Origin of the sequence: Microcoleus sp. AT3-A2, assembly GCF_036705685.1 — a bacterium.
GTDB lineage: Bacteria > Cyanobacteriota > Cyanobacteriia > Cyanobacteriales > Microcoleaceae > Microcoleus.
This window is the reverse complement of record NZ_JAUBVF010000015.1, coordinates 1-110,556: the sequence shown is the minus strand read 5'-3', so window position 1 is coordinate 110,556 and position 110,556 is coordinate 1. Positions and strand designations below refer to the sequence as shown.

Sequence of the window (110,556 nt, the reverse complement as noted above, 5' to 3'; positions counted from 1 at the left end):
TAGCATTTTATCCTGTTTATAGCAAGACCAGAGTGAAAATAAGTTAGGAGTTGGGATTCAATCAACTCTCAGCAAAACTTTTCATTATATCATAAAATTATTTTGCAAGAGGTCTATTCTCAATAGCAACTACAAGATGCAGAGCCTCTGTAAAAAACTAGGATTTGAACTCCAACTAGACCGAGGCGAAGGAATGTTAAAAGCTGTTTTTGTTTGCTAATAGCAAGTTTGGTTAAATAATATCAATTCCGGCTGCGCCGCAATGATATCAAATCCGCGTTTCATCGTCTTGATAAAGTCGAATCAAGCTGCCAACAAATAAGCGCGCCCTTTTCAGTTTTTTGACTCACAGTCAACAGTCAACAGTCAACAGTCAACAATCATTCCGGCGCAACCGGAATCGATATAATTCTCATTCATCACAACTAAAGTCCTGACTACAAACTTTATAGGTTTGCAGTCAGGACTTTAGTCCTCAAACTAAGATGCTACTAAGCCGCAGCCAAATTTGCTGCTGCGAAATCCCAGTTAGCCAAATTATCCAAGAAATTAGTAATGTAGTCGGGACGGCGGTTTTGGAAATCCAAATAATAAGCGTGTTCCCACACATCCAAAGTCAGCAACGGAGTTTGGCCGTGTGCTACCGGGGTGTCAGCGTTAGCAGTTTTGGTGACTTTCAAAGTGCCGTTGTCCAAAACCAGCCAAGCCCAGCCGCTACCGAACTGAGTTGTCGCAGCAGTCTTGAATTCTTCTTTGAATTTGTCGAAGCTGCCGAAGTCAGCGTTGATTTTGTCAGCTAAAGCTCCTGTCGGAGTGCCGCCGCCGCCCGGTTTGAGGGAATTCCAGAAAAAATTGTGGTTCCAAACTTGACCTGCATTGTTGAAAATGCCGGCTTTGGAGGGGTCTTTAGCAGATGCCTTGACAATTTCTTCAAGGGATTTGCTCGCCATTTCCGTTCCTTCAATCAGTTTGTTGAGATTGGTCACGTAAGCAGCGTGGTGCTTGTCGTGGTGGAACGAAAAAGTGTTGGCTGACATATGAGCTGGTTCTAGGGCGTCAGCGGCGAAGGGTAATGGTGCAAGTTCAAATGCCATGGTGTTCAATCCTCTCTGGATTACTTTGGGTTTTTCGGTTGACTTGGTGGCTTTTGTATGATTAAAGCCGAGAGTCACTAGCTTGAGTTTATCAAGCTGTGGTAAATAATTCTTTACAATTTTCCTATTTTATAGCAGTTGCAGCATTTCAGCATTCAGAGTTCTATTTTTTAGATATCAAAGCTACTTATTGCCGGCTTCATGTAGCATAAACTATCACTAAATGTCAAGCCACCTGGGAGGCAAATCAAAGGGTGTGTGAAATTGTCAACCGATCGAAATTTTATGAGATTGATAAAGAGATTAAACCTGTAAATTGTCAAAGATTAACCTAAGTTCAATTAAGCTGTAAGAAAGTCAAACAAGTTGCAGGATATGTCAATAGAAAAGCGTTTAAACAACTCGTCTAGTCACCATCCTCAATGGTTGAATTTGCAATTAATTGTCACCGCTCTGGAAACAGTCCAAGACTTAATTGTAATTTCTCTATGTATTGGTTTGTTTTGTTTCATGGTGCTAGAACTGCGAGAAATGTTCTTCTCGCTGCTACCTCCTTTGAATTTCCAGGAAGTCACGGCAGATATTTTATTTCTATTAGTTTTAGTGGAATTATTTCGCTTGCTAATTATTTACTTACAAGAAAAAAGAGTTTCGATCGGCGTAGCTGTGGAAGTTTGTATTGTATCAGTTTTGCGAGAAGTGATAGTGCGGGGAGTGCTGGAAACTCCCTCGGTTCAAATATTATCAACAGGCGTATTTTTGCTAGTTTTAGGAGTGTTGTTGGTAGTCCGAGTTTGGTTGCCGCCAACCTTCGAGGGAATTGACCCGGAACGCCGCCTTGCTAGCAGAAAGAGAAAATTTTCAGAGCCTGAATCTTCTTCCGATTCTGTTGCAATCAATAGCCAGTTTAATTCTCACTGAGTATGGTGGCACAGCCGATTTTAGATTTTAGATTTACAACGTTTGTAGTGAGGACTAAAATTCTCTGAAAATACAGAGGACTTTAGTCCTCACTACAAATACAAGCTTCATCAGCCATGCCCAATTATTAAAATCTAAAATCTAAAATGGTATTACCCGTTAGCCTGCAATTCCCCCAAACGAGCCAACACTTCTTTAGAATGAATCGCCGGATTAATCTTCACAAAAGTTTCCCGCAAAACGCCTTCAGGGTCAATAATAAAACTGTGCCGCGCCGAGATAAAACTCATCCAAGAACCGTAAGCTTTACTCACTTCACCATCCGTATCAGCTAACAGCGGAAACTTCAAACCTTCCGAATCGCAAAATTCCGCGTGGGAGTTGACATCATCAGCGCTAATGCCAATAATTTGAGTATTCTTTGCCAAGTATTTCGGCAAGTCTTCCTGAAATCTCCGTGCTTCGATCGTACATCCCGATGTAAAGTCTTTCGGATAGAAATAGACTACCAACCACTTACCGCGAAAATCGGACAGGGACACTTGTCCGTCACCGCTGTTTGTCGGCAAACTAAAATCCGGTGCGGCTTCATTCAGCGTCGGAAGCTTGCCACCGAGGGCCAATGCAGGTGCGGCAAAATTGAAACTTAGAACAACTAGACAAATTGCCAATAAAGTGCTAAAAAACTTGCGACGGGACATCATAAATTTAGAAGTAGAACTGTACTTAAGACAAGTTTACAGTTTTCTGATTAAATGGGTAAGGGCAATTCGCGGATTGCTTCTAAAACCCAAAGATCACTCACTCAAATAGCAATTTACCCATGAGCGCTGCACTCCCGTTAACAGGCAAAGCTATAGTAGTCCAGGTAATTAACGGTCAACCCGTTATAATCGAAGTAGACGGCACTAATGCCCCGATTACTGGGGGAAATTTTGTTGACTTAGTTGAACGAGGCATTTACGATGGGGTAATGTTTCACCGAGTTGTGCGCCAGCCAGATCCTTTTGTGGTGCAAGGAGGCGATCCGCGCAGCAGAGATACTACAATTCCCGCCAGTCAATTGGGAACGGGTAGTTTTATTGACCCGGATACCAATCAGCCGCGTTTTATCCCTTTAGAAATTACGCCGCAAGGGGCCGCGCAACCTGTTTACAACCAAATTGTAACCCAGACGCCGCAGTTGCAGCACACTCGCGGGGCTGTGGCAATGGCTCGTTCTAATGCTTTGGATTCGGCTTCTTCGCAGTTTTATTTTGCTTTGGATGAGTTGCCATTTTTGGACGGTAGTTATGCTGTTTTTGGCAACGTTATTGCAGGTTTTGAAACGGTGAATGCGGTGCAGCAGGGCGATCGCATTTCGAGTGCAAAAGTCGTTGACGGCATCGTCCCCAGTCGTGTTTCTAGCATCATTACCGATGTTGATTTCCTCAACGATTCCATTAACCTTACCAATTTGGCAAATCTGCCTTTGCGAGCCCTCAGATTGGCCAACACCCCGAACAACTATCAAGTCACTCCCCAAGACTATGACCAAAATCCCGGCGGTGTAGTGGGAGGTAGCGCAAACGATCGCATCCTCGGTGAAGCCACGTATGGTGATGGAATTAACGGCAGCCAAGGCAACGATACCATCACTGGCGAAGAAGGCGACGACTTTTTGCGAGGTGGCAAAGGTAACGACTTAATTAGCGGCGGTGTTGACGACGATATTATCAACGGAAATCTCGGCGACGATAATCTCAATGGTGATGCTGGTAACGACTTTTTGCGAGGCGGCAGAGGAAACGATGTTTTAATCGGGGGCGATGGTAACGATATTTTACTTGGCGATATTGGCAGTGATACTCTCACCGGCGGTGGTGGTACTGATACGTTTGTTCTGGTTACGGGTGAAAATCTGGAGTTGAATGGGTCGAGCGATATAATTCTTGATTTTAGGCTGGAAGATGGCGATCGTATTGGCTTGACCAGCGGTTTATCCAACACCTCATTCACGCAATCAGGCAGCAACACACTCATTCAATTTGGAGGAGCTACTTTGGCTGTCGTTCAAAATGCCACCCCCGCAGCAGTTCAAAATGCTGCTTTTACAATTAACTTTTCTACTGCTGTCGTTGCCGATAACTTGCCTTCCAGAGACGCCGCCTTGAGTATTGGCTAACTCTAACAAGACTGAGGCAATAATTATAGGTGTAGGGTGCTCTTCGGTACACATTACCTGATTATCAATTGGCAATTGCCAATTGATAATTACCAAATTCAACTAACACCATAGCTTTGTAATTTGAGAAACTGCCTCTTGATAAGAATCCATTCTCTCCTGCTTCTTAAAAAGCTCGGCTGCCTTCTGAAAATCCTCAAATGCTCCCTGAACCTCTCTCAGTTTATATCTAGTTACTCCTCGGTTGAAGTAAGCCTTAGCAAAATCGCGATCGAGGCGAATTGCTGACTCAAAATCAGCTAGCGCTGCTAGGGAATTCTCCATTTGCAGGCGGATAGCACCTCGGTTAAAATAAGATTGAGCTACATTAGGGTTGAGCAGGAGTGCCGAGTTGTAATCTGCGATCGCCGCAGTATAATCTTTTAAACGAGTCAGCATAAACCCCCGATTGCTGTAATACTTGGCTCGGTAAGGATTGAGTTCGATGGCTGTAGTTAAATCTTCGATCGCCGATTGCTTGTAGCCTAATTTGTAGCGTGCCACACCGCGATCGTTGTAAGCTGACGCGAATTGCGGATTAATGTTAATTGTGGCATTAAAATTTTTAATAGCGCCGTGCAAGTCTTGTTGTTCGAGATTTTTTAAACCCTTAGTGTAAAACTTTTTGGTAATAACTTTTAAATTTGCTTCTTGTCGGGATTCAGCTTGCTCCCCCGAAAATACGCCAGCAATATTAGTGAATCCCAAAGATTCGATCGAATTGAAAATAGTTGTGACAACTAATTGGCTTGGGAGAAGGGGGATAGTAGGCATGGGAGGAGTGGTGTTCAACTGTATGCTCTTATTTTCCTCCATACTTCAGCTACTAACAGTGATATCCGTAGTCTCAGGAACGTGATAAGTTTGATGCGATTAGGTGATGCTGGGGCTTGAGTTGTGTGATGAAAGTTGGGCTTAGTTAGTGATGCCGATCGCAATTCAGAAAAAATGCGTCTACAACCCTTTAAAGATAAGGTTTTCAGGCGAGCTGGGCGGTTTCTTTCTTCCCATATTGAGCAGTTGCTACCCGGATTGTTTGCAGGTATGCCCCTGGGAGAGCGATCGCAACTGCCCACCACAAGTATCACTTTGTAGCGATATTGCACTGGCAAATCCCGATCGAACTTGCGGTTATCTTATACCAGGTTTTTAGGAAAAAAATTAGTTTGGCGGCGAGGTATTTGTGAATCAATCGGTTTGATAGCTCAAAGCGCGTCTAACATAACCAGAGTTAAGTTTGTGCCTGCACCCACCCTGATTAACATTTCACTACACTAATATTTTTGAGTAGTCTTGCTGAGGAAAGTTGGCGATTATTTGCTATGCTTTGATTAGACATCAATAATTTATGGCGCAAATAAGTGTCAATGAAAAGAGTTATGAGGTTGAAAACTTTATTCGCTGCTGTGTTGGCGATCGTCCTGTTCACTCTCTACTTAACTCCTCCTGTGATGGCCGCTAATGCGGAGGATTTGAGTCACCTATTAAAAGATAATTGGTGCGTCAGCTTTCTGTGGAAGCAATGCGATTTGAGCGCTGTCGATTTGCGGGGCGCTAATCTCCAAGAAGCCAATTTGTCCGGCGCTAATTTGTCCAATGCTAATTTGTCCGGTGCTAACTTAAAAAATGCGGATCTTTCTGATGCAGATCTCAGCGGCGCTAATTTAGCAAATGCTGATATTTTAGGTACGGATCTCAGTCGAGCCAATTTGACCGAAGCTAATTTCAACGGCACGAAGTTGTGGGATGCTAATCTGACTTTGGCAAATCTGAGCCGCGCCAATTTACAAGATGCTAATGTCTTAGATTCTCGACTTTGGGGAAGCAATCTCACCGAAGCTAATTTAGCTGATGCGACGCTGCACGGTGCTGACTTGCAATATGCTAATTTGGCAGACAGTAATTTGACAGGTGCTGACTTGCACAGCTTCTTTTTCCGAGGTTCCAAACAAATAACCAATTTGAGCAATGCTAATTTAGAAGGCGCTATTTTAACTGGCGCAAATCTCAGAGGTGCGGTGCTGGCAGGGGCAATAATGCCAGACGGCTCTATTAATGAAGAAATTGGCTTTAATTTAAAGTAAAGTTAAATTAGAGTCTGTCTGAATAATGTCAATAACAGGCTTTTGCCCCGATTTCGCAGTCAATGAATTATCTGGTGCAAGAGGCGACGCCCGTTGTCAACAGCTTGTTGAGGATGCTGTCAAGATATCAATTTAAACCAGGGTGCGATCGACCTTTTAACTCCCAAGCTGCGCCCATTGCCAACAGATTGTTGAGGATGCTGTCAAGATATCAATTTAAACCAGGGTGCGATCGACCTTTTAACTCCAAACCAGTAAATATCGCTAAAATCTTAAATCTCAAACCGAACCTGCGCGCATCTGTTACAATTTTCAACAAAGCCAGAACAGCCCCGAACCTGAAGTCACCTGCCTAGGGATACCAGCCCCCGACAGGAGTCGTGGAGAGCAAAAATATTAGATATTTAGTTTAAACTCCCAGATTCATCTGTAGAGTCTCTCTAAAATCTAAAATCGATTGTGGAGTCCATCTAAAATCTAAAATCTAAAATCTAAAATCGATGGGCTGTGGAGTCAATCTAAAATTTAAAATCTAAAATCTAAAATCTAAAATCTAAAATCGACAGATGGAAACCCTGCAAAACCAACTTTACGAACTCGCACAATTTGCTAATAATTTAGTAAATACTCAACTGACAAACCTCAGTTTAGTCAGCGTCGGAGTCATCTTTCTGGCAGGGTTGCTAACGAGCTTAACGCCCTGTATGCTTTCAATGTTGCCGATCACGATCGGCTACATCGGTGGATACGAAGCAAAAAGCCGCCTGCAAGCTGCCGCCCAGTCTGCGTGGTTTTCCCTGGGATTAGCCACCACCCTTGCAGGTTTGGGTATTGTAGCATCATTTGCCGGACAAGTTTACGGCAAAATTGGCCTGGGTTTACCGATTCTTGTCAGCATTATTGCTATTTTAATGGGGCTGAATTTACTCGAAGCTTTACCCTTACAAATGCCGTCTTTCGACGCTGTGGGGTGGGTGCCGAAAGATTTGCCGGCGGGCGTGCGATCGTACTTATTGGGCTTAACTTTTGGTTTAGTAGCGTCTCCCTGCAGCACTCCGGTTTTAGCTACACTCTTAGCTTGGGTTTCCAAAACAGGAGATACAGTTTTAGGTGGTGTGTTGCTGCTGTTTTACGCTGCTGGCTACGTCGCTCCGCTGATTATAGCAGGTACTTTCACTGCAAGCATTAAAAAGTTGTTAGAATTACGTCGGTGGTCGAGTTGGATTACGCCTGTTAGCGGCGTTTTGCTAGTAGGATTTGGTGTTTTCTCTCTGCTTTCCCGCATCCTTCCCGCGTAAGTTTCGTAGTCAGGGCTTCAGCCCTTATTTAGAGATATAGCAATCACTACGGAATGCGTGAATTAATTTTTTTTAAACAAACCGCGAAGACGAAGGAAGAAAGAAAAGACAAAGACTTAAAAAAATAATTGAGACTTACTCGATAATAAGAATAATAATATTTATTCATTTTTTGTTTTTCCCTGCTCTTTCTTCCTTCTTCCTTCTTCCTTCTTCCCTCTTCCTTCTTCCTTCTTCCTTCTTCCTTCTTCCCTCTCCCTTCATAATTACCAATGACATCAAAAGAAGTATTTCTATCAAAAATCTCAAACTGGGCGACTGCCCCTCAAAGGTTTTTCAAACGAGAAATCTTGCCGATACTCGCAGATTTACGGCTGGCAATTATCTTGCTGCTGACGATCGCATTTTTCAGCATTTCCGGCACTGTCATCGAACAAGGTCAATCAGTACCCTTTTACCAATCTAACTATCCAGAACATCCCGCTTTGTTCGGCTTCCTAACTTGGAAAGTTGTGCTAATTGCAGGACTAGACCACGTGTACCGCACTTGGTGGTTTTTGTCAATCCTAATTTTGTTCGGCAGCAGCTTAACAGCTTGTACATTTACCCGACAATTTCCAGCATTAAAAGCCGCCCGCCGCTGGAAATTTTATGAAGAACCAAAGCAGTTTGAAAAATTAGCTCTCAGTGCGGAATTAGAAACAGTTGCTTTAAGTTCCTTAGAACCACTTTTGCTGCAAAAAAACTACCGCATATTTCGAGAAGGCGAAAAAGTTTATGCCCGCAAGGGAATAATTGGCAAAATCGGCCCGATTATTGTTCACGCCAGTATGCTAATTATTTTAGCTGGGTCGATATGGGGCGCAATGACGGGATTTCTCGGTCAAGAAATTGTTCCCAGCGGCGAAACATTTCAAGTGCAGAATATCCTGGATGCGGGGCCTTGGGCCGGGCCGCAAATACCGAAGGATTGGTCGATGCGAGTTAATCGGTTCTGGATTGATTATACTCCCGAAGGCGGAATCGACCAATTTTACTCTGACCTGTCAGTTTTGGACAAAACAGGCCAAGAGGTCGATCGCAAAACCATCCACGTTAACGAGCCCCTCAGATACCGGGGAGTCACATTTTATCAAGCAGATTGGGCAATAGCAGCCTTGCGAGTTCGCCTCAACAAAAGCCCGGTTTTACAATTGCCAATGGCTCAGTTAGACACCCAAGGTAAAGGCCGAATTTGGGGTGCTTGGATTCCGACAAAACCAGATTTGAGTGCGGGGGTTTCTCTGCTAGCAAAAGACTTGCAAGGAACGATGTTAGTGTACGGTACGGATGGCAAATTGTTAACTACTGTTCGCGCCGGCACAGCGGTAGAAGTTAATGGAGTCATGCTGACAATTGACGAAGTGGTAGGCAGTACGGGATTGCAAATTAAAGCAGATCCGGGTATTCCGATCGTTTATACTGGCTTCGGGTTGCTGATGCTTAGTGTGCTGATGAGCTATCTGTCTCACTCACAGATTTGGGCTTTGGAAAAAAACGGCAAACTATATGTCGGCGGGCGCACTAATCGCGCTCAGGTGACTTTTGAAAGAGAAGTTGTGGAGATTTTGGACAAGTTGGCAGAATCGAAACAAGAGGAAGAAAAGAGCGAAATAGCGCCGACTTCTCTAGCGAATCAAAACTAACCGTAGGGTGCGCTAGGCGCACCTTACACCAGGTGAAAAACGGATAATTAAACAGGAAATAAATGTGATAAAAAGGATTTAGTTCAGTCAACACGCCTTACTAAAAATAGAGATTCTAGAAAGTCGCGGGGTTACAATATCAACAGATTTGATTTCTGAAACTATCATAACCCCTAGTAAGTTAGAAGCAAGTGGTGAAGAAAAGTTTATTTGTCAACAAAGATTGAATGGGCTTGTCCTAAGAGTAGTTTACCAAGAATATGATGATAAAATTTTAGTAATTACTGCTTATCCTGGTAAGAGGTCAAGATATGAAAAAGATTTAGATATAGCCCTGATGTAGATGCGATGCTGATCGAAATTTCCGATTGCCCGATCGCCTATGCCGAAGATGAAGGAAACATGATTCTGCACTATTCTAGCAGCGGAGAACTGGTGTTGATTAAAATATTAAATGTCAAACAATTTATGTGATTAGAATCTCTCTCCGATGATATCCCTACCCGCTAAAGCAGTTCAAGCGGGCGGACACTCACAGGGACTGCACCTACTTCTGATGCGACACCTCAATCACGGTGTGGACGTTCCCCCGTGGCGAAAAATCGCCCTTAATCGTCGCTTCCAGCGGCGCGCAAGCTGCCACAAAATCGTCTAAAATTTGATTGATCGATTCTTCGTGAGAAATGTAGCGATCGCGATAACTGTTGACGTACAGTTTCAGCGCCTTTAACTCTACCACCCGCTCGTCTGGCACGTAAGTAACGTGAATTGTCGCAAAATCGGGATAGCCAGAAAACGGACACTTGCAAGTAAACTCTGGCAACGTAATGTTAATCGAGTAGCGCCGCCCGACTCGCGGATTCGGGAAAGTAATTAACTCCCCTTCCAAAATCTGGCGTTCGCCGTATTTCATTTCCTCGGTGCTTGACTTTTGCGACATAGTTTGTTCCGGTGCGTGGTTGTTCATAGCGATCGACTAAAAACTTGTAACATTAAATTAATTTAACGTTCAATATCTGTAACAAATATCTTGACGAATTGTGTTGCGATCGATCTAATTGCAAATACTCTCAGGCTAAACTAAAACAAGCTCACCCTCGCCATCTACAATTATGCAAAATACTACCTTATCTGACAATACTTCCCCTGAAAACTCAAATAGTTACTCTCCATCGGTACCAATTTCCCTCTATCGAGAAGTCACGGCAGAGCTCCAAGCTGCCCAAGCGATGGTGGACTCCCTCAAAACCCACAATCAGCAATTAGTCCAACAAAATGAACAACTGCGGCGAGAAGTAGAAACAGTAGTTCAAGTATCCCAACAGTTACAGCAAGTAGTCAACTCAGCTCAGAGCGTCACCCAGACAGGGATGCCTCAAATGCCGTCAGTCAAATTCAATTTCAGCGTTCAACCTCCCCCCCCACCACCTGCAATCTCGCAGACCAACTCTGCCATACCTCAACCACCTCAGACAGTGGCTTTCCCCTTCCCACTACCGGAACCGGAGCCAACAGCCGCCTCGATGCCGCAGCCACTTCCCGAAAAATTATTTACAGAGGTGCCGGAAACTCCTTACCGTGTGCGATCTCAAATCAAAAAAACCTCAGATTTAAGTGGATTGTGGTTGGCTATCGCGATTTTTCTGATTGTGATTGCAGCTTTTGGTGCAGGTTATTTAGTAGTCCGCCCTTTATTAATGAAAAAGTAAATTCCAACAAGAATCCCACGGTTCGATCCGTGGGATTTTAAACAAAACCTAGCATAAATTGTTCAAAGTTACGCTAATTGGCCATCATCCTCTCGCGGCACTGGTTTCTACTGAACGAGGGGCATACTGCTCTTCACAAGCAGAACCTACGATTCCCACCCCTGGCTCGAAACCGCGCGTGAACTCAGTGAGTTTTACCTGTTTAGCTTCCAAAGCTGTCTGTAGCACCTTCATGGCTCGGTGAGGGTCGCCGGCTCCGCAGAAAAATAAGTCTGCAGCAAAATAACCGTGTTCAGGCCAAGTATGGATTGCTATATGAGACTCAGCCAAAGTAGCAGTAGCTGTCACTCCGTGAGGACTAAACTGGTGTACGCACAAATCGATGAGAGTAGCTCCTCCGGCTTCGATCGCATCGAGAATAGCGCGGCGGATACGTTCAGGATCGTTGAGCAGGTCTCCAGGAGACTGCCAAGCATCAGCGACCAGATGGGTTCCCAATTGTTTCATTCTGCGGGGTTTTACCTCTATTGATTTTAAGTCTCAAACCTTTTAACGTTAGCACGATGTCAAAAATTTGGCAAGTATGTTTCACAAAGAAAAATGAAGATTAGGAGAAATACCTACCACCAAGCGCTGCCTGTATGGTGGGATCAAACTGTCTCACAGGTAGATGCCACTAATGGAATTCGTGTTGTTTCAGCGCTGCCAAGTTCTTCTCAAACAACCTTGTTTGATTAAAGCAATCTCTTGTTTCCAGTGGCTAAAAACCAAAGCTCGATCGTTCCGGCTGTGGCGGAATTGATATCAGATCGAAAGGCCAAAGATGGACGGCTATGCTCTCATGCGTAAAATTTGGCAGATCCTAGACGATCGCCCGGCGGGCAGATTCCAGCGCTCGCTCTGGCAGCCTATGCTGTAAAAGTTGACCAGCAACAGGCGATCTCCGCTGGGTGTCTGGCGTCACCTAGCTAAACCCGCCCGGTCAGCCGAGATAGTATCGTTGCCCGTTTGTGTGGGATCAATGGAAAGACAAGCGCATGATCCAGCAGTATCAACTCGTTGAACAGATTTTTGCAGGAAATAGCGAGATGGCGATGCTGATGCGATCGCACGATTGGTCGCAAACGCCGCTGGGGGCTGTCGAAACCTGGTCGCAAAGCTTAAAAACCGCGATTCGGATCATCTTAGGCTCTCGTTACCCCATGTTCGTCTGGTGGGGACAGCAGATGACCAAGTTTTATAACGATGCTTACATTCCTATGCTCGGCAAGCGACATCCGCAAGCACTAGGTCAGCCTGCCTCACGGGTATGGGCTGAAATCTGGGACACGCTAGGCCCGCAAGCAGAAGCGGTTTTGAACCAGGGACAATCGACGTGGAATCAAGAATTGCTTCTGCTAATGGAGCGCAACGGGTATACAGAGGAAACCTACTTTACCTTTTCCTACAGTCCGGTGGCGAATGATGATGGCCCAGTGGGGGGCATTTTCTGCGCCTGTAGCGAGGACACTCAGCGCGTTTTGAGCGATCGCCACTTGGCAACGCTGCGCGAATTAGCAGCAGAAACAGTCACTGCCAAGACGCAAGAAGCAGCTTGCGAGATTGCCGCCACCGTATTGACCAATAACGCCTATGACATCCCGTTTGCACTGTTTTATCTACTCGATGGCGAAAGCGAGATCGCACGACTCGCGGGTACAACCAGGTTAGCAGCCGGAACCGGAACCTCTTGTGAGGCGATCGAGCTTACATCCGCCCAAAAGTGCCCGTGGCAATTGAACCAAGTCATGGAGACCGGCGAAAGCAGAATCATTGAAAATTTGGAGGCGCAATTTGGACTTTTACCGGGCGGCGCGTGGTCCCAATCTCCTCATCAAGCGGTAGTTCTACCACTAGCTCGATCGGGAGAAACCTTCGGGTTCCTGATTGCTGGAGTGAGTCCGCTGAGAACGTTTGATGATGATTACAAAGGTTTTTTTGACTTGATGGCAGGGCAGGTGACAACAGCGATCGCCAACGCCCAAGCTTACCAACAAGAGCGTAAACGTGCCGAAGCATTAGCTGAGTTAGACCGTGCTAAAACCACGTTTTTTAACAATGTGTCTCACGAATTCCGCACGCCGCTGACCTTAATGCTGTCGCCGTTAGAAGAAACGATCGCCAACCTGGATGGAACAATTCCACCTCAAGAACGGGAACAATTACAGTTGGTGCAGCGTAACGGAATGCGGCTGCTCAAACTCGTCAATAGCTTGCTCGATTTCTCACGCATCGAAGCAGGTCGAGTCCAAGCATCTTATGAACCTGTAGATTTGGCAACCTATACGGCGGAACTTGCTAGCACGTTTCGATCGCTGATTGAACGGGTGGGAATGTCACTTATTGTTGACTGTCCACCCTTGCCCGAAGCGATTTATGTCGATCGCGAAATGTGGGAAAAAATTGTTCTCAATTTATTATCAAATGCCTTTAAGTTTACGCTAGCGGGAACAATTACGGTTCGATTACGGTGTGTAGAAAAATGTGTTGAATTAACGGTTTCAGATACAGGGGTCGGGATTCCGTCCGAAGAACTACCGCATTTATTTGAGCGATTTCATCGAATCAAAAACTCGGAAGGACGGAGTTTTGAAGGCTCCGGCATTGGGCTGTCGCTGGTGCAAGAACTCGTCAAACTACATGGGGGAGCGATCGATGTCAGCAGCACTTTTGGGCAGGGCAGTTGCTTTACAGTGACGATTCCTACCGGAACAGCTCATCTGCCGCCGGAGCGCATTGGCGCCAGCCGCACGTTAGCATCAACGGCGTTAGGCGCGATGCCCTATGTCGAAGAAGCTCAACGCTGGTTGCCAGAAGGCGATTTTAGATTAGAAAAATGGAGCATGGCTCCATCCACTCATGAACTCGTCAATCAACCCGCTCAATCTAAAATCCAAAATCTAAAATCTAAAATTCTCCTGGCAGATGACAACGCTGATATGCGCGATTATATTCGACGACTCCTGAGCGGTTCTTATATTGTTCAAACCGTCGCCGATGGCCTTGCCGCATTGACTGCCATTGAGAAGAATCCACCCGATTTGGTATTGACAGATGTGATGATGCCGGGGATGGATGGGTTTGAGTTGTTGCGATCGCTGCGTTCTAATCCCGCAACCCAAGACATTCCCATCATTCTATTATCAGCCCGCGCGGGCGAAGAAGCGCGTATTGAAGGACTCGCAGCCGGAGCCGATGACTATCTGATTAAACCATTCTCGGCGCGTGAACTGCTGGCAAGGGTAGAAGCAAGTTTGAAGCTGGCACGGCTGCGGCAGGAAGCCACGGTGCGAGAGCGAACCATTCTGGGGCGCATAACCGATGCGTTTATGGCAATGGATCTCGACTTTCGCTTGACCTATGCTAATGAAGCCGCACAACGAGTGTCGCGAACTCCTTTAGAAGCAATGCTGGGCAAAACGATGTGGGAAGCCTTCCCAGGCACGATCGGCAATCAGTTTGAAATCCAGTATCGCCGATCGCTCAGCGAGCAAATCGCGGTGGACTTTGAGGAATATTATGCTCCGTTTGATCTGTGGGTTGAGGTTCACGTTTATCCTTCACCGACGGGGCTGTCTCTTTTCTTTCGGGATATCAACGATCGCAAAAAAATAGAGCAGGAACGGGAACGGTTTCTTGCCGTCGGTTCAGATTTGCAAGTGATTACGGGCATAAACGGGCATTTCCACTGGGTGAGCCCAACCTTTGAACGAACCCTCGGCTGGACACCAGACGAAATGACATCCCGCCCCTGGACTGAGTTTGTCCACCCAGACTACCTCAGCGCCTCCATTGCAGAAACCGATAGTCTGTTCTCCGGTAACGAAACCTTTACGTTTGAAAACCGTTACCGCCACAAAGACGGTTCCTATCGCTGGTTTCTCTGGAATGCCCAGCCGTACCCAGAAGAACAAGTGATTTACGGCGCTGCCGTTGATATCACCGAGCGCGTGCGCGTTGAAAACGAGCGCCAACGGGCCCAAAAAGCCTTGCGTGAAAGCGAGGAGCAGAGTCGGAATATTCTGGAGAGCATTGGTGAAGCATTTTTTGCCCTGGATGAGAACTGGCGGTTCACCTACGTCAATCAATTTGCCGAAAAACTGCTCGCTCGCATTCCGGGTGATTTGATTGGCAAGAATTTATGGGAAGAATACCCAGGACTGATTGGCAACGAGTTTGAGCCGATCTATTGGATACCCATGCGCGATCGCGTGCCTGCGTCACTGACGGCGTTTTATCCCGACCACGATCGTTGGTACGAAGTCCGCAGCTACCCTGCCGCAAATGGAATCACCGTTTATTTCAAGAATGTCACCGATCAAATTCAAGCGGAAGCAGCCCTGCGCCAATCGGAGGAACGCTATCGAACGCTGTTTGAGTCGATCGATGAAGGCTTTTGCATCATTGAAGTGCTGTTTGATGCCAATGACACGCCGATCGACTACCGCTTCTTAGAAATCAATCCTGTCTTCGAGCAACAAACAGGACTTCAACAAGCAGTTGGTAAAACGGCGCGTCAGTTAGTTCCAGATATTGAAGACCACTGGATTAAGATTTACGGTCAAGTCGCCTTGACGGGTTCACCCGTTCGCTTTGAAAATGGCTCTGAAGCGATGAACCGTTGGTTTGACGTTTATGCTTGCCGCACCGGGCAGCCAGAAGCCCGAAAAGTTGCGCTCGTGTTCAAAGATATTAGCGATCGCAAGCGCATCGAAGCTGAACGCGAACAACTCCTGCAACGAGAACAGATTGCACGAGAAGCCGCCGAACGTGCCAACCGCATTAAAGACGAGTTTCTGGCAGTGCTGTCTCATGAGTTGCGATCGCCGCTCAATCCGATTCTCGGCTGGTCGAACTTGTTACAGCGAGGAAATCTGGACGCTACAAAAACTGCTACCGCCCTTGCCACGATCGAACGCAACGCCCGACTCCAGTCACAACTGATTGATGACCTACTCGACATCTCCCGCATTCTGAGCGGCAAACTGAGTTTGAATGCGATGTCTGTTGACTTGAATATGGTGATCTCGGCCGCGTTAGAAACCGTTCGACTAGCCGCCGAAGCCAAGTCACTGCAAATTCAAACCACCTTTTCACCCTCCCAGGGAATGGTAATTGGCGATTCCGGGCGTTTGCAGCAAGTAATCTGGAATCTTTTATCCAATGCGGTGAAATTCACCCCTCAAGGCGGGCAAATTACCGTTAGGTTAACCCAAACTGGAACTCATGCCCAGATTCAAGTTACCGATACTGGAAAAGGCATCAATCCTGACTTTCTGCCTTATGTGTTTGAGCATTTTCGGCAAGAGGATGGAGCCACAACTCGTAAATTTGGGGGTTTGGGATTGGGGTTGGCGATTGCACGGCAAGTTGTCGAGATGCACGGCGGCAAAATTTGGGTTGAGAGTAGGGGTGAAGGACATGGGGCCACCTTCACCGTTGAACTTCCCCTCTTGCGTACCGCGAATCCGGTTGAAGAAGCTGGCGGCCTGGCTGAAGCTCGATCAAACGATCTTCACCTTGCCTCTGTGCGCGTGTTGGTTGTGGATGATGAACAGGATTCAGGCGATTTTGTGGCGTTTGTAGCGGAAGAAGCCGGAGCCAAAGTGACTGCTGTTGGGTCTGCGATCGAGGCGTTGCAACTGCTCTCAACCACACCCTTCGATATCCTCCTGTGCGACATCGGAATGCCAGATATGGATGGCTATATGCTAGTAGGGCAAGTGAGAGCTCTACCATCAGAACAGGGCGGGCAAATTCCGGCGATCGCCCTGACTGCTTATGCTGGAGACTTTAATCAGAACCAAGCTCTTGCTGCTGGGTTTCAACGTCATCTTGCAAAACCTGTCGAACCCAATGAGTTAGTCGAAGCAATCGTGACATTGCTAAGGAAAGTGAATCGCTGACTCCGAATTTTAATAGATTGTCGATCGTCCACAATCTCTATAAACCCTCCCTCCACAACCAATAACTGACTTCTAACTCCTGAATCCTGAGTTCTTTATTGTCAAAAGTTTTGAGTTTTAAATTAAAGATTATTTAACTTAAAACTCAAAACTATTTTCCTTAATCAACTCATCATATCAATTCCGGCTGAGCCGGAATGATATCAAATCCGCGCTCCGAAGTCTGGCGTAAAGTCGAATCCCGAAGCCAACAAATAACTCGCTTTTCATTTTTTTGACCCCTCCTTCTACAGTCAACCGTCAACCGTCAACAATGATAAGGAGTGCAGCCGGAATCGATATTAATCCCGGCTGTGAGTAGCTCCATTCGGCAAAATCGCCCCGCCCAAAGCTGCTTCATTCAAATTATCAACATTCAAGCTCGCCCCAATCAAATTAGCCTCCGACAAATTAGTTCCTGTCAAATTCGCCCCTGTGAGAGAACTTAGCAGCAAACCCGCTCCCGACAAATTGGCGTGACTCAAATTCGCCCCCCGCAAATCCGCTTCCAGCAAGCTAGCACCTGCCAAATTTGCACCGCTCAAGTTAGCTCCCCGCAAAGAAGCTTTGTTCAAATTCGCAGCCCTCAAATCAGCATTGTGCAGAATCAAACCATTTAAATTAGCTTTACTCAAATTAGCTCCCTGCAAGTCAGCACCGCTCAAATTAGAGCCATTGAGATTGGCCGATTGCAAGTCAGCGCCGCTCAAGTCAGCACCGCTCAAATTAGCAGCGCTAATAGAAGCCTCCCGCAGACTTGCTTCGCTCAAACAAGCCCCAACTAAATTGACGCCGCTGAGATTTCCGCGATTGAGATAAGCCCGAGTTAAAGTTGCTCCGCTCAGGTTCGCCCCGGTCAAATCTACCTCGCTGAGAATCGCTCTAGTCAGATTGGCTCTGCTTAAATCTACCCCGCTCATAATTGCTCGGCTCAGCGTCGCCCCGCTCAAATTAGCCTCCGTTAGTTTTGAGCCGCTTAGCAAACAAGCTCCTACTAAACTCGCTCCCGTCATCACAGCTTTGCTCAAATCAGCCTGAGACAATATTGCTCCGCTGAGATTTGCCCCGCTAAAATCTGCGGATATCGCCACAGTTCCAGTTAAACTAGAACTCCCGAGGTTAGCTTCAATTAATTTCGCCTTAGACAAATTAGCCCCGCTCAAGTCTGCGGCGTTTAAATTAGCTCCAATCAGTTTGCTCCTAATTAAGTTGGCACCTTTCAAATTAGCGTTGCTCAAATTTGTTCGACTGAGATTAGCTTCACTCAAATGAGCTGCAATGAGGTTAGCTCCTCGAAAATCTCGTTCTCCGTTTCTATGTCTAATTAAAAGTTCATCGGCACTTAAAAGTTCAGTGAAATTCATAAAAAAATTGAGTGAGTTTCCTTAATTTCTCGATGTTCTATGTTGTGTGAAAGTTTGTACTATCGTGTTTGCCAGTCAGTTTTTTAAACTAAAACTGCCACATTAACCATTGTCAAAACTGCTTGATTTCTACCATCACCCTGCTCACCTAGTTATAATTTACAAAAATAAACCTGGTTCTGGTATAATCTGAGGTAGGCTAGCGCGAAAGTTATGAAAAAATCGCGTTTCTCGCCGACTGTAAGTCCTGTAAGTATTATTGTTTTAGTAATTAGTTTGCGGTTAATTTTAGTTGTTAATTGTTAGTTGTATTTATACTAACTGCTAACCACTAATTATTACCTGCTAACTATTTACCAAAATACCGATAATTTGTCGATCGATCTTGTCAAGGTCGATCAAATATTGAGGGTATTGCTGGCGGCATCCGCGCCGCATTCTGACCGGAAAATTTGCCAGTACAGGCGATCGAATTTATGAGTGCAATCAAGAAAGAAGATATCGGAGCTTCAACCCCTAATGCCTTCTAAATAAGTGCTTTCTACCTTCGAGGAACCCGGACGGCAGCGCGAGGCCAGCTCAGCTAGTGTCACCTCCCCCCACTGTGCTCCGTGCCAGTGAAAACCAACAGGAAGGCTGTTTCCCTCGGAGTGCTGAGCGAGTCGTCGGCGAAGCAAGCAATACGCTGTGCTGAGCCTGAGATTGCGCGAAAAAATGGATCGCGAGTCGTTCCCGTATTCCCGCGCTGCTGTGCTTGCTGTTAATGTTTTCTCGATCCATGAGCGCTTGCGGTTCTAATTTACAGAACACTCGACACCAGACGCGCTCCCGGACATAAAAGCTGTTCCTGGGCTTCTCAAATGCTTCCCTGAGACATTTCCAGAAAAACTGTATTCATGCCGCAGGTCTTGCCAACAGCAATTGGGCTGCTACAGCCAAGCAATGACCAGCCTAAGTCTTGCGGGAAGGCGACGACAATATTATTCTAATAGTTGCCGACCACTGCAGGCCATACTCGGCGCGCGGGACTGGCTACTTCACCTGTATAAGTTGCTCAAATTAGCTACCCATAATTAAAGATACTCGCTCTTTGACTAACTGGGCAATATCTGTGGTAATTTAGGTCATTAAATTTGATAATACTGCGGGGTTTAAAATCGAGCAGTAGTGAGTGTTACAGACTAAAAAAACGCTGCGGATTTCTGCTGTAAAATTTCAGGGAGCCGATCGATCCTCCGGCGCAAAGTCCAGCTCACGGATTGAACCCCTAATCAAAATTAAACTTTTGAGAGGTGGCGTTTTTAGGTTTCCAGAACAAAACAAAAGCCGGCTTTCAGGGAAAAAGCCGACTTTTGAGATAATTTTACCGACGAAGCATAAAACCGCTAGGTCGCCGCTGTTGGTTGCATTACTTTCCACAATCCGAGTGCGCCAGTGTGACTAGCCTGGTGAAAGTAGAAACAATGCCCAAACAAAGTCTGAATTATTAAACCCGACGGTTGCCGGTAACGCCCTGATTGGGATCGTAAATACCAGGCGTAGTATCAACCCCTGGAGTGCCAGGAGCGCCGTAATCAGCCCGAGCACTATCGACGCTGGGATAGTCGTAGGTGTTCCAATGTTGAATACCTCCGCGACTCAGGATGCTTTCGGCTTGAGCGACTTCTGTTTCGCTGCCGTCAACCAGTACCAAGTAATCTCCTCTCGCCACGCGATCGTTGTATACTCTAGCTTCCTCTTCGGGAATTCCCATACCGACTAAAGCTCCGATCAAGCCACCTGCTGCGGCACCCAAAGCTGTACCGGCTAGTGTAGTGGCGATCGCCGTAGCTGAGGCTCCTGCCAGCATAATCGGCCCGATGCCTGGAATTGCCACTAGACCCAGACCTACCAACAAGCCTGTCAAACCGCCCAAAGTGCCACCCGTGAGGGCGCCTTTTGTGGCCCCTTCATCGGCCTTGTTGTCCGTGCTGTCGTGCACGTCAATGCCTGCGATGTCCCCTTTCGAGTCAGCATCCTTAGCGATGACCGAAACCCGATTCATGTCGAAACCGGCAGTTCTCAGTTCTCCCAGCGCGTGTTCCGTCTCGCGGCGGGTTGAAAATACTCCCACGGCGCGCTTCTGGCGACCCGAAGCTCTGCGGCCGGTGTCTGCCGGCACATCGTAAATGCCCCAATCCTGAATGCCCCGCACAGTCATAATTCCTTCGGCTGTGGCAAGTTCGGCATCTGTTCCTTCTACGAATACCAAATATTCTCCGCGCGAGACGCGATCGTTATAAACCTTAGCTTTTTCTTCGGGAACTCCCAAGCCGACCAAACCGCCTACCAAACCGCCTGCTGCTGCCCCAATCGCGCCTCCGATTACAGTATCTGCCAGCAGAGTTGCGATCGCGCCCCCCGCCATCACCGGGCCAACTCCCGGAATCGCCAGGGCCCCAATGCTTCCGAGTAACCCAATCAAACCGCCCGTCACGACTCCCGCTGTCGCGCCTGCTTTGGCGCCGCCGGCCACTTGGTCGTCGGTATCCTTACCAGTACCAGTACCAGTACCAGTGCTAGCGCCCGCAATTTTGCTGCGATCGAGATTTTCGCCAACTACCGAAACTTTATTCATCGGAAACCCGGTACTTTGCAGTTCCATCAGGGCTAGTTCCGTATCTCGATAACTAGAAAATGCTCCTACAGCTCGCTTGTGTTGACCTAAAGCCATTTTTTTTCTCCTGGAAAATATACTACTTTTACACAACCACAGAATTTATGCTCTGCCATCAATCACATTTAGTCATTTTTTCCCAACAATTTTCATCGGTCGCTGGGAATAAATTCCCGCTCTATCTTCAGGTTGGTTTTCCACTAATTCTCCGGGATGGAAATCGGAAATTGGGAAGGGGAAGTTGCAGGTATTGCGCGAGTTTTGAATGGCTGAATTTAAAATTCAATTTAAACTCTTTCACTTAAAATCCCGCTCTTCCTTGATAGTCACCTAAGCCTTGCAATCTGCTCCGCAAGCAATTTTACAATGCCAAACTTTACCCTCTTCCCTCAGACTTCTCTCTTAGATAACTACATCTTTCTCCCTTCTTTCCCTCGGAATTCTTCCGGCTAATTTATTGATTACTGCTAGGCGATGCGGGTGCAGCGGGGGCGACAACAGCCGTAACATTGACATTTTTAACACCCTTAATCTCTTTAGCTAGTGGCTCAATTTTAGCTAAATCAGTTTGATTGGGAACTGTGCCACCTACGGTGACAAGCCCGTCTTTTGCCTCAACAGTTAGCTGACCTTTAGTGATGTTTACTTCTAACTTGGACCGCACTTCACTTTGCAGGTCGCTATCAGCTCTAATTGCATCGCCTCCCGTCACATTGTTGCGCTGTTCTCTGGCCCTGATATCAGCATTTGCTTGGTTTTGGCGAATCTGGCTAGTGGCGTCACCCTGAGTTTTTTGAACAGTATCGGCTGGGGGCGGGGTAGTGGTATTTCCTGTGGGAGAACTAGGAGAATCAGCGCTAGTTTTAGCCACGTCGCTGCAAGCAGCAGCTCCAAATAATAGGATGCTGCTGAGGAGAATTGGTGTTAATTTGTTCATAATAGGTTAATACCCTCCGGGTAAGCTTTCAATGAGGCTGACTTGGTTGAGCCAGATGGGAGCCAGATGGAGCAAGACAGCATCTTTACTTGTGCTTTCTGCGATTTAAAAATCCTTATCTCAAATATATAAACTTGAGGAAGTATCTACATCGCTCCACGGGTGTAAAATTTATCTATGCCGTTAGATAGAGTACAAGAAATACAATAAGGTACTAAGTCAAATTTAGCGTAATTTAGTTCTGACTAGATTCTTCCTCAAAAACGCGGTTGATGGGCATCTTTTTTGTTGCCCAAGCCAATATTTTCCTAAACACCCAGTTGCCAAGCATTAAGTTTTATTAATAAATTCGAGCGCCATTCCCAACTTATTTTTCTCTCTTCCCGGGAATCTGTGATTTATTCGCTCAACATCTCTCCGTTAAATCTGTTAAATCTCGTACACTACTCATTGCCAAACTTCCTGCTTCAAAACAAACGAAAAGAGTCGAGAAATTTTTTAGCATTTTCTGGTTCTGGGGTAGTGGCAACCAGCCCATAAACGCGGGTTTCCACCAAAAAAACTTGACCTACACCTATCGGTTCAGTGGGGGAAAGCGGCTGAAACTCAAACTCTTTTCCCGGATAGCCTCCGAGGGAAATATCCCGCACTTGCAACAATTTAGCATTCGCTCCCACGACGAATAAATCAACTGCACTATTTAAAGTTATTCTGATATTATTGATATTATTGTTACTCAGCCGAAAATCTAGGTCAAAATATTGAAGCAAATAAGTTTCTTTAGTTTTTAAGTTCGATCGATATGTATGAGCAATAATTTGATTTGAAAAAATTTCGGAATTAATTTTGGGATTTCCCGGCATATCGATCGCAAACTGGCCCATCGCTGAGCAAAATGGCTGCCACTCTGGCGTCTGAATGGCTGTCCGCAGCGGGGCTGGTTGAGATGCAGCGGGACGGGCAAACTTGACAGGCGAGACAAGTAATGTAGCAGTAACTAGAAGTAAATACAAAAATTTCATTTGGGTAAGAAATATATTTGCCTGATCGATCTGCGCTAGCCTAGAAATATATCCGCAAAGGGGGGATTTATGCTGAATATTATATTTACTCAACGGCGAGGCAACTCTCAGGGGCGATCGCCAGCTAAAACCAGTAAAACCAGTAAAACCAATATACTCGCTGCTGTAAATACTTGGCTAGCGGTGTGTCTGCTGGCTGCTGTCACAGCTTGTGCAAACAGCCCCAACAGCAAGGCACTCGAAGAATCTTTAGCCGCTGATCCGCAATTAAAACAAAATCCAGTGGTTTTCTCTTCCCCGCCACCAGCGACAGCAATTGAGACAAACTCTACCGCCAAACTTCCTCCCGATTTCCCAACAGAGATTCCACTCTATCCTAATGCTGAGTTAATCGAAGTTGGTGGGCAAACCGATCCGTCGCAAAAAAATGTGCGGCTGCGCTGGGAAAGCACAGATCCTGTTAATTCGGTTCAGAACTTTTACTCCACAGAGTTTGGGCGTCGCAACTGGGAAATAGTCAGCCGTCCCACCGCCGAGGGACAAGGTTCTTTAGTAGCAACGCGAGATAATTTACGGGTAACAGTGTCGCTTTCTCCTACTCAAAAGGTAGGGGGTTCTACAGAATTTGCGATCGACTACAGCAAAGAAAGCCCCGAAATTGCCGCCAGTCCCCAACCTAATAATTCCGAGTCTAGCGCATCTCCAACCGCTTCACCAACTCCATCTAATTCAGAGGAAACTACTTCCACACCATCCGCCTCTCCAAAATCAGCAAAAGTTAGCCAACTAGACACCCAAATTCCTCAACAGTTGCGGCAGTATGTGGCTGATTTAAGTCAGTTGGAAGTGCTAAAAGTGCGATCCTCTCCGAGGGCTTCGCTAACGACAGAAAGTGCTAATTTAGAAACTGGCAACACTTTGCCCAAACCCAACAAAATTATCACTCGCCGCGAATACGCCCGCTGGTTAGTCGCAGCTAACAACCAGATTTATGCTAGCCGTCAAGCCAAACAAATTAGATTAGCAGTAGACTCTAGCGAACCAGCCTTTTCTGACGTACCCAAAACAGACCCGGATTTTTCAGCAATTCAAGGTTTAGCAGAAGCCGGTATAATTCCGAGTTCGCTTTCAGGAGAAACTAAAGATGTGAAATTCCGCCCGGATGCACCTTTAACTCGCGAAACAATGATTCTCTGGAAAGTGCCTTTAGATAGTCGTCAAGTTTTGCCGACAGCTAACATTGAGGGAGTGAAAGAAAAGTGGGGCTTTCAAGATGCTTCTAAGATTGATTCCCAGGCATCGCGGGCAGTTTTAGCTGATTTTAACAATGGAGATTTGGCGAATATTCGTCGCGTTTTTGGTTTTACTACTCTGTTTCAGCCGAAGAAACCAGTGACTCGCGCCGAAGCTGCTGCTAGTTTGTGGTATTTTGGCGTTCAAGATCAGGGATTGTCTGCTAAAGATGCCCTGGAAGCAAAGTCTCCACCTGCTGAGTAGAGTTGTTTGGGGTGGTTAAAAGTTTTGAACACAGCATCTACTTACCAATACCTCAAAAACCGGGTCTTTTCTCTGTAAGCAAACCCGGTTTTTGCGTCCAACACTGACGAAATTGTACCAATTTTTGATTCATCGGCGTGCGATCGCCCGACACAAAAATTGCAGCTTGAGTTTCTAGGATTTCGGTGAATATGGCTTACCCCGAAACCGACTTTTATCTACGAAAACGCCACCTAAAACGCGAGGCAGATCCGGTGAAAAACCTTATTTCTTTAATTCCTATGGGGGAGTTCTCGTAAAAACCCTGTGTATCATAAATCGGCTTTTCTGTCGTTGTGGCCTACCCTAGGAGATAGATTTTTTTTGCTTTAATCTTAATTTCTGTATCCTGCCATACAACCGCTGCATTTGGCGGGCAAATTTTATACATATTTTAACTAACACTTTGTTCAAAACTCTCAGTAGGATTCCGGATGGCTTAGCGGCCTTAACGATAAATGAAAAACAGTGTTTGAGCTCTTGGAGAGCATTTTTAATGTACGATATTACCTTATTTACCTCGCAAAACATGGCGAAATGCAGCTTAGTCCTGCGCCACTTAGGTAGAAATACTGCTAGTATGGAAGCCAGCAGCCAGAAGATTGTTAACTATATTTACCGACATTTTTGCGATTCGCAAACTGGAGAAAATACCTGTGCCTTAGTGCGTTTGTTCAAAACTCATCCCTACGGGGAATTAGAAGACTCATTGCAACAATCCGCGCGCCGCTTGATGAAGGGCAATTCCCCCGCCGCCGACATGAAATGTTGGACTCTGCTAGCAGCCGCAGGCAGAGAACCGCAGTGGAATTCTCGGCACACAGCAGCAGAAAATACAGCTATTCCATTAATTAGTACAAAATTAGTGGCTCAAATGCCGGCGATTTCAGAAATAATCCGGCAGTTCGGTTTAGACATTCCTACATTCCTCGGAATTGAGCGAGAGAGGTTCTTGCAATTAGAACCCGCAGTATTAAATATTTTTCACGTATCAGAAGCAAAAGGCAGCCCCTTTATTCCTGAGCAAAATTCCTTAATTATCCCCTACCAAGTCAAGTCTGTCTTGGGATTTGGGGGACTTCTGCCGTCAGGAAGTGTGTTTGCGGTAGTGATGTTCCTGAAAGTTAAAATTCCCCAAAGCAGGGCTGAAATGTTTAAAGATTTGGCCCTTAGTGTAAAAACCGCATTATCCATGCCCGACGAACAAAGTGTTTTTGACTATTCAGAAAATCCTACAAATTTTGTTACAAATAACTATTTTGCCGAAACCCAATTACTGGAAAATCAAGTTGCCAATTTAATTCAATTGCTGGATTTTTCCGAACAAGAAATGCTCAGACAAGCCGCTCGGTTTCAACAGACAATTGACAATTTACAGCGCGAACTGGCAGAAGTTAAAAATAAGTAACAAGCTTTGAGAGTAAGCCAAAATTCGTTTACAGGCATCCTCACTATTTCCAAAGATGCTATTTAGCGCTTAGATAAAAATCAAGGAAGTCAGCGTTTTAATCAAGGGGAAGAACAGATTTAAACTAAGGTCTGTGTTTAGCAACCCGGTTTATCCATGAAACCGAGTTGTTGCGGTGTTTGCGGATACGAATTTACGATCGCACATTTTCCCGATCGAGTTTTTCGCTATCAGCCAACTTACAAATGGCTAGCGGCGCGCCTTTCTGCGGGAAATTGGTCGCACTGGCGAGAAGGGCTAAACGCTTTGAGCGTAACTTTTGTAGCATTTGCTATTTCCTTAAGTGTTAGTTCGTTTTTGCTTCCGGCTCCCTATGGAAGCGCCAACTTAGATTATTATTTGTTAAGGAGGAGTCTATTTTGGTTGAGGCTAAGTATCATGCCAACAATATTTTTTATAGGGCCGGCTTACCCCTACAAATATGACTGTAAAATTCAACATCCGAAAAGCCTGAGTCGTAAGTTTTTGGCAGGGGAGAATTGATGGGGCTCTACACAAAAGCGCAGTTACAATAGGAAAAGAAAATAACTGCTGGGACTAACGTGCGGCGCGATGGGGATACTGAGTGAACGAAGGCTACAAATCTCCCCGATTTGAAGCCTTATATTTGTCAATAGGAATTTTTGACAGCAACAACGCGAATTCGGCGATAATCTGCACTCCAATTACCATCGCGGTACAGCGTCGGCAGTAAACGTTCTTCAACTACGTTAATTACGTGCGATCGCACATCATCAGACAACCCGGACAAAAACCCGCCAGCAAACATCTCAATCCAATTTACCATACCCGCGCTGCCACCTTCTAGGGGAGTCGGTCGATCGAACAAAACCGCATAACCCACATCAAATCCCTGCTTTTCCAAAAGCCCAGCATACTCGCCAATACTCGGAAAATACCAAGGATTAAGCGCTTGAGGCTCCTCGCACCCAATTTCTGACAAAACACTCAAAAGTGCCCGGACGATCGCCCCCACGTTCCCCTTACCGCCAAACTCAGCCACAAAACGCCCTCCCGGCTTCAGCGCTTTTTCCACACAATTAATCACAGCATCCGGCTGTTTAATCCAGTGCAAAACAGCATTAGAAAACACAGCATCTAACGGCTCTTCTACTTGAAAACTCCTCGCATCTGCGACAGCGAAGTTAATGTGAGGGTAGTTAACTTTTGCCGTAGAAATCATCGACAAAGAGGAATCAATACCTTGCACCAAAGCACCACTTTGAGCAATCTTTTCAGTTAACTGTCCCGTACCGCAGCCCAAATCCAGAATTTGTTCACCAGCCTTCGGAGCGAGTAACTCCAAAAGCGATTCGCCGTACTGCCAAACAAAAGCATAATTTTGCTCATAAAGAGCTGTATTCCAAGAATTTTCTGACATCTCTTCTCTTCTTTCCTCTTCTCTTTTCTCTATTATTCTCTTCGCGTTCTAGCGCTAACGCGCCGCTTCGCTAACGCGCCTTCGCGGTTCGTTATTAAATTATTTGCTAGCAAGCAGATTAATTCCATCCCCATCAATACGGCAAACTCTAATCTTTTCCAAAATCCGCGCTCCCTGCTTTTGGTAAAAAGCAATTCCCGGCGCATTGCCAGTATTAACAGTCCATTCAATCCGCCCGCAATTTGTGGACTCAGCAATTTGTGCCAAATACTTTAACAGCGCTGTACCGACTCCCATACCGCGCATAGGAGCTTGCACAAATAAATCATCAAGCCAAAGGCACGGCTGCGTCAACAAACTTGAATAGGAGGAATAAAAAAGAGCAAATCCTACGGCTTTTTCGGCAACTTCCGCCAACAAAACCCGCACTAGCGGAGGCTGGCAAAACAACGTTTGCTGCAATTTCTCTGCTGTTGCTGCTAACAAATTATTAGAGCCATCAAACTCGCTTTTTTGGGAAATAAAATCCACGATTAATTCCAAATCTGCCAGCTCTGCTTCTCTAATTTTGATATCCAAATTAGCCATTGTTTAATTCTCAACTTCGCCTATTAATCACTGTATGAAATATCATCACCAATGTCCAATATATGTTTGACTAACCACTTATACTTTTAAAATATCAATCATTGGGACTTATGGAACTTCGGCATTTGCGTTATTTCATTGCAGTTGCAGAGGAACTGAATTTCACTCGCGCAGCCGAAAAACTGCATATTGCCCAACCTCCGCTGAGTCAACAAATCCAGCATTTAGAGGCAGAGTTGGGGTTTCAACTGTTTCGCCGCACCAAGCGGACGGTGCATTTAACGGCTGCGGGACAGGTTTTTTTCGAGGAGGCCGGGAAAATTCTGCAGCAAGTCGATCGAGCAATTCAACTCGGCCGACAAACCAGTCGGGGCGAACTCGGCCAACTGACGATCGGCTTTGTGAGTTCGGCAGCACACAACGTGGTTCCAGCCATTTTGCAGGCTTTTCGCACTCGGTGTCCCGCCGTCAAACTCGAACTGCACGAACTGACGACAAATGAACAGTTGCAGCGCCTGCGGTTCGGGCAAATTGATATCGGCTTCGTGCGTCCTCCGGTTGAGGAAGAGGGGATAAATTCTGAAATCGTTTTTCGAGAACCGCTGATCGTGGCACTTCCAGAAACGCATCCGGCGGCCGATCGCACGCATCTTGAATTACGCGAACTTTCCACGGAACCGTTCATTTTATTTCCCCGTTCCCAGGCTCCGGGATTGTACGATGCGATCGTCAGTCTTTGTCAGCAAGCAGGTTTTAGCCCGATCGCGGCTCAAGAAGCAATTCAAATGCAAACCATTGTGAGTCTGGTAGCCGCCGAGATGGGAGTGGCGATCGTCCCTGAATCGATGCAAAATTTCCAGCGCAGCGGGGTTGTTTACAAATCTTTGCCAGAATCAACCTGCATTGTGGCGATCGCCCTAATTTGGCGCAGCGATCCAACGGCGGCGGTGCAGCGGTTTTTGGAAGTCGCCAGACAGCAGCAGCGGATTTGAGATTTGAGAAAAGAGATTGTAAATTTTAGATTGACTGGTAATTTGACAAAGTTATCAAAACTCAAAGATTTTCTGTGCAACAACACCCGTAGAATGATTAATTGATGCTCGGAGTTCGAGCAACTACCGCCGTAAAAGTCGGCACGATGCGACCCCAACGGCTCAGAATATCCCACATAACTATTCAGTACAAGAGAGCAAGGGATGGTATTGGCAACAGAAATGGGTTCGTCCCAACCGGAATCCTCTTTCGATTTATCTACTTATCTAGTCAAGCGAAAAGAGGCGATCGAGGTAGCTCTCGACAGTGCACTGCCGGTCATCTACCCAGAAAAAATCTACGAAGCAATGCGCTACTCGCTGCTAGCGGGGGGCAAGCGCCTGCGTCCGATCCTGTGTCTCGCTAGCTGCGAACTGGCCGGCGGCACTACATCTATGGCAATTCCGACAGCTTGCGCTTTGGAAATGATCCACACGATGTCGCTGATTCACGACGATTTGCCGGCAATGGACAATGACGACTACCGGCGTGGCAAACTGACGAACCACAAAGTCTACGGCGAGGATATCGCCATTTTGGCTGGCGATGGTTTGCTGACCTATGCTTTTGAATTTATCGCCACTAAAACTGAGAACGTACCCCCCCAACAGGTGTTGCAGACGATCGCCCATTTGGCGCGGGCATCGGGCGCTGCTGGACTCGTAGGCGGTCAAGTGGTTGATTTGGAATCGGAAGGAAAGACAGATGTTTCTTTGGAAACTTTGAATTACATTCACGCTCACAAAACAGGCGCGCTGTTAGAGGCTTGCGTAGTTTGTGGGGCAATTCTGGCTGGGGCCTCGGCTGCCGATTTGCAGCGGCTGTCTCGTTTCGCTCAAAATATTGGGTTGGCTTTCCAGATCATTGACGACATTTTGGATATTACTGCTACCCAAGAAGAACTGGGCAAAACTGCTGGCAAAGATGTTCAAGCAGGAAAAGTCACTTATCCCAGTTTGTGGGGAATTGAGGAGTCTCGGCGCCAAGCTTCGCAGCTTGTTGCTGATGCTAAGGATCAATTGGCAGTGTTTGGGAGCAAAGCTCTACCGCTGCTGGCAATCGCCGATTTTATTACCAGCCGCAGTAACTAGAAATATCAAACACTATGCAGGAAATTTGCAGCAGCGTCTTAAACAATCATGTACTGGTGGTTGCTTTGCTCGCTTGTCTGGCGGCTCAGATCATGAAGCTGCCGGTCGAGTTGGTTAAAAATCGCAAGTTTAATCTTCAGTATTTGGTAACAACGGGGGGAATGCCCAGCGCTCACTCGTCTTTTGTGGGCGCTTTGGCTGCTGAAGTCGGACAAACGATGGGATGGGAAAGTCCGGACTTTGCGATCGCTGCGATCTTTGCAATTATTGTGATGTACGACGCAGCAGGCGTCCGCCAAGCTGCAGGCAAGCAAGCTCGCATCCTCAACCAAATTATTGATGAGTTTTTTGAGGAAGATCACAACCTTAATGAGGCTCGCCTGAAAGAGTTGCTGGGACACACTCCTTTTCAAGTGCTTGTCGGTTTGGGGCTGGGAATTACTATTGCTTGGATCGCAGGGCCTGCATATTAGTTAACTGTTAACTGTTGACTGTTGACTGTTGACTGTTAACTGTTAACTAATCACTACTGACCGAATTCTGCTTGCAGCAGGTCATCATTATCATCGGCGATCGTGGCGACAATAGTAATAACCCGAGAAATTTCCCCGGCCGAGATTTCGGCGATCGTCCGAGTCGATATTACCGCAACTTTATTGTCAACAATCGCAAAATGAGATTCCAAAGTAGACAGCCAATTCATTTCTAGAAGTTTCCGCATTAATTGAGCTTCATTCTTTGCCGGCAACTGCAGTACAAAAGCCCAAACAGTCAAAGTATCATCTTCGGTGTCGCCAGTGAGTTGCACGAACACTTCAACACTGCCGTACTTAAACTTCCAAAGATGTCCGCCAGCTTCATTTTGACCGACCATCACTTTTTGGTCTACAGCCATGCTGGCGATGACAGTTTCAATTTCTTCTGCATAGGTGACGGCTGTGGCTTTTTCGACCTGCTCGGAGGCGATCGCGCTTTCCCTCGATTCGCTTTCTGCGGAAGCTGTTTGTATGTTCGGCTCGCTGGTAGTCATGATTATATTTAGATGGAAAACTATTCCAATAATCAGTTTACTTGCTAAAGCTTAAAATTATGACTTTAAATAACTGGTTCCGAGGCTATGCCTGGGAACCAGTATATGTCTTAGTTTGCGGAGGCAGACGCAAGTTTGACTTGCAGAGCCGTTTTAACCAGGTTCGCGATCGTATTTAAGCCTTGGGCTTAGTCGCCGACTTCTTCTCAATGTTATTCAAGCCGTTGAGGAACATGGGTACCAATTTCTCCATAAATGCCTGCGGATCGCGGTTCCAGGCCCGCTGAGCTACATCGACTCTGGTCATTTGCAGGTCGGGGGCCAGCAGGCTTGCGGGCAAGCGTTCCATCAGGTATTGCGGGCGTTCCCACATCGGCATGGTGTTGGCAATATCCACTAGGCGGGTGACGCGGCGGAGTTCTGCCCCCAACATGATATCCATTCCCGATTCAAAAGCTGCTTGTTCGATCGCCACATACTTGCGCTTTGCCTGTTCCACCTTCTGGCGGTGTTCCGGGCTTTTGGCAGCTATGGAGCCGAGCCAGCGGTTGCCCCAGCGGACGTGACCAGCTTCTTCGGGAAAAATCTTTTCGATGGTTTCGCGAATTTTAACATTTTCTGCGGTTTGGGGGGCCTGTTTGAGGGCGTGGATGTGCGCTGAGAAGTATTCGCAGCCCCGCTTCTCGGTGACGTTAATCGCCGCGAGGGAAGAAATTACGAAGTCTTCGCGGTTTGTGGTGGGGTCTTGTTGTTCCCTGTCATACAACCTTTCAAATTCGTCAATGTAGGAGACTCCTGGCGGCGTTCCCACATTTTGGCCGAGGTCTACCAGCAAGTCGGTGAGCCACATGGCGTGCCGCGCTTCGTCGGAAATGTGCCGAGACAGGTCGCGCACGAGTTCGGCTGGTTCCCCGTTTAGCTGTTCGATCACCTCGGTGAGGTCTTTGCAACTGCGCTGTTCGCTAAACCGGTAGCGGTTGAGGGTGATCAGGTGAATTTCGCGATCGCGCACTACATTAGCTAAAATTTCGCGCGCTCCCATTGCGTTGCGAAGCTTGCGGGGATAGGCAACAGTCATGCTTTTATGTTGTTTTGTAAAGATACCTATATAAGTGTAACGCAGTTTTTTCGACAACCAATTACCTCGCAAGGCAGAAAGTTATTGTTTAGCACGGAGATTCAATTTTATACAGACAGTTTTTTTACTAGCTCAACAAATGACAATAGTTTTGAGTTGCGAGTCATACCATTTTAGATTTGAGATTTGAGATTTTAGATTAAAAATGAGTGATGACTATCAGGGTTTGGAGCTTTTATACAGTTACGTTAGTTTTTTAAACTGCTATCACGCAAGGGTTGCGCGGATCACAGAAAGCAACCTCATACACTCAAAACTTTTCAGGTTCCGTCGAGTCTTTTGCCTCAACAATAGCAGACTCTTGTTGAAATTTTCGCGCCTCTTCTACTTCCAACCTAGCCAGAGTTGTCGCCACATCGGCTAACTGTAAAGCCAGATTCATCCGACAAATCGGGTTTTTTTCCCTCCAGAGGTCTTTTGCCAAGAAATGTACTCGATAGCGAAACATTTTAATTGAATTTGGCGGAGTAACTTTCACGGTCATAGTCTTTCTTCGGTAGAAGTTTGAATGCGGAGCAGCACCCGTTCTAGCTCCAAGTAAACAAATGTCAGCATGATTACTTTATCTTCATCGGTGATTGTAACACTACAGGTTGCCGATCGAGGTTCAACACCTTCGTGCCTGACAACTACAGTATATTTTCCCTGGTTCAGGTTATCAAAATTCACATCTGCCTCAAACAGGTCAACTGTCTCCTCGGCCAGCACTCGTCCTTCTTGAGTCAGTAAAGTGACAAAGGCAATGCCGTCAACAGAAGTCATGGCGACGTTACTCTGATTGCGGATCATCACAAAAATATCGGACATCGTTTGGTCATTGTTAATTGCTAATTGCTAATTTAGAATGAGTGCAGCACCTCACAAACAAAGGAGCATAAATACGGTGAATTCTTTCAAGTTTTTGCTAATTTTGACTGTTAGTGCAGCGGTTCTCTGTTTAGGAAAAAGTGGGGTTCTAGCTGCTGTCTGGAATATCTCTGAGAATGAGCCTGGTTTGCAACTTCACGGCGTGCGGGTTGCTCAAAGGGACGATCGCAATTTAAGCAACTCGAAAGGTACATTAAAAGAAGGCAGTGCCCTCTCTATCGATCCTGATGAAGTTACGGGCATACCAAAAGCTGAGGCGCGACAGCGTTTCATTTTGAATAAGATATATCGGGTTCAGGAAGGCACTACCGCGGACGATTTGTTTATTGTTGATGAGAAAGCAACTAAATGGGCTGTAGAGGATGTTTCTGAGGCTACAATGGGCCCTACTACTAACAGCGTTGCCCAGATAGTGTCGGGTAACGGGAGAGTCTGGGCGCTGATCCAGAAGTTCTAAACTTCAAAAAAACGCCGCTTTTAAGGGCGGCGTTCTTATTAATTAAAAATTCTCGGTTAAAAATGGTATAATTACCATCTTTAATTTTTAATTTTTAATTTTTAATTTTCTAACAGTCGTAGTAGAGAGCAAACTCGTAGGGGTGAGGACGCAGCCGCATCGGGTTGACTTCATTGTCGAGTTTGTAGGAAATCCATGTTTGGATGAAGTCTTCGGTAAATACCCCGGTTTCAGTTAAGAAACTGTGGTCTTTTTCTAAAGCTTCTAAAGCGCCTTCTAAGGAACCGGGAGTTGAAGGAATCTTGCTCAATTCTTCCGGGGAAAGGTCGTAGATATCCACGTCCAAAGGTTCGCCCGGATCGATTTGATTCTTGATGCCGTCTATGCCGGCGCACAGCATGGCTGCAAATGCTAAATAGGGGTTGGATGTGGCATCGGGACAGCGGAATTCTAACCGCTTGGCTTTGGGGTTGGTTCCCGACAACGGAATCCGCACTGATGCCGATCGATTCCCTTGAGAATAAGCTAAGTTTACAGGCGCTTCAAAGCCTGGAACTAAACGCTTGTAGGAATTGGTTGTGGGGTTTGTGATTGCCAAAAGTGCCGGTGCGTGCTTGAGAATGCCGCCGATGTAATGCAGTCCCATTTGACTGAAACCAGCATATTGATCGCCTGCAAATAGAGGTTGACCGTCTTTCCAAATCGACTGGTGAACGTGCATCCCGGAACCGTTGTCGTTAAACAGCGGTTTGGGCATGAAGGTGATGGTTTTGCCGTATTTTTTGCCGACGTTTTTGATTACGTATTTGTAAGTCAGCAAGTAGTCGGCTGCTTGTACTAAAGTGGCAAAGCGGAAACCGAGTTCGCATTGACCGCCGGTGGCGACTTCGTGGTGGTGCTTTTCAATGGGTACGCCACATTTTGCCATTGTCAGCAGCATTTCCGTTCTCATGTCTTGTGAGGTATCGGTTGGTGCTACTGGGAAATAACCTTCTTTGTAACGCGGTTTGTAGCCGAGGTTGCCGCCTGCTTCTTCTTTGCCGGAATTCCAACGACCTTCGATCGAATCTACGTAATAGTAGCCGGAATTTTGGGTTTGGTCGAAGCGAACGTCGTCAAAAATAAAGAATTCTGCTTCCGGGCCAAAGAATGCTGTATCGCCGAGACCGGTCGAAAGCAAGTAGTCTATGGCTTTTTGGGCAATGGTGCGGGGACAGCGACTGTATGGTTCGCCGGTGCGGGGTTCTTTGATGCTGCAAATGAAGCTGATGGTCGGTTCTGCCATGAACGGGTCCATCCAAGCGGTGGTCGGATCGATGACCATCGTCATGTCTGATTCGTTGATGGCTTTCCAGCCCCTAATGCTGGAACCGTCGAAGGGTACGCCGTCTGTGAATGCGGTTTCGTCGATTTGGTCGTGGTACAGGGAAAGGTGCTGCCAGATCCCCGGCATATCGATGAATTTTAGGTCAACAATCTGGATCTTATTTTCTTGTATGTAGTTTAAGGCTTCTTGGGGTGTCTGGAACATGACTTACTCCTGATATTGGTTGTGTCTTGGCGATCGGCCGATTTCAGACTGTGTGGGCGATCGTAGGCCTTCAGTATCCACTATTTTGTATCTATGGCTACAAAATTCTGAAATAGGGGCCCAGTGCGGCCGGGCAGTTTGAAATTTTTGCCCTGTGGATTTTTCGGCTGAAGATACAAGGCAAACGGCTGAATTTTACGACAGTTTGCCACGGATAGACTACCCTTCGTGAAAATCCTATCTCAAATCTTAATCAAACGCCGATTTGTAGTAGTCTACAATAGGCGGTCTGTCTCAGATAGCAAAGTATTGATAAAGATTTTTGGGAGAGAAACTTATGCGCGATGCAGTGACGAGCCTGATTGAAAATTATGATGTTGCTGGTAGGTATTTAGACCGGGATGGTATCGATCGGTTGAAATCTTATTTTGCAACGGGCACGGCACGGGTACAGGCGGCGGCTGCAATTAACAGCAATGCTGCGGCAATTGTCAAGCAAGCTGGTATCCAGCTATTTGCTGAACAGCCAGAACTGATCCGTCCCGGTGGAAATGCCTACACGACTCGTCGCTACGCGGCTTGTCTGCGGGATATGGATTACTACTTGCGCTATGCTACTTACGCCTTGGTGGCTGGAAGTACCGATGTGCTCGATGAGCGCGTGCTGCAAGGTTTGCGAGAAACTTACAATTCTCTAAGCGTTCCCATTGGCCCGACGGTGATGGGGATTAGCATTATGAAGGAGATGGTTAAGGCTCAGGTGGAAGCTGCTGGCTTGTCTGTGGGGCCTTTTTTGGATCAGCCTTTTGATTACATGATTCGCGAATTGAGCGAACAAGATATTTAAGTCAATTTGCTAGTTCTTTTAGCAGCAAATTGCACTTGTGGCTGGCAGTTAGCAGCCGTTAGATCGATCGCTTTTTTTGGCCTCACAGCCTCCAAGCGATCTTTTTTTATGAGTTATACAATTTTAGATTAAAGATTTCAGATTAAAAATTATAGATTAAAAATTATAGATTAAAAATTTGAAGAATGGGGAATGACTTATGAATTAATGGTGTGGAGCTTCCCTATAATTGCATTCTTGTTTGAAACTGGTGCTAGAAATCGTCAACACATCCCCAGACGAGGCATTTGTCTAGGGGATTTTTGGTTGGGCGCAGATCGATTTGTGCGACGGTTGTTACTTCTACTTCGCCGTTGGGGTAGAGAATGTGGATGATGTCACCGCTGACGAAGGCTAGGGGATTTTCTTGACAATTGCCCGGATTTCTGATAGGAAAGTTAATTGTTTTCATAGTCGATCGCCCTAATGGTATTTGTAGCGCTTTTAGCTGCATATAAATCATCCGCTAGTCGCCCAAATTTTTGTGTGATTCTATGAATGTAGCTCTGTGATAAAACTAGACACTCAGAGCGATCTCAGTCACATAATGTGAGCTGGGGGCGATCGCCCGGCGATGATCGAAAAACCAAAATGCTAGCAAAAAATCAGCAGTCCGGCTTGTGCGTAAGTGCTAATCTGGTACTGTCCTTAACCCTATCCGTACAGATTAAAAACCTTGGCTAAACAGCGACTAGACACTTTATTGGTCAGCCTCGATTTGTGCAGTTCCAGACAACAAGCTCAGGCATTGATTAGGACTGGGAAAGTCTCAATCAACCAACAGGTAGTTGACAAACCGGGTACTGAGGTTGACATTGCAGCAAAAATTCAGATCAAAGAGCGATCGCGCTACGTTTCTAGAGGTGGCGACAAATTAGCCAAAGCTTTAGAGGTTTTTGCGATTCCCGTTGCAGGCAGAATTTGTCTCGACGGCGGCATCTCCACAGGAGGTTTTACCGACTGTCTGCTGCAAGCCGGCGCCGCGCTAGTGTATGGCGTAGATGTTGGCTACGGTCAAGCAGATTGGGGCTTGCGTAACGATCCGAGGGTAATTTTGAAAGAACGCACCAATTTGCGGTACATGACTGCTACTGAGCTTTACGGCGACTCTGCGCCAGCAGATTTGGCGGTAGTAGATGTGTCGTTTATTTCCCTGGATAAGATTTTACCCGCGCTGTGGGAATTGTTGACACCACCGCGAGAAGCAGTGTTGCTGGTAAAGCCGCAGTTTGAGGTAGGGCGCGAGAGAGTCGGGAAAAAAGGCGTAGTGCGAGACTCAGCAACTCAAGCTGATGCGATTTTTCAAGTGTGGAAGGCAGCCACAGCTTTAGGATGGCAGGAAAGGGGCTTAACGTGGTCGCCTTTACTTGGCCCGGCGGGTAATATCGAGTATCTTTTATGGTTGGGGATCGATCGCGAACAAGAACCAGACCAGAGGGCGATCGAAGAGAGTGTTGTCAAGGAACGGATCGCACAAGTTACCAAAGCGGCCGCGCGGGAACTTGTCGATCGATTGTAGATTTTACATTTTAGATTGATTTCAAGATGTCAAGCTAATCTATTTTAAAAGTCAAATTTTGAACTCCTGATTAATCTAAAATTTCAAGTTTTTTCGTCAATCGGACTCCTCAACTTTCACAAGAGTGAATAATTCCATGCAATCATTCAAACAAGCCGGTTCGATTTTACTCTACGTTCTAGGTGCCATTGGGTATGTGGCGATTGTAGCTATTATTGTAGGCGTTTCAATTCTCATCAAGTGGGCAGCTTTGCTACTAGCAGACAAATTATTATATACAATTCTCATTATCGGCGATTTGTTGAGAGGTATCGAAATTATTGAACTGTTAAATATATTAATATTTGCTTTTATCGGTATGGGAGTGGGTGTGGCGACAAGGCTTTTACACCCTCAATACGGTCGCAAAATTAGTGCAGCTTTGTTGATAGTTATAGTTCCCTTAGTTTTCATGATTACGCCAGCCATTAGATATAATTCTTGGCTGGACAAAGTAGAGGAATCGGATAACTTATTACCCGCGCAAACTGCAACCTTAACTAACTCATTTTTGAATAGAAAAGTAGGATTGCCTGGTTTTATGGGTTATTACGTATATACTGGTCAGTTTCCCGTTATTCCGGCGAAACAATCGGAGATGAAAGATCTTGACAGCTTTGAAAAAAAAGTTAATTCCAGATTTGTACAGTTCACAGGTATTGCTCCGACTATTGTTACTTGGTCAATGCGGGTTTGTTTTTGGCTGATTAGAATATTTTATTTTTCTATAGCGGTAATTGCCACGATAGCCCATTTTAGGGAAGGTGTTAGAATCGCGAGACGGTAATACGATTTTAGATTTTAGATTTTAGATTAAAGAATGGGGTATCACTGATGAGTATGGTGATTTGGAGTTCACCTACATTTGTATTCTTTTTGGACAATTGTATAAGAATAAAGGTTATTCCTTACTTGGTATGCTAAACTAACAATTAAAATGCCAATAAGCAAACATCTATTTTTGTAATTTTCAAAATTTCTAAAGCCATACGCCGAACTTTTTACAGCGGATTCCAGGTTTATGAAGTACAGTAGCAGCAGCTTCTAAACCAGTTTTTAAAGTGCTGTGGATTAACCAAATAAGCGTGCCGTAGCTAGTAAAACGTCAACCATCTTGGTAGTAATTGGCGAAAACTGACGTAAAAAAGCTTTCAGTGGTGACCACCATAATTAGATCGGATTAAAGTCAGGAGAGTAAGGTGATAAATTCAAGACACTGGCACCAGCGGCTTGAATCAATGGTTCAATCATCGCCAACTTACAGCATATTCCGGCGTTGCTGAGTTAGAGTATGAATAGGAGGAATAATTTATACAATGCCCAGAATGTAAATCAACCCATATCCGTAAAAATGGCAAGAAGAAAGGAAAACAGAATCACATTTGTGTCCAATGTGGTCGTCAATTTATTAATCGCTATGAACCCCATCGAGGTTATAGCGAGAGTATCAAACGTGATTGCCTAAAAATGTATGTCAATGGTATGGGCTTACGGGCGATAGAACGAGTTAAGGGAGTTCATCATACCGGGCGTAATAAATTGGATAAAACAAGTCGGAAAACTGTTGCCAGATGTTTATGATCCTGAAGTCATTCCAGAAGTTGGTGAACTCGATGAATTACAAACTTATGTAAAAAAAAACAGACAAAATCTGGCTGTGGACAGCGGTTGACCACTTTCAACCAGGAATTTTAGGCTGGGTATTAGGGGATCATAGCGCTAAGACATTTGAACCATTATGGGACAAGGTAAGTGCATGGAAATGCTACTTTTATGTAACTGATGGATAGTCTGTATATCCCATGTTTATTCCTGATGAGAAGCAGATTATTAGCAAGACTTATATGACACTCCTTAGAAGGGGAAAATACCAGACTAAGACATTATTTGGCTAGGCTAAATCGTCAGACTCTTTGTTATTCTAAATGTGAGGAAATGCTCAAGCATTCTATTAAGGTATTAATACATTACTTGAAATTTCATGATATTCCCATTCCTGGGGCATTCATACCTTGATTCAGCAACACCAATAATTGTTGTTTGAGAATGCACGCACGATTTGGCATAATGGAGGGAGATATTTTGGTTTGTAAGGCAATTATCTATGTATATCTTGCCTTACAGATTTTTTTGGCTCACTTTTTCAGTGCCATTGGACTGAAGTCCTCACTACCAACTTTATAACGGTTATTGTACTGGAGATAATATTACAGATTTCCTTTAATCCCGATCGCCGTAACAATAGTCCACGCATCCACCAACAGCAGCAGCAGCGTACATAAAAGTAAAATAATATACATCCAAGGCTGCGACAAAGGGCGGACATCTCTAGTATCAATAGCTGTTTTTGCTTCCACCAAACCGACTAATTTACCAAACCCAGCCACTCGCATTGGCAACAAATAACCTTCACCCGAATGACTCAAAAAATAGTAAACTAAACCTCCTTGACCTGTCGATCGAGGTTTGAGAGCTTTTACCTCAGTCCAAGGTAGCGACCAACCCTTGCGAAACAAACGCGGAAACCACTTGGGATAGGTGACTTCAATCCCTTCCTCGCTCAAAATTACCCTTTCACTGAGCACGCCGTACAAGCCCACAGCGCCGACAACAATTGCCGCCCAGAGTGCGGCCGGGGGAATCGGTGCTTTCGTTACTTCCGACAAAAACGGCAATGGAATTGTCAGGGCTGTGTACAAGCTCAACAGCGTGATTCTAATCAGGGGAGAAAGCCGGAATACCGCCGGCTCAAATACTGGGGCAGAAGATGGGGAAGAGGCAAGAGGTTGTGCTGACATGGCTGAAATTCGAGAAGCTGTTTAAGGATATTTTTGCACAGTTGTCGGGCCCGCCAACCAAACTCAGGGAAATAGGAAAAACCGGACAATATTTCCAGTTGTGAGTTTTGATCTAAAATTCATTTCAGAAACTTTGATTCTTAACTGTTGAGTTTTTACCGCTTTGCAGAAGTTGGAATTTTGAGCGCGGAGTTATCAATTCACTGACAATTTATAACTCAAAACTCACAACTGCGATTAATCGACGGCGGTTAGGGCCGGTACAGTCAGAGGTTCTGAGATTTCTCGGGACTTGGGGCGGCCGGCCATGACTGTTCGATCGCCCTGAACTGCCTCTGGGGATCTGCTAGGATTGACGTTTGAATAGGGGCCTTCGTTAATCTGCAAGCGATCGCAAGGAATTTTATCCGACAAAATTGCACTAGCCATCATCCCGGTGTGAATTTCCAATGCTGCGGCCGGCATCGCTTCAAACACTAAGCGCTGTCCGGGAAACACCACTCGTTCAAAGTACCAGTTAGGAATGTTGGTGATACGAGCAATCTGAATTTGACTGGTGGCGTTGACGTAGCAGCACAGAATCTTGCTGTCGGTGTCTGAGGGTACGGGGTCAAGAATTTGAGCCATAACTGCTGAGGGAGCCTTGCCTAAAAGTTTTAGTTATCTTCTCAGGCTAACACTAGGTGATCCCGCCTACTGTAAAGCCGACTACCAACTCCCTAATACATGAGAGACCGATCGTACCTAACTTAAAATCTAACCGGATAAATATCTGCTTTTTGACTCCCCGCTGGGATTTTAAGTCAAAATACGCTGTATAAACTTAAAAATTAGCTTTTTTCTGCTGCTGTCGCCGATCGACACCAACAAGCTCGGCCTTGAGCTCAATAGAAAAATTTAAGAATATTTAATGTCAAATTGCGAAAATTAGACATATTGTAAAGTTATATTAAAAGAATATTAACATAGCTGAAAAAGTTCCACTTTAGGATATGGCAATCATGGAAAACCGAGAAAACCGAGTCCTGTACGTTCGCCTCCCTTGCAATCCTATTTTCCCGATCGGAGTTGTGTATCTTTCGGATCACGTACACAAGCTGTTTCCCGATGTCGAACAGCGCATTTTCGATTTAGGCGCCGTACCCCCCCTGGATTTTGCTAAAGCTTTAGATGCCAGCATAGACGAGTTTAAGCCGACTCTGCTGGTTTTCTCTTGGCGCGACATTCAAATTTACGCGCCCGTGGGCGGCCGGGGCGGAAATCCGCTGCAAAATGCCTTCGAGTTTTACTACGCCAAAAATCCGCTGATCAAGTTCCGGGGAGCCCTCGGAGGACTGCGTTTAGCCGCATCTTACTACACCGAACTCTGGCGCAATTTGGGACTGATTAAGCGCGGATTGAAGCGGGCCCGGAAATACCGCCCGGAAGCTCGTGCAGTGGTCGGAGGCGGTGCTGTGAGCGTGTTTTACGAGCAGTTGGGTCGCAGTTTGCCGACGGGAACTGTGGTTTCGGTGGGGGAAGGCGAAGCTTTGCTGGAGAAGTTGATTAAGGGCGAAGATTTGGCCGAGGAAAGATGTTATGTGGTGGGAGAAACCGTGCCACGCGCGAAGCTAATTCACGAAAAACCAGCCAACATCGAGAAAACAGCCTGCAACTATAACTACATCGAAACCATTTGGCCGGAATTTTCCTATTATCTGCAGGATATGGACTTCTACGTCGGAGTCCAAACCAAGCGCGGCTGTCCTCATAATTGCTGTTACTGCATTTATACGGTGATTGAAGGGAAACAAGTGCGGATCAATCCAGCGGATGAGGTGGTAGCAGAGATGCGGCAATTGTACGATCGAGGTATCCGCAATTTCTGGTTTACCGACGCTCAATTTATCCCAGCACGCAAATTCATCGACGATGCAGTTGAATTATTGCAAAAAATCATCGCCGCCGGCATGGACGACATACACTGGGCAGCTTACATCCGTGCGGACAATCTCACACCAGAGTTGTGCGATTTGATGGTAAAAACGGGGATGAATTACTTTGAAATCGGCATCACCAGTGGTTCCCAGGAACTGGTTCGCAAAATGCGGATGGGCTACAACTTGCGAGTAGTTTTAGAGAATTGTCGCGATTTAAAAGCAGCCGGTTACAACGATGTGGTTTCCGTGAATTACTCGTTTAACGTCATTGACGAAACCTTTGAAACCATCCGGCAAACTATTGCTTATCACCGAGAACTAGAGCGGATTTTCGGAGCAGATAAAGTAGAACCTGCTATTTTCTTTATCGGGTTGCAGCCGCACACTATTTTAGAAGAATACGCCTTTAAAAAGGATATTCTGCAACCGGGTTACGATCCGATGAGTTTGATGCCTTGGACAGCGCGCAAATTGCTGTGGAATCCCGAACCTTTGGGTTCGTTTTTCGGGCAAATTTGTTTAGAAGCTTGGCAGCGGAATTCCAATGATTTCGGTCGCGAAGTGATGGCTATTTTGGAGGAAAAACTCGGCTGTGCGGATTTGGAAGAGGCATTATCTGCGCCAGTGGAAATCAAAGACAAACAGTTGGCAGCAGTTAATTAATTATCAGGTTCGCAGTCAGGACGAAGGTTATTTGAAAAATGGGAAATGGGAGGAAAAATCTATCTTCTGTTTCCCTTTTTATTATTGACTAAATAGCTAAGCACAAATAAACATTACCCTGTAACTGAGTCAGTTCGCGATCGCCTGGGCGTCTAGAAACCCAGTTTCTACGAAAATCAAAGGTTTACTAACGAGAAATATATGAAGAAACCCGGTTTCTCAGATCAGCGTGAACAAGCCATAAAACCTTAAATATATCCTAAATACAAGAGATTGCTTTCCTTCGATCGCATTGACATACTTATGTATTTTCACTGGTGTAGGGTGAACAGTTCGCACCTTACTTAAACCGAAGGTGTACCGTGTTCCTGCACCTTTCACCTCTGAGATTAAATATTATTAATATCCAGCAAATATCGCTTAAGATGTAATTATATAGTTAAAACCAGGAGTGACCAGATGTTTTATAAAGAGAGAGTTAAGGGCATTAAAGGAGTAGTTCTAGTTATGGCAGGCATTAGTGCGATCTGCTTTTTGACTGCCTCAGCACAAGCAACTCCACTAAATCAACCGATTGGCAAAGTTCGGGCGATCGCACCCAACACTTTGGGCAATAACCAACCGCTGCAAATTGCTCAAGTTGAGGGATGTCCGAGGGCCGAAATGGTGCAATCTTTCGCAACGCCCAACTTTTCTATATACATTTGCAAAACCCAGGAAGGCGATATTTTTTACCGCGGCCTCAGCAAGATAAATGGCACCCAAATCAATGTCATGCAAGTAACGACAGGTGAGGACGGAAGTTATGAAGCGACTAACGGCAATATTATCTATTCGATTAACCCCGAACGCCTGCAAGTCCGGCAGAATGGTAAGGTAATCTTGACCGAAGGTGTTATCAAGTAGCCCTAATTGTGATTCAACGATCGCTCCTCTAAATTTAGGGTGTATTTTATTTAAGTGAAAAATTCAAGCCCAGCAAAAATATATTGATTCCTCAATAATCAAAGAGAATCAGTGGTAACGGTTATAAAATTAACTAACTTTTGTTTAAATACCTCTCAATTAGGACGATCGCCACAATATCGTCCACTGGCTTCGGTGGCGTCCGCATTCCCTCGGGAATCAAGCGAGAAAGTCCCGTCGGAGGGTACATTTGCCAGTAGCGTTCCCTCGCTTCTAAACTGCTGTATCTCTCGTCAACCTGAACAATTTTGAGCGCAGGCGACAAACTCTGCGTCAGTTTTTGTTTCCAACTCTTAGAAGTCGTTTGATCTCCGATTACCAATAACTCAATGGGAAACTGTTCGCACAAAGATTGAATAGTAGATATCGCTGCTTCGGACTGCACAACTTGATGGTAGCAGACCTTCTTATCTCTACCCATTACAGCTATGCCACATTTGTCTTTACCTGGATCGAAACCTAAAATCATAGCCAGTTACCTATTATTAATTACCAAATTTAATTTTTAATTTTCAAGTCTCCTGAGTCTTGTTTTTGTTGTCCGGTGCGAAAAACAATGACTCCGTTTTCAAGAGCAACTAAATCTATTTTAAGCGGGCCGGCGATGTAAGTGACATCTGCGGCGATCGCCTGAACGTCCAGCGGTTTCTCGTACTGCTGCAACCGCTCGATAAAACCAGCCAAAGTTTCAATCTGACTGTCGGCCACTTGAACTCTACCGCCGACAACACCGATCAGGCGAGCGCGAAATTGACAAGCTTCTATCAATTGCAGCAACTGCTGCCGCACTTGGTCGTCGGTCAAAGTCACCGGATCGACAGCAATCCCTGCAATCACATCTCCAGCACGGAACACAACTCGATTGATTTCTGCTTCTGCAAATACCTTAATTACCTTTTCTTCCCGCAGGTAATTAGCGCCGGCGACAATCCGCACCACGTAGTCTTGACCGTCTTTAATCTGACTAATTAGTTGATCGATTTCTGCTTTAGTAATTTGAATAATCTGGTCTCTAACCTTCCTATTTTCCGGCTGCATGAGTCCGACGGTGGTTTTATTTGCTTCTTGCAAAAGTCGATCGATCGCGCCACTTGCCATACCGGGTTCGATAATGCGAACGACGCCAGCAGCTAAAATTTGACCGCGCCTGATGGCAACTGTACCCTCGCGGATTGCCTGAAAGTCCCGTTCCAAAACTTGCACTTGCTGCTGCAATAAAGTTTGCTGCTGTTCTAGTTGAGCTTGTTGCTGTGCCAAGGTTTCTAGGAGTGCTTCCCTCTCGGCAATTACTTTGTCGCGCTCGACAATTATTCGATCGCGCTCTGCCAGATTTTGCACCCGCTGAGCAATTTCCTTGTCTCGCTGGGCAATTAGTTCGTTGCGAGCGACAATTTCCTTGTCCCGCTGGGCAATTTCTGCCTCTCGCTTGGCAATTTCTCGATCGCGCTGGGCAATTTGAGTTTTTACCTGCTCTCGCTGCTCAATTAACTGTTGGCGTTCCTCTTGCAGTTGAGCGATTTCCGATCCTAAAGTCGTTTTTTGAGCAGAAACTGTTTTCAATTGGTTCTGGGTGCGATCGAGCTGAGCTTGTGTATTCGATCGGGCCGTTTCGACCAGTTTCAATTGTTCTTCGGTGCGGGATTTAGCTGCTTCCACACTGCTGAGCTGTTCTTCTGTCTGAGATTTAGCCGCTTCTACCTGACTTAACTGCTGTTCAGTTTTAGACTTGGCTGCTTGCACGCTGTTGAGCTGGGCCCGCAGCGAGTTTAATTTTGTTTGCGTCCGAGCTTGCTCAGCATTAGCCGTTTGGAGGGATTGATTAATTTGCTCTAAATTGGCTCTAGCTTGCGCTTGAGCGGCTCTGGCTTGAGTTAATTCAGTTTCAACTCGATTTTTTTCTTGAGTGGTTTGGTTGAGTTCTCTGCGGGCGTTGTTAAGTCTTTTTTGAATTTCGTCTATTCTAAAAACTCCTGTTCGCAGCGGTTTGCTAGTCGCAAACAAAATGCCCAGAGTCAGTGCGGACAGGATGCTGCCGGCCATTACTGTCACAACAACAGCAGTATCGCGGGGGCGAAGTTTGAACAAGCTCAACCTTGCCTTGCCGACTTTCGTCCCAAGGCGATCGCTGACAGTGGCGATCACACCCCCCAACACTAAAATTACAAATACCAGGATGTATCCAGCAGTCATTCCGATTTTAGATTTTGGATTTTGGATTTTGGATTGAATCTAAAATCCAAAATCCAAAATCCTATACTTTCTCGGCATCAAGTGAATTGCTGGCTTAGGGCCACCGGGTTGTGGACTGTGATCTTTTTCTTGTGGATCGAGATCATTGTTTCTTGCCTGAGATCGCCCAGTAAACGAGTCACAGTTACCCGTGTCGAGCCGATCGCTTCGGCGATCGCTTGGTGGGACAGCTTCAAATCTATCGTAATCCCCTCTGTACCGGGTACGCCAAAATCCCGGCACAGAATCAGCAAAAAGCTGACGAGTCTCGAACCCATATCTCGGTGGGCCAGCGTTTCGATCATCATCTCGGTTTGCAAAATCCGAGATGACAGTCCCCGCAGCATCACCATGGACAATTCTGGGTCTTCCTTGAGCGCTTTCTCAACTTGTTCGATCGGCAGCGAGATCAATTCCACCGGTGTAAAGGCTACCGCATGGTAAAACCTGTCCGATCGGTGTCCCGTAATCAGAGACAGCACCCCAAATACGCTATTTTCGCGCAGGAGGGCGACTGTAATTTCTTCCCCTGCTTCGTACACCCTGGAGAGCTTCACAGCACCTCTAATGAGAACGTAGACGCGCTCAGCCGGGTCTCCAGGGAAAAAAATTGTCTTGCCCCGTTCAAAGGTTTCCACAATGGGTGGAAACGCCCCGCCGCTGATTTGGCGGAACACGGCTGCTAGCGGTCTATCATGCGTCACGACTAGATCCTTTGTACTAATCAATACTTTATAACTTGCCGATTAACCTTATTGAGTAAATATACTTCCTAACCTCCAATATCTAGGGATTCTGTTACTTCCATCTAATGTTAAGGTAAACACACGCTGTATGATTAAATCTAGCCCTTCTCTTAACTTTTTCAATTCCCCCCCATGTAGCTCCACAGCAAAATTAATATCAATTGTGTCTCAATTGTGTCTCAATTGTGTCTCAATCAGTTAAATCTGAATCAGTTGTGTCTAAACTGGCGGGGTTGTCGCATAGAGCCAATGAGAACGGTGCAAGTTGCTTTTAGATAAACTACAGATGATAGATTTGACCGGAAAAAATGCTCTTGTTACGGGCATTGCCAACAATCGCTCGATCGCCTGGGGCATCGCTCAGCAGCTCCACAAAGCTGGGGCCAACCTCGGCATAACTTATTTGAAGGACGAGAAAGGCAAGCACGAGCGCAAAGTCGCTGAACTGGTGGAACCGCTCAATCCCAGTCTGTATTTGCCCTGCAATGTCCAAGACGAGAGCGAAATTGAGTCTACTTTTCAAACCATCGCCGACAAGTGGGGCAAGTTAGATGTCCTGATCCACTGTCTGGCTTTTGCCGGCAAGGACGAACTTTCGGGAGACTTCACCAACACTTCGCGCCAAGGTTTCTCCAATGCTTTGGATATTAGCGCTTACTCGCTGGTGCGGCTTTGTGCTGCAGCTAAACCCCTGATGGCCGAGGGCGGCAGTATTGTGACCCTGACTTATTTGGGCGGCGTCCGGGTAGTTCCTAACTATAATGTGATGGGAATTGCTAAGGCGGCTTTGGAAATGAATGTTCGTTATCTGGCTGCTGAACTCGGCCCGTTAAATATTCGGGTAAATGCGATTTCTTCTGGCCCGATTCGGACTCTGGCTTCGTCAGCAGTTGGCGGTATTCTGGACATGATCCACCACGTTGAGGAAGTGGCGCCGCTGCGGCGGACGGTGACTCAGCAGGAAGTGGGAAATGCTGCGGCTTTTCTGTGCAGCAATCTCGCTAGCGGGATTACGGGTCAAGTTTTGTATGTCGATGCCGGTTACGAAATCATGGGAATGTAACGGTAGTCGAGAGTTTTGAGTTATGTAAGGGCGGGTTTAGACAATAAACTTTTACTTTAACAAGTAAGTTTTATGCAAAAACCGCCCCTTTCGAGAGTTTTGAGTTTTGCATAATTCTCTTAACTAAACACTTGAGAATCAGCGCTGCTGAAGCTGTAATCTTCAATTATATTATGTGCGGTCGATTACCCCTAATAAGGTAAGGGCGGGTTCACGAAAAATATTTGCCAATAATTGACAATCTCAAAAACCCGCCCTTTTAATCGCTTGATCGGACATGATATTACTAATTATCAATAACTAATGAATGACCAATTGCGAATTATGGAGATAATCGATCGCCCTTCTGTGCCTCCTGCAAGTTCAGTTCAACCCGCTAGGGCCGCCTTGGTGAAACGCACGACACTAGAAACGGATGTCACGGCCAGCCTCAATCTCGACGGTGTGGGAACTTGCAAGGCGTCTACGGGGATTCCGTTTTTAGACCATATGTTGCACCAGATTGCTTCTCACGGATTGATCGATTTGGACGTGCAGGCGATCGGGGATTTGGAGATTGACGACCACCACACGAACGAAGATGTGGGGATTACCTTGGGCCAAGCCCTAGCAAAAGCTGTCGGGGATCGATCGGGCATTTCTCGCTTCGGGCATTTCATCGCACCTTTGGATGAAGCTTTAATTGAAGTAGTGCTAGACTTTTCGGGACGGCCTCACTTAAGTTACAGCTTGGAAATTCCCAACCAGCGGATCGGCACTTACGATACCGAATTAGTGAAAGAGTTTTTTTCGGCGGTGGTGAACCACACTCAAATGACACTGCACATTCGACAGTTGCAGGGCGGGAATTCTCACCACATTGTGGAAGCGGCGTTTAAAGCATTTGCGCGAGCTCTGCGGATGGCGGTAGAAATCGATCCGCGGCGCGCCAGTCGGATTCCGAGTTCTAAAGGAGTTTTGTAATTTGGGGTTAGTAGTAGCGTTTGGGCGCTACTACTAACCTGTAAATCAAAATATATCTGCTATATAGTTAAAAACACCTTGACTTCCCTCGCCGTACTTTCCGATAAATTCAGCGATGATTCGCTCGCTACACCTTTCTATAGCTTCATCAATAGAACTTTGTGCTAAAACTTGACTAGCCGAGTGACGCAACACTTCAAACAGATTCACAGTATAGCGAGTATCTTCACTGACAAAATCCCACAGTTCTCGACCTATTAAAGTTATCATGTCCGAATTTGGCAAAATTTGCTTCAGTAAACCAAGTGTGACAGTTTTATTAGTTCTTTTGCCGTAAGCTATACCAATATAAGCGCGATCGCCCTCCTGAATTTTTTCCTCAATTTTGGCAGCCCAATATACTATCTGGTCTTTATCCATATCATTCGGGCCGCTTTTTACCTGTATCCAGCATTTCTCGCCATCACTGGTAGTTTTAATTGCGTCCCATCCAGACTCTTCCGGTGGAATTTCTGCACTTTCAGAACAAGATATCAATAGTTTTTGAATAAAAAATCCCATTGAAGTGACAATAGACCTAGTAGCAGTCATATAAACATTGAGCCTGACAACTTCTTCGGGAGTGTCCAAATTTAACGCCCTAATTAAAAATGGGTTGGGATGAATTTTCCCTAAAGTCAGATTTTCAACCATAACTAGCTGTCGCCCAGTAAAATCTCGACAAATGCTGGCTAAAAAATTTTCAGCGATAGTAAGTTGCAGCGACAGCTTGCCTGAAGATATAAATGCTAAAATGCGTTCAATCTCATCGGAAGTAAATCTGAGCAGTCTTTTGCCAGAGATGCTGCTGATGCCGTTTCTGAGTGTTGCGGCTTCTAAGTTAAAAAATTCTTCTAACTCCGCAAAGTGACTGGCGAAAGAGCGAGACTTCCTGGCTGGCACTCCTACTTCTTTTTCTAAAACAAAGGCTAATAATTCATGAAGTTGCTCTGACACTTTTATTTCTCCTAGACTCTGCTTTAAATATTACTTAAATGAAAAGAGAAAGCTGAGAATAAGTTCGTACTTTACTAAAATCCAAAAGCAAGAGCATCAAGCATATACTTACCCTTCTCCCGCCCAACTTCTTGATATATATCCAAAAGTTCTTCGTAGGCAGTCTCTCCCCCTATAATATTCCAAAACTCATGCCCCATAATGACAGCTTGTTCAAAGGGCGTATACTTCCTTGCCACTGACCATTTATAATCTGAACGATTTGGCCCGTAAGGATTGTAAGCCATAGCATAATAAGATTGAGCATCGGGTCGAGACAGTCCGCACAGTAAATGATATCTCAGCAGTCGTTGAATTACCTCCAAGCATTGTCCTTTGTTGGGTTTCGATCCTTTAATTTCAAAGAAAAATTTCCTCCCGTCACGGGATAGCACGTACAAATCTGCTTTGACTGTGACCGATCGCGTAACTAAATGGTTAGTTTTGGGAGCCTCAAGAACAGCTTCTATCATTTCTTCAAAAGCAGGTTTATTTGCATTTTTGTCGGCTGACTTCTCAAATAGCGCTATCTGACGCTCAATTTCATGGATAGCCTCTATGCTAACTTCGCCAGAAATTTCATAGCTTCTGCTTGCTTCTTGGTGATGTTCCAAAGCAATGAGTTTTGCACATTCTTCATAAGTTGTGCCCAAGCTGCTGCTGAAACCTCTTTCAAACTCGTTAATCCGCAGCAACTCTGAGGGCATAATAGCAGCCTGAAACGGTTTCAATTGACCTTTAGAGGATTTGCATGATAAATATGCTGCTGGAATATCAAGTTTCGGTATTAGCCGTCCTCTGTATTCATTGACAAGGTTTTCGATGAAGACTTCTAAGTAAGCTTTGATTATGGCGCGTGTAATTGAGCTAATAGCTGACATTATTTTACTGCGAATATTCAGTTTACTTGACTTGTTGCAAAAATGTAATAACTTTGTAGTTAGGACTTTCGCCCTTGCTGATGAGTTGGCAAAGAAAGGACGGAAGTCGTTACTACAAACAGGTCAATCGAGACTTGTATTAACCACCCGCCCTCACTCTATCCAAACTTCGTCAAGAATCGGAAAGCATCGAGTACGTGACTCGCGCAAACGTAAGGCGAAGTATTGTAAAAAGCTTGCCAAGCCGCCGCTTTATCTTCGTCGTATTTACCCGCTCTTTCCGGGTGTTTTCCTTGCCAATTCAGCCGCACTGCGTGACCGACTAATACATCTAAAACGATGTATTCTTCTACTTGCAATTCTGGGTTGCGCTGGGCGATCGCCGCCAACTCCATCAGCGCCTCAATATTGACTTGTCGGTATTCTGGTGCCACAATTTTATTCAGCAAATGCTCAATTTGTAGCGCGAAATTCTTTTCACCTGGTGTCATTTCCGATAAAATGATATGGCTATCTAACCGATTGCGCCGTTCTAATTTATCGCCAATTATTAAGCCTTTGCAGTGCCGCAGCAGTCCCCAAACACTCGGATAAAAATCCTTCGGTACGCGATTGACTGTACCTTCCATTTGCCGCTTCCGGCGCCATCCTCCCCCAGGCATGGTTGGTTCTTCAGAAACTGGCGCTACTACCCATTCAATGTCTTTTTCCGGCTGTTTGACGCGCAGGGATTCTTGCTGTTTGAGGATTTGATTCATTTCCTCGTATTCTGTCAACACTTGGCGCAGGCGATTTTTGATTTCAAAGGGGCTTAGCTGCATTAAATGTTCGTAAGCTTCATTTTGCGTAACTCCCAATTCGCGGGCAAACTCGCTAGTCAGCAGCAAAATAAAGTAGCTAACTCTTAGCGTCAGCAGGCCTTTAAATAACTGCGGTTCGGCTTTAATTAGCAGGCCGAGGTAGATGAGAACTTCTTGAGTTAGAACTCGATCGCGAATGTCTTCTCCGCAGAATTGGCGAATTTTGTCCATCACTTCCGTGTAAGATCCGGGTCGCGAAATTATCGAATCTTCGCTGTAGGCTTTCCCCACAGCAATCTGTTTTTGCCGCACCAAAATGTCTGTCACCGCATCGGATAAGCTGATATCAACCTTGTCCAGCAAACCTGCGGCATGGCGGATGACTGCCCATTGGATTTTTGATTGCGAACTTTCTCCAGCTTTTGTATAAACTTCGTTGAGCAAATCCACAACTTTAACTGTTTGTTCTGCACCCCCAAATCCTGTATCAAAATTTAATCCCTTGAGGCGAACTAACGTGTGCAGCAACTCAATTTCTTCGTACAAGTTTTCTGAATCACGCAGGCTAGTTAGCAAAAATTGAGTATTAGTCTCGCACTCTAATTTAAATTCTTGCGTGTGACCCAGAGGCCAAGTTTTCTCAGGATTGTAACCGAGATATCTGGGGGTTTCGACTGCACCTGTAACTGGAGATTCTGTGAATTCAAAATCGTGCATGAAATCAATTCTTTCGGTGCCAGCGGTCAGCATTAACTGCTTAAGATTTCCGAGTTTAACTGGCGTGTTATTACAGTGTCCATCCCGGAATTCTTTCATTAATTCTAACAACGCTTCCCGGCCTGTTTCCAGCATCGTGTGAGTCAGCATCAGCGTTACCGTAGGGCGTCCCAACTGATACCAGTGGCTGTGAATGTGAGCTATTTCGCTCTTGATTTGAGCTACTAAAAAATGGTAATCTAAAGTTAAGTAAAACTCTTGTCTGTTCAAAAATGAGGGGAGAAATACGATCGCCTCTTCGCGAATTTTAAACACCCGAGAAGTTGTTAAACTCCGCAGACGGCGCACAGGGCGGCCGGTTAAACCTAATGGGTCGTTGCGTCCAATTTGCGTGTAAATAGCTGATAATTCTTTAGTCTGGCGGACTTGAATTGGTTCTACCTGTTTTGGAGTTTGCGCCGCAATGCCGTTAGTGGCTAATTCTGCTTGCAAATCTTCGTCTTCAGCTAACAGTGCAATTTGCACTAAAGGTTCTCTGTGCGGGCCGACTGACAAATGCCTTCCCAGCGGGTCGATATCGCCCACTGCGATTAATCCTTCATTTAGCAATTGACCGAGAAAATACAGACTTTGCGCCCAAACTAGGGGAATATTTTCATTCGGTAAGCGCTGCTGGCTGCTGGGATTTAGCTTTTCTGCTTCTATATTTTCGGCGGGCACGTAATACAATTCGGGTAGTAGCGGCAAACCAGAGCGATCGACTGCTAGAGATTCCAAACGCTGCTGGTAATCCTGCACTTGGGCTTGATTTCCCTGAAATATGCCGTCCAACAATAAATAAGTGAAAAATAGTGGCCACTCGCATTCAATGTGCTCGAACTGCCTTAATTCTGTGGGTTCGTAGTGCAGGCGATCGGCATCTTCTAAAACTGTTTGGTGTCCGTCCCGCAGAAACCGCTTGCAGCCGTATTTTCCTTGCAATTTGTCAATAATCTTATTTCGAGTCCGTTCTATTAATTCTCGATCTTCCACAGCAAAAGCCGGAAAACTAATCACACTCAATAAAGCGGCATCTACTTCTTTTGAACTAGATTCGCGAGGCAAAAGGGATTCCAAAGTTATGCGACTTCTGGCAATTTCGTCTGGCAAAACGTGAATAACTGACGCTTGAGAGCCTTTAATTCCGAACAAATCTAAGCCATTTATTGCTTCCAGCGCTGCTTTGGCCATACCAACTGAACTGGCGTTCAATTCTGCATTGCCGCGATTGATTTTATGGCCTCTTTCCCAAATTCCGTAATCCGGCGTGCGGTAGGCTCTACCGATGTAGTAAACTAAATTTTGCACGAAATTTACTTCATCAATTGTAAAAATTACGTGCAGCCCGGAAGCCGTCATTTGAGCAAGAATTAATAAGAATATAGATGTAGCGTCTACCTGTAAATGTCCCCACTTGTCATCGCCGACAACAATCCCTCCAGTTTGAGTATTGTATTTAGCGTGCAACGCATCTAGCGGCGACTGAGTATTTTTAAAACGTTCTACTTTGCTCGATTGCTGCATCATCGCAAACAGCAAGCCTCGCATTAGTTTGACTGTACTTTGTTCGAGTTCAAATGTTCTGCCTTGATCGCCATCAATTTTGCGATAAGCTAAACCCAAACCCCAAACCGCGAGAATGCTGTACACGTTGTCCCGCACCCAGGCATCGGTGTAGTCGCCGTGGGCGTTAACGGCGGTACTCGCCGGCAGCAAACCAGTAATTGGATTTTGGCGCTTGAGGATGATGTTTTTGATTTGCTGGTAGTAATAATCTAACCGGGTTTGTCGCTGGGTTTTTGCGATCGCCATTTCGTTTTCCTTGTTTTTCCTGATGCGAGTAGATTTGCGGTGAATAGACTTTTAAATATATCAGAGATTAGATCATTTCTCAAGTTATCCAAACACAAAAAGGTAATTGCCATGTCTACGCAAAACCACAATAACAAAAGCGTTCCTTTCGTGAAAGTTGTCTACTCTATAGTGAAAATTAATGGTAAAATTGAGCTAGTACCGATGGAATGGTACGCAGACGGCTCTGTCAAAAAAATCGAACGCTAATACTCGATCGCACTTGGCGGGCAAACTCTCATGAACTTGCGCGACCCGTCGCTTACAAAAAAACCGGTTTCTGGGCCACCGAACGATGACTTAACAGACTCTTGGTGGCACAAATCGGCTTTTTTGCGACCCAAACTGGTCTAGCGTCGATCGCCAATCTAAGCTAATTTAAATAACTAGGTGTGTAGGAATCTCAAAGAAAAAAATATGGATCGATCGCGCCCACAATTTTCAGTGCTGGGACTACCAGTTCACATATTAGATGATTATGCAGGTTGGCTGATGGAGCGCCTGCATCAAGGGTTAGGAAGTCATGTGGTGACTTTGAATGCTGAAATGGCCATGCAAGCCGAGCAAAATCAGGCTTTAGCGGATGTAATTCGCAAAGCTGAACTCGTGATTCCCGACGGTTCGGGAGTGGTGCTGTACTTGCGGCTGCGTGGCAAACCGGCACAGCGCTATCCGGGGATTGAATTAGCAGAATCGCTGCTGCAACAAGCCGGAAAATTGCCTGATTCGGAACCACTATTTTTCTTTGGAGGTTCCCCAGGAGTGGCGGCTGCGGCGGCCAAAACTTGGCAGCACAAAGTTAACGGATTGTCAATTGCTTCTCAACACGGTTATCTTTCCGCAGATGAAGAGAAAGACTTCCGTGAAAGCCTCAAACAAATGCAGCCCAAACTAATTTTTGTAGGCTTGGGAGTGCCACGCCAAGAATTTTGGATTGCCGAACACCGACACCTATGCCCTCAGTCAACTTGGGTGGGAGTGGGCGGCAGTTTCGATATTTGGGCAGGAACAAAAACCCGCGCGCCGGCTTGGTTTTGCGACAATCATTTAGAATGGCTGTATAGGCTTTATCAAGAACCTTGGCGGTGGCGCAGGATGTTAGCTTTGCCACAATTTGCATTGAAAGCTTTGGGGGGTTTTAGAGCTTAAAAGCTGTCACAATAAAATAGGTTTGTAGTGAGGACTAAAATCCTCATAAAATTATCAGGACTTCAGTTTTCACTACGAACCAATTGCCATTAGACAATGTAAGGAGAATCGATCGCCTTTGCCCGATTAATCGCCACCAATGTCTGGTAAATTAAAGCCGAAATCTCAGCGCGAGTAATATCCCGAAGCGGCGAAAGCCAATCGCGGGAAGGATAATTAACCACAATCTTCAAAGCAGTTGCTGTGGCGATCGCACTCAAAGCATAATTAGGAATTTGAGAGCGATCGGTGTAAACTTTCAAAGAATCAGGATTGCCGCCCTTAAGTTCCAAACCGTTAACCAAAGACACGATCGCGTCAGCCTTAGTCAAATTCAGATTCGGGCCGAACTTCAAGCCCGGAAACCCCGCCAAAAACCCCCCCCGATTTGCCCGTTCGATCGCACTTCTCGCCCAAAAACTAGCAGAAACATCAATAAAATTTGTAGCCGGCACCCTCGGAATCGGACTAAACGCACTCACCAACAGCGCCGCATATTGAGCACGGTTTAAACTGTCATCAGGTCTAAAAGAACCGTCAGGAAAACCGCTAATTATATTCGCCGCAGCCAAAGCTTCAATAAACTTCTGTGCCCAATGTCCAGTAATATCGCTGAACACTGCACCCCCGATATTCGGATTGCCGCCGCCCTTTCTCACCGCAGCTTGCACAGCTTTAAAAGCATTCACTTTCCCGTAACCAAACCAATCGCTGCGGCCGTTGTTAGGATCGTAATTTCCCATGCGATTGCCCAACTGGGGATCGGGATCGAGATCGACAATTTTCTCAGCAGTTTGTTCGAGAATTCCCCGCACTTCCCGCGCCGTCAAACGGGGGTTAGCCGAAAGTATCAACCCTGCAACCCCAGCGACTACTGGAGTGGCGCTGGAAGTACCGCCAAAAGTATCCGTATAGTCCCCCCAGTCGTAGCCCCGATTACCGACTCGATCGGCAGTAAACACCCCCAAACCGGGCAAATACTGCGTCACCTGCGGCGGCGTGCCGATAAATCCGGTTTCTGGCAACCAAGTTCCCGGCGGTGCGTTGTTGCTGGGGGCGCAAACCGAGATGCTGCTGCCCCAATTGCTGTAAGCTGCTTTTTTGTTGAGGGAAGTGGAAGCGCTGACGGCAATTACGTCGGGGTGAACGGCAAATCCTGCCAGCCATCTAGTTTGACCCTCCACCACGTTGTTGGGCCAGCCTTTCTCGTTAATTGTGCCGTTGACTGGGCGGTTGGCATTCCCCGCCGCGAACAGAATAACGCAGCCTCTGCCGCCTCGCCCTTGGGTTGCTGCTTTGGTGATAACGGCACTCTGCCGCAGGGAAAGCGGATAGTAAACTGCTGCAGGCCCCCAACTGCAAGAAATGACGGCGGCACCTTTTTCGATCGCCCAATTAAAGATTTTTTCGACAGAATTGTCATCGAGAAAACCACTGGTACGGATGGGCATCAAGGCGCAGCCGGGGGCGACGCCGACAATGCCTTTGCCGTTTTCTTCAGCAACGGCGACGCCGGCACAACTTGTGCCGTGGTTGTCTGAGTCGGCGACTGGCATCGGGGAAGTGTCGCCGTCTTTGAAATCGATGGGTGAGACGATTTTGCCTTGGCCTTGAAAATCTGGGTGGGTGATGTCAACTGAATCGTCGGCGATGGCAATTACGATCGATCGAACTCCGCGAGTCAGGTTCCAAGCTGGTTCTGCATAAATTTGAGCACCGCCGACAAGTTCGTTGCCGCCTTTGTTGTTTAGATACCACTGTTTGGGATAAAGCGGATCGCGGGGCGTGTAATGCTGCTGCGTCTCTACTACAATGTTGGGTTCAGCTACCAGAACTTCTGGATATCTTGTCAGGCGGTTGGCAATTTTGACCGGGTTTTCTGTTGCTTGTTTGGTGACTTCGCAGACGAAGGTGTTGGGAATTCCTTCTACTGGCCGGACTATTTTTAAAGCTGCTGCATTGGCGATCGCTTTTCGCGATTGTTCGTCTACTTGTTCGCCAAATTGAATGGTAATTTGGTCGGTTAAATAAAAGAATGTACTGGGATTGTTGGCGGGGCAATAGACGTGGCTGGCAAAAGCTACAGCATCGCTGGCGCGCGCTGTTTGCATTGCTGCTTCTAGGCGATCGGGTGTAACGAGATATTCTTCCAGATTGCTTTGGCCGACGCGACGGTTGAGTTTTGCCCCAGTTGTTGCAGTCCAATCATTTGAGGCTGATGCTGTTGATGAGGGGCGGACTGTAAAGCGATCGTCCACTTTTGACAACAGCAATTCGTCGCCGCCGCGCTGCAAAATCACTGGCAGACTTTCATCTGGGACTCCGATTCCTTGATAGTTTTGGAGAGTGTCGGAGGTGGGTTTGCTTGGTTGTACCATCAGAAATGTTCCTGTTTGATTTTGATGTAGATTTATCAAACATATTTATAAGCTGTCAGGGATGTTTTCACCATGAGGGGTTTGAAACTGTAACTAACAGCGGTAGGGCTCGTCATAAGCACCTTACTAACTCCATTAGTCTCAAGCGAGAGAGACCAAAGTTTGTGTAGGATCGGTTTCAACCGGCGATTTTTATTCGATGGCTGGGTGTTTTTCCGATAAACCACCTCACAGAAAACTCGTTTTGAGCTTTTCTCCCGATCGCACCCTTTGACATTTCAACAAATTTGGTTTACACTTAGCCGGTTGCGATCGCCAATGGTAAGATCGGCTCAAGCTAAATATTTTTTTAAAGCGCATAGGCGCAAAGTAATTTCATGGTATACTCTGGAACTGTTTGTTGGCTTCGCTCCACTGCCCGGATTACGATCGGGGCGATCGCAGCTTTTACCCTGTTGCAACCGCTCCAAGTCCAAGCACAACAACCTTCGGGGCCAGAGAACCAACAGCAAGTCGATCCCGCCGACGACCCCACAGACCCCAACAATCTTCGCCCTCTGACGCAAGACAGCAGTCTGCTGAGCGTCCAAGGAGGCCAGCGTTTGATGACAGAAGCCAGCAGTGCTATTTCCTCTCAGAATTACGCACTCGCTACTCAAAAACTCCAAGAATCCCGCCAAATTTTCAATCAACTGTCCAACTTCTACCAACAACTGGGTAGCAGTTTTGCCGGAATTGACATCCGCTTGGCCGAAAGCCACCGCACCAAAGCTGTAGAAACGGCCCAAATGCGCGACGAAGCTACCTATCGGCTGGCGTTGGTACACCGGGCGCAAAATAAGCCCGAACTGGCTGTGCCCCTGCTGATTCAGATTATTCGATCGCAGCAGCCAACTCGCGACTTGGGCAAGAAAGCTTACCAGCAGTTACTGGAATTGGGTTTTGTGGATTCGCCCTTTCCCCGGCCTGCCAGCACTCAACCGAGCTCATCGACAAAATAGTTCCACTAAAATCTAAATTACAGCCGTTTATCAGAGAAACCAATGGTTACACCGTCTCAAGTAGCAGAAATGATTAAGGCAGGGTTGCCCGACGCTAAAATACAAGTTGAGGATTTGACTGGTGGCGGTGACCATTACCAGGCGAGAGTCGTCTCAGCAGCCTTTGAAGGAAAAAGCCGAGTACAGCAGCACCAACTGGTCTACGGCGCTCTCAAACAGGCAATGGCTAGTGAAGCCATCCACGCTTTGGGCTTGGAAACCTTAACTCCCGCAGAATGGGAAGCGAAAAGTCAAGTTGCTTAATTGTTGAGAGGCAATTAGCTATCACAAGTTTGTGCTTCTGTCAATAGTTGCTTGAAATACAACTGCTGCACTTACGCACAAAAACCAAAGAAACCGGGTTTTTTAACCGGAATCTATGGCTGTAACGAAAGATTGTCCTAAAAAACCCGGTTTCTGCGTCAGTCAACGTTTAAAATTTTTCAAACAATATTAGGAGCTACCATGACTACAGCAGCACATGAAAGAATTGACGAGTTAGTTAAGCAAAATAAAATCATGGTGTTTATGAAGGGCAATAAGTTAATGCCCCAGTGTGGTTTTTCTAATACTGTGGTGCAAATTCTCAATACTTTGGGAGTGCCTTACGAAACAGTTGATGTTTTGGCAGACCAGGAAATTCGTCAAGGCGTTAAAGAGTATTCCAACTGGCCGACAATTCCCCAGGTTTATATCAACGGCGAGTTTATTGGTGGCTCGGATATTATGATCGAGATGTATCAAAAGGGCGAATTGCAAGAAGTAGTAGAAGTGGCTTTGGCTTCTTAAATTAGACAGAAAAAACATATCCCCGACTTCTTAAAGAAGTCGGGGAAATAACAGCAATCGGGTTTTACGTTGAATTAAGTTAATTTACTTAATTACTTATGTCCAGGCAGAGGCGGGGAACCCAATACGGTCGGCTCGGCATCCAAGTTTTAGGCTCCGAAAGCGAGGCCGAGCCTCTGGACATCGGTTCCCTGGCCGAGCAAGGGAACCATTTAAGGGCAGTACAAGTTCCCAATTCCCAATTCCCAATTCCCAATTCCCAATTCCCAATTCCCAATTCCCAATTCCCAATTCATCAAGGGTTTATCAAACCGAATTTGCTATTTAATAGTAGTCTGATTCAGCCTGTGTCTGTGTCTGTGGCATTGCAAAATTGGAGGGGTCGTGAATGTAACGCGCTGCTTCTTCCTCTAGTCTGTGAATCAGATAGGGCTCCAAACTGTTGGAATGTCGCAGGGCTGCTAAATACCCGTCTAAGTAAAGCCGCAGGTCATCAAAGCGATAACCTCTATTCCACATTTCGACGAGGGCGTCGGTGAGTTTTTGGTAGTGCCGGATTGTTTGGGTGTCTTGTAGCATAGTGTGAGTTTGAAATCCTTTGTGGTTTGTATAATGACGGCGGGATTTAGGAATGGCCTCGATTGATGCTGAGTGGCTCAGCTTGGGGCTATTTCTAAATAAAAGTTTTTACCCTGCTCAACAGGCTACCCTCCATAAAAAATTTCACTCGTTGCAATGCAGTTGCTCGACTTTGTGCGCGCACCTAGATAATTCGCTGTGCGTTTAATAGAGTCGGGATATTGCTGAATTTGGCGGTCAAAGTGGCTGAGTGTTCCGGCTACCGAGCGAACGGTTGGAGGAATTCTAGTTTCACTTGCGCGATTTGTCAACCTCCTGGGAGTGGGGGCTGGGTCGGGGGGATCGCTTTTGGCAGGCGGTTGGGGCATGGGATCGATCGGCTTTACACTGTCTTATTTTCATTGTAAGCTTACCGCCAGAATGATTTAACCTTTCTGCAGGCTGACCCTCCCAAATTAACCAAATATTTAAAATTCCTACCCTGGGTGTGTCCGCTGCTTTAAACGCAGCTAATGCTTGAGTAGCGATGGTTACAAAAGCTTGACAAAAGCTCTGTTAACCTTGTAGCAATTAGTGATATGGGAAGCTCGCCTCTGTGGAATCTGCAAGTATTTCAATTGTTGAAGGGAATCCGCACCTGCGATCGCTCTTGGGCTGGCATCTACAGCAAGTCGGTCACTGGGTGCACCAGTCAGCGGATATCAGTCACGCTAGGGAAATATTTTTCAGCCGCCAGCCAACCCTAGTCATTCTGGATGCCCAATTGCCGGATGGGGACGGTTTGGAATTTTGCCACTGGCTGCAACAGCAGCAGCAGTCACTGATTTTGATGCTGTCGGCGCGGAATTCGGAATCGGATATTGTTGAAGGTTTGAAGGCGGGGGCAGACGATTACCTGACTAAACCCTTTGGGATGCAAGAGTTTATGGCCAGGGTGGAAGCTCTGATGCGCCGCAACCGCACGATGCTACCGCCGGCGACGCTGGAGTGCGGGCTGCTAAAAATTGATTTGGTGCAGCGCCGAGTCAGGTTGTACGAGGAACATATTGAGCTGACTCCCCAGGAATTTAGCTTGCTGTACGTGCTAGCTCAAGCTGGAGGAGTGCCGCTGTCGCGATCGGATTTGCTGCGGAGGGCCTGGCCCGATGCGATTGATAACCCCCGGACGATCGACACTCACGTACTCTCTCTGCGTAAAAAAATCGAAATCGACCCGCGACAGCCGAGCCTGATTCAAACTGTACGGAATGTCGGCTACCGACTCAATCTGGAGTTGTTGAATGGGAATCAACGGCATTCTCCGCTGGTACCCGGAGCTGTGAGTTCTTAGAGTACGATCGGGCTATAAGTCGGATTTTATTTTGAGAATTGATTGGCGATCGCATCTGTTTTCGCTGCCATAATAAAATCATTGCGATGTAGTCCAGAAATCGCGTGAGTCCACCAAGTAACGGTAACTTTCCCCCACTCGGTTAACAGTTCGGGGTGATGTCCTTCAGTTTCTGCTGCTTCGCCGACGCTGTTTGTAAAGGCGATCGCACTTTTGAAATCCGGGAATTTGTAGGTGCGTTCTATTTTGGGAATGCCATTTTTTTCGATTAAATTCCAGTCGGGAATTTGAGGTTTTAGCTGGACAATTTCGTAAGCTGTGACGCGGGGAGAGTTTGGGCGGCAGGCGGCACAGTGTTCTTTTGCTAAAGGTTCCATAAATTGCTTGTTAGCGAGAAGATGCTAAAAGACATTATAGACATTTTCTAATGTGAATTATTTGGGATGGGGCAACTGTCATTTACGAGTGACGTAGAGAGTGTGATCGAAATCTTTCAAAAAACCGATGAGCAATCATTTAAAATTTATGGAAATAATCGTTCACCGTGGAATCGCTTAACCGATAATATCAGGAAGGGGCGGGTTGATTTTGCTATCTTGCTGATATTGTAAACGTTGGTGAACCCGCCCCTCCAAGTGCGATCGATCAACCGATAACTTTCTTAATCAAATCCAACTTACCTAGATAGGGAGCGTAGCGCCATTTTAAGTCAAGTAAAAATGACTTTTGCAGCACGCTTTTTTGATGCGAAAAAGTGTCAAAACTTGCTTTACCGTGATAGGTGCCGATGCCGCTGTCGCCAACTCCGCCAAAAGGCAAACTTGTTACTCCGACTTGCATAACCGTGTCGTTTATGCAAACTCCGCCGGAAGAAGTTTCCCGCAAAACTCGCTCTTGTTTATCTTTATCCTTCGAGAACAAATACAAAGCTAGGGGTTTGGGACGGGCGTTGATTTGGGCGATCGCCTCCCCTAAATCATCATACTCCAAAACTGGCAAAATCGGCCCGAAAATCTCATCCTTCATCACAGGCGCATCCCAGGAAACCTTGTCGAGAACCGTGGGTGCAATATATTTATCTTCGGGGTTTGTTTGACCGCCGACGACAACTTCTCCGTCTTTGATAAACTCTGCCAAACGTCCTAAATGATGCTGATTAATAATTCTGGAATAGTCGGGACTTTTCTGGGGCTCGTCGCCGTAAAATCCGTGAATTGCTGTTTTTATTGCCTGCATCAAATCGGGTTTTACTTTTTTATCAACTAACAGGTAATCTGGAGCGATACAAGTTTGACCTGCATTGATGAATTTGCCCCAGGCAATGCGTTTAGCAGTGTATTCAACTTGAATATCTGAGTCTACAATACAAGGAGTTTTGCCGCCTAATTCTAATGTAACAGGTGTCAGGTGTTTAGCTGCGGCTTCCATGACTATTCTACCGATTTTTGTGCCGCCTGTAAAGAAGATGTGGTCGAATTTTTCGGCTAATAATTGTTGGCTGATTTCTACTCCTCCTTCGACGGCGGCTACGTAGGCGGGATCGAAGGTTTTGGTAATCATGTCGGCGACAACTGCCGACGTGTGCGAGGCGATTTCTGAAGGTTTGAGGATGGCGCAGTTGCCTGCGGCGATCGCCCCGACCAACGGTGATATCATTAGCTGAAATGGGTAATTCCAAGGCCCGATGATTAAAACTACGCCCAAAGGTTCTGGGTAAATGCGGGCCGATGCTGGGAATTGATCGATCGAAGTAGGCACTTTTTTCGGCTTTGCCCACGATTTAACGTTTTTGATGGCATAATTAACTTCTGCGATCGCAGCAATTTCAAAATAAGCCTCGTACTCCGGCCTGTTCAAATCCGCCTTGACAGCATCCACAATCCGTGATTGATTGGAAGCGATCGCACTTTTGAGATTCTTGAGTTGTTCGATCCGAAAATCCACATCCTTAGTTTTCCCAGTTGCAAAAAATTGCCGCTGCCGCTGGATAATATCGCTGACTCTGATTACCATATTTATTCCTCCATGTCTATCAATAAATGTTACAACAGGAAAACGGAACTTGGGTAAAGTGCGATCGGTGTTAGAGCCCCGACTTATTGAACAAGTCGGGGGCCTTGCCTTTACAAATCATTTAGAAATGCTATAAATTAGAAGCTAATAATTGTGGAAATGACAATGGAGTTCGCTGATGAAAATATCTAAGAACGATTTTTTTTTCTATTCCTGCTGGCTGCTTTGCTTGCTTGCAGTAGCAGGATGTACCTCTAAGCCCGAAAAGCAAGTTGTCATCTGCTCGAAAGACTTTACCGAACAAGTCATCCTCGCAGAAATTTTAGCACAGCACATCGAAGCTAAAACAGATATAAAAGTAGAACGAGAACAGAATCTCGGAGGTTCGCTTTGCCATCAATCCCTAACAGCAGGTAAAATCGACTTGTACGTAGAATACACGGGTACTGCTTACGCCAACCTGCTCAAACAAAAACAGATTTCTGACCCCAAAAAAGTCCTCGATTACCTCAAACAAGAATATCCCAAACAGTTTAAAGCAGAATGGACGGAACCACTGGGATTTAATAACAGTTTTGCGATTATTGTGCGGGGAAACGATGCCAAAAAACTAAATTTACAAACTCTCTCGCAACTTGGGAAAGCTGCACCTAACCTCCGGGCTGGTTTTGGCCCAGAATTTAACGAGAGAGAAGATGGATTTCCCGGATTGGCTAAAACTTACGGGATTAAATTTCGAGAACAACCGAAGGAGTTGCTGTTAGGATTGCTTTATCAAGCGCTGCAACAAAAAGAAGTAGATGTGATTGCTGGTAATACGACGGACGGTTTGATTCAAAGTTTGGGTTTAGTAGTGCTCAAAGATGACAAGAACTATTTCCCGCCCTACGAAGCAGTTCCGGTTGTGCGATCGCAAATTTTGGAAAAATACCCAGAATTGCGTCAAGTGCTCGCAGAATTGGGCGGCAAAATTTCCGAGGAAGATATGCGGAAACTCAACTATCAAGTTGACGGGGAACAGCAGGAAGCAGGACAAGTGGCGCGGGAGTTTTTGCAGCAAAAGTTGGGCGTGTCAAAGCCAGTAACTCCGGCGAAATAAAGGGTTTCATTGTTCTGCCTGTTTGCTGAACCTTATTGTGGTTAGCTATACTATTAGTTAGACTCATATAAATAAATGAAGGTATAAAGCTATGACAACTGTCAAAACTGCTATCTCATTGCCAGCATCTTTATTTGAACAAGCCGAAACATTAGCTGGCGAAATGCAAATTTCGCAGAGTTTTTTGATCGAAATAGCGCTTGAATAATTTATCCGCCGTCGCGAAAATCAACAACTGTTAGAAAAAATTAATGCTGCTTGCGAAGCACCTCTCTCTGAAGAAGAACAAATTTTGCGTCGCAAGATGAGTCGCTCTCATCGCAGGCTGGTGGAAGGCGAATGGTAATCAATATTTTCCAAGCTGCAAAACAGGAGCTTTTATTGCTTCAATCTGGGACTCGGCAACTTCAACTGTAATTGCTTCGATATTGAAACCCTCTAAGCTATAACCCTCTTCTTCACCTTCCGGCATCTGGTAGTGTTCAACGATAGTTGCTGTATCACCTTTTTTTAGGCCATACTTAGGAATATCTTCTCGCAATGCTACCTGTGAAAACAGTTCAAATTTCATGGGGTTTAACCTCTTGTCAATCAGGAACTAATGTAACAAATCTGGTTTCGGATGGAGTAACGATCCAAACGGTTTTAACTTGTAAAATCGTACCGTTTGGACCTGTTAAACTGCCTTTAATCATGTACTTTTGACCGTATCTGGTGTTTTCCATTTGCTCCGCTTCCAGAGGAAGTATCTGGCTTCTTAAATCTCGATCGAGCTGTTGCCAGTTTTCTATGCTGTAACCACCTCGATCGAGAAACTGAGATTTGTCGTCTTTAGGAAGCCGGATTAATAAATAGTTGGTCAGCTTTGCTGAAGGAATAACCGAGTTAAGGCTGAGTTTTGCCATAGGAAGAATTTCCTGTTAAGTCCCTTCGCTCAGCCTCCGCAAATTCAAAATATCGCTCATCTTTTTAATTTGCATACAAGTCCGCTCGAACTGTTGTTTATCCTGGATATCCATGCACAAGTCAATTAATGCAGGCAATCCGGGGTAGGTTTTGACTTGAGCGCTGCGGACGTTTACTTGGTTGTCCTTCAAATGCGATAAAACATCATTGAGAACTCCCACTCGATCGAGGGCTTCAATTTGAATGTTAACCGGATAAGTGTTGGGTCGAGATTCATTGCGGTTGCTGGAATTCCAACTCACAGGAACCAAGCGATCCCCAGGCACGTTCTCAACATTTGAACATCCTTGCCGGTGAATCGAAATTCCGCGAGTGCGAGTCACAACTCCAATGATGGATTCTCCAGGAATCGGACAACAACAGCCGGATAAATGGTAGAGCAATCCCTCTACACCTGCGATGGGCGATTTGCTCGGAGACGAACTCGGTACTGGTTTCGGTGCCGTCGATGCAGGTATTAGCAAGGGCACTTCGTGGGTTCCTGCGGGAGCAGCTTCAATTTTTTGCTGCACTTTTACTAAATCTCGCAGTCGATTTACTACGAGATTTAGAGTCACTTCGCCGTAGCCTAAACCGGCGATTAAATCCTCGACGCTGTGGTAGTTGCAGCGCTGAGCCACCGATTGCATGGGTTCAGATTTTAGCAAAGATTCTAAGCCATTTTTACCTAATTCTTTTTCCAGCAATTCCCGCCCGCGAGCGAGATTTTCATCTCGGTGCGATCGCTTCAACCACTGGCGAATTCGGTTTTTGGCACCGTTTGTCTTGACAAAATTCAGCCAGTCGGAACTCGGATGACCATTTTTTTGGGTCAAGATTTCTACAATATCGCCGTTCTTTAAAACCTTGTCTAGTGTTACCATTCGCCCGTTGACTCTCGCACCGGTGCAGTGATTGCCAATTTCTGTGTGAATACGGTAAGCAAAATCTACGGGAGTTGATCCGCTATTGAGAGCAATCACGTCTCCGTTAGGAGTAAAAACGTAAATATCTTCGTCGAATAAGTTGTCCTTAATGCTTTGTAAATATTCGCGATCGTCTTTGAGGTCGCTTTGCCATTCTAGGAGTTGCCGCAGCCAAGTAAATTTTTCGTCGTCGCCGGTGACTGTTGTGTTAGAACCGCCAGTTTCTTTGTATTTCCAGTGCGCGGCAATGCCGTATTCTGCAATGTGGTGCATTGCTACGGTGCGAATTTGCACTTCGATGGGGCGACCGCTGGTTCCGATTACTCCGGTGTGCAAAGATTGGTAGCGGTTGGCTTTTGGTAGACCGATATAATCTTTAAAGCGGCCGGGAATCGGGCGGAAAGAATCGTGGACGATCGCCAAAGCCCGATAACAGTCATCATTGGTTTCTACTATGATCCGCACTGCCGCAATATCGTACACTTGGTTAAACCCTTTCTGGCGGCGCTGCATCTTCCCATAAATTCCGTACAAATGTTTGGGACGGCCGCTGACTTCATAGCATTTAATGCCTAAATTGTCAAGCCTTTCTCGCAAACTATCGGTGACTTCTGCGAGTTGAGTTTCTCGATCGACTCGCTTCACCGCCACCAATTCCTGAATTTCGCGGTAAGCTTCGGGTTCCAGGTATTTAAAGGCTAAATCTTCCAATTCCCACTTAAAGCGGCCGATACCCAAACGGTTTGCTAGGGGAGCAAAAATATCTCGGGTTTCTAGGGCAATACTGCGCTGCTTTTCTTCGGACAAATGCTCCAAAGTCCTCATGTTGTGCAGCCTGTCTGCCAGTTTGACGACAATGACGCGAATATCTTTAGCCATTGCTAGGAACATTCGGCGGAAATTTTCCGCAAGGCGCTCTGTTTTGCTGGAAAAATTAAACTTAGAAAGCTTGGTGACACCTTCAACCAACTGTCGTACTTCGGCGCCGAACCGCTGTTCTATTTCTTCGAGAGTAATATCTGTATCTTCAACAATGTCGTGGAGGAAGCCCGCGGCAATCATGACGTTGTTGCCGCCCATATACCGGAGTATTCCAGCGACAGCTACCGGATGGCAAATGTAAGGTTCTCCCGATTTGCGGTATTGTCCTTCGTGCAAGTCGCGGGCAAATTCAAAGGCCCGACAAATTAAGCTGTCGTCCGTCGAGCAATTCGGGTTAGGGTCTCCATCAGGCTGCGATCGAGTATTCAGGCATTCTTGCAGCCAATCGGGAACTACAGCAGGATCGATCGAAGGAGAGGGAGTCAGAGTGTTCGCGTTCATGGGGTACACCTTTAAAACTTAGAAATACAAATGGTTAAAAGCCGGTTTCCGGTTGAATTGCGGAAATTATGTGTTTAGCTATACTAAACTAATTGAATGCCACAATTTGCAATTCAAAAAAATAGTCGATTTTTCTCAAACTATACCTATCGAATTCCGAGTCGTCCCCCCTCGGAGGTAGGAAAATATAGTGACACCACTGCTGCCGCCGCAGTCTGTTGATCGGGGAAAATCGGGTAAAATAAGCATATTTTGGCGGTAGCAGTTGAGGTTGCGGGGGATCGGCATTTACCGGCAACCCTAAACAGAAAGCAGCAGCCAGAAGCGTAGAGTTAGGGCAGCAAATCAAAAAAAGTTCTCACAAAACAGGGAATTGCTCCAAAAACGCACGCCTTCCCTCCATATGAGCAAACTTAAGTAAGTATCTACCTTGATTATAAATACAAATTTGTTTACAAAATCATGATATTGTCCGAAGACCGCCGCCAGCGCTACCAAGAATTACAGCAAGCACTAGAAAAACTACAAAGAACTGCTGCACAGGATAATTTGGATGGGGCCGCGCTGGCGATCGAATACAGAAAAGTGCAACAATTTTTCGGAAACCAAATTATGAGAGCCGAAAGCGATGAGTTAGACGCCTCAGAAACACCCCCAGAGCAGTCTTATTTGACGGAAATTCACAAGCAACTGCGGTTATTGGGGACAGATGTCACGTTTTTGCAAGCGTCGCGCCAGCCAGCGACAGCAAAGGCGAGGCAAACTGGGGCGCTCACGCGGCTTAACACGCTAATTGGCTACTGTGGCGCGCTGCTGCAAAAAAATTCTGGTTCTTCAGGGCCCGCCCAGATACAGAATTAATAATTGAATTAACAGGGAATTAATAAGGCAAGGAGAAATAAAGCGGTGGAATGTCCAAAATGTAAACATCCCAATTTAGAAGGCGGTACCTTAGCCGGCCGTATGTCGGTGCAGTGGTGTCCCAACTGTTACGGTATCTGGATTCCAGGCAGGGAATACGAAGCTTGGCAAAAAGAGCAAAGCCAGTGGTACAACAAATCCGAGAAGCCTGATGCGACAGCGACTCTCGGCATAGAATTCACCCCGTCTGTCTACGATAGCAAAGCAGCGCTGTGTCCCGAAGACGGTCACTATCTGTCGCGGGCGAAAGTTCCTTTCAGCAGAGTGCCCTTTTACATAGAGCGCTGTATGTTGTGCGGGGGCATTTGGTGCGATAACGGCGAGTGGGACATTCTCGAAAGTCTGGGATTCCACACCGAGATTGACAAGATGTTTTCTCCGAATTGGCAAGCTAAGGCCCGCGTGCAAGAACTCGCCTCTCGGGAACGTCAAGTGCTGACTGAGAAGCTGGGGCCGGATATCGCCGGATATGTGTTGGAACTCGCGGAAGTTTTGGCAGACCATCCTCACGCAGATTGTGCCGCTACTTACATACTGCGGAGAGCTGAGTTGAAGCGAAAGGAAATTTAGTCAGTTGATTGTTGACAGTTGACTGTTGACGGTTGACTGTTGACTGTTGACGGTTGACTGTTGACTGTTGTTAGTAAGCTGCGGGTCGGTTAATGATGTAGTGATAAAATCTTTTGAGGGTTGACGGTTGACTGTTGACTGTTGACTGTTGACTGTTGTTAGTAAGCGGTTGGTCGGTTAATGATGTAGTGATAAAATCTTTGTGTGTAGCAATTTCTATTGGTATTTACAAACAGCATATCGGTCTCTTGCCAATAACTAATAAGTCCTGAACAATACTAATAACTAACAACTAACCGCCCGTATATTGATAAATAATAAATAACAACAGACAACAGTTAACAGTTAACAGTTAACAGTCAACAGTCAACAGTCAACAGACAACAGACAACAGACAACAGACAACAGACAACAGACAACAGACAACAGACAACAGTTAACAGACTAAGGACTAATGACTAATGACTAATGACTCTTCTCTATTTTCCGTTGACAATCTGCGAGTAGCTTATCCTCAGCGGCGGGGCCAATCCGGTTGGGCCGTTGACGGGGTTTCCCTGACGCTGAAACCGGGGGAAAAGCTCGGATTAGTTGGGGAGTCTGGGTGCGGTAAGTCAACTTTGGGAAGGGCGGCGATGCGGTTGCTGCCGGATTCAACGCTGATTGAGGGGCGAGTTAGTTTTGCTGGAGAGTCGGTGTTTGATATGAATGCTTCGCGGCTGAGACGGTTTCGGGGCGAAGCTGTAGCATTGATTTTTCAAGATCCGATGACTCGTCTCGATCCTTTGATGACTGTAGGAGAACATTGCATCGAGACTTTGCAAGCTCATAGACCGAATTTGGATCGCAAGCAAGCTAAGAAACGGGCGATCGAAACTCTGGAAGCTGTGAAAATTCCCGCGTCTCGCTGGTCGCAATTTCCCCACGAATTTAGCGGCGGAATGCGGCAAAGAGTAGCAATTGCTTTGGCTCTTTTGCTCGATCCAAAATTAATTGTGGCGGACGAACCGACTACAAGTTTGGACGTAACTGTAGCTGCTCAGATTTTGCAGGAATTAACCAGACTTTGCGAGGAACGGGGTACGGCTATTTTGTTGATTTCTCACGATTTGGCGATGGTGGCTGAGTATTGCGATCGCATTGCGGTGATGTACGGCGGTAAAGTCGTAGAAACAGGGCCGGTGCAAAACGTTTTTGAAAAGCCCCAGCACGAATATACTCGATCGCTCCTCAAAGCAGCTTTGCACATTCAAGCCGATTCTGGCAAAGGGTTAGCATTCGAGGAAATCAGGACTGAAGTCGTTCCTGCAAACTCAACAAATTCGCCTCTTTTGACCGTAACGAATTTGCAGCAACACTACAGTTTAGAAAGCAATTTATTAGATCAGTTGTTTTCCAGGAATCGCCAGGTAATTAAAGCAGTAGACGGCGTTAGTTTAGAGCTACAACGGGGAGAAACCCTAGGGCTTGTGGGGGAGTCCGGCTGCGGAAAAAGTACCTTGTCACGCACGATTTTGCAGCTAATTACCGCGACTGGCGGCAAAGTGGAATTTCAAGGAATAGATATAACTGCCCTGAACCGCGATGCTGTGAGGAAGCACCGCCGCGAAATGCAAATGATCTTTCAAGACCCCCACGCTTGCCTGAATCCGATGATGACTGTCGGGCAAAGTATTGCTGACCCTTTGTTTATTCACAAATTAGCTAATGGCAGCGAAGCTAAAAAACAAGTAATCCAAATGTTAGAGCGGGTGGGTTTAAGTCCAGGGGAGGATTTCTTTCGTCGCTATCCGGGGGAATTGTCAGGAGGACAACAGCAGCGAGTTTCGATCGCCCGCGCTTTGATTACTCGGCCGCAACTGATAATTTGCGACGAACCTGTGAGTATGCTGGATGCCAGCGTGCAGACTCAAGTTTTAGAGCTGATGTTGGAATTGAAGCAGGAATTTAATTTGACTTATCTGTTTATTACGCACGATTTGTGGGTGGCGAGATTTTTTTGCGATCGTATTGCGGTAATGAATGCTGGCAAAATTGTTGAAATCGGTAAGACTAGGGATATTTTTACTAATCCGCAGCACCCTTATACTCAGCAATTATTGCAGGCAGCTCCTTTACTGGCTAGAACTCAATAGAAAGGTATAAAATTGGGGCCATCTAATTTCTGTCACGGGCTTCTAGATGGATTTCGGAAATTTCGGGTTAAATTGGTTAAAGTTAAGGGATACTTTTCAAATCCTTCCACCGACACCAAGCACGATATGGCAGAATCTGACCTAGGCAGTTTTGCGGTGGCACCCGACGCCTCATTCGCGATCGCAGAAGATGAAGACACCGAGATCGATCGTCCGACGGTAACTCGATCGTCAGCATACAACAACTGGTCTGCCGACGATCCAGTGGGAGCTTTGTTCAAGGAAATGGCTCGGTATCCTCTACTGACAGCAGCCGAAGAAGTAGAGTTGGCGCGTCGCGTTCAAGAATTGGTAGCCCTGGATGAACTAGAACAGCGTTTGCAGCAGGAATTGGACAGAGTGCCGACAAAAGCTGAACTCGCTGCGGCTTTGGGGATAAGCGAAACTCAACTGCAACAGCTTCGCCACCAGTGTCAGTCGGCGAAACGGAAAATGATCAGCTCGAATTTGCGCTTGGTAGTTTCGATTGCCAAACGTTATCTTAATCGGGGCGTGCCTTTTCTCGATTTAATTCAGGAAGGAGCTTTGGGTTTGAATCGCGCAGCCGAAAAGTTCGATCCGGAGAAGGGTTACAAGTTTTCTACTTATGCCTATTGGTGGATTCGCCAAGGAATTACCCGGACAATTGCCAATCAAGGGCGGACGATTCGCTTGCCTGTTCACATTGTCGAACAGTTAAATAAACTCAAAAAAGTTTATCGAGATTTGAAGCGTTCTCTTCAACGCAATCCAACTGAAACTGAACTTGCTAGAGAAATGCAAGTTACTTGCGAACAGCTTCGCTACCTCCAGCAAGTACGTCGGCAATCTTTGTCTCTCAACCACCGCATCGGCTCAGAAGAAAGTTCGGAACTTTTGGATGTTCTCGAAGATAACGCGACGCAATCTCCCGAAGCTCAGATGAATGAGATGATGATGCGCCAAGATATTTTGGAGGTGTTGGACAGTATTTTGACTGAGCGCGAAAAAGAGATTGTTGCTATGCGTTACGGTTTGCTGACCGGCGAACCTTACACTTTAGAAGAGGTCAGCAGTTTGTTCAATTTGTCCCGCGAACGAGTCCGTCAAATTCAAAATAAGGCAATGCGAAAGCTGCGTCGCCCTCAAGTGACGGAACGATTGAAGGGCTGGTTGAAATAAACTAAAAAACATTGAGTTGGCATTTTGAAAAATATTAAAATTATTGTGGGGTGGCACTCCGAGGCCACCGTAAATATGCTTGTTAAAAGTGGAAAAACTTAAGTAAAAATTACAAATTAAAAATGTCTTGATGTGGTATTTTTAATTGTTGATTGTCGCGTACTACTTACTTATTTATGTCTTCAGAGGTAATTTTGCGTCCAGCTACCCGCGCCGACGTGCCGGTGCTGTTTGATTTGATTAAGGCTTTAGCTGAGTACGAAAAATTATCTCATGCCGTTACTGGCAATGCGGTTGATTTGGAGCATCATTTGTTTGGCGATCGACCTTTTGCTGAAGCGATTTTAGCCGAGTGCGAAAATCAAGTTGTCGGCTGGGCGCTGTTTTTTTACAATTATTCTACTTTTTTGACTCAGCCGGGAATTTATTTGGAAGATTTGTTTGTGATCCCTGAGTTTCGAGGGCGGGGAATTGGTAAGTCTTTGATAGTTTATTTAGCGCAGTTGACGGTTGAAAGGGGCTGCGGGCGTTTGGAATGGAGCGTTTTGGATTGGAATGAATTGGCGATCGGATTTTACAAGGGTATCGGTGCTGATGTGATGCCAGACTGGCGGATTTGCCGGGTTGCGGGCGAGTCTTTGGCAACTTTGGCATCCAAACAAGTGTAAAAACCCCTCGATAAGACTCGACGATGGCAATCGATCCTACAAAAACTTTCGTCCCTCTCGCTTGAGACTAAGAAATCAAGGTGTGTACCGCGCACCTTACAAGGAATCTGTAGGGTGCGCCACAAGCACCTTACAACAAATCTGTACCGCCTCAAATCTATGGTTGCGTAAATCGGAGTAGATAATTGGCAAAAATATAGGAAAATTTAAGTAACAGTAGATTTTGATTGAGAGAGTAGATCGTGATTATTTGGGTAAACGAGCAAATCGATCCGTCGGGTATTCTTTATTCTTGTATTGCTTGTTGCGATGAAACTCAAGCGAAGGATTGCCACGAATCTTTTGAGAAGAATTTGACGGCAGAGCAAAAAGAGCAGGGCTGGGTTGCTACCTTGCGGACTGTTAGTTCTTGGGATGAGGTTCCTGTTAATGCTTTGAAATTGAATTAATGAGTGCAAGTCATTAGCAGCTTTAGTGTCGCCGTATTTCCGTTAGAGCGAAACGGCAGAAAAACGTGGGACATCTGTTCGGAAAAGGCAAGATAGCTCGATCGCACATTGGTCACATTAACAGAGGTTTTGTGAATCTGAAGGTAAAAAACTGCAATCATTTGGGGCTGCCAGTCTGAGCATTGTGTTCGGGAAGATGGGGGAATTTGGGCGGAAATTTTCGGGCCTGCAATGCTGCGAACACGCTAGGACGAAAAAGCGTGCAAGTGCGATCCTCTTCGAGGGTTCCGCTAACGATAATTCGCATTTCTTAAAGGGATTTTAGCATTATTATTAATAGATAGAGGCATTTCCAATTGTCAAGTTAAATTTTTATGGTTGAAACCTTATTTCACGCTTATACCCCTCTAGTTATCTGGACGGGCTTAGGACTGCTGCTGTTTCGGTACATTCCAGTTGATTTTCCCAAGCTGCTGAGCCACTTTCTTTTCTGGATTGGGATACCCCTGCAAATTCTAGTTTTAGCCCGTCAAAGCGATTTTTCGGGTGCTGTGGGATTCACGCCGGCGATCGCCATATTCGTGTTATTTCTGAGTACGAGTTTTGCTTGGCTGACTTGGGTATTATTGCGTAGGCTGAGTGCAGCCCACATCCAAAAGCCCTATTTTCAGGGCAAAAATTCTCTGGTAAATTTATTTTTATTAAATTTTAATTCCCTGAAGCGATCGAGCCAAGGCAGTTTTCTCCTAGCTGCGATGTTAGGGAATACGGGCTTTGTTGGATTAGCAATCACCCCGTCTATCATCAGCAGCGATAACAACAACTGGGCTGTCTTGTACAGCGTTACTAATAATGTGATCGGAAGCTACGGTTTCGGTGTATTTATTGCTAGCTATTTTGGGAACTCCGAGCAAAAAAATCACTGGTGGACTCAGCTCCGGGACGTGCTGACAGTTCCCGCCCTGTGGGCTTTTTTAATTGGTTTTTATACTAGAAACATCCCCCTGCCCGAAACAGTGGAATCGGGATTGCAGACTGCTGTTTGGGTGGTAATTGCCAGTGCTTTGCTGCTGGTTGGCATCCGGCTGAGGTCTATTAAGAAATGGGAAAGTTTTGAACTGGCGTTAATCCCGTCGCTGTTAAAAGTGGTAATTGTGCCGGTGCTGATCGGATTGGGTGCTAGTTATTTCGGATTGAGTGGCGATCCGAGGTTCGTGTTGGTGTTAATGTCGGGAACGCCCACAGCTCTTTCCGTGCTGATTTTAGCAGAAGTATACGAGCTCGATCGCGATTTGTTAGCTAGCAGCATCGCCATCACTTCTGTCGGTTTGTTGCTGATGCTTCCGCTGTGGTTAGCTGGGTTTAGTTAATATTAGCTAAAGTTTCAAATCAGATTGCTCTAAAATTTCGCAGTACAATGAACAATAACTGCACGGAAAAGAGGATGAATCAGACAATAACTGCTACATATCTGCCTCCTGCATTCCCCGATCATACCCAATTGCCAGACGAAGATGGTACATTTGTGAAAAATTTTCAGGAGCATCCTCAGAGTATCATTCTGACAGATTGGATGTTTTGGGATTTGCTAGCCGTAATGGAGAGCAAGAGCGCGATTGTACTCCGTTGGCTGTAGTTAGCGACTGCGAGCAATGGAAATAGCTCCCCATGCTGAGGATTGATATCAAATTCCCAAAACTCTCTCTGTAGCGCGAGCATCCCGCACCTAATCTTTTTTAATCACAAACAACAAAGCTTATGGAAACTAAACCACCTCTACCGCCCTTTACGCTGGAAACTGCTAAAGCCAAAGTTCAAGCTGCTGAAGATGCCTGGAATACCCGCGATCCAGAACGAGTAGCCTTAGCTTATACGGAAGATTCTCAGTGGCGAAACCGTGCCGAATTCTTCAGCGGCAGGGAAGAAATCAAGGCTTTTTTAAGACGAAAATGGGCAAAGGAATTAGATTACCGTTTAAAGAAAGAACTGTGGAGTTTTACAGACAATCGGATTTCTGTTTGCTTCGAGTATGAGTGGCACGATGATTCTGGCTACTGGTATCGCGCCTATGGTAATGAACAGTGGGAATTTGCCGAAAATGGGCTAATGCGAAAACGTGAAGCTAGCATTAATGATGTTCCGATTCAAGAGTCTGAACGGAAGTTTCGATAAGATTTATCTGTGAGTTGCTTAATGGGGCTGGGACATTTTCTCGCCCCTAAAGGGGAAAATCTCTCCCTCGCAAGGGAAAGAGGTCGATGACCTAAAAATGCCTGAAACCCTTGTAAATATTAGATTCATGCCCATTCGAGGTAAAAGTCTCTCTCTATCTAAGCTTTAAGCCGTTTTGGCTTCAGTTTTTGTCTAAGCCCGTTAGCGTAACTTTCGGAATTACTGTTGATTTCTCCCCTGCACATGAAAACCGCTATATGATGAATTCCACCCAATCCGTTTCCTAGACCGTAGCTACCGCGAAATTGGTTTCTATACAGATAGCTGGCATCTCAATAATAAACTGCGTTCCCTCGTCTGGGGTAGAAAAACACTGCAATTGACCGCAGTGTTTTTCGAGCAGAATTTTTTTGCTGATTGACAATCCCATGCCTGTACCTTTTCCGATTGGCTTAGTAGTAAAATAGGGAGTAAAAAGTTTAGAACGAACTGTCTCAGTCATGCCAGCGCCATTATCAGCAATTGTTACCCGAATGCCTGAATCAAGGCTAATGTTCTCCTGTGAGGTGCCCGGTAAAACTTCAGTCCGAATTAATATCTGGGGCTGAAAAACTGTACCTTTTTCTTTACTTACCCGCTCTTCCAAAGCATCTATAGCATTCGCTAAAAGGTTCATAAACACCTGATTGAGCTGACCTGCATAACAAGTCAAAAGCGGTAATACGTCATACTCTTTAATCACATTAATAGCAGGGCGATCTGACCTAGCTTTTAGTCTGTGCTGTAAGATCATCAAACTGCTATCAATCCCTTCGTGGATATCTACTGATTTGATTTCGGTTTCATCCAACCGCGAAAAATTTCGTAGAGACTGCACAATAAGGCGAATGCGATCGATGCCTAACTGCATGGAAGAAAGCAACTTTGGCAAATCGTCCATGATAAATGACAACTCTCCATCTTCTATTGCCTGGAGAATTTCTGCTTCGGGTTGCGGGTAATGCCGTTGGTAGAGATTCAACATATAGATGAGTTCTTTAATATAATCTTTGGCATAGGAGACATTGCCGTAAATAAAGTTAACCGGATTGTTAATTTCATGAGCGACACCTGCAACTAATTGACCGAGACTCGACATTTTTTCACTTTGAACTAGCTGGAGTTGTGTGTCTTGCAGTTCTCGGACAAAATGCTCTAAGGCAAGAGCTTTTTGGTGTTCTTTTTCTTCACTGATACGCAGTGCTTTCTCTACTTGTTCGCGCTGCTCTATTTCAGACTGCAATTTATGACCGAGACAAAAACTTCTCAAAGCTGTTAGCACTGTAGTGTATAGCTTTGATGTCGTTAATTCAGTTTTAGTTTTATAGTCATTTATATCGTAATTGATAATAACGCTTTTTTCGGGTACTTGTCCGGGTTGACCCGTGCGTAAAATAATTCGCACTAACTGATTGCCTAACACTTGGCGGACATATTTCACAAACTCTAAGCCTGCATCATCCGTTTCCATGATTACATCAAGCAGGATGATAGCCACATCAGGATGTTCTTGAATTAACTGTTTAGCTTCCTTAGCGGAATAAGCACTAATAAATTTTAAAAATTTATTTTCATAAACAAAATTTATTAAGGCTATATTGGTAGCTGTGTGAACTTGAGCTTCATCATCTACAATCAAAATTTTCCAGCTTTCTGTCGGAAAATCTTCTGATACTTCATCGGCAAAAAATAACTCTTCATCTGAGTTAACTTCATCCGCAAATAACACTTCTTCAGATGAGATTTCATTTGAAAAGCCGTAAATACTCTTGTCCATTGCTGCTTACCTTTCTTTGTTACTGATGTTGGGATTTAGGAAACTACGGTTGTGAATTTATGTAAATTTATTTGCAAGGGTAGCTTAATAATAAATTTGGTGCCGACTCCTACCTCACTTTTACATTCTATTTCACCCAGAAGTTTTTGGGTTACTAAATTGTAGACAATATGCAATCCCAACCCGCTACCACCCTGACCGCGTTTTGTAGTAAAGAATGGCTCGAAAATTTTACTTAAATTTTCTGGGGGAATGCCTTGACCATCATCGGAATATTCAAATCTAAGCCGAGATCCCTCTTGTTGCCAATCAAAAGCGAGCTGACCAGACTCGCCCGGTTCGTAAGCATGAATCAGAGAGTTCATCAGTAAATTTGTGACAACTTGAGATAATGCACCTGGATAAGAATCTAGGGCTATTTTGGTGTCTCCCTTAATTTCGATCGAATGTTTGCTATTTCTCAATTTTGGTTTTAATTGGATTAAAATTTCATCCAGATAATCTCTGACTATGAAAGTTCGTCGTTCTTCGCTAGAGCGATCGACTGCTACTTCTTTAAAGCTCCGAACTAATGCTGCTGCTTGATTGAGATTGGTTAGAAGAGAGTTGCTGCTTTGAGTGGCTATATCCAAAAATTTTTCTAGCTCGGAGCGCTTCATTTTGCCACTGTTATAAGTAGAAGCAAATTCTGTGGTATGTTCTGCCAAAGCTGACGCAACGGTGACACCAACGCCGATGGGAGTATTAATTTCGTGGGCGACGCCTGCAACTAATCCTCCCAGCGATGCCATTTTTTCTGATTCGACTAGCTTGCTTTGAGTCGCTTTTAAAGCATCCAACGTGTTGGATAATTCCTGGGTGCGATCGCACACTAATTGCTCTAAGTTTTGATTGAACTCCTGCAAGTTATTGTAGAGTTGGGCATTTTCAATGGAAATGGCTATTTGGGCCGATAACAATTTTAACAGTTCTAGTCTATCTGTAGTGAAAGCTCCTTCTGTGAGGTTATTTTCTAGGTAAAGAATGCCTGTCAGTTTGCCTTGGTGCAGCAGAGGTGTGCAGAGAATGGATTTGGGCTGAGTGGCTGCTATATAAGGATCGCGGGTAAATTGTCCCTCTTGGGTGGCGTTATTTAAAACTACGTTTTCCTGGGTGCGGATGACGTAGTGGGCGATCGCACTTGCGAGTTTTGGCATTTCCCCAGAAGCAGCTTCTGCATTGAGAGGAAGCGATCGCAGCACGCTAACTTCATCTTTCTTCACCGAACCTTCAGCCTCAATCGCCCAGTTTCCCGCTTTTTCTAAAATTAAAAATCCTTTTTGTGCGCCTGCATTTTCGATCGCAATCTTCATCAACCTTTCCAGCAATTTACTCAAAACAATTTCACCTGAAATTGCTTGAGAAGCTTTCATTACTGTGGCTAAATCTAGCGTATCTCCCAAATTAGTGCTAGTGGTAGTAGCCTTAATCGTTGTTCGGTTAACATTTGTTTGAGCGGTTGTCTTGGCTGAAGTTCTACCTAGGAATTGGGGGTATTTTTTTTCTAAATCCTCAACTTTAGCTAGAGCGCCCCAGAGTTGGTAGCTATAATGAGCATTTTGTATATAAGCTTGGGCGATCGTTTCTTTACCCCATGACAAGTAAAATTTGGCAGCCAGTTCGTGAGCGAGTGCTTCTTCGTTGATGTATTCATTTTTTTTGGCAAGAGCGATCGCTTTGTCGTATAAATCCATTGCTTCTAAATCCTTACCAGAAATCCGCGCTATTTCTGCGGCTATCAGTAAATACTGATGTAGATAATTATCTGGGCAGCTATCTGCCCAAACTTTTGTTTTTTCTAGATTATTATGTAAAATTTCCCAGTAATTTTCTTTTTCATCAATAGTAGCCTTTGAATAGACAGCCGCCAAAATTAATGAATAATAGAAATAGTGTTGAGTGATATTAAAAAAACCGAAATTATTAATTATTTTTTCATTTTCTTGAGCCAGCTTGAGAGCTTCAGTATAGTTCTCATAAATGAATAAAACTTGAGCCTTGAAAGTTATATACCAAGTCTTAACATGATAAAACTTCGTATTTTCCCAGTGTTGCAAGCACAACGCTTCACTATATATTTCATCATCGAAGCTGTATTTGTCTTTAGTCAATCCTTGTAAATTTAAAGTAGTTTGCTGTAAAGACATAAATCCATACAGCATACTTAAGTCATTTGTCTGCTTCATAACAGCTATATATTTACAAGATTCTTCATAAACCTCTTTTAGAGGCTGACCTATAATAAATCTCGTCCATATACTAAACATAATCGTCCAAACGATGTAAACTAAATCGCCACACTCTAGCCCACCTTTATAAGCTGTCCTAAAAATATCTAAGTTTGTTTTTAAATGATTATTATAAGGATTAATCCTCAAAGCAAAAAGATTAGGGACTTTACAACTAAGGCTCTTGTTGTTAAATTTATCATTGAGCTTTAAAGCTAGCTTACCAAATTCATAAGCTAGTTTATATTCATTTCGAGATGATAACAACATTCCATAAGTAACATAACCGAAGGCTGATAAATCTGTGTTTCCATACCTTAAGGACATATTGACTATCTTTAATATAGATAAATCTAGCCAATTTTGATGTCCAACATAATAAGCTACCGCCCACAAATCAATTAATAATTTAATGCTGGCTCTTTTTGTCAAGTCTCTAAGCTCATGAGCATTGATTAAATCAGCAACTTTTCTTTGGGACAGATTTAATGATACCTGTTGTAATTCTATTTCTACTGCTTTTGGTAATTCTTCTTCTGTACGAGGCAAATCCATACCCAAACATTCTAAGCCAGCAAGCGTGAACTTGAGGGCTTCATCTTTCCGTGATAAAGTTGAACAAAAGAATGTATAAAGAGAATAAATTTCTGCTTTGTCGATGGCCGATTGGCTATTACTTAAGGCTATCTTAAAAAGTTCTTCTGCTTCCTCAAGGTTGCCAGCTAAATACTCGCACTCACTTCGCTCCCTATAGAGAGTAAATGTTAATTCATAATAATTTTCCCAAGCCTGAATCCCTAGTAGTTTTATTCCTAAAGCAAAATAGGTAGCTGCTGTTTTATAGGCCGTGGAAGCTTTGGCTTTTTTGCCTGCTATTAAATTCAAATTTGACAATTTAACTTTCTGCTCTAAATCATCAATCAATTCCACACCTATATTAAGATGATTAACCAAATCGAAAACTTTTTCTTCCACTTTTTTTTCTGTCGTATTTTTTAAAAGTAGTTGACCGATTTTGAGATGAACTTCTTTTTTATGCTCTTCAGGGATAGTGGCATAAGCTGCTTGTTGCACTCGATCGTGCAAAAAATTAAAAGTAAGAATAATTAGGGCAGCATCTATTATTTCTTCTGGTGTAATTTCCAGATCAGAAATAGGTAATACTAAACCTTCCTGAATTGCTGGTAAAAGCTTTTGATAAGCGACTGCTGCTGATGTTTCATGGATAATAGAAAGGGTGTGCAAATCAAAAGTGTTGCCTACACAAGCAGCTAACTGTAAAACCTGCTGTGTGGAGGTAGGAAGTTTTCTTAACTTCCTAACCATTAACTCCACAACATTATCAGTAATGCCTATTTCCTCAATTAAAGCTATGTCCCATTGCCATTGGGGTTTACTGCCTTGAGACGGAGGAATAAATGTAAGTAAATCTTCCTGATAGAGAGTTTTGAGAAATTGATTGACAAAAAAGGGGTTACCAGAAGTTTTTCTGATTACTAATTGAGCTAATGGTTCTACTGCAATTGTGTTACCGTGTAACGTATCACAAATTAAGTTGCAAATATGTTCAATAGCTAAGGGAACTAATGTGAGGTTGTTGATAACAGAGGCTTTGGACTGTAGTAAATCAAGACTTATCATCAAGGGATGTCCGGGATCGACTTCGTTATCTCGATATGCCCCAATTAAGAACAAATAGCGCGTTTGTGCATCTGTCATCATTACTTCTAGCAACTTCAGCGTGGCAGAATCAGCCCATTGTAAATCGTCTAAAAAGATGACTAAAGGATGTTCAGATGAGCAAAACACGCCGATGAATTTTTGAAATACTGAATTAAAACGATTTTGTGACTCGGCTGGCGCTAATTCTGGCACGGCTGGCTGCTTACCAACAATGAGTTCCACTTCTGGAACGACATCAATAATGACTTGTCCGTTTTTACCCAAAACTGCTAAAAGTTTTTCTTTCCAGTGAACTAATTGTGCTTCACTTTCAGTTAGTATTTGCTTCACTAAGGATCGAAAAGCATTGATGATAGCTGCGTAAGGAATATTGCGTTGAAATTGGTCGAACTTACCCGCAATAAAATAACCCCTTGACTTAGTAATCGGTTTATAAACTTCTTGCACTAAGGCTGATTTGCCAATGCCAGAGTAACCCGACACTAACATAATTTCTGTTGTGCCATTGCTGACGCGCTCGAAGGCTGCTAATAAGGTTTCTATTTCGCGTTCTCTACCATAAAGTTTTTGAGGTATTTGAAACTTATCTGTAAGATCTTTTTGGGCGATCGCAAAATCAGCAATCGTTCCTTTAGCCTGTATTTGTTTTCGGCATTCTTCTAAATCTGCGATGATTCCCCAAGCACTTTGGTATCTTTTTTCAGCCGTTTTTTCTAACAGCTTCATTACTATATCAGAAACCGCTTTAGGAATTCCTATTTCTGGATTGATTTCATGGGGCGGTACTGCTTGTTTAGCAATATGACAGTGCACTAATTCCATTGCATCGTTGTAATCCCATGGCAGTTGCCCCGTTAGCAGTTCGTAAAAAGTTACTCCTAATGAGTAAAAATCCGTGCGGTAGTCGATCGCTCGGTTCATTCTGCCTGTTTGTTCCGGCGATATATAGCTGAGAGTGCCTTCTAAAACATTAGGATTTTTTAGGGTAGGATTCTCACGATTTAAAACAGTAGAGATGCCAAAATCTATGATTTGGACTAGCGATGTTGTCGAGTTAATAATAATATTACTGGGGTTGATATCTTTATGAATAATGTTATGTTGATGAATGTCGCCTAAAGCTCTGGTTATTTTAATAGCGGTTGCCAAAAACTCTTCTAAGGTAAGTTTGTGAGAAGCCAACCACAGCTTTAATGATTCTCCACCACTATCCTCGAAAACGATCGCCAAACTGTTCTGGTATTTTTCTAAGCTGTAGGTTTTAGGTACAGTTTCTAGGTTAAGATTGCGTGTAATTTCGTATTCCTGCTTGTATCTGACTAACGAAGCTGGCATCGGATAATCTTGCTTGAGAAATTTTAGAATGACTGGTTGGTTATCTTGCTTTCTCAATCCTCGGTAAACTAAAGAATTATTACTTTCATGTATTTGGTTGGTAATCTCGTAGCCAGCTAAGTTAATCATCTTTGCAGCCTATTTAAATAATAAATACACATTTTTTTAGCAACTCTCAATTTCTAAGTAGATGTACCCTCTAATATAAAGACTAGCCTGCACTTTAAGCAAAACTTAAATTTCAACTAAAAAAAATATTAATTTTTACATTTCTTAAAAAAAATACAAATAAAGATTTATGTTAGGAGGGCTCTCGCTCCACAACTTCCTCCAACAGCAGGCAGAACAGAGTGAAGGGATCTCGCCCTTGGTATTCAGAGGAGATGTGTACGACTTGTTATAGTTACTAGATCTATAGCCAGATATGGGGGGACTGGCGGGGGGTAAATTTGACTTTTGCAAGAACTCTAAAGAAGTTTATAGAGCAACTGCGATCGTGTAGAATCTGAAAAAATAATTTTAATGGAGTTTTGTTGCAAATGAAATTTTTGGCGATCGAAACACTAATTGTTAGTTCTATCCTTCTGTCAATCTCATCATTGTCCTCTGCTCAAAGTAATCAACAGGGCTTTACAATTCTACCCACAGGAGCTTACTACGCTCAAGGAACAATGTTCAATAACTCCCGTAGAGAGATTGCACATCAAAACAATAGAATCTGCATCAAGATCGTTGATGGTCCTGCAAATCCCTACAAAGGAGTCGAATCTATCACAATTAGCAGCGTGTCTGTTGAAAATGGGAAATACTACATTGATGCAACTGGCACAGAGCTAGTATTAAAAAACAATGGAAAAGCATTCTCTGGCGACATTCGCGGTACATGGGAGTATAGAGGTACCTCGCCAGATCGAAGGAGTCAACCCATACAAGCTCAAAAAATGGCCGAGTGTGTAGCGGCTCAAGGACGATATGTGGAGAAGATGGAAGGAATATCAATTTCAGGAATCGATTTTCCCAAGCATTAACCACGATCGAAATGGGTGGGGGCGCAACCAAAAGGCGATCTGTGGGATGCAGTAATGGGTAATCGGAGTAAGGTGCGTAGTACGCACCTTACATCATTAGGTTATGCGTCCAGGACTGTATCCTCAATCGGTAAGCAAACTCGGAGAAGTCAGCACAAAGACATCCCTGGTTCCCACTCCTTCAGATTCCGGTTTAATCGGTGTAGTAAAGTGGAAAAACTCGTGGTCATTAACCAGCAGTAATTCCCCAGGATGCAGAATTTTATTAAAAACAGGCTTCTCTTTTTTAGCCAAGTACAAATGCGTTTCCCCGCCTACAATATTAGTTCTATCTACCGAGAAAATCCCGATAAAGTCAGTACCGTCTTGGTGAATGCCTTCCGGTGCGGGGTTGCCGAAATTGTGCGGTGAACAAGTCGTCCTGATTTGATGGATGCCGATTTCAGCTTCCGGGTGAATTTTGCAGGAATCGAAAAAAGCAAAAATCATCTGTTTGAAATTATCGAGGGCGATTAGCCGATCGTCCAATTCGGCAAATTCCCGCCTGATATCACCCACTAGCGGATTGTATGTTTTGCTTTGATACAAATAGCCGTGAGGTAACTTAACTAACTCATTTCCGTTGACTGCAAACCGCGACAATCTTCTCGAACGATACTTACCTTTCACATACGGATCGACAGGCATATCGTCAAAAAATTCCTTGAAACCTTCTAGCTTAATCGAGTTTACTTTTTTGAAAGTAAACATGAAAGCATAATCCAAATGAATGGATTCTAATACGGTTTTCATAGATTTTACTCCCTGAAGCCTTGCTCCCCTCCCTAATTTAGCCTTGAGGAGGTGTATGCTTCTACTCTAGCGCAGGATTTTTGTATGTGTCGTAAAAGACACTACAAAAATTGCAAAGATATCGTAAAGCTTGCAAGATGAATCCGGTGGCTGGTTCTTCTTTTAATCCAAAATCCCCAATCTAAAATCTAAAATCGATTGACTGCTTTCACCAGCGACTGACAGGCCCGCAGGAAAACGGCAACATCGACCCCAAGTGTTACGTACTGAACGCCAGCATCAATCCACTGCTGGGCGATTTCGGGGTTTTCGGCAAAAGTACCGGCTGCTTTACCTGCTTTGCGGATGGTTTGCACTGCCTCTTGCATCATGTCTATGACTCGGGGATCGCGGACTTGGCCGGGAATGCCGATCGACTGTGACAAATCGTAAGGCCCCAGAAAAATCACGTCCACCTCTGGCACAGTAACGATTTCTGCCAGGTTGTCGATGCCGCCTTTGCCTTCGACATGAATCACAACTAAGGATTCTTCGTTGAGTCGATCGGTGATATTTGTACCTGCAGCGGTGTAAAGTCCCGCCCGCGTAGCGAAGGAAAGGCCTCGCGTACCCAGAGGACTGTATTTAGCGCTTTTGACAGCGGTTTCGGCATCGATTTTGCTTTCAATTTGAGGTACTTGAACGCCTGCACTGCCGATGTCAAGAGCTCGTTGAATTTGCGGCCCGTCGTTTTTGCGGACGCGAATAATCGGTGCAATTCCAGTGCAGTCGGCGGCGCGACACAAATCTTCAGCAGCAAGCGGGTTCAGGGGGCCGTGTTCCATATCGATAACGGCGAAATCGAATCCAGCGTGACCGCATATTTCCATGAATGCGGGATAAGCGCAGTTCATAAATAAACCGAGGACTGTTTCGCCTTGTTTAATTTTTTGTTTGAGTTGGTTTTGACGCATGGGTAATCCCGGAAAGTTGATTGTTTTTTAGCGCAGATGAAGGGAGCATCTCAGTTTTGCATTTACAGTGCGAGCGTCCCCGCTCGCGTATTGTACAATACGCGAGCGGGGACGCTCGCACTACAATAAAAAAAATGCTTTTTACAAAACTGAGATGCTCCCCAGATGAAGCCCAATTGTTTTTAATAATACAGCTAAAATATTGTCGTAATAAATTCCTTTATGTTAAGAGAATCGCTAAAAATTTTGTAGCGGCTTTTGCTTCTATCTTAAAGGGAATCAAGCACAAAAGCCAGCCCAAAATAAACATTCCTAAGATTGGTAAAAATATGGCTCCCACGGATGGTTCTACTAACCAAGCAAATAAAGCAAACATTCCAATACTGCCACTTGTCCACAGCCAAAGAATTAGAAATCCTATAACTGTTTTATGTAAACTCATCCTAATTTTGATGGAACAACCGAACTGTTGATTATGTATATCTCCTTGTATAATTGGGAACAATAAATGTCTACCGATGATGATGCGATTAATTTTGAAGGTTTTGCCAGAAATCGTTCCTTCATAGGGTTTCGCAGGTGGCTGGCTAAAGGGTATAATAATTCTAAAAACTTTGGAAGAAGTAACAACTTCGTCCAACCTGCGTAAAACTTCCGAATAAGTTAAACTGGTGGTAATTGTTAAACTCTCAAAAGGAATCAATGACCTAAAAAATTTGACAATCTTGAGCATAAGTTTTATCCGGCTGTTCAATATTTGTTGCTGGTATTAATGCCTCTTCTCTAAAAAAGTTTTCCCTGACAAGACCGCGAAATACCAGTATACTGCAAAATAAACATTTAGATGGGATGAGTGTTTTTCACGCGATGTCAAAATTAATTCCACAATCTCCGATGAAACTGAGACACTATCTATTTTTGCTCAAAGGTCGATCGATCCTTAGCCTCACCCTGGGCATAATTTCCGCGATAGGGAGCATTTCGCCAGTATTTGCCGAACCTCCGCGTAATCCAGACAATGCAGAAACTTGCGACATTTTAGTAGCAGGCGGCGGGCTCGCAGGTGCTGCTACCGCTTACGAAGGTTTGCTGGCGGGGCGCACAGTTTGCCTCACTGAAATTACTGACTGGGTAGGCGGTCAAATTTCCTCCCAGGGAACTTCCGCACTCGATGAAAGAGAGACTCAGCGATCGCTCTTATTTTACCCCCGTGGCTACCTAGAATTGCGGGAGCGGATCAAGGAACATTACGGCAGGCTAAATCCCGGAGGCTGTTGGGTTAGCTATTCGTGTTTCATGCCCTACGACGGTCACAAAATTCTATTTAACATCTTGCAGGATGCCGCTAGAAAAGGCAAAGGCACGCTGAAATGGTTTCCCAATACAGTTATTAAAGAACTAGGAATTACTCCTGCTGTGGCGGGGAATACGGTAGGGGGTCAACAAATTAAAAGTGCGATCGCCATTCAACACAAACCGGCCGCCAACACCCCGCCAATCAACACCGAAACTCTTTCTCAGACTATCGAAGATGCCTATCGCTACGAAAATTCGCCGCGATTTAACAAAACTATTATTCGGTTTATTCCTAAAGCATCTGCAACCTCCCCTAACCCCAGAAGAGGGGGGAATTCCACAAGTTCCTCCCCTTCTGGCAGTAGGGGAGGTGCTGATTGGTATGTTGTAGATGCCACTGAAACAGGAGAATTGATCGGACTTGCGGATGTTCCCTACCGCCTCGGAATTGACCCGCGTTCCCCTCTTGAACCTTCCTCCGCCAGCCCAACCGGCGACGCTTACTGCACTCAAGGTTTTACCTACACCTTTGCGATGCAGGCAACGAAGGAACCGCAGCAGCATCAAGTGCCGTCTTTTTATCAACAATACGCTCCTTACTACAGTTACGAATTGCAGAGATTGGCTAGCTTTCCTTTAGTTTTCACCTACCGCCAAATCAGGAGCATGAGACCGGATCAAAAGCGACCTTCAGACCCTAAGCAATACCCGATTTATCCGGGGGATATTTCGATGCAAAACTGGACTTGGGGCAATGACTATCGTCCCGGCAATTCTCAAGATAATTTAATTTACACTCGCGAGCAGTTGTCAGCAGATGGTCAACTGCAACCGGGGGGATGGATGGGCGGTTTGCGAACCGAAACTTTGCGAAGAGGAGAGGAAAATGCCAAAGGATTTTTCTACTGGCTGGTAACAGGAACTACTGACTCGCAGCTAGGAGAGGGAGTCAAAAAGCCTCATCCAAACAATCGTTTTTTGAGCGGGTTGGATTCGCCGATGGGGACGGCGCACGGACTTTCTAAATATCCTTATATGCGGGAGGGCCGGCGTATTATTGGCCGGCCGAGTTTCAATCAGCCTCAAGGTTTTACGGTGTGGGAAGTTGATATGTCTCGCACTGACTTTACGGCTGATTTTTATCGCCAGAATTTGTCGGAGGAAGAGTATCGCAATTTGTGGTTGGCTGTGGGTGGTTTGAATGCGCCGGCTTTGGCCGTGGGAAGTCAATCTGTTGAGGATACAACATCGCGATCGCGCGCTACGATTTATCCTGATTCTGTGGGTATCGGTCATTATGCGATCGACTTTCACCCCTGCATGACTAACAGTCCCCCGGAAGCACCAGGAAATACCGAACGCGAAGGCACTCGCAAAGGTCAAGGGCAAGCTTATCCCTTCCAAATTCCGCTGCGGGCAATGATTCCTCAGAAAATTGACAATATGTTAGTGGCGGGTAAAAGTATTGCTGTTAGCCACACAGCGGCGGCTGCTTATCGAGTGCATTCTTTTGAATGGTCTGCCGGTGCGGCGGCGGGAGTTACGGCTGCTTTTTCCCTAGAAAAGGGGATTTTACCTTATGAATTAGTGGACGAATTGCCGTCCCGCGAGCCGAACTTGGAAGTGTTGCAGTTGCGGTTGCAACAAAATGCTAATCCGATCGCCTTTCCGGGTACTTCTATTTTCAATAGTTCGTGGCAAAATTGGAAATAATGGCAGTTGGTAATCTGTAGGGCGGGCAGGATGCCCGCCGCACAATAAAATTCACTCTTTGTGGAACAGGCTTTCGGGCCTGTTCCTGACGCCCCACAATTAACTCGTTACCAGGAAGAGCCTGCTAACCAGTATAAAATAACAAATAACTAAAGAGTTGATAAACAGCAATTTGTCATCTATCTTTCGATAGAAGCAATCAGACACTGCTTTAGTCTGATAATATCAATAATCTCAAAAATATTCCCCCCTTCCCCTTCAAACTCCCCAAAGGTAACGGTCATGTCAACTGCACAGATAACAAGCCCCAATTCCAATAATGGTTATGCCAAACAGTTACTTAGAACCTTAGTCGCAGTCAAAAAAGGGGACTTTTCAGTTCGGATGCCCATAGACCAGACCGGTCTAGCGGGAAAAATTGCTGACGAACTTAACGACATTATCGAGCTCAATCAGAAAATGGCGGCCGAACTCGATCGCATCGGCACAGTTGTCGGTAAAGAAGGCAAAATCGCCCAGCGAGCCACCATCGGCAGCGCCGAGGGGTCATGGGCAGCTAGCGTCAACTCTGTCAATACCCTAATTACAGATTTAGTGCAACCAACCTCTGAAACCGCCAGAGTAATTCGGGCCGTAGCAAAAGGAGATTTATCGCAAACCATCGCCCTAGAAATAGAAGACAGACCCCTCAAAGGAGAATTCCTCCAAACAGCGCAAATTGTTAACACAATGGTAGACCAGTTGAGTTCATTTGCGTCGGAAGTAACGCGGGTGGCTAGGGAAGTAGGAACCGAAGGGAAATTAGGGGTGCAAGCTGAAGTTAAAGGAGTTGCCGGAACCTGGAAAGATTTAACGGATTCAGTTAACTCGATGGCGGGGAATTTAACAGCCCAAGTGCGGAACATTGCGGAAGTGACAACGGCGGTGGCAAATGGCGATTTATCCAAAAAAATTACAGTAGATGTGAAAGGCGAAATTCTCGAACTGAAAAACACGATTAACATCATGGTGGATCAGTTGAGTTCCTTCGCGTCGGAAGTAACGCGGGTGGCTAGGGAAGTAGGAACCGAAGGGAAATTAGGCGTCCAAGCTGAAGTTAAAGGAGTTGCCGGAACCTGGAAAGATTTAACGGATTCAGTTAACTCAATGGCGGGCAATCTTACCGCACAGGTGCGGAACATTGCCGACGTGACGACTGCTGTGGCAAATGGCGATTTATCTAAAAAAATTACAGTAGATGTTAAAGGTGAAATTCTGGAGTTAAAAAACACGATTAACATCATGGTGGATCAGTTAAATTCCTTCGCATCTGAAGTAACGCGGGTGGCGAGAGAAGTAGGTTCCGAAGGCAAACTTGGCGGTCAAGCAGAAGTTAAAGGAGTGGCGGGAACTTGGAAGGATTTAACGGATAGCGTTAACTTCATGGCAGGCAGTTTAACAGCACAAGTCCGCAACATCGCTGAAGTGACAACCGCTGTGGCAAAGGGCGATTTATCCAAGAAAATTACCGTTGATGTTAAAGGCGAAATTCTCGAACTAAAAAACACCGTCAACACGATGGTTGACCAGTTAAATTCCTTCGCATCTGAAGTAACTAGGGTTGCTAGGGAAGTGGGAACCGAAGGGAAGTTAGGCGTGCAAGCTGAAGTGCAGGAAGTAGCAGGAACCTGGAAAGATTTAACGGATTCAGTTAACTCAATGGCGGGGAATTTAACAGCACAAGTTCGCAACATTGCTGAGGTGACAACGGCGGTTGCTAACGGTGATTTATCTAAAAAAATTACGGTACAGGTTAAAGGCGAAATTTTAGAACTGAAAAACACCATTAACGTGATGGTGGATCAGCTTAATTCCTTTGCATCAGAAGTAACCAGGGTTGCTAGGGAAGTGGGTTCCGAAGGTAAACTCGGCGGTCAAGCAGATGTCCGAGGCGTAGCAGGAACTTGGAAGGATTTAACGGATTCAGTTAATTTTATGGCGGGTAGTTTGACAGAGCAAGTACGGAATATTGCGGCTGTTACTACTGCGGTAGCAAATGGCGATTTATCCAAAAAAATTACTGTAGATGTTAAGGGTGAAATTCTGGAGTTAAAAAATACCGTCAACACGATGGTTGATCAATTAAATTCCTTTGCTTCGGAAGTAACTAGGGTGGCTAGAGAAGTAGGAACCGAAGGGAAATTAGGGGTGCAAGCTGAAGTTAAAGGAGTTGCTGGAACTTGGAAAGATTTAACGGATTCAGTTAACTCGATGGCGGGGAATTTAACAGCCCAAGTGCGTAACATTGCCGAAGTGACAACGGCTGTAGCAAATGGTGATTTATCTAAAAAAATCACAGTAGATGTGAAAGGGGAAATTCTCGAACTGAAAAACACGATTAACATCATGGTGGATCAGTTGAGTTCCTTCGCATCTGAAGTAACCAGAGTTGCTAGGGAAGTAGGAACGGAAGGTAAATTAGGTGTGCAAGCTTACGTGCGGGGTGTAGGGGGAACTTGGAAAGATTTAACTGATAATGTTAACTTGATGGCGGGGAATTTGACGGCGCAGGTGCGGAATATTGCGGAAGTGACGAAAGCGGTGGCAAATGGTGATTTGTCTAAGAAAATTACCGTCGATGTCAAAGGCGAAATTCTGGAGTTGAAAGATACTATTAATGTGATGGTGGATCAGCTTAATTCCTTCGCTTCTGAGGTGACGCGGGTGGCGCGGGAGGTGGGAACTGAGGGTAAATTGGGCGGTCAAGCTGAGGTGAAAGGAGTTGCGGGAACTTGGAAAGATTTAACCGATAATGTTAACTCGATGGCGGGGAATTTGACGGCGCAAGTGCGGGGTATTGCTAAGGTTGTGACGGCGGTGGCGAATGGCGATTTGAAGCGCAAATTAATGCTGGAAGCTAAGGGAGAAATTGCGACTCTGGCAGATACGATTAACGAGATGATCGATACGCTGGCGACGTTTGCCGATCAAGTGACTACAGTGGCGCGGGAGGTAGGAATTGAAGGGAAATTGGGCGGCCAGGCGAAGGTTCCGGGCGCGGCGGGAACGTGGCGAGATTTGACGGATAATGTGAATGAATTGGCGGCGAATTTGACTACTCAACTGCGGGCGATCGCCGAAGTGGCAATTGCTGTTACCAGAGGCGATTTAACGAGGTCAATTTCCGTCGCCACTGAAGGAGAAGTTGCGATTGTTAAGGACAACATTAACCAGATGATCGCCAATCTGCGGGAGACGACGCAGAAGAATACTGAGCAAGATTGGCTGAAAACCAACCTTGCTAAGTTCACTAGAATGCTACAAGGTCAGCGGGATTTAGAAACTGTTTCTAAACTAATTCTCTCAGAATTGACGCCCCTGGTTTCTGCTCAGCATGGCGTATTTTTTATGATGGAAGGTGTGGAGCATGATCCGTTTCTCAAACTCTTAAGTACCTACGCATACCGCGAACGCAAACAGTTAGGAAATAGATTCCATTTAGGCGAAGGTTTGGTAGGACAGTGCGCCCTGGAAAAGGAACGAATACTGTTGACTGAAGTGCCGGAAAACTACGTTAAGATTGGATCGGGCCTGGGAGAAGCTACGCCCTTGAATGTCGTGGTTTTACCCGTACTATTTGAGGGAGAAGTGACGGCAGTAATCGAGTTAGCTTCGTTCCGCCGCTTCAGCGAAATACACTTGACGTTTCTCGACCAACTTACAGAAAGTATCGCCATTGTTTTAAATACAATTGCGGCGAGTATGCGGACGGAAGAGTTGCTAAAACAGTCACAGTCTTTGGCAGAAGAGTTGCAAACTCAGCAAAAAGAACTAACGGAAACTAACAAGCGTCTCGAACAACAAGCGCAGTCGCTCCGTGCATCGGAGGAACTGTTGAAGAGTCAGCAGGAAGAGTTGCAACAAACGAATGAAGAACTAGAAGAACAAGCTGAATTGCTAGCGCTGCAAAATAAGGAAGTTGAGCGGAAAAACCGAGATATAGAACAGGCGAGGGGGTTATTGGAAGAAAGAGCCGAACAGTTGGCTCTAACTTCTAAGTATAAGTCGGAGTTTCTGGCAAATATGTCTCACGAGTTGCGAACTCCGCTGAATTCGCTGTTGATTCTGGCTCGATTGCTTTCTGACAATACTGAGGGTAATTTGACTCAGAAGCAAGTTGAATACACGCGCACAATTTACTCGGCGGGAAATGATTTGCTGGGGCTGATTAATGACATCTTGGATCTCGCTAAGATTGAATCAGGCACGATGTCGGTGGAAATTGAGCAAGTGTTGTTTGGGGACTTGCGAGATCATTTGGATCGAACTTTCCGCCAAATCGCCCAGGATAAGAAGTTGAGTTTTAAAATTGATCTTGAGGGTGGGTTGCCAAAAGGTCTCTATACTGATGCTAAGCGGCTGCAACAAGTTTTGAAGAATCTCCTCTCGAATGCGTTTAAGTTTACAGAGCGAGGTGAGGTAAAATTGTGTGTCGAAGTAGCGCGGGAAGGGTGGAGTTTAGAGATAGAAAGTTTAAGGAATTCCCCTACTGTTTTGGCTTTCTCAGTTAGCGATACGGGGATTGGGATTTCTGCTGAAAAACACCGGGTTATTTTTGAGGCTTTCCAACAAGCTGATGGTAGCACTAGCCGCAAATACGGGGGAACGGGCTTGGGTTTGTCAATTAGTCGAGAAATTGCTAATTTGTTAGGGGGAGAAATTCAATTGACAAGTCGCCCTGGTGAGGGTAGTAGGTTCACGCTTTATCTGCCGCAAACTTACCAAGAATCCCGAATAATGAATGATCAGGAATCGGGAACAGGCAAGCAAATGGCTCAATTGCCATCTGCTATTTCTTCAGCAGTTCCTTCGCCGAATTTCAACTTGCCGATCGCGCCTTACCCCTCACCTTTAATCTTAGATGACCGAGAAAATATTGAGAATGACGATCGCGTGCTGTTGATTGTCGAGGATGATGTAAACTTCGCTCGAATTCTGTTGGATATGGCGCAGGAACAGGGTTTTAAAGGTTTGGTGGCTTTGCGGAGCGATATCGGCTTGGCGATGGCGCGAGAGTTCAAGCCAACTGCGATTATGCTGGATCTAAATTTGCCTGTGATGGATGGCTGGACAGTGCTCGATCGCTTGAAGCACGACCCAAGTACGCGCCACATTCCGGTTCACATTGTATCAGTTGAAGAAGGGCGGCAGCGCAGTTTGCAGTTAGGGGCGATCGCGTACCTACAAAAGCCTGTCAGTCGCGAAGCTTTGAGCAAAGCTTTAACTGATATTAAGGGGTTTGTGGAGCGGCCAGTGAAGAATTTGCTAGTTGTGGAAGACGACGAAACACAGCGTCTGGGCATTGTGGATTTAATCGGCAATCACGATGTTTCTACAACGGCTGTGGGGAGTGGTGCAGAGGCGCTAGAAACTTTGAAATCGGGGCATTTTGACTGCATCGTCCTCGATTTGGGACTGCCAGATATGACTGGTTTTGAACTGATTGAGCAGATCAAGCAAGATGCTACTTTGAAAAGTCTGCCGATTATTATTTATACGGGCAAAGAGTTGACTAGAACAGAAGAAACTCAACTCAAGCGCATGGCGGAAACAATTATTGTTAAAGATGTGCGATCGCCGGAACGTTTGTTAGATGAAACAGCTTTGTTTTTGCACAGAGTCCAAGCAAATTTGCCGGAACCGAAGCGCCAAATGCTAGAGCAATTGTATCAAACAGATTCGACGCTCACGGGCAAAACAGTCTTGATAGTTGACGACGATATGCGGAATATTTTCGCCCTCACGAGTATGCTGGAGCGCCATAAGATGAAAATTGAGTATGCTGAGAATGGCAGAGAGGGCATTGCTAAATTGCAAAATACGCCTGAGATAAATATTGTGTTGATGGACGTGATGATGCCAGAGATGGACGGTTACGAAACAATGCAAGCAATTCGTAATATGCCTCAATTTGCTTCCTTGCCAATGATTGCTCTGACTGCGAAAGCTATGAAGGGCGATCGGGAAAAATGTATCGAAGCTGGTGCGTCTGACTACATTACCAAACCTGTTGATACGGAACAGTTGCTCTCGCTGCTGCGTGTTTGGCTTTATCGATAATGGAAAGAAGGAAGAAGGAAGAAGGAAGAAGGAAGAAGGAAAAAAGAGCAATTATGAAACAACCAATTCCCAAGTCCCAATAATTAGGCTACGCGATCGTACAAGTTCTCAACTCCCAATAACCAATTCCCAATAACTAATTAAAAATGCCCGAAAGCCATGAACTTGAAACAATCGAAATTCAACTCCTACTAGAGGGAATGTTTCGCTATTACGGATTCGATTTTCGCAATTATGCTCTTGCCTCTCTCAAGCGCCGTATTTGGAACACTATTCGCTCGGAACGGCTCACCACTGTCTCTGCACTTCAGGAAAAGGTACTTCACAATCCGGCTTACCTAGACCGTTTATTGCTGGACATTTCTGTCAATGTAACGGCGATGTTTCGTGATCCCAGCTTTTACATGAGTTTCAGAAATAAAGTGGTGCCGCTGCTGCGTACTTATCCTTTTATTCGGATTTGGCACGCTGGATGTTCAACGGGAGAAGAAGTCTATTCTATGGCTATCTTGCTGCAAGAAGAAGGACTGTATGACCGTTGTCGGATTTACGCTACGGACATGAATGAATTAGTTTTGAAAACAGCCAAAACAGGGATATTCCCGCTGAAACAAATGCAAGAATATACGCAACTCTACCACCAAGCGGGGGGCAAGAGAGCGTTTTCTGAGTATTACACTGCTGCCTATGAAAATGCGATTTTTCGCTCTTCACTTAAAGATAATATTGTCTTTGCTCACCACAACCTAGCAACGGATAACTCTTTTAATGAATTTAATGTTATTTTATGCCGTAATGTGCTGATTTATTTCAATTCACACCTCCAAGAGCGGGTACACAAGCTTTTTTATGAGAGCTTGGTAATGTTTGGAGTTTTAGGCCTGGGCCATCAGGAGTCTCTGATTTTTACACCTTATGAAAAATACTATGAAGCACTTGAAAGTAGTGATAAACTCTACCGCAGAATTAAATAAAAAAAATTTTGAAATAGTGGTTGTGGGCACGTCTTTGGGAGGGCTAGAGGCTCTGACTGTTCTGCTGGCAGATTTGCCCAAAAGCTTTCCTTTGCCTATAGTTATTGTCCAACACCGCCATAAGAGTTCTCAGAATAGGCTTACTGATTTTTTACAACAGCAAAGCTCTCTCCAAATCACAGAGGCCCAAGACAAAGAGCCGATCGCACCTGGACGGGTTTACTTGGCTCCTGCTGACTATCACTTGCTAATAGAATCGCCCTCTGAGGAGGAGTTTAGCCTTTATGAAAAAGACTTTACAGAATGGGGGGGCGTGGCAGTGGAGTCAATCCATAATTCAAAATCCCCAATCCCCTATCGCGGAACTCCTACATTTGCACTATCAACTGAGGCTCCTGTCTGTTACGCGCGGCCCTCAATCGATGTGCTGTTTGAGTCTGCTGCAGATGCCTTTGGGGAGAAAGTTATCGGCATAATTTTAACGGGAGCTAATTCGGATGGCAGTAAAGGGCTGGCAAAAATTAAAGCTGAGGGAGGATTGACATTTGTGGAGGAACCGGCTTCGGCTCTATGCGCGACCATGCCAGCCTCCGCGATCGCAAATGTTGAAGTAGACTGGATTTTACCCCTCTCTAAAATTGCTCCCTGTTTAGTCAATTTGCTAAGAATTAAAGATTAAAAAATTTATGAATCTGCAGTCCCCCCATCGAGTAAATGTCCTTTTAGTTGACGATCGCCCAGAAAATTTGGTAGCTCTAGAAGCTATCCTCAACAGCCCCTCTTATCATCTAGTACAAGCTAATTCGGGCGCGGAGGCTCTGAGATGTCTGCTTAATGAAGATTTTGCGGTAATTTTGCTTGATGTGCAGATGCCGGGAATGGATGGATTTGAGACAGCAACATTGATTCGCTCTAGAGATCGATCGCGATCGACTCCGATTATTTTTATCACAGCATTCAGCAGTAATGACACCCACGTGTTTAAAGGTTATTCTTTGGGTGCGGTGGATTACCTGTTCAAACCCTTGGAACCGGAAATATTGACCTCGAAGGTGGGGGTATTTGTGGAATTGTTCCAAAAAACAGTCGAGGTGAAACAGCAAGCAACACAGTTAGCTGCTGTTAATAGTGAACTAAGTAAAAGTGAAGAGCGGTTTCGCACTTTGTGTGCTTGTTCGCCACTAGGAATTTACGTAGCTGACGTTGAAGGCCGCTGTACTTACATCAATCCCCGTTGTCAAGCAATTTGCGGGTTAACATTAGAGGAAAGTTTAGCAGAGATTTGGCAGCGGGAAGTTCATCCAGAAGATCGCGAGCGCGTAGTAGCAGATTGGTTAGCTTGGATTAAAGAAGGCAACGAATATTCTAACGAGTTTCGATTAGCTGGTAGCGAAACTGTGCGTTGGATTAATGTGCAGTCGTCGCCAATGTTTTCTGATTTGGGAAAACTGATCGGTCATGTGGGTACGGTTAGAGATGTCACAGACCGTAAGCAAGCAGAGGAAGAACGCGGCAGACTAATCCGCGAACAAGTGGCGCGGCAAGAAGCGGAGAGAGCTAACCAGATGAAGGATGAATTTCTAGCTATTCTCTCTCACGAACTCCGTACTCCTTTAAATGCAATTCTCGGCTGGTCTAGGCTGCTTCGTACCAAAACATTTGACCAGGACACTATAGAGAAAGCCCTAGAAACAATTGAGCGCAATGCTAAATCTCAATCTCAACTCATCGAAGATATTTTAGATGTTTCGCGGATTCTGCGGGGAAAACTAAATTTAAATAAGCATCCGATTCGGTTGGAATCTGCGATTAAGCTGGCAATAGATTCTTTGCAGCCGCTGACTGAGGAAAAATCAATAGTTATAGAATTAACGTGCAGTCCAAATGTAGGTGAAGTTATCGGCGATTTCGATCGCTTGCAGCAAATTGTGTGGAATTTGCTGTCAAATGCGATTAAGTTTAGTCCGCAAGAGGGTAAAGTACAGGTGCGGTTAGAGTCTGTTGGAGATGAGGCTCAAATTGAGATAATTGATAGCGGCATTGGTATCGCTCCTGATTTTTTGCCTTATGTTTTCGATCGCTTCCGCCAAGCTGATAGCAGCACAACTAGGTCTTACGGGGGTTTGGGACTGGGATTGGCGATCGTCCGTCACTTGGTGGAACAGCACGGCGGTAAGGTGCAAGCAGAGAATAATCCGGGCGTGGGTGCGAAATTTACGGTGGTTCTACCTCTTGCACAGAGGAACGCCCTCGCTGCTGACGATGATTGGTCGCACCTCAATGACCAGGCCCAGACCCTCCCCACTCTGGCTAATTTGCAATTGCTGGTGGTGGATGATGACGATGACACGCGGGAGTTTTTGATTGCTTTACTCGAGGACGAAGGAGCTATAGTGCGATCGGCCGCATCGGTGGCCGGGGCTCTAGCTGCACTAGAGAGTTATTTGCCGGATCTGCTGCTGAGCGACATTGGAATGCCGGAAGCAGACGGCTATGAGTTGATCGGGCGGGTGAGAGAAATGGAAAGGCTCAGGGGTGGAAAGATGCCTGCGATCGCTCTGACGGCCTACGCGAGAGAGGAAGAGCGCCAGCAAGCGCTGGAAGCGGGTTTCCAGATGCACTTATCTAAACCAGTTGACATAAATAAGTTAATTGCCGCAATTGCTAACCTCACAGGAATGCTCGGAAATCCTGAACCGACGGGCTCGGCGGTTGAAACCGCTTTGTTGACCCCCCAATCCCGTGCCGATTACTGAGAAAAATATTAAGCTAGCTAAAAGGACAAGCGATCGACAGTTCGGAACAAGACACCCGTTTTTCCACAAAAAACTGGATATTTGCCGTTTTTTTGCTTCAACCTGCCGTCAAAGTACAAAATTACCCGCCAATCAATACGTCAGGAACCTCAGCCTAAAGGCATGAGGCTTGAAAGAGAAATCTAACAAGCCATTCTGACCAGCCTAAGTCTTAATTGACTACGTTTTTTGAGTCACGACACCCTGGGATGCGAAGCTAGTCCCTTGCTCTGTCGCTAGTGGTTAAACAGTTCTAAGGTCACTGGAACAGTGCTGCTAGCCTAACAAGCTCACTAAACATTGGCGAAGCTAACTTTACCCCAGAAATGGGAGATTGAGGACAACCATATCCTCACGGGGGGGGCAACCATACCCCCCCTACCCCGCAAGGGGATTCAATTCAATGTAAAGCCGTCCTGCAAGGACGGGGTTTCAGACCCAAGGACTTTTGATGAATATTTTTAGCAGTCTGCTTTCTAGCCCAACTCAAGCACCCCAAGTCAAAAAACAGCGTCGAGGCATTGAAATTAAGTCGGAACGCGAAATCGAAATTATGCGACAGGCAGGGAAAATCGTTGCAACGGTACTCAAAGAAATTTCCCTAATGGTGAAACCGGGAATGACTACTGCGGATTTGGATGCTTATGCCGAAAAACGCATCCGCGAAATGGGTGCAACTCCCAGTTTTAAAGGCTATCACGGTTTCACGGGATCGATTTGCTCTAGCATTAATAACGAAGTTGTTCACGGCATCCCCAGCGCCAAAAAAGTAATTCGGGCCGGAGATGTTCTTAAGGTAGATACGGGGGCATATTATCAAGGTTTTCACGGCGATTCTTGCATTACGATCGCAGTTGTGGAAGTGACTCCCGAATCGGCAAAATTAATCCGAGTCGCAGAAGAAGCTCTCTATAAAGGCATCGAACAAGTGAAGGCTGGAGCCTATTTGCTCGATCTCGCTGGTGCGATCGAAGATCATGTCAAAAGCAACGGTTTTAACATCGTTGAGGAGTTTACCGGCCACGGTGTCGGGCGAAATTTGCACGAGGAACCGTCGGTTTTCAATTTCCGCACGCGGGAAATGCCGAATGTGAAATTGCGAGCGGGCATGACATTGGCGATCGAACCGATTGTGAATGCGGGTTCTAAGTACACTCGGACGCTTTCTGACAAGTGGACTGCTGTAACCGTTGACAATGCTATGTCGGCTCAGTTTGAGCATACTGTGTTGGTAACGGAAACTGGTTATGAAATTTTGACCGATCGTTCAAAAGTTTAACTAGAAAGGTTCAATAATAATTTTGAGTTTTGAGTTTTGAGTTTTGAATTAAAGATTTAACAACTTTTTAATCGTTAGATCAAAACACAACTCAAAACTCTAGAGTTGAAAAACAATTTTTTAAGTTCCTTCGAGGGATAGAGTGACAATAAGACTTAAATTCGGCTAAATTAAAAAATAGTGGTAAAGCGTAAGGGTAACAACTATGTCAGCACGATTATTATTGGTAGATGATGAACCGGGCTTGCGGGAAGCAGTACAAGCTTATTTGGAAGATAGCGATTTTGCGGTTGAGGTTGCCAGTAATGCTCGGGATGGGTGGGAACTCTTGCAGCAGTACAACCCCGATTTGGTGATTTCAGACATTATGATGCCGCAGGTGGACGGTTATCAGTTTCTCAAGCAAGTGCGGGAAGATCCTCGCTATAAAGCTTTGCCGGTGGTGTTTTTGACGGCTAAGGGGATGACGAGCGATCGGATTCAAGGCTATCAAGCAGGCTGCGATGCTTATCTTTCTAAGCCCTTTGATCCCGACGAGTTAGTAGCAATAGTAACCAATTTGCTGGCCCGCCGCGCGGCTGCTAAGGAGACGAGCGAAAATGCTGAAAGTCCAGATATTGCTGCTTTGACAAGCCAAATGGCGAGAATTGAGTCTTTGCTGAGTGGGCGGAGTTCGATCGCCCAAAGTCCTTCGCCGATTAAAATTGATTTGACTCCGCGAGAACAAAGTGTTTTGGATTTGGTTGCTCAAGGTTTGATGAATAAGGAAATTGCCCGCCGCTTGGAAACTAGCGTGCGTAATGTGGAAAAGTACGTCAGCCGTTTGTTTAGCAAGACGGGTACTAACAGCCGTACTGAGTTGGTTCGCTTCGCCCTCGAACACGGCTTGACGAAATAGGAGTCCTCTAGACTTGGCTGGAGGCTCTGCCTCGCCAAGCTGCGTTATATCATTTCCGGTTACACCGGAATGATGTTGACGGTTGACGGTTGACTGTTCACTGTTCACGGCGTCAACAGTCAACCGTCAACAGTGAACTCGAATTTACTATTCCGATGCTAACGGATTTGATATTACCAGGCTCTTCCTGGTAACGAGAATTATGCAACAACTTAGAAATGTTAAGATATAAGTATTGACAGATATTCGGTGGCTGTGGTATGTCACATCAGCTTGCTGGTGGCAGCGCGGGAGTGCCAAAACTGGTGTGCCAAAACTGGTGTGCCAAAACTGGTGTGCCAAAACTGCTGTGCCAAAACTGCTGTGCGATCGAACTTCTCACCCACTTTGCTTTGAGTCTGAGATAAACACTCGCAAAGGCTGGGGAATTACTTAACGGGAAAACCTGACTGTTTAAGAGTTTTCACGTAGTAAATACAAAGGCAAACAGTTGACCGGATATGCTCCGTTAAGCAAACTTGCCACAAACAGTCACAGATAAGGTTATATCCTGTGGAAAAATAAACCACTATTAATTAATGACTCTGCTCAAAAACGGATACTTGCGAACTACAAAAGTGTTAAGCAAGCCACAATTTTAGACCCTAGTTAAAGCTCTCAGATTCATCTGTGGAGTAAATCTAAAATCTAAAATCTAAAATCGACTCACAGCGCTCTAAAGTAGCGACGGATGTTGAATGTATAGCAGCACCAAAGTTTAGTTTATATCAGGAGGATGCCATGAGGAAAATCTCGGCGCGACAAACAATAAGTGCCATAGTAGCACTGCCGATCGTATTAATAGCCAATACAACTCAAGCTTTTGCCACTGATACCGCTCAGAAAATAGATCCAATTAAGAAAGTTTCAGATTTTGGCGATGAGCTAGATTTTGATATTGGGCCACCAACAACCATCAGTATTGAAGAAAGCGAGGATTGGGATGAACCTGAGTTTACAGCTACTTTAGATATCGAGATTAGTAAATTTATGACAAACAATCTTCAAGCTGTAATTGATGAGCCGCCCCCGGTAGTTTATCTCAGTGCGGCGAGGGGCCAGTCAACCCGGGAATGCCGGATTTCCGGGATATGCGAATAACTGAATCGGATTTGGGCGATTTGGGCGATGGCTGGGAACCCCGCAAACAAAGACTCTTTTGCTGGGTAGAATTGGAGAAATTATCAAGATTTCAGTAAAATTCGGTTGATTTTGCTGGGAAGATGCGAATAACAGAGTATGTATTTTTTTGGGTATGCTTTAATGGCGATCGGCTAAAATAATAAGTATGCAGGCTGAAATAAACTTAACTAATTGAGAGTTCCCAGTAATTGGAAATCTCCTAAAAAGGCAAAAATAAAATTAATCATGTGATTCTTCGCTGTGATTTTAAAACGTAACAACGGGTAAAAGTAAACTTAGTTAGAGCAACCGCCACAACGGTTAGGAAGTTCTTAATTGCACTTTCCCCCTGCGGTCGATTCCTTCCATCCGTTACATCCGTTATATCCGTTACATCCGTTACATCCGTTAAATAATCCGTTGCCGAACTGCCATCCGTTACATCCGTTAAATAATCCGTTGCCGAACTTCCTTTTTTCGGCAGTTGACAGCACCTATCCTGAGAAACTTTTTCAAATATTAATTATGATTAATTCGCACTGCCAGCAAGACACCGCAGCCCAGCAAAACAAAAGTTCGCTGCAAACTCTCACCCGGACTCTGAGAATGTCTCAGGGGCAATTTTCGCTGATTTTGGTACGGTGCAATTACAGTGCGATGAGAGAGCAAACGGCACGGCAATTGCGGGAAGAGTCTGGGATCGAGATTCGAGAAATTGTCCTCCCGCCATCGGTTAAAACTCTTTACACGACTATAGAAACCAAAGTTTCCTGCAGCCACCCGTCAGCTTTAATGGTGTTTGGGTTGGAATCGGTAAGTGCGATCGATCGCCTGCTGACTTCTACCAACTACGTGAGGGAAGAATTTCGGAATAATTTTCCTTTCCCGGTGGTGCTGTGGGTGACAGACAAAATATTAAAAAAACTGATTCGGTTAGTAACAGATATCGAAACTTGGACGACAAGTGTTGAATTTGTGATGGGCCCGGACGACTTGGTAGATTTTTTGGGCAAAAGTGCCGATCGCATTTTTTCCAACATTTTAGAAAGTGGCAATTGGCGTTTAACTAATTCTGCCATTCTCGGAGCCAATTCTTTGAGTGAACTAGAGTCGGCTAGCCAAGACTTGCAAACTTGCAATATCAGATTAGAACCAGCTATTGAAGCAAGTTTGCAATTTATTCGCGGTAGGCACGAATATGCTTGTCACCGCATCTCTGCGGCTATTGAATTGTATCAAAAAAGCCTCAGCTTTTGGAAGCATCAAGTAGCATTTATTGGACAAAAAACAGAATTTAGCAATTTGTTATTTACTGTTCACCCAGCACCGGTGTTAGAGGGAATTCTGCTATTCCACATCGGTCTTTGCTACCGCTTCCAAGCAGAACAACACCGCAACGGCAACCGCCCTTACTGGACGGAAGCTAAGAATTATTTTCAGGAATGTATTGATGTTTTAGAACGCGCGGGGCGGCCGGATGCCGTTGGTATATTCATCAATCAACTTGGCGAAGTATTGCAGCATTTAGACGATTGGGATGCACTCTGGAATTTAGCTATCAAAGCTCGGAGGTTACATGAAAATATGAAAAATTCAGCAGTTAATTTGGCTCAAGATTACGGCTTTTTGGCTAGAGTAGCCTTAGAGCAAAAGAACTGGCAAGGGGCGAAAGAATGGGCTTTAATCGCTCTAGACGTTCTCAAATCAAATTTAGAAGCGACGGGACAGGGAACCCCTGTAAAGTCGCAGCATCTAGGCTTGTATCTGTTAATTTTAGCAGAGGCCCAGAGTCAGTTGGGTGAGGTGCAGGAGGCGATCGCGCATTTAGAGCTTGCTCGCTCGGAAACCGAACCTTGCTACAACCCGCAACTGTATTTGCGGGTTTTAGAAATGCTGCGATCGCTCTATTTTCAGCGGGGAGAATATCTCGAAGCATTTCAAATTAAGCAAGATTATCGATCGGTGGAACACACGTATCGGTTCCGAGCTTTTATTGGGGCCGGAAAGTTGCAGCCGCACAGAGAAGCGGTTAATTCCGTCGCCGAAACTCTTGCCGGCGCTGCTACTATTGCTGACGAAATTACAGCTTCCGGCAGAGAGCAAGACCTCAACCGCTTGATATATAGGATGAACAATACCCCCGACAAACTGACAGTAATTTACGGTCAGTCTGGAGTTGGCAAAAGTTCAATAGTCACAGGAGGATTAGTACCAGCTCTCAAACAAAAAAAAATAGAAATGCGGACTGTTTTGCCCGTAGTGCTGCAAGTTTACAACAACTGGCCGCGGGAATTGACCCGACAGTTATCTGCTGAGAAAGCTGAAATATTCGATCCGGAAATTGCCGAAACAGTACCAGAAACTGCTCCGGTAGATTTGACCGTAGAAGCAGGCGCAGGTGAGGAAAATTTTATTTCAGGATTGCACTGTGGCTCGGCTGCGAAAAATGAGGAGCAAAGGGAGCAGTCACAGCCAGTAGAATTAATCATACAACAACAGGCGATCGAATATGAAAACATTATCAAGGAGCTGCAAAAAAACTCAGAGCATTTAGTGACTGTTCTGATATTTGACCAATTTGAAGAATTTTTTTTCGTGTGGAAAGAGCCAGCGGAAAGACAAATATTTTTTGATTTTTTGCGGCAATGCTTGAAAATCAAATACTTAAAAGTCGTCCTGTGTTTGCGGGAAGATTACCTGCACTATTTGCTGGAATTTTCCCGACCCAAAAACCCGACAGGATTCGTTAACAATGATATTTTGGACGACATTCTCAGCAAAAACATTCTGTTTTATTTGGGAAATTTTTCGCTGGTCGATGCGCGATCGGTAATTCGCACTTTAACTGAGCGAGCGCAGTTTTACTTAGAACCGGAGCTGATCGAAGAATTAGTCAAAAATTTAGCTGGAGAATTGGGAGAAGTTCGCCCGATCGAACTACAACTTGTCGGCGCTCAACTGCAACAAGAGAACATTAGAACTTTAAGTCAATATCAGGAACTAGGCAACAATCCCAAACAAAAATTAGTAGAAAGGTTTCTCGAAGAAGTCATCAAAGATTGCGGTCCCGAAAATGAAGTAGCTGCACGCAGAGTATTGTATTTGCTCACAGATGAAGAGGAGATTCGTCCCCTAAAAACCCGCGCAGAATTAGCCTCAAATTTAGCTACATTTGCTGAAGCTGACAAATTAGATTTAGTATTAGAACTGTTAGTAAACTCTGGTTTAGTTTTTCGGTGGACGGAACTGCCTGCTGAGCTTTATCAGCTCGTTCACGATTATTTGGTTAGCTTCATTCGCCAGCAGCAAGAATTAGATAAAAAGGCAGAATTTGAGGAACTGCGAAAGCAAAACCAAATTAACCGAGATGAAATTGAACAAATCCGCAAAGACAGAGAGCAAGATGCTTTGCTATCGGAAGCTAGAGACAAACAGTATCAAGCGGAAGCTCAACTTTACCACACTCGGAGATGGCAATTGCGGGCGGCGGTTGTAGGAGTGCTTGTACTCGCAGGTGTTTCGGGGATGGCATTCGAGCAAGCAAAATTAGCAGAAAGCGCACGGCAAGAAGCAGAAAAAAGTCGCACTGATGCCCTGAATTCGGCGTCGGAAGCTTTGGTTATTTCTAATGAAAAAAACCAATTAGGAGTGTTGGGAAATAGTATCAAAATTGGTCGTGATTCTCTGAAAAGTACAGCGCTGCCTGTGGAGACTAAAACTCAAATTGCAGAAAGACTCAGGCAAGCAGTTTCGGGGGTGCAAGAACGCAACCGTTTCGAGCAGCACAGCAAGTTTGTTTTGGATGTGAGTGTCAGTCCCGACGGCAATTCAGTTGCTTCGGCAAGTGCTGACAAAACTGTTAAATTGTGGAGCAAAGAAGGTAAGTTATTAAAAACTTTTAATCACCCAGATAGCGTGACGAGTGTTAGTTTTAGTCCTGATGGGAAAACGATCGCTACTGGTTGTGCCGATCGCACAATTAGAATTTGGCAAGTAGATAGCGACAAAAGTGCGATTGGCATTTTATCCGGCCACCGCGATATCGTCACCAGCGTCAGTTTCAGTCCCGACGGCAAAACCCTAGCTTCCGCTAGTCACGACAACACCGTCAAAATCTGGAACCTTGCGAACAAACAACTGCTGCAAACCTTAACCGGACACAAAGACTGGGTACTCGGCGTCAGTTTCAGTCCCGACGGCCAAACAATTGCCTCCGCAAGTGTTGACAAAACTGTCAAACTTTGGAACCGAGAAAGTAAAACCCAGAAATTTAGAATTAATCCCAAAACATTAACCAAACATTCTGACATTGTTTACAGCATTAAGTTCAGTCCAAACAGTCGAGAACTCGTCTCGGCAAGTGCCGACACCACAGCCAAAATTTGGAACCGAAACGGTGAGGAAATCAGAACTCTCAAAGGACACAACGATGAAGTTGTCAGCGCGAGTTTCAGTCGCGATGGCAAACAAATCGTCACCGGCAGTGCAGACGATACGGTGAAAGTTTGGAGTCGCAGCGGCACTTTGCTCAACACTTTTCGAGGACATCAAGACGACGTAAGATCCGTAACTTTCAGCGGTGACGGCACTATTGCTTCCGCAAGTAAGGACAAAATAGTGAAAATTTGGAAACCGGACAGCACTCCGCTGAATAAGATTTTATTGGGACACGGAGACTGGGTTTACAAAGTCAGTTTTAGCGCTGACAGCAAAACAATTGCCTCTGCTAGTGGCGACAAAACAGTGAGACTTTGGCGGGCTGACGGCAGTTTACTCAGAATCTTAGAAGGTCACAAGGATTCTGTTACCTGGGTCAGCATTTCGCCTGATGATAAAACTGTTGCTTCGGGCAGCGATGACAAAACCGTGAAAGTTTGGAGTTTGAACGGCAAACTGTTAGATACTCTCAGCCACAGCGGCATTGTCAGAAGCGTAAGTTTTAGTCCCGACGGAAAGATAATTGCCGCCGCAAGTGCCGATCGCAAATTGTACCTCTGGCGCTGGAACGGTTCTAAAGCAACTTTGTTTGCAAAACTCGATCATAGCAATCCAGTAATTAGCGTTAGCTTCAGTCCCGACGGCAAAACTATTGCTACTGCTACCGCTGCTGAGGACAAGGCAAGCGGGAAGAAAAAGGCTTTTGAAATTACCGGAGAAAAGAGAGTTTACCTGTGGCAATTTAACGGTTCGTCGGCGAAAATTCTGAAAACTCTCGACCACCCAGACAGCGTTAAAAATGTTAGTTTCAGTCCAGACGGTAAGACTATTGCTGCTGCTTGCGCTGACAAAAAAGTTTACTTGTGGGGGTTTGATGGAAAGGTGGCAAATTTAACTGAAAAACTCGACCACAGCGATACTGTAGAAAGCGTGAGTTTTAGTCCAGACGGCAAATTAATTGCGGCGGCGAGTGGAGGAAATACTGTTAAGCTGTGGAATTTTGACGGCAAGAAGGCGTTGCTATCGAAGACTTTGGAGTCGAGCGATCGCGTGTTGAGCGTTACTTTTAGTTCGGACAGCAAAACTCTGGCTTTTGCTAGCAGCGATAAAACTGTAATTCTGTGGCCTGTGGAGAATTTGGAACTGAATAAAATCATTGCTCGGAGTTGCGAGTGGTTGGGAGATTATTTGCAGAATGACCCGAATGTTGCTGAGGGCGATCGACTGCTGTGTCTTGGGTTTGGGAAGCAAGCATTAAATAAGAAGAAGTAAACCCTATTTGTAGTGAGGACTTCAGTTTTCTCTCTGCCTGTGAATGAAGATTAAAGTCCTTACTGCGAACCTATTCTTGAATAGAGATTAAAACATCTATCTGTTGAGTAGTTTTTTCTGTTGTAAATTTGCGGTAAAATTCGAGTAATAAATTTAACTCCTCTGGCGGTTCCCCGCCGAGTCAATAGAAGTAAGTCGGTCTGCGGCAGAATTGTATTGTACAGTGCGCTCAAAAAAATCGCTTTGAAAAACAACAAAATTCTTGCCTTCAAAATTTTTATTTCATTCTGCCGAATGCCTTGTGATCCGGCTGCCTTTCTTCAACTAATCCGCAATTCAAACAAAAGGTAAACCACATGGATGTCAATTCTCAAAATGTCCAACCAATCCCGCCATTCAACGAGACAAACGAGGAAACACCAGAGATAGGTGGCGGTTTGCCCGTAATAGAATATTGGGCAAAACATACATTGTCCCCGGAAGGCCCGAAACTTTGGAAAACTTTGCTCCACAAAAGTGCTTGTTTGTCCTGTTCTTGGGGTACTGGCGGGCAGAAAGGAGGTTTTACGAATGAAGAGGGCGAAAAACTTCAGCGGTGCATGAAAAGCGTCGAAGCAATCTCTGCTGAAATTAAACCGCCTGTCTCGACTCACTATTTTGAACAGCAGAGTATTGCACAACTCCAGCAATTAACTTCAATGGAAGCAGACAGGCTGGGAAGGCTGAGTTTTCCGATGATTTTGCGGGCTGGTTCCTCTCATTACGATCGTATTTCTTGGGAAGAAGTTTATCAAATTGCCGAAGCTGCTTTTCGCAAACCCCCCGAAAGAGTCGCATCTTACAGTTCTGGTCGCTCTTCCAACGAAGCGGCTTTTCTGCTGCAATTGATGATGCGGGCGATGGGTTCCAATAACTTAGCAGATTGTTCAGATCTCTGCCACGCTCCCTCGACAGTCGGGTTAAGCGAAATGTTTGCCACCCGCACGTCGTTAGTTAGTCTAGAAAACTTGAAGGAAGCAGATTGCGTCGTACTCGCGGGCAGCAATTCTTCCTACAACCATCCCCGTTTGATGAACGAATTGATTAAAATTCGCGACAAAGGCGGTAAAATAATTGTAATCAATCCGGTGATGGAAATCGGCTTGGTCAAGTTTGGTTCTCCCGCATTTCCCGTCAAGTCGCTCATCCCCGGTTCCGATATTTCCTCGCTATACTTGCAACCAATTCCGGGCAGCGATACAGCCCTATTTGTGGGAATTCAAAAGTCTATAATCGAACAAGGTTTGCTGGACGAAAGCTATTTGCAAGCTCATACAGAAGGTTGGAAATCAGTAGTACAGCACGCCAGCGAAACCGCTTGGGAAACTATTACTAAAACCTGCGGAGTTTCCCAAGCAGAAATTGAGGCAGCCGCCAAAATTATCGGCACATCCCAGCGGGTTGTATTCGGTTGGGCGATGGGAATTACCCAACACGGTAACGGTGTAGATAACGTTTTCAGCATTGCAAATACTGCCTTAATGACAGGAAATGTCGGCAAAGAAGGTGCAGGATTAATGCCCGTCAGAGGACACTCAAACGTCCAAGGATTCGGCTCTATGGGCGTCACTGTGAAGCTGAAAAAAGAAATTCAACAAGCTTTAGAAAAGTTATTAAATCGTCCCCTCAGTCCTGTTAAGGGTTACGAAACTCGATCGCTTATTGAAGCAGCAGATGCAGGCAAAGTCGATACGCTGATATGTCTGGGCGGCAACTTGTATGGGGCAAATCCAGATTTAACTCAGGCAAAACGCGCTTTAAGCAATGTTGAAACCGTTATATACCTCGCAACCAAACCGAATTTAGGGCATTTTCACGGATTGGCAAAGCACAATACAATTGTGATTCCGGTGCTGAATCGCTTTGAAAACCCCCACAAAACAACGGTGGAATCTGGGAATAACTTTGTGCGTTTAAATGATGAGGGCGAAACTCATCTCCAGAATTCGGATTTGATTCCTGAAGTTTATTTTTTGACAGAATTAGCCAGCAGAATTCACGGCGATTTTCCTGTGGATTGGCGCCGACTTCAAGACACAAAATACGTTCGCCAATTGATTGCTAAAACTATTCCTGGCTATGAAAAGATGGCGACAATTGATGAAACACAAGAGGAATTTACCATCAGCGGTCGCATTTTTACAGAACCTAAATTTCCTACCGAGTCTGGGAAAGCGAAGATGTTTGTCACGCCTTTACCTAAGCTGAAATTACCAGAAGCGAAAGAGTTTGGAGTATCGGAATCAACACAGGGTATTGTTGTAGCCTTAATGACGGGACGCAGCTATTCTCAGCATAATACTGTGGTTTACAAAATTGATGACAAATACCGGGGAATGCCGCACCGCAACTGCATTTTGATGAATCGTGCGGATGCAGAAAGCACTGGTTTTCAAGAACATCAGCGGGTTACGGTGCAGGGAAATGTGGGAAAAATGGAAAATGTCGAGGTGATTTACGGGGCGGTTCGTGAGGGTGCTGCTTTGATGTTTTATCCTGAAGTTAATGTGATTTTTCACCCGGAAATTGAAAGGCGTTCTGGTACGCCTGCTTACAAGCGCGTACCTGCTTTTGTGTATGCGGAAGTATAAAATATCTTACACCATTCTCAATACCCGGCTTTCCGGCCTGTTCCACAAAGAGTGAGTTTTATTGTGGGGAGTAGGGGTTGGGCATCCTGCCCGCCCATAAAAGGGTTATTGAGAATCGCAAAAAAAACAGGTTTCTCTGAGATCTTGCACCATTCTCAATTAGCCATACTGCCAACCACTAACAGTGATGTCAAAACCCTGCTGACGAGCTAA

Annotated in this window: 89 protein-coding genes and 3 pseudogenes; 53 read left to right on the top strand and 39 right to left on the bottom strand. The window is 45.3% G+C overall.

Translation table 11 applies throughout. From position 1 onward, the window contains the following. Positions 1-491 precede the first annotated feature (491 nt). Positions 492-1,094: a superoxide dismutase gene (locus QUB37_RS11890; RefSeq protein WP_333162117.1), complete on the bottom strand. Its 603-nt coding sequence runs from the start codon at positions 1,092-1,094 to the stop codon at positions 492-494. Between the two features lie 375 nt (positions 1,095-1,469). Here QUB37_RS11890 and QUB37_RS11885 point away from each other — a divergent pair, with 375 nt between their 5' ends. Then, on the top strand, positions 1,470-2,015 hold the full coding sequence (locus QUB37_RS11885; RefSeq protein WP_333162115.1) for a phosphate-starvation-inducible PsiE family protein: 546 nt from the start codon (positions 1,470-1,472) through the stop codon (positions 2,013-2,015). Positions 2,016-2,167: 152 nt separating this feature from the next. Here QUB37_RS11885 and QUB37_RS11880 read toward each other — a convergent pair whose 3' ends face one another. After that, entirely contained in the window at positions 2,168-2,719 is a 552-nt protein-coding gene (locus QUB37_RS11880; RefSeq protein ID WP_333162113.1) for a peroxiredoxin, read from the bottom strand. A gap of 119 nt (positions 2,720-2,838) precedes the next feature. Between QUB37_RS11880 and QUB37_RS11875 the strand changes: the two genes are divergently transcribed. After that, positions 2,839-4,179 carry a peptidylprolyl isomerase gene (locus QUB37_RS11875; protein WP_333162111.1) on the top strand — a complete coding sequence of 447 codons (1,341 nt, stop codon included), beginning with the start codon at positions 2,839-2,841 and terminating at the stop codon, positions 4,177-4,179. A gap of 102 nt (positions 4,180-4,281) precedes the next feature. Here the strand turns inward: QUB37_RS11875 and QUB37_RS11870 are convergent, their stop codons facing one another. Continuing rightward, positions 4,282-5,034, bottom strand: coding sequence for a tetratricopeptide repeat protein (locus QUB37_RS11870; RefSeq protein ID WP_333162109.1), 753 nt, complete (start codon positions 5,032-5,034; stop codon positions 4,282-4,284). A 132-nt stretch (positions 5,035-5,166) separates the two neighbouring features. On the opposite strand from QUB37_RS11870, the gene QUB37_RS11865 reads away from it, so the two are divergent. The 7 genes and pseudogenes from QUB37_RS11865 (at position 5,167) to QUB37_RS11835 (ending at position 9,759) form a co-directional block, all read left to right on the top strand. Then, positions 5,167-5,313, top strand: a complete 147-nt coding sequence (locus QUB37_RS11865) for a hypothetical protein (RefSeq protein ID WP_333162105.1) — start codon at positions 5,167-5,169, stop codon at positions 5,311-5,313. Between the two features lie 284 nt (positions 5,314-5,597). Next, the gene (locus QUB37_RS11860) at positions 5,598-6,302 is read left to right on the top strand and encodes a pentapeptide repeat-containing protein (protein ID WP_445300022.1); all 705 of its coding nucleotides are present in this window, start codon (positions 5,598-5,600) and stop codon (positions 6,300-6,302) included. 62 nt (positions 6,303-6,364) lie between these two features. Continuing rightward, positions 6,365-6,658: a hypothetical protein gene (locus QUB37_RS11855; RefSeq protein WP_333162101.1), complete on the top strand. Its 294-nt coding sequence runs from the start codon at positions 6,365-6,367 to the stop codon at positions 6,656-6,658. Between the two features lie 210 nt (positions 6,659-6,868). Then, positions 6,869-7,600, top strand: coding sequence for a cytochrome c biogenesis protein CcdA (locus tag QUB37_RS11850; RefSeq protein ID WP_333162099.1), 732 nt, complete (start codon positions 6,869-6,871; stop codon positions 7,598-7,600). A gap of 272 nt (positions 7,601-7,872) precedes the next feature. Further along, positions 7,873-9,285: a cytochrome c biogenesis protein gene (locus QUB37_RS11845; protein WP_333162097.1), complete on the top strand. Its 1,413-nt coding sequence runs from the start codon at positions 7,873-7,875 to the stop codon at positions 9,283-9,285. A gap of 94 nt (positions 9,286-9,379) precedes the next feature. Beyond that, positions 9,380-9,628: pseudogene (locus QUB37_RS11840) on the top strand (DUF4258 domain-containing protein); the annotation flags it as partial. Between the two features lie 5 nt (positions 9,629-9,633). Beyond that, entirely contained in the window at positions 9,634-9,759 is a 126-nt protein-coding gene (locus QUB37_RS11835; RefSeq protein ID WP_333162095.1) for a DUF2283 domain-containing protein, read from the top strand. A gap of 73 nt (positions 9,760-9,832) precedes the next feature. Here the strand turns inward: QUB37_RS11835 and queF are convergent, their stop codons facing one another. Then, positions 9,833-10,252, bottom strand: a complete 420-nt coding sequence (queF, locus tag QUB37_RS11830) for a preQ(1) synthase (RefSeq protein ID WP_333154950.1) — start codon at positions 10,250-10,252, stop codon at positions 9,833-9,835. 145 nt (positions 10,253-10,397) lie between these two features. Between queF and QUB37_RS11825 the strand changes: the two genes are divergently transcribed. Then, the gene (locus QUB37_RS11825; protein WP_333162093.1) at positions 10,398-10,994 is read left to right on the top strand and encodes a hypothetical protein; all 597 of its coding nucleotides are present in this window, start codon (positions 10,398-10,400) and stop codon (positions 10,992-10,994) included. 84 nt (positions 10,995-11,078) lie between these two features. Here QUB37_RS11825 and speD read toward each other — a convergent pair whose 3' ends face one another. Continuing rightward, positions 11,079-11,501, bottom strand: a complete 423-nt coding sequence (gene speD, locus QUB37_RS11820) for an adenosylmethionine decarboxylase (RefSeq protein WP_006633984.1) — start codon at positions 11,499-11,501, stop codon at positions 11,079-11,081. A 530-nt stretch (positions 11,502-12,031) separates the two neighbouring features. Here speD and QUB37_RS11815 point away from each other — a divergent pair. After that, complete coding sequence (locus QUB37_RS11815) at positions 12,032-16,939, top strand: ATP-binding protein (RefSeq protein WP_333162091.1); 4,908 nt, start codon at positions 12,032-12,034, stop codon at positions 16,937-16,939. Between the two features lie 341 nt (positions 16,940-17,280). On the opposite strand, the gene QUB37_RS11810 is transcribed toward QUB37_RS11815, so the two are convergent. The 4 genes from QUB37_RS11810 to QUB37_RS11795 all read right to left on the bottom strand — a co-directional run bounded on the left by QUB37_RS11810 (position 17,281) and on the right by QUB37_RS11795 (position 22,957). After that, entirely contained in the window at positions 17,281-18,342 is a 1,062-nt protein-coding gene (locus QUB37_RS11810; protein WP_333162089.1) for a pentapeptide repeat-containing protein, read from the bottom strand. A gap of 1,486 nt (positions 18,343-19,828) precedes the next feature. Then, a complete protein-coding gene (locus QUB37_RS11805) occupies positions 19,829-21,055 on the bottom strand; it encodes a histidine kinase (RefSeq protein WP_333162087.1) in 1,227 nt (408 codons plus the stop codon). Between the two features lie 397 nt (positions 21,056-21,452). After that, positions 21,453-21,935, bottom strand: a complete 483-nt coding sequence (locus QUB37_RS11800) for a BON domain-containing protein (protein ID WP_333162085.1) — start codon at positions 21,933-21,935, stop codon at positions 21,453-21,455. Positions 21,936-22,402: 467 nt separating this feature from the next. Further along, complete coding sequence (locus tag QUB37_RS11795) at positions 22,403-22,957, bottom strand: hypothetical protein (RefSeq protein WP_333162083.1); 555 nt, start codon at positions 22,955-22,957, stop codon at positions 22,403-22,405. A gap of 69 nt (positions 22,958-23,026) precedes the next feature. Here QUB37_RS11795 and QUB37_RS11790 point away from each other — a divergent pair, with 69 nt between their 5' ends. Further along, positions 23,027-24,454, top strand: a complete 1,428-nt coding sequence (locus QUB37_RS11790; protein ID WP_333162082.1) for an S-layer homology domain-containing protein — start codon at positions 23,027-23,029, stop codon at positions 24,452-24,454. A 535-nt stretch (positions 24,455-24,989) separates the two neighbouring features. Then, the gene (locus QUB37_RS11785; protein ID WP_333162080.1) at positions 24,990-25,901 is read left to right on the top strand and encodes a histidine kinase; all 912 of its coding nucleotides are present in this window, start codon (positions 24,990-24,992) and stop codon (positions 25,899-25,901) included. A gap of 193 nt (positions 25,902-26,094) precedes the next feature. Here QUB37_RS11785 and QUB37_RS11780 read toward each other — a convergent pair whose 3' ends face one another. From QUB37_RS11780 to QUB37_RS11770, 3 genes are all read right to left on the bottom strand, one after another. Further along, positions 26,095-26,229, bottom strand: a complete 135-nt coding sequence (locus QUB37_RS11780) for a hypothetical protein (RefSeq protein WP_333162078.1) — start codon at positions 26,227-26,229, stop codon at positions 26,095-26,097. A 342-nt stretch (positions 26,230-26,571) separates the two neighbouring features. Continuing rightward, positions 26,572-27,342, bottom strand: a complete 771-nt coding sequence (locus tag QUB37_RS11775; protein ID WP_333162076.1) for a methyltransferase domain-containing protein — start codon at positions 27,340-27,342, stop codon at positions 26,572-26,574. 99 nt (positions 27,343-27,441) lie between these two features. Then, positions 27,442-27,930 carry a GNAT family N-acetyltransferase gene (locus QUB37_RS11770; protein WP_333162074.1) on the bottom strand — a complete coding sequence of 163 codons (489 nt, stop codon included), beginning with the start codon at positions 27,928-27,930 and terminating at the stop codon, positions 27,442-27,444. A 110-nt stretch (positions 27,931-28,040) separates the two neighbouring features. Here QUB37_RS11770 and QUB37_RS11765 point away from each other — a divergent pair, with 110 nt between their 5' ends. The 3 genes from QUB37_RS11765 (at position 28,041) to QUB37_RS11755 (ending at position 30,526) form a co-directional block, all read left to right on the top strand. Beyond that, positions 28,041-28,922 (top strand): LysR family transcriptional regulator, encoded by an 882-nt coding sequence (locus QUB37_RS11765; protein ID WP_333162072.1) that lies wholly within the window; start codon positions 28,041-28,043, stop codon positions 28,920-28,922. Between the two features lie 204 nt (positions 28,923-29,126). After that, positions 29,127-30,053: a geranylgeranyl diphosphate synthase CrtE gene (crtE, locus tag QUB37_RS11760; RefSeq protein ID WP_190658217.1), complete on the top strand. Its 927-nt coding sequence runs from the start codon at positions 29,127-29,129 to the stop codon at positions 30,051-30,053. Between the two features lie 14 nt (positions 30,054-30,067). Then, on the top strand, positions 30,068-30,526 hold the full coding sequence (locus tag QUB37_RS11755) for a divergent PAP2 family protein (protein WP_333162069.1): 459 nt from the start codon (positions 30,068-30,070) through the stop codon (positions 30,524-30,526). A 53-nt stretch (positions 30,527-30,579) separates the two neighbouring features. On the opposite strand, the gene QUB37_RS11750 is transcribed toward QUB37_RS11755, so the two are convergent. From QUB37_RS11750 to QUB37_RS11735, 4 genes are all read right to left on the bottom strand, one after another. Next, entirely contained in the window at positions 30,580-31,083 is a 504-nt protein-coding gene (locus tag QUB37_RS11750; RefSeq protein ID WP_333162066.1) for a YbjN domain-containing protein, read from the bottom strand. 175 nt (positions 31,084-31,258) lie between these two features. Beyond that, positions 31,259-32,161, bottom strand: a complete 903-nt coding sequence (locus tag QUB37_RS11745) for a ferritin-like domain-containing protein (RefSeq protein ID WP_333162064.1) — start codon at positions 32,159-32,161, stop codon at positions 31,259-31,261. 310 nt (positions 32,162-32,471) lie between these two features. Beyond that, positions 32,472-32,705 (bottom strand): hypothetical protein, encoded by a 234-nt coding sequence (locus QUB37_RS11740; RefSeq protein WP_333162062.1) that lies wholly within the window; start codon positions 32,703-32,705, stop codon positions 32,472-32,474. After that, complete coding sequence (locus QUB37_RS11735; protein WP_333162060.1) at positions 32,702-33,028, bottom strand: hypothetical protein; 327 nt, start codon at positions 33,026-33,028, stop codon at positions 32,702-32,704. The genes QUB37_RS11740 and QUB37_RS11735 overlap by 4 nt, the downstream gene beginning before the upstream one ends. A 37-nt stretch (positions 33,029-33,065) precedes the next feature. On the opposite strand from QUB37_RS11735, the gene QUB37_RS11730 reads away from it, so the two are divergent. Beyond that, a complete protein-coding gene (locus QUB37_RS11730; RefSeq protein ID WP_333162058.1) occupies positions 33,066-33,545 on the top strand; it encodes a hypothetical protein in 480 nt (159 codons plus the stop codon). A gap of 109 nt (positions 33,546-33,654) precedes the next feature. Here the strand turns inward: QUB37_RS11730 and glnA are convergent, their stop codons facing one another. Next, on the bottom strand, positions 33,655-35,076 hold the full coding sequence (gene glnA / locus QUB37_RS11725; protein WP_333057654.1) for a type I glutamate--ammonia ligase: 1,422 nt from the start codon (positions 35,074-35,076) through the stop codon (positions 33,655-33,657). A gap of 337 nt (positions 35,077-35,413) precedes the next feature. Between glnA and apcB the strand changes: the two genes are divergently transcribed. Then, on the top strand, positions 35,414-35,923 hold the full coding sequence (gene apcB / locus QUB37_RS11720; protein ID WP_293258696.1) for an allophycocyanin subunit beta: 510 nt from the start codon (positions 35,414-35,416) through the stop codon (positions 35,921-35,923). Positions 35,924-36,176: 253 nt separating this feature from the next. Here the strand turns inward: apcB and QUB37_RS11715 are convergent, their stop codons facing one another. Beyond that, entirely contained in the window at positions 36,177-36,416 is a 240-nt protein-coding gene (locus QUB37_RS11715) for a hypothetical protein (RefSeq protein WP_333162056.1), read from the bottom strand. Between the two features lie 222 nt (positions 36,417-36,638). On the opposite strand from QUB37_RS11715, the gene QUB37_RS11710 reads away from it, so the two are divergent. From QUB37_RS11710 to QUB37_RS11700, 3 genes and pseudogenes are all read left to right on the top strand, one after another. Further along, the gene (locus tag QUB37_RS11710; RefSeq protein ID WP_333162054.1) at positions 36,639-37,481 is read left to right on the top strand and encodes a TlyA family RNA methyltransferase; all 843 of its coding nucleotides are present in this window, start codon (positions 36,639-36,641) and stop codon (positions 37,479-37,481) included. A gap of 136 nt (positions 37,482-37,617) precedes the next feature. Further along, positions 37,618-38,307 (top strand): hypothetical protein, encoded by a 690-nt coding sequence (locus QUB37_RS11705; protein ID WP_333162052.1) that lies wholly within the window; start codon positions 37,618-37,620, stop codon positions 38,305-38,307. A 524-nt stretch (positions 38,308-38,831) separates the two neighbouring features. Beyond that, positions 38,832-39,536: pseudogene (locus tag QUB37_RS11700) on the top strand (IS1 family transposase). Between the two features lie 191 nt (positions 39,537-39,727). On the opposite strand, the gene QUB37_RS11695 reads toward QUB37_RS11700, so the two are convergent. Both QUB37_RS11695 and QUB37_RS11690 read right to left on the bottom strand, forming a co-directional pair. Beyond that, a complete protein-coding gene (locus tag QUB37_RS11695; protein WP_333162050.1) occupies positions 39,728-40,318 on the bottom strand; it encodes a hypothetical protein in 591 nt (196 codons plus the stop codon). Positions 40,319-40,555: 237 nt separating this feature from the next. Further along, on the bottom strand, positions 40,556-40,945 hold the full coding sequence (locus tag QUB37_RS11690) for a DUF1830 domain-containing protein (RefSeq protein ID WP_333162048.1): 390 nt from the start codon (positions 40,943-40,945) through the stop codon (positions 40,556-40,558). Positions 40,946-41,319: 374 nt separating this feature from the next. Here QUB37_RS11690 and QUB37_RS11685 point away from each other — a divergent pair, with 374 nt between their 5' ends. Together QUB37_RS11685 and QUB37_RS11680 are read left to right on the top strand one after the other, a co-directional pair. Continuing rightward, entirely contained in the window at positions 41,320-42,900 is a 1,581-nt protein-coding gene (locus QUB37_RS11685) for a photosystem II high light acclimation radical SAM protein (protein ID WP_333162046.1), read from the top strand. A 459-nt stretch (positions 42,901-43,359) separates the two neighbouring features. Beyond that, positions 43,360-43,806 carry a hypothetical protein gene (locus QUB37_RS11680; protein WP_333162044.1) on the top strand — a complete coding sequence of 149 codons (447 nt, stop codon included), beginning with the start codon at positions 43,360-43,362 and terminating at the stop codon, positions 43,804-43,806. 133 nt (positions 43,807-43,939) lie between these two features. Here the strand turns inward: QUB37_RS11680 and QUB37_RS11675 are convergent, their stop codons facing one another. The 3 genes from QUB37_RS11675 to ntcA form a co-directional block, all read right to left on the bottom strand. Further along, positions 43,940-44,335 (bottom strand): pre-16S rRNA-processing nuclease YqgF, encoded by a 396-nt coding sequence (locus QUB37_RS11675; protein ID WP_333162043.1) that lies wholly within the window; start codon positions 44,333-44,335, stop codon positions 43,940-43,942. A 29-nt stretch (positions 44,336-44,364) separates the two neighbouring features. Further along, positions 44,365-46,056: a DUF3084 domain-containing protein gene (locus tag QUB37_RS11670; protein WP_333162041.1), complete on the bottom strand. Its 1,692-nt coding sequence runs from the start codon at positions 46,054-46,056 to the stop codon at positions 44,365-44,367. Between the two features lie 77 nt (positions 46,057-46,133). Beyond that, entirely contained in the window at positions 46,134-46,799 is a 666-nt protein-coding gene (gene ntcA / locus QUB37_RS11665; protein ID WP_006634020.1) for a global nitrogen regulator NtcA, read from the bottom strand. A gap of 328 nt (positions 46,800-47,127) precedes the next feature. Between ntcA and fabI the strand changes: the two genes are divergently transcribed. Continuing rightward, complete coding sequence (fabI, locus tag QUB37_RS11660; RefSeq protein WP_006634022.1) at positions 47,128-47,904, top strand: enoyl-ACP reductase FabI; 777 nt, start codon at positions 47,128-47,130, stop codon at positions 47,902-47,904. A 324-nt stretch (positions 47,905-48,228) separates the two neighbouring features. Continuing rightward, positions 48,229-48,867 (top strand): imidazoleglycerol-phosphate dehydratase HisB, encoded by a 639-nt coding sequence (gene hisB, locus QUB37_RS11655; RefSeq protein WP_333162122.1) that lies wholly within the window; start codon positions 48,229-48,231, stop codon positions 48,865-48,867. 45 nt (positions 48,868-48,912) lie between these two features. Here the strand turns inward: hisB and QUB37_RS11650 are convergent, their stop codons facing one another. From QUB37_RS11650 to QUB37_RS11640, 3 genes are all read right to left on the bottom strand, one after another. Continuing rightward, complete coding sequence (locus tag QUB37_RS11650) at positions 48,913-49,863, bottom strand: PmeII family type II restriction endonuclease (protein ID WP_333162039.1); 951 nt, start codon at positions 49,861-49,863, stop codon at positions 48,913-48,915. A 74-nt stretch (positions 49,864-49,937) separates the two neighbouring features. Then, positions 49,938-50,783: a TdeIII family type II restriction endonuclease gene (locus QUB37_RS11645; protein ID WP_333162037.1), complete on the bottom strand. Its 846-nt coding sequence runs from the start codon at positions 50,781-50,783 to the stop codon at positions 49,938-49,940. Positions 50,784-50,941: 158 nt separating this feature from the next. Continuing rightward, positions 50,942-54,151 (bottom strand): glycoside hydrolase family 15 protein, encoded by a 3,210-nt coding sequence (locus tag QUB37_RS11640; protein ID WP_333162035.1) that lies wholly within the window; start codon positions 54,149-54,151, stop codon positions 50,942-50,944. Positions 54,152-54,262: 111 nt separating this feature from the next. Here QUB37_RS11640 and QUB37_RS11635 point away from each other — a divergent pair, with 111 nt between their 5' ends. Both QUB37_RS11635 and QUB37_RS11630 read left to right on the top strand, forming a co-directional pair. Then, complete coding sequence (locus tag QUB37_RS11635; protein WP_333162033.1) at positions 54,263-54,400, top strand: hypothetical protein; 138 nt, start codon at positions 54,263-54,265, stop codon at positions 54,398-54,400. 207 nt (positions 54,401-54,607) lie between these two features. Then, entirely contained in the window at positions 54,608-55,339 is a 732-nt protein-coding gene (locus tag QUB37_RS11630; protein WP_333162031.1) for a WecB/TagA/CpsF family glycosyltransferase, read from the top strand. 89 nt (positions 55,340-55,428) lie between these two features. On the opposite strand, the gene QUB37_RS11625 is transcribed toward QUB37_RS11630, so the two are convergent. After that, complete coding sequence (locus QUB37_RS11625; RefSeq protein ID WP_333162029.1) at positions 55,429-57,756, bottom strand: S8 family serine peptidase; 2,328 nt, start codon at positions 57,754-57,756, stop codon at positions 55,429-55,431. Positions 57,757-58,133: 377 nt separating this feature from the next. Between QUB37_RS11625 and QUB37_RS11620 the strand changes: the two genes are divergently transcribed. The 3 genes from QUB37_RS11620 (at position 58,134) to grxD (ending at position 59,585) form a co-directional block, all read left to right on the top strand. Beyond that, entirely contained in the window at positions 58,134-58,757 is a 624-nt protein-coding gene (locus tag QUB37_RS11620; RefSeq protein WP_333162028.1) for a hypothetical protein, read from the top strand. 42 nt (positions 58,758-58,799) lie between these two features. After that, positions 58,800-59,060 (top strand): BolA family transcriptional regulator, encoded by a 261-nt coding sequence (locus QUB37_RS11615; RefSeq protein ID WP_333068825.1) that lies wholly within the window; start codon positions 58,800-58,802, stop codon positions 59,058-59,060. A gap of 201 nt (positions 59,061-59,261) precedes the next feature. Further along, on the top strand, positions 59,262-59,585 hold the full coding sequence (gene grxD / locus QUB37_RS11610) for a Grx4 family monothiol glutaredoxin (RefSeq protein ID WP_333042762.1): 324 nt from the start codon (positions 59,262-59,264) through the stop codon (positions 59,583-59,585). Positions 59,586-59,909: 324 nt separating this feature from the next. Here the strand turns inward: grxD and QUB37_RS11605 are convergent, their stop codons facing one another. Continuing rightward, a complete protein-coding gene (locus QUB37_RS11605; RefSeq protein WP_333101986.1) occupies positions 59,910-60,164 on the bottom strand; it encodes a DUF6761 family protein in 255 nt (84 codons plus the stop codon). A gap of 595 nt (positions 60,165-60,759) precedes the next feature. Between QUB37_RS11605 and QUB37_RS11600 the strand changes: the two genes are divergently transcribed. Beyond that, positions 60,760-61,494, top strand: coding sequence for a response regulator transcription factor (locus tag QUB37_RS11600; protein WP_333162025.1), 735 nt, complete (start codon positions 60,760-60,762; stop codon positions 61,492-61,494). A gap of 26 nt (positions 61,495-61,520) precedes the next feature. Here the strand turns inward: QUB37_RS11600 and QUB37_RS11595 are convergent, their stop codons facing one another. Both QUB37_RS11595 and QUB37_RS11590 read right to left on the bottom strand, forming a co-directional pair. Continuing rightward, complete coding sequence (locus QUB37_RS11595) at positions 61,521-61,871, bottom strand: 4a-hydroxytetrahydrobiopterin dehydratase (RefSeq protein ID WP_333162023.1); 351 nt, start codon at positions 61,869-61,871, stop codon at positions 61,521-61,523. Positions 61,872-62,139: 268 nt separating this feature from the next. Beyond that, positions 62,140-63,507, bottom strand: a complete 1,368-nt coding sequence (locus QUB37_RS11590) for an aldehyde dehydrogenase (protein ID WP_333162021.1) — start codon at positions 63,505-63,507, stop codon at positions 62,140-62,142. 178 nt (positions 63,508-63,685) lie between these two features. Here QUB37_RS11590 and QUB37_RS11585 point away from each other — a divergent pair, with 178 nt between their 5' ends. Further along, positions 63,686-64,606 (top strand): glycine betaine ABC transporter substrate-binding protein, encoded by a 921-nt coding sequence (locus QUB37_RS11585; RefSeq protein WP_333162018.1) that lies wholly within the window; start codon positions 63,686-63,688, stop codon positions 64,604-64,606. Between the two features lie 346 nt (positions 64,607-64,952). Here the strand turns inward: QUB37_RS11585 and QUB37_RS11580 are convergent, their stop codons facing one another. Genes QUB37_RS11580 through QUB37_RS11570 form a run of 3 tightly spaced genes read right to left on the bottom strand, consistent with a single transcriptional unit; the run spans position 64,953 to position 67,800 of the window. Then, positions 64,953-65,177, bottom strand: coding sequence for a DUF4926 domain-containing protein (locus QUB37_RS11580; RefSeq protein WP_333162015.1), 225 nt, complete (start codon positions 65,175-65,177; stop codon positions 64,953-64,955). A 16-nt stretch (positions 65,178-65,193) separates the two neighbouring features. Continuing rightward, positions 65,194-65,511 (bottom strand): DUF6883 domain-containing protein, encoded by a 318-nt coding sequence (locus tag QUB37_RS11575; protein WP_333101993.1) that lies wholly within the window; start codon positions 65,509-65,511, stop codon positions 65,194-65,196. 15 nt (positions 65,512-65,526) lie between these two features. Next, on the bottom strand, positions 65,527-67,800 hold the full coding sequence (locus QUB37_RS11570) for a bifunctional (p)ppGpp synthetase/guanosine-3',5'-bis(diphosphate) 3'-pyrophosphohydrolase (RefSeq protein ID WP_333162012.1): 2,274 nt from the start codon (positions 67,798-67,800) through the stop codon (positions 65,527-65,529). A gap of 462 nt (positions 67,801-68,262) precedes the next feature. On the opposite strand from QUB37_RS11570, the gene patD reads away from it, so the two are divergent. The 6 genes from patD (at position 68,263) to QUB37_RS11540 (ending at position 73,743) form a co-directional block, all read left to right on the top strand. Continuing rightward, positions 68,263-68,661: a heterocyst frequency control protein PatD gene (gene patD / locus QUB37_RS11565; RefSeq protein ID WP_333162010.1), complete on the top strand. Its 399-nt coding sequence runs from the start codon at positions 68,263-68,265 to the stop codon at positions 68,659-68,661. A gap of 45 nt (positions 68,662-68,706) precedes the next feature. Then, positions 68,707-69,291 (top strand): zf-TFIIB domain-containing protein, encoded by a 585-nt coding sequence (locus QUB37_RS11560; RefSeq protein WP_333156811.1) that lies wholly within the window; start codon positions 68,707-68,709, stop codon positions 69,289-69,291. A 461-nt stretch (positions 69,292-69,752) separates the two neighbouring features. Continuing rightward, positions 69,753-71,426, top strand: coding sequence for an ABC transporter ATP-binding protein (locus QUB37_RS11555; RefSeq protein WP_333162008.1), 1,674 nt, complete (start codon positions 69,753-69,755; stop codon positions 71,424-71,426). Positions 71,427-71,552: 126 nt separating this feature from the next. Then, on the top strand, positions 71,553-72,626 hold the full coding sequence (locus QUB37_RS11550; protein WP_333162006.1) for an RNA polymerase sigma factor, RpoD/SigA family: 1,074 nt from the start codon (positions 71,553-71,555) through the stop codon (positions 72,624-72,626). A 176-nt stretch (positions 72,627-72,802) separates the two neighbouring features. Beyond that, complete coding sequence (locus QUB37_RS11545; RefSeq protein WP_333162004.1) at positions 72,803-73,294, top strand: GNAT family N-acetyltransferase; 492 nt, start codon at positions 72,803-72,805, stop codon at positions 73,292-73,294. Positions 73,295-73,536: 242 nt separating this feature from the next. Then, positions 73,537-73,743, top strand: a complete 207-nt coding sequence (locus tag QUB37_RS11540) for a glycogen debranching protein (RefSeq protein WP_190741881.1) — start codon at positions 73,537-73,539, stop codon at positions 73,741-73,743. Here the strand turns inward: QUB37_RS11540 and QUB37_RS11535 are convergent. Continuing rightward, complete coding sequence (locus tag QUB37_RS11535; RefSeq protein ID WP_333162000.1) at positions 73,740-73,904, bottom strand: hypothetical protein; 165 nt, start codon at positions 73,902-73,904, stop codon at positions 73,740-73,742. The two genes, QUB37_RS11540 and QUB37_RS11535, sit on opposite strands and share 4 nt — an antisense overlap. Positions 73,905-74,117: 213 nt before the next feature. On the opposite strand from QUB37_RS11535, the gene QUB37_RS11530 reads away from it, so the two are divergent. The 3 genes and pseudogenes from QUB37_RS11530 (at position 74,118) to QUB37_RS11520 (ending at position 75,915) form a co-directional block, all read left to right on the top strand. Beyond that, positions 74,118-75,113 (top strand): AEC family transporter, encoded by a 996-nt coding sequence (locus QUB37_RS11530; RefSeq protein ID WP_333161998.1) that lies wholly within the window; start codon positions 74,118-74,120, stop codon positions 75,111-75,113. Between the two features lie 74 nt (positions 75,114-75,187). Further along, positions 75,188-75,313, top strand: a pseudogene (locus QUB37_RS11525) (Uma2 family endonuclease); the annotation flags it as partial. Between the two features lie 188 nt (positions 75,314-75,501). Next, a complete protein-coding gene (locus QUB37_RS11520) occupies positions 75,502-75,915 on the top strand; it encodes a nuclear transport factor 2 family protein (RefSeq protein WP_333161996.1) in 414 nt (137 codons plus the stop codon). A 283-nt stretch (positions 75,916-76,198) separates the two neighbouring features. Here QUB37_RS11520 and QUB37_RS11515 read toward each other — a convergent pair whose 3' ends face one another. Further along, positions 76,199-77,731, bottom strand: a complete 1,533-nt coding sequence (locus tag QUB37_RS11515) for an ATP-binding protein (protein WP_333161994.1) — start codon at positions 77,729-77,731, stop codon at positions 76,199-76,201. A 35-nt stretch (positions 77,732-77,766) separates the two neighbouring features. Further along, positions 77,767-83,145, bottom strand: coding sequence for an ATP-binding sensor histidine kinase (locus QUB37_RS11510; protein ID WP_333161992.1), 5,379 nt, complete (start codon positions 83,143-83,145; stop codon positions 77,767-77,769). A gap of 410 nt (positions 83,146-83,555) precedes the next feature. On the opposite strand from QUB37_RS11510, the gene QUB37_RS11505 reads away from it, so the two are divergent. After that, positions 83,556-84,044 (top strand): hypothetical protein, encoded by a 489-nt coding sequence (locus QUB37_RS11505; protein ID WP_333161990.1) that lies wholly within the window; start codon positions 83,556-83,558, stop codon positions 84,042-84,044. Positions 84,045-84,167: 123 nt separating this feature from the next. On the opposite strand, the gene QUB37_RS11500 is transcribed toward QUB37_RS11505, so the two are convergent. From QUB37_RS11500 to QUB37_RS11490, 3 genes are all read right to left on the bottom strand, one after another. Continuing rightward, on the bottom strand, positions 84,168-84,836 hold the full coding sequence (locus tag QUB37_RS11500) for a 2OG-Fe dioxygenase family protein (RefSeq protein WP_333146038.1): 669 nt from the start codon (positions 84,834-84,836) through the stop codon (positions 84,168-84,170). Between the two features lie 188 nt (positions 84,837-85,024). Beyond that, positions 85,025-85,789, bottom strand: a complete 765-nt coding sequence (locus QUB37_RS11495) for an aldolase/citrate lyase family protein (RefSeq protein ID WP_333161988.1) — start codon at positions 85,787-85,789, stop codon at positions 85,025-85,027. Between the two features lie 220 nt (positions 85,790-86,009). Next, on the bottom strand, positions 86,010-86,522 hold the full coding sequence (locus QUB37_RS11490) for a hypothetical protein (RefSeq protein WP_333161986.1): 513 nt from the start codon (positions 86,520-86,522) through the stop codon (positions 86,010-86,012). Positions 86,523-86,656: 134 nt separating this feature from the next. On the opposite strand from QUB37_RS11490, the gene QUB37_RS11485 reads away from it, so the two are divergent. The 11 genes from QUB37_RS11485 (at position 86,657) to QUB37_RS11435 (ending at position 110,343) form a co-directional block, all read left to right on the top strand. Further along, the gene (locus QUB37_RS11485) at positions 86,657-88,798 is read left to right on the top strand and encodes an FAD-dependent oxidoreductase (protein ID WP_445300021.1); all 2,142 of its coding nucleotides are present in this window, start codon (positions 86,657-86,659) and stop codon (positions 88,796-88,798) included. A gap of 282 nt (positions 88,799-89,080) precedes the next feature. Then, the gene (locus QUB37_RS11480; RefSeq protein ID WP_333161984.1) at positions 89,081-94,897 is read left to right on the top strand and encodes a HAMP domain-containing protein; all 5,817 of its coding nucleotides are present in this window, start codon (positions 89,081-89,083) and stop codon (positions 94,895-94,897) included. Positions 94,898-95,043: 146 nt separating this feature from the next. Next, entirely contained in the window at positions 95,044-95,871 is an 828-nt protein-coding gene (locus QUB37_RS11475; RefSeq protein WP_333161982.1) for a protein-glutamate O-methyltransferase CheR, read from the top strand. Then, positions 95,825-96,550: a chemotaxis protein CheB gene (locus QUB37_RS11470; RefSeq protein WP_333161981.1), complete on the top strand. Its 726-nt coding sequence runs from the start codon at positions 95,825-95,827 to the stop codon at positions 96,548-96,550. Before QUB37_RS11475 ends, QUB37_RS11470 begins: the two co-directional genes overlap by 47 nt. A gap of 7 nt (positions 96,551-96,557) precedes the next feature. Continuing rightward, complete coding sequence (locus tag QUB37_RS11465; RefSeq protein ID WP_333161979.1) at positions 96,558-98,627, top strand: response regulator; 2,070 nt, start codon at positions 96,558-96,560, stop codon at positions 98,625-98,627. Between the two features lie 490 nt (positions 98,628-99,117). Next, on the top strand, positions 99,118-99,945 hold the full coding sequence (map, locus tag QUB37_RS11460) for a type I methionyl aminopeptidase (protein WP_333161976.1): 828 nt from the start codon (positions 99,118-99,120) through the stop codon (positions 99,943-99,945). 205 nt (positions 99,946-100,150) lie between these two features. Then, a complete protein-coding gene (locus tag QUB37_RS11455; protein ID WP_333038110.1) occupies positions 100,151-100,843 on the top strand; it encodes a response regulator transcription factor in 693 nt (230 codons plus the stop codon). 235 nt (positions 100,844-101,078) lie between these two features. Beyond that, a complete protein-coding gene (locus QUB37_RS11450; protein ID WP_333161974.1) occupies positions 101,079-101,279 on the top strand; it encodes a hypothetical protein in 201 nt (66 codons plus the stop codon). Between the two features lie 344 nt (positions 101,280-101,623). Beyond that, positions 101,624-101,983 carry a hypothetical protein gene (locus QUB37_RS11445; RefSeq protein WP_333161972.1) on the top strand — a complete coding sequence of 120 codons (360 nt, stop codon included), beginning with the start codon at positions 101,624-101,626 and terminating at the stop codon, positions 101,981-101,983. Between the two features lie 546 nt (positions 101,984-102,529). Further along, positions 102,530-107,713: an nSTAND1 domain-containing NTPase gene (locus tag QUB37_RS11440; RefSeq protein ID WP_333161970.1), complete on the top strand. Its 5,184-nt coding sequence runs from the start codon at positions 102,530-102,532 to the stop codon at positions 107,711-107,713. A gap of 356 nt (positions 107,714-108,069) precedes the next feature. Continuing rightward, complete coding sequence (locus QUB37_RS11435; RefSeq protein WP_333161968.1) at positions 108,070-110,343, top strand: FdhF/YdeP family oxidoreductase; 2,274 nt, start codon at positions 108,070-108,072, stop codon at positions 110,341-110,343. Positions 110,344-110,556 lie beyond the last annotated feature (213 nt).

Bases quoted from the DNA above. Each gene is read 5' to 3' on its own strand.
- QUB37_RS11810 (WP_333162089.1), bottom strand. From the start codon at position 18,342: ATGAATTTCACTGAACTTTTAAGTGCCGATGAACTTTTAATTAGACAT.
- map (WP_333161976.1), top strand. From the start codon at position 99,118: ATGAATATTTTTAGCAGTCTGCTTTCTAGCCCAACTCAAGCACCCCAA.
- QUB37_RS11815 (WP_333162091.1), top strand. From the start codon at position 12,032: ATGATCCAGCAGTATCAACTCGTTGAACAGATTTTTGCAGGAAATAGC.
- QUB37_RS11465 (WP_333161979.1), top strand. From the start codon at position 96,558: ATGAATCTGCAGTCCCCCCATCGAGTAAATGTCCTTTTAGTTGACGAT.
- speD (WP_006633984.1), bottom strand. From the start codon at position 11,501: ATGAAACAATTGGGAACCCATCTGGTCGCTGATGCTTGGCAGTCTCCT.
- QUB37_RS11590 (WP_333162021.1), bottom strand. From the start codon at position 63,507: ATGGTAATCAGAGTCAGCGATATTATCCAGCGGCAGCGGCAATTTTTT.
- QUB37_RS11715 (WP_333162056.1), bottom strand. From the start codon at position 36,416: ATGCAGCTAAAAGCGCTACAAATACCATTAGGGCGATCGACTATGAAA.
- QUB37_RS11510 (WP_333161992.1), bottom strand. From the start codon at position 83,145: ATGATTAACTTAGCTGGCTACGAGATTACCAACCAAATACATGAAAGT.
- QUB37_RS11825 (WP_333162093.1), top strand. From the start codon at position 10,398: ATGCAAAATACTACCTTATCTGACAATACTTCCCCTGAAAACTCAAAT.
- QUB37_RS11680 (WP_333162044.1), top strand. From the start codon at position 43,360: ATGTTTTATAAAGAGAGAGTTAAGGGCATTAAAGGAGTAGTTCTAGTT.
- QUB37_RS11455 (WP_333038110.1), top strand. From the start codon at position 100,151: ATGTCAGCACGATTATTATTGGTAGATGATGAACCGGGCTTGCGGGAA.
- QUB37_RS11685 (WP_333162046.1), top strand. From the start codon at position 41,320: ATGGAAAACCGAGAAAACCGAGTCCTGTACGTTCGCCTCCCTTGCAAT.
- QUB37_RS11620 (WP_333162028.1), top strand. From the start codon at position 58,134: ATGGTATACTCTGGAACTGTTTGTTGGCTTCGCTCCACTGCCCGGATT.
- QUB37_RS11740 (WP_333162062.1), bottom strand. From the start codon at position 32,705: ATGACCGTGAAAGTTACTCCGCCAAATTCAATTAAAATGTTTCGCTAT.
- QUB37_RS11530 (WP_333161998.1), top strand. From the start codon at position 74,118: ATGGTTGAAACCTTATTTCACGCTTATACCCCTCTAGTTATCTGGACG.
- QUB37_RS11625 (WP_333162029.1), bottom strand. From the start codon at position 57,756: ATGGTACAACCAAGCAAACCCACCTCCGACACTCTCCAAAACTATCAA.
- QUB37_RS11435 (WP_333161968.1), top strand. From the start codon at position 108,070: ATGGATGTCAATTCTCAAAATGTCCAACCAATCCCGCCATTCAACGAG.
- QUB37_RS11890 (WP_333162117.1), bottom strand. From the start codon at position 1,094: ATGGCATTTGAACTTGCACCATTACCCTTCGCCGCTGACGCCCTAGAA.
- QUB37_RS11765 (WP_333162072.1), top strand. From the start codon at position 28,041: ATGGAACTTCGGCATTTGCGTTATTTCATTGCAGTTGCAGAGGAACTG.
- QUB37_RS11545 (WP_333162004.1), top strand. From the start codon at position 72,803: ATGTCTTCAGAGGTAATTTTGCGTCCAGCTACCCGCGCCGACGTGCCG.
- QUB37_RS11800 (WP_333162085.1), bottom strand. From the start codon at position 21,935: ATGAACAAATTAACACCAATTCTCCTCAGCAGCATCCTATTATTTGGA.
- QUB37_RS11690 (WP_333162048.1), bottom strand. From the start codon at position 40,945: ATGGCTCAAATTCTTGACCCCGTACCCTCAGACACCGACAGCAAGATT.
- patD (WP_333162010.1), top strand. From the start codon at position 68,263: ATGATATTGTCCGAAGACCGCCGCCAGCGCTACCAAGAATTACAGCAA.
- QUB37_RS11860 (WP_445300022.1), top strand. From the start codon at position 5,598: ATGAGGTTGAAAACTTTATTCGCTGCTGTGTTGGCGATCGTCCTGTTC.
- QUB37_RS11490 (WP_333161986.1), bottom strand. From the start codon at position 86,522: ATGCTCAAGATTGTCAAATTTTTTAGGTCATTGATTCCTTTTGAGAGT.
- grxD (WP_333042762.1), top strand. From the start codon at position 59,262: ATGACTACAGCAGCACATGAAAGAATTGACGAGTTAGTTAAGCAAAAT.
- QUB37_RS11475 (WP_333161982.1), top strand. From the start codon at position 95,044: ATGCCCGAAAGCCATGAACTTGAAACAATCGAAATTCAACTCCTACTA.
- QUB37_RS11845 (WP_333162097.1), top strand. From the start codon at position 7,873: ATGACATCAAAAGAAGTATTTCTATCAAAAATCTCAAACTGGGCGACT.
- QUB37_RS11865 (WP_333162105.1), top strand. From the start codon at position 5,167: ATGCGTCTACAACCCTTTAAAGATAAGGTTTTCAGGCGAGCTGGGCGG.
- QUB37_RS11870 (WP_333162109.1), bottom strand. From the start codon at position 5,034: ATGGAGGAAAATAAGAGCATACAGTTGAACACCACTCCTCCCATGCCT.
- QUB37_RS11605 (WP_333101986.1), bottom strand. From the start codon at position 60,164: ATGCTACAAGACACCCAAACAATCCGGCACTACCAAAAACTCACCGAC.
- QUB37_RS11735 (WP_333162060.1), bottom strand. From the start codon at position 33,028: ATGTCCGATATTTTTGTGATGATCCGCAATCAGAGTAACGTCGCCATG.
- QUB37_RS11855 (WP_333162101.1), top strand. From the start codon at position 6,365: ATGAATTATCTGGTGCAAGAGGCGACGCCCGTTGTCAACAGCTTGTTG.
- QUB37_RS11730 (WP_333162058.1), top strand. From the start codon at position 33,066: ATGAGTGCAGCACCTCACAAACAAAGGAGCATAAATACGGTGAATTCT.
- QUB37_RS11555 (WP_333162008.1), top strand. From the start codon at position 69,753: ATGACTAATGACTCTTCTCTATTTTCCGTTGACAATCTGCGAGTAGCT.
- QUB37_RS11585 (WP_333162018.1), top strand. From the start codon at position 63,686: ATGAAAATATCTAAGAACGATTTTTTTTTCTATTCCTGCTGGCTGCTT.
- fabI (WP_006634022.1), top strand. From the start codon at position 47,128: ATGATAGATTTGACCGGAAAAAATGCTCTTGTTACGGGCATTGCCAAC.
- QUB37_RS11595 (WP_333162023.1), bottom strand. From the start codon at position 61,871: ATGGAACCTTTAGCAAAAGAACACTGTGCCGCCTGCCGCCCAAACTCT.
- hisB (WP_333162122.1), top strand. From the start codon at position 48,229: ATGGAGATAATCGATCGCCCTTCTGTGCCTCCTGCAAGTTCAGTTCAA.
- QUB37_RS11780 (WP_333162078.1), bottom strand. From the start codon at position 26,229: ATGCTACAAAAGTTACGCTCAAAGCGTTTAGCCCTTCTCGCCAGTGCG.
- QUB37_RS11515 (WP_333161994.1), bottom strand. From the start codon at position 77,731: ATGGACAAGAGTATTTACGGCTTTTCAAATGAAATCTCATCTGAAGAA.
- QUB37_RS11470 (WP_333161981.1), top strand. From the start codon at position 95,825: ATGAAGCACTTGAAAGTAGTGATAAACTCTACCGCAGAATTAAATAAA.
- QUB37_RS11570 (WP_333162012.1), bottom strand. From the start codon at position 67,800: ATGAACGCGAACACTCTGACTCCCTCTCCTTCGATCGATCCTGCTGTA.
- QUB37_RS11790 (WP_333162082.1), top strand. From the start codon at position 23,027: ATGCTGAATATTATATTTACTCAACGGCGAGGCAACTCTCAGGGGCGA.
- QUB37_RS11615 (WP_333068825.1), top strand. From the start codon at position 58,800: ATGGTTACACCGTCTCAAGTAGCAGAAATGATTAAGGCAGGGTTGCCC.
- QUB37_RS11640 (WP_333162035.1), bottom strand. From the start codon at position 54,151: ATGGCGATCGCAAAAACCCAGCGACAAACCCGGTTAGATTATTACTAC.
- QUB37_RS11630 (WP_333162031.1), top strand. From the start codon at position 54,608: ATGGATCGATCGCGCCCACAATTTTCAGTGCTGGGACTACCAGTTCAC.
- QUB37_RS11850 (WP_333162099.1), top strand. From the start codon at position 6,869: ATGGAAACCCTGCAAAACCAACTTTACGAACTCGCACAATTTGCTAAT.
- QUB37_RS11550 (WP_333162006.1), top strand. From the start codon at position 71,553: ATGGCAGAATCTGACCTAGGCAGTTTTGCGGTGGCACCCGACGCCTCA.
- QUB37_RS11795 (WP_333162083.1), bottom strand. From the start codon at position 22,957: ATGAAATTTTTGTATTTACTTCTAGTTACTGCTACATTACTTGTCTCG.
- QUB37_RS11670 (WP_333162041.1), bottom strand. From the start codon at position 46,056: ATGACTGCTGGATACATCCTGGTATTTGTAATTTTAGTGTTGGGGGGT.
- QUB37_RS11775 (WP_333162076.1), bottom strand. From the start codon at position 27,342: ATGTCAGAAAATTCTTGGAATACAGCTCTTTATGAGCAAAATTATGCT.
- QUB37_RS11770 (WP_333162074.1), bottom strand. From the start codon at position 27,930: ATGGCTAATTTGGATATCAAAATTAGAGAAGCAGAGCTGGCAGATTTG.
- QUB37_RS11485 (WP_445300021.1), top strand. From the start codon at position 86,657: ATGTCAAAATTAATTCCACAATCTCCGATGAAACTGAGACACTATCTA.
- QUB37_RS11495 (WP_333161988.1), bottom strand. From the start codon at position 85,789: ATGCGTCAAAACCAACTCAAACAAAAAATTAAACAAGGCGAAACAGTC.
- crtE (WP_190658217.1), top strand. From the start codon at position 29,127: ATGGTATTGGCAACAGAAATGGGTTCGTCCCAACCGGAATCCTCTTTC.
- QUB37_RS11535 (WP_333162000.1), bottom strand. From the start codon at position 73,904: ATGATTGCAGTTTTTTACCTTCAGATTCACAAAACCTCTGTTAATGTG.
- QUB37_RS11445 (WP_333161972.1), top strand. From the start codon at position 101,624: ATGAGGAAAATCTCGGCGCGACAAACAATAAGTGCCATAGTAGCACTG.
- QUB37_RS11500 (WP_333146038.1), bottom strand. From the start codon at position 84,836: ATGAAAACCGTATTAGAATCCATTCATTTGGATTATGCTTTCATGTTT.
- QUB37_RS11880 (WP_333162113.1), bottom strand. From the start codon at position 2,719: ATGATGTCCCGTCGCAAGTTTTTTAGCACTTTATTGGCAATTTGTCTA.
- QUB37_RS11705 (WP_333162052.1), top strand. From the start codon at position 37,618: ATGCAATCATTCAAACAAGCCGGTTCGATTTTACTCTACGTTCTAGGT.
- QUB37_RS11785 (WP_333162080.1), top strand. From the start codon at position 24,990: ATGTACGATATTACCTTATTTACCTCGCAAAACATGGCGAAATGCAGC.
- QUB37_RS11750 (WP_333162066.1), bottom strand. From the start codon at position 31,083: ATGACTACCAGCGAGCCGAACATACAAACAGCTTCCGCAGAAAGCGAA.
- QUB37_RS11875 (WP_333162111.1), top strand. From the start codon at position 2,839: ATGAGCGCTGCACTCCCGTTAACAGGCAAAGCTATAGTAGTCCAGGTA.
- QUB37_RS11635 (WP_333162033.1), top strand. From the start codon at position 54,263: ATGTCTACGCAAAACCACAATAACAAAAGCGTTCCTTTCGTGAAAGTT.
- QUB37_RS11440 (WP_333161970.1), top strand. From the start codon at position 102,530: ATGATTAATTCGCACTGCCAGCAAGACACCGCAGCCCAGCAAAACAAA.
- apcB (WP_293258696.1), top strand. From the start codon at position 35,414: ATGCGCGATGCAGTGACGAGCCTGATTGAAAATTATGATGTTGCTGGT.
- QUB37_RS11805 (WP_333162087.1), bottom strand. From the start codon at position 21,055: ATGGCTTTAGGTCAACACAAGCGAGCTGTAGGAGCATTTTCTAGTTAT.
- QUB37_RS11520 (WP_333161996.1), top strand. From the start codon at position 75,502: ATGGAAACTAAACCACCTCTACCGCCCTTTACGCTGGAAACTGCTAAA.
- QUB37_RS11695 (WP_333162050.1), bottom strand. From the start codon at position 40,318: ATGTCAGCACAACCTCTTGCCTCTTCCCCATCTTCTGCCCCAGTATTT.
- queF (WP_333154950.1), bottom strand. From the start codon at position 10,252: ATGAACAACCACGCACCGGAACAAACTATGTCGCAAAAGTCAAGCACC.
- glnA (WP_333057654.1), bottom strand. From the start codon at position 35,076: ATGTTCCAGACACCCCAAGAAGCCTTAAACTACATACAAGAAAATAAG.
- QUB37_RS11745 (WP_333162064.1), bottom strand. From the start codon at position 32,161: ATGACTGTTGCCTATCCCCGCAAGCTTCGCAACGCAATGGGAGCGCGC.
- QUB37_RS11480 (WP_333161984.1), top strand. From the start codon at position 89,081: ATGTCAACTGCACAGATAACAAGCCCCAATTCCAATAATGGTTATGCC.
- QUB37_RS11645 (WP_333162037.1), bottom strand. From the start codon at position 50,783: ATGTCAGCTATTAGCTCAATTACACGCGCCATAATCAAAGCTTACTTA.
- QUB37_RS11575 (WP_333101993.1), bottom strand. From the start codon at position 65,511: ATGGCAAAACTCAGCCTTAACTCGGTTATTCCTTCAGCAAAGCTGACC.
- QUB37_RS11580 (WP_333162015.1), bottom strand. From the start codon at position 65,177: ATGAAATTTGAACTGTTTTCACAGGTAGCATTGCGAGAAGATATTCCT.
- QUB37_RS11755 (WP_333162069.1), top strand. From the start codon at position 30,068: ATGCAGGAAATTTGCAGCAGCGTCTTAAACAATCATGTACTGGTGGTT.
- QUB37_RS11505 (WP_333161990.1), top strand. From the start codon at position 83,556: ATGAAATTTTTGGCGATCGAAACACTAATTGTTAGTTCTATCCTTCTG.
- QUB37_RS11675 (WP_333162043.1), bottom strand. From the start codon at position 44,335: ATGATTTTAGGTTTCGATCCAGGTAAAGACAAATGTGGCATAGCTGTA.
- QUB37_RS11885 (WP_333162115.1), top strand. From the start codon at position 1,470: ATGTCAATAGAAAAGCGTTTAAACAACTCGTCTAGTCACCATCCTCAA.
- QUB37_RS11835 (WP_333162095.1), top strand. From the start codon at position 9,634: ATGCTGATCGAAATTTCCGATTGCCCGATCGCCTATGCCGAAGATGAA.